Genomic DNA, 114491 nt, shown 5'->3' on the forward strand with positions numbered 1-114491 from the left:
ACGATCTACGGCCTGGCGTCGTCGATCTGGACCCGCGACGTCGGCTCGGCCCTGCGCGCCACCCGCGAGCTGAACTTCGGCTGCGTGTGGGTCAACGACCACCTGCCGTACCTCTCCGAGATGCCGCACGGGGGCTTCGGCGAGTCGGGCTACGGCAAGGACCTGTCGATGTACTCGCTGGAGGAGTACACGCGGGTCAAGCACGTGATGGCCAACCTGCGCTAAGGACCGGTCTGAGCGGCGGCCGCGCTCAGGCCGGGGGAGGACCCTCGGCCAGCGCGGCCCGGGTCGCGTCGGCGATCGTTCGTCCGGCGACGGCCAGCGGCTCGCCGCTGCGGAGCGCGCGGGCCAGGACGAAGGCGCCCTCGAGCGCGCCGATCATCGCGATCACGAGCCGCCGCGCCGTCGCCGGCTCGACGCCCTCGTGGATGAACCAGGCCGTGCCGCCGTCGATCCAGCCGCTGAAGACCTCGGCCGTCGCCTGCCGCAGCGGCTCGTTGGTGCTGGCCACCTCGAGCGCGACGGTCGCGATCGGGCAGGCGTCCTGGTAGTCGCTCGCCTCCAGGTCGACGGCGGCCTGGGCGAAGAACCGCTCGACCCCGGTCACCAGGTCGGGGGCGGGACCGAAGATCGCCGGCAGCAGCTGGGCGTACATCGCGCCGGCGGTCCGGATCACCTCGCCGCCCAGCTCCTCCTTGCCGCCGGGGAAGTGGTGGTACAGCGACCCGAACGGGGCCTCGGCCCCGGCCAGGATCTGCTTCAGCCCGGTGCCGGCGTAGCCCTGGCGGCGGAACAGCTCGGCGGTGGTGACGAGCAGGCGCTCGCGGGTGCTGGGGCGGGTCATGGCGTTGCCACAGCATGCCCGATCTGCGAGGCTGTCGCTAGAGCGATCTATCTAGTCCCTCCCAGGAGTCCCCGAGATGCCCACCGCGACGCTGACCGCCGGACCGATCGACTACGAGGACAGCGGCCCGCCGCCGGGGGTGCCCGACGCGCCGACGGTCGTCCTGCTCCACGGCCTGCTGATGGACGGCACGCTGTGGCGGAAGGTGGTGCCGGGTCTGCGCGACGTCGCCCGCTGCGTGGTGCCGACGCTGCCGCTCGGCGCCCACCGGACGGCGATGGATCCCGACGCCGACCTCGAGGTGCGGGGGATGGTCGGCCTGGTCGCCGAGCTGCTCGAGGCGCTCGACCTGCGCGACGTGGTGCTGGTCGGCTGCGACTGGGGCGGCGCGCAGCTGCTGGTGACGTTCGGGCTCGACGAGCGGGTCGGCAGCCTGGTGCTCTGCCCCTCGGAGGCGTTCGACAACTACCCGCCGGGGCTGCCGGGCAAGAACGCGGCGCTGGCGGCACGGATCCCGGGCGGGATCCTGGCGGCGCTGACGGCGATGCGCTGGCACCCGATCCGCCGCTCGCCGCTCGGCCTCGGCTGGCTGAGCAAGCGCCCGGTCCCGCGCGAGGTGACCGATGCCTGGCTGCGCCCGGCGCGCGTCGACCGGGCGGTCCGCCGCGACCTGATCAAGTACGGCCGTACGCCGTACGGCAAGCTGCCGCTGGAGCGGTGGGCGGCCGAGCAGGCACGGTTCGCCGGCCCGGTGCTGGTGGTCTGGGCGACCGAGGACCGGATGATGCCCCGCGACCACGGGCGGCGGCTGGCCGAGCTGTTCCCGCGGGGGCGGCTGGTCGAGGTCGACGACAGCTACACGCTGGTGCCCGAGGACCAGCCCGAGCGGCTGACCGAGGAGCTGCGCCGGTTCCTGGCCGAGGACCTGGAGGGCTCGACGGCGGAGGCCGGACGCGCGACGATGCGGCCATGATCCTGCCGCGCGCGGTGGCCCGCTTCAACAAGCACGTCAGCAACCCGATCCAGCGCAACTGGGCCTGGCTGCTACCGCCGTGGGCGACGATCCGCCACCTCGGCCGCCGCAGCGGCCGGCCCTACCTGACCCCGGTGGTCGCCCTCCGCAGCCACGGCGGCGTCGCGATCGCGCTGGTCTACGGCGAGCGCTCCGACTGGGTCCGCAACGTCCTCGCCGGCGGCGGCGAGCTGACCCGCCGCGGCCGCCGCTACCGGATGGTCGACCCGCGCGTGGTCGACGCCGACGACCGCACCGCCCTCGGCCCGCTGGCCCGCTCCGCCGCCCGCGTCCCCGGCCGTGCGCTGGTCTGCGAGCTGGAGCCGCTGCCCGGCGGCGGGCGGCCGCGGGTCTAGGCGCCCGCCCAACCGGCGTCACTCCACCCCTTCCCTCCGGAAGTGGCGTCAATCCACTCCGGATAGCGGGGTGGAATGACGCCAGTTCGCGAGGGTGGGGGTGAGATGACGCCAGTTCGGCCGGCCCCTCAACCCCGCTCCGCTCGCTGCGCCTGCGCCACCCCCGGCAGGTCGGCCCCGTAGCCGGCGTCTTGCTGCCAGGGATGGCGTCCGCGGGCTCGGCGCCAGCCGTAGCTCAGCCGGCCGTGGGTGTTGCAGAGGTGCCAGACCGCGTGGACGCTGGCCGGGAGCGAGGTGTTCCAGAAGCTGCCGGGCAGCGGGTCGAGGGGGCGGGGCTCGGTCAGCTCGACGTCGGCGGCCACCCAGCCCTCGCCGTCCTCGTAGGCCAGGCGGCCGAGGCTGCGGCCGGACGCGTCGGTGATCTGGGTCTCGCCGAGCATGATCGTCGGCCAGGCGATCGCGTTGATCATCGGCGTCCGCATGGTGATCGCGCCGACGTGCGAGGGGTGGACCGCCGGCACGCCGACCAGCCGCGCCATCCGGCCCGGCGTCTCGCGCGCCAGCTGCAGCATCGTCGCGTGGTCGCGGTCCCAGAACCACGGCCGGGTCAGCGACCACTGGGGGAACGAGGGGAAGCACATACCCCCGGCCAGCAGCCGCACCCGCCCGCGCAGCCGCGCCGCCGTCCGGGTCCGGATCCACTCGAAGCCGTTGGCGACGCCGATCGGGCCGGCCGCGGTCGCGGCGATCCCCTCGTCGCGCCCGGCCGCGTAGAAGGCGTTCTCCCACATCGACGGCTGGTCCTTGTCGTGCAGGTGCGCGGTCCCGTCGGGCTCGACCACGTAGTAGGTGTTGAACGTGTCGCGCCCGCGGATCGTCAGCGCCCCCGCCCCGATCACGCAGTCGTGCTCGCGCGCCAGCCGCCGGTAGAGCGCCAGCGCCGCCCCGTCGACCGGCAGCGCGCAGGTCCGCATCGCCGGGTGGCAGACGTTCGGCGTCGTCGAGACCTCGGGCAGGAACAGCATCCGCGGCTGGTGCTCGCGGACCGCCTGCCCGATCACGTCCTCGATGTGGCGCAGGTTCGCGTCGACCTCGCCCAGCCGCACGGCCAGCTGGACGGCGACGACCCGGGTCGTCTCGGCGGCGCTCATCGCTCAGGCCGCGACCGGCGGGGCGGGCACGGCGCCCGCGGCCTCGTCGATCGCCTCGTCGAGCGGGGCGGCGACCTCCCCGCGGACCTGGTGCGGCGGCCGCTCCGGCCACTCGACGATCGGCCGCTCCGACGCCCGCGGCCGGTCGTCGCGGAAGCGGTCGGCCCACTCCTCGCGCCAGACGTCGGCGTCGATCCGCAGCTCCTCGACCACCTCGCGCAGCAGCGCCCGCCGGTCGACCCCCGGCCGCAGCGCCGCCCGCGCCGCCAGCTTCGCCCCCCGCCACGGACTCAGGATCCGGTGCGGGCTGGCCGTCGCGCCGAGCGCCCCGCCGCGGTCGAACAGCCGCGCCAGCCACGGCTCGCCGTCGAAGCCGTCGAACGCCCGCAGCGCCTCCTTGAAGAGCGGCGAGGGCAGCCCCAGCCGCGACTCCTTGTTGCCCCAGTGGTAGGTCGCCCGGCACTCGCGGTCGCGTCGCCGCTCGACCGCCGCCAGCGCCGCGTCCAGCCGCCGCGGGTCGTCGAGCACCGGCGCCGCGCCCTCGCCGAGCAGGCGGCCGAACCGCAGCGCGTCGCGGATCCCCTGCCCGACCGCCGGATCCTTGAAGTGGCCGGCGTCGCCGCAGAGCGCCCACCCGGGACCGCTCGAGCGGCGGAAGTACGAGGCGGTGTCGGTGGTGCTGCGGATCTTCGTCGGATCGCCACCGGCGCCGACCCGCTCGGCCGCCGCCGGGTTCTCCGCCAGCCGCGCCGCCCACGTGCCCTCGGGATCGGCCCGGAACGCGGAGACGTCCTCGCGGGCGCCCATGAACAGCACCAGCATCCGGTCCTCGGGGCAGGGGAAGACGAAGACGTGCGACTCGCGCTGGCGGAACTGGACGACGGTCGAGCGCCACTCCGTCCCCAGCTGCGGGTCGTCCATGTAGCGGTAGGCGGCGCCGCGCTGCGGCAGCGATCCGCGGTACGGCCGCTCGGCCCCGACCGCGCCCGCCACCGCCGAGCGCCGCCCGTCGGCCCCGACCACCAGCGCGCAGGCGACCTCGTACTCGCCCTCCGGGCCCCGCACCCGCACCCCGCAGGCGCGGCCGTCGCGCCACAGGACCTCCAGCAGCGTGGTCCGCTCGCGGACGTCGACCCCGGCCTCGCGGGCCGTCTCCACCAGCGCGTGGTCGAACGACCAGCGCGGCACCGACTGGGCGTAGTCGATCCCGTCGATCGGCTCCCAGCGGTTCGAGCAGCTGACGCCGTCGGCCACGATCCGGGCCACCAGCGCCTTCGGCGGGTCGCACTCGCGCTGGATCCGCTGCAGCGCCCCGAGCCGCTGGACCTCGGCCACCGCCGACGGGAAGTTGACGTGGGTCGAGAGCGTGTCCGACGGGAAGCGGGTGCGGTCGATCGCGATCACCGAGCGGCCCAGCCGGGCGAGGGCGATGGCGGCCGCCGACCCGGCGCAGCGGGCGCCGACGACGACCACGTCGACCCGCTCCGGAGTCGGACGGGCGGTGGCCCCGGCGGGGCGCTTCGAACGGGCGGAGGAGGTCATGCGGCAACGCTCCCACCGCGCTCCGCCCCCGCCCATGGGCCGAAGGATGGCAATCCGTCTGCCGGCGGACAGCAACGCCCTATCGGCGGGCCCGGGGCGGGTGTTTGATCGCCGCCATGGCGACCACCACCGCGGCCCACGACCTCGACCCCCGGACCGGCGCGCCGCCGCGGCGGGCGGGTGGCGACCTGCTGGCCGGCGACCGGCCGCTGCTCGACGCGCTCGTGCGCGAGGGCGCGCACGCGTACCTGCCCGACGTCCACGCCGCCGGCCGGATCTTCGCCGCCGCCGACGCGATCGACGACGGCTTCACGGCCAACGAGCACCCGCCGACGATCGCCGGGCCGGCCGAGGTCGGCTTCGATCCCGCCCACCACGCGATCATGCGGCGGGCGGTCGAGCACGGGATCACCGGCGTCCCGTGGGTCGACGCGCGCGACGGCGCCCACGTCGCGCGGGCGGCCAAGTTCCTGCTGCTGGCCCAGGTCGAGGCCGGGTCGACCTGCCCGATGGCGATGACCTACTCGTGCGTGCCGGCGCTGCGGCTGAGCCCCGACGTCGCCGCCGAGTGGGAGCCGCTGGTCGCCTCCGGCGCCTACGACCCGCGCGAGCTGCCGGCCCACGAGAAGGACGGCGCGCTGATCGGGATGGCGCTGACCGAGGCCGCCGGCGGCTCCGACCTGTCGGGGCTGACGACCGTCGCCCGGCCGCTCGGCGGCGACCGCTACGCCGTCGACGGGGTCAAGTGGTTCGTCTCCGCGATCCAGTCCGACGCCTTCTTCGTCCTCGCCCGGACCGAGAACGGGATCTCCTGCCTGCTGGTGCCGCGGCTGCGCGACGACGGCACCCCGAACGGGTTCCTGATCACCGGCCTGAAGGACAAGCTCGGCAACCGCTCGAACCCGACCGCCGAGGTCACGCTGACCGCGGCCGAGGGGCGGCTGGTCGGCGACGAGGGCCGCGGCGTCGCGGCGATCATGGCGATGATCGGCGGCACCCGCACCGACTGCGTGCTCGGCTCGACCGCGGTGATGCGGCTGGGCACCGCCGAGGCGATCCACCACGGCGACCACCGCCACGCCTTCGGCCGCCCGCTCAGCGAGCAGCCGGTGATGACGTCGGTGCTGGCCGACCTGGCCCTGGAGTCCGAGGCGGCCGTCGCCTCGGCGCTCTGGCTGGTGCGGCTGGCCGAGCGCTCGCGGGCCGGCGACGAGGGCGCCGAGCTGGTCCGCCGGATCGCCGCCCCGGCGCTCAAGTACTGGGTCTGCAAGCGGGCGCCGATCCACGCCGCCGAGGCGATCGAGTGCCAGGGCGGGTTCGGCTACGTCGAGGACTCGCGGCTGGCCCGCTGCTACCGCGAGGCGCCGCTGATGTCGATCTGGGAGGGCTCCGGCAACGTCCAGACGCTCGACGTCCTGCGCGCGGTCGAGCGGACCCCGGCGGTGCTCGAGGCGCTGCTCGGCGAGCTCGACGCCGCGGCCGGCGGCGACCGCCGGCTCGACGCCCGCACCGCCGAGCTGCGGTCGCTGGTCGCGGACTGCGAGCGGCTGGCCGCCGACCCGCGCGGGCTGGCCGCGCGGATCGCGCTCGCGCTGCAGGCCGCGGTGCTCGTCCGCGGGGCGCCGTTCGCGATCGCCGACGCCTTCTGCGCGACCCGCCTGGAGCGCGGCGCGCCGGCCGTCTTCGGCGAGCTGCCAGCGACGGTCGACGCCGCCGCGATCGTCGAGCGCCACCGGCCGCAGGACGCCTGATGCGGGTCGTGGCGATCCAGCCGCGGGTCGCCCTCGGCGAGGTCGAGGCGAACCTGCGGCACGTCGAGGACCTGGTCGACCGGGCCGTGGCCGAGCACCACCCGCGGCTGGTCTGCCTGCCCGAGAGCACGACGACGCCGAACCTGTACCACCGGCGGATGCGGACGGTGGCGCGGCCGGTGCTGGGCGAGCCGCTGGCCGTCCTGCGGCGGCTGGCGCGGCGCCACGACTGCCTGGTCGGGGGCGGCTTCCTGGCCGTCCGCGGAGCCGACGCCCGCGGCACCTACGCCCTCTGCGAGCCCGACGGCAGCGTCCACTTCCACGACAAGGACACTCCCTCGTTCTGGGAGAACAACTACTACGGGCCGGGCCGCGACGACGGGGTGATGCGGACCTCGCTCGGGACGATCGGCTGCGCCAACGGCTGGGAGTGGGGGCGGACCCGGACGATCCACCGGATGCAGGCCGGCGGGGTCCGGCTGGTCGCCGGCGGGATGCACTTCCCGTCGGTGCCCGACTGGCCGCTCGCCGCCCGCTGGTTCCGCGACCGCGACCACCACCTGCTGACCCAGTACTGCCGCGAGACGCCGCCGCGGCTGGCGCGGATGCTCGGCGTGCCGGTCGTCCACCCCTCGCACGTCGGCGACTTCACGATGGCGACGCCGCTCGTCCCCGGGCTGCCGTGGTCGTCCTCCTGCGTCGGCGAGACCCAGATCTGCGACGCCGACGGCCGCCCGCTGGCGCGGCTCTCCTACGAGGACGGCGAGGGCTGGGTCGGGGCCGACGTCGAGCTCGCCGAGCCGCGTCCGCGCGACCCGACGCCGCCGACCTTCTGGAACGCGAGCTTCCCGCTCTCGGCCCACCTGGTCTGGTACGTCGGCAACCTCCACGGGCGCGCCAAGTACCTGGCGATGAAGCGGCTCGGCCGCCACGCCTGGTCGCCGGGGCCCGACGTGCCCGACCACGCGACCGCCGAGCAGCTGCCGGCGCTCGACGGCGGGGGACGGGGGCTCTAGTGTCGCGCCATGGGGGGCGCGTCGATCGAGCAGCGGGTGGCCCGGGTGCTCGATGAGCGCGGCGCGGCGGCGGCACCGCTGCGCGACGGGCTGGCCGACGCGATGCGCGACCTCCTGGCCCGGATCGAGGAGACCGCCGACGAGCGGTCGAGCGAGCTGGTCGCCCGCTGCCGCGAGCTGATGACGCTCGCCGACCTGCGCGAGGAGCTGGCCGAGGTCGAGCTGACGCGGCGGCTGGCGATGTTCGTCCGGGTCCACGAGGCGGTCGTGCGCCTGCGCGAGAACGGCACCGTCGAGTCGATCATCCGCGGCGCGCCGGAGGCGGTCGCCGAGGCCTGCGACTTCGACCGGGTGGTCGTCTTCCGGGTCGACGGGTCGCTGATGGTGGCCGAGGCCTTCTACCACCGCGACGACCCGGACCGGGCGGCGCGGCTGCTGGCCTTCAGCCGCGAGCACCCGGCCCAGCTGCAGGAGCAGATCCTGGAGACCGAGATGATCCGCCGCCGGCGGCCGATCGTGGTCCACGACGCCCAGCAGCACCCCTCGACCTACAAGCCGCTGGTCCGGCCCTACGGCACCTACTCGTACGTTGCGGCCCCGATCATGCCCGAGGGGCGGGTGATCGGCTTCGTCCACGCCGACAAGGGCGTCCGCCGGCCCGAGGATCCGCGGGCGGTCGACGAGTTCGACCGCGACGTCCTCTGGGGCTTCGCCGAGGGGCTGGGCTACGCGATCGAGCGGGTCGGCCTGGTCGACCGGATGCACGCCCAGAGCGCCGACGTGCGGCGCCTGATCGCTCGTGCGGCCGAAGCGGTCGACGAGTACGTCGACACCCGCGTCGAGCTGGTCTCCGCGCCCCACGACGGCAGCGGGGCGACCAGCGCGGCGCGCGCGATCCTGGCCGACCAGCCCGATCCCGACTCGCCGCTGGCCAGCCTCACCCGCCGCGAGCGCGAGGTGCTGGGCCTGGTCGCCGCCGGCGCCACCAACGCCCAGATCGCCGCCCGGCTGGTGATCACCGTCGGCACCGCCAAGTCGCACGTGGCGCGGATCCTGCGCAAGCTCGGCGCGGCCAACCGGGTCGAGGCGGTCGCCACCTACCTGCGGGTGCGCGGCCAGCCGGGCGGCTGACCGCGCTGGCCGGGGCCTAGCGGACCCGCGCCGCGACCCGCCGGGCGCTGGTCGCGCCGTCGGCGGTGCGGGCGCTCAGCCGCACCCGGTAGCGGCCGGCGGCCAGCCGCCGGACGCGGGCGCTGGCCGTGCCCGCCCGCCGCGCCCGGACGGTGGCCCGGGCCGCCGTCCGCCAACGACGGCCGCTGCGGCGCTCGATCGTCGCCCGCACCGTCGCGGGCCGCGAGACTCGCAGCCGCAGCCGGCGGGCGGTCAGCCGCACGCCGCTGACCCGCACCGCCGCCCGCGCCGGGGCCGCTCGGCCGGGCACCACGACCAGCCGGGTGGTGGTGGCGCCGTCGAGCGCGTCCTCGCTGGTCGTCCGCAGTCGCACCCGGCCGCCGGCGATCGCGGCGTCGAGCCCGGCGCTGCCGAGGACGACCGTCCGCGCCTGGCCGGCGCCGATCTCGAAGCGGCCGCTGGCGAGGGTCGCGTCGCCGCTGGCGGCCAGCGCCCGCAGCGTGCCGCGGCAGGGCCTCCGCGCCACCGGCGGGCAGGTCACCCGCACCGGCAGGTCGCCGGCGGCGTCGGGTCGCAGCTCGCGCTCGGGCAGCTGGGCCACCCGCGCCCGCTCGGGACCGGCGGCGGGCAGCGGCGGCAGCAGGATCTGGGTCACCGCCAGCAGGTCGGGCAGGTTGAGGATCGTCAGGAAGCCCTCCTCGACCTGCGACGCGGCCTGCACGCCGGCCTTCTTCTCGACCGGCCGCTGGGGCACCGGGCGCGGCTTGCGGATCGCCTTCGTCACGCCCTCCTTGAGCGCGCCGGAGTTGCCGCTGGTCATCGGGCCGAAGCGGACCACGACCAGCGATTCGCTCGGCACCACCCAGACGATCTGCTCGCCGAGGCCGTTCATCTCGTAGCCGTCCGGCGGCGCCCAGCGCGGTGCGCAGCCGGGGCTGTCGGGCCAGAACAGCAGCGAGTAGCAGTCGTTGACCGGGTTGCCGCGCTGGACGTCGTGCATCCAGTCGACGTCGAGCAGCCGGTGGCCGTTCCAGACCCCGTCCTGGAGCAGCAGCTGACCCAGCCGCGCCCAGTTGCGGGTCGCCATCTCGATCCCGAAGTAGCCGTCGGTGCGGCCGGCGCGGTCGCGGTGGATCGCCACCAGGTCGCGCGGGATCCCGACCTTCGACAGCAGCTCGCGATGGAGGAAGTCCTGGAAGTCCATCCCGGCCGCGCGGCCGACCACCTCGGCCAGCAGCGAGACCGTCACCTGGCCGTAGATGTAGTGCGTGCCGGGGGCGTAGTCGAACGGCAGCGTCAGCGCGTTCTGCAGGTGGTCGTCGAGGATGAAGTTGAAGTCGCGCAGGACGTGCTGGTGGAGGCCGCTGCTCTGGGTCAGCAGCTGGCGGACGGTGATCGCGCCGTGCGCGGCGTCGGCCTCGGGCACCAGCGAGCCGACCCGGTCGTCGGGCGACAGCAGGCCCAGCTGGATCGCGCGGCCGGCGGCCATCGAGACCACCGACTTGGCGGCCGACCAGCTCTGGTACGGCTTGTTCGGGCTCTCGGAGTAGGCCGACGCGACCCGGCAGCCGTAGCGGTAGACCGCGACCGAGCCGCCGGAGCTGCTGGCCGAGCGGTCGACCGCGGCCTGCAGCGCCGGGGCGTCGAAGCCGAGCGCGGTCGCCGAGGCGTCGGGCAGCTCGGTCCCGGCCGGGCCGGTCGCGCACTTCTTCTCGGTCGCCGTCGCCGCCGCGGCGGGCGCGGCCGTCACCGCGCCGCCCAGCGCCAGCAGGGCGGCGGTCGCCAGCAGCGCCGTCGTCGATCGCCCGCGGGTCCGCGCGCGCTTCCTCGCTCCATCCACGAGCCGTGTCCTCTCCCCGTACGCGTCGTCGTCCCACGGGCCGCACGGGGGTGCGGCCGCCGACGACGCGGTTACGGAGGTGAAACTACCACGCTCGGTATGCGCCGTCACCACTTTGCGACCGTCGGTACGGACGGCATGACGTCGTCTGGGAGACCGTCGACGGTCGACGGTCTGTCGCTCCCGGCGGGCCAACAGGTGACAGGCCGCACTTGCCAGACGCACTAACTAATGGCACGATCACTTATATGAGCACCTCGCCGACCGCCACCGACGTCGCTCCCGCGGGCCAGCGCGCCGCGCCGGAGCAGCTCCGCCAGGCGGCGCAGGATCACCTGTGGCTGCACTTCAGCCAGCGCGCCGACTTCCGCGGCAAGCGCGCCCTGCCCGTGATCGCGTCCGGGGACGGCTGCTACCTGACCGACATCGACGGCAAGCGCTTCCTCGACGGCCTGGCCGGCCTCTTCGCCGTCCAGATCGGCTACGGCTACGGCGACGAGATCGGCGAGGCGGCCGCCGCCCAGCTGCGCGAGCTGCCGTACTACACGAACTGGAACGCGGCCCATCCGCGGGCGATCGAGCTGGCGACCGAGGTCGCCTCGCTGGCGCCCGAGGGGCTGAACAACGTCTTCTTCACCTCCGGCGGCGCCGAGGCCGTCGAGTCGGCGTGGAAGATCGCCCGCGAGTACCACGCCCTCCGCGGCGAGCGCCGCTGGAAGGCGATCGGCCGGGACGTCGCCTACCACGGCACCTCGATGGGCGCGCTCTCGATCACCGGCCTCCCGGGCCTCCGCGCGCCCTTCGAGCCGCTGGTCCCGCAGGTCGGCCACGTCCGCAACACCAACCGCTTCCACCGTCCCGAGGGCGAGACCGAGGCCGAGTTCACGGCCTTCCTGCTCGACGACCTCGAGCACCGGATCGAGAGCGAGGGGCCGGACACGATCGCGATGGTGATCATGGAGCCGGTTCAGAACGCGGGCGGCGCCTTCACCCCGCCGGCCGGCTACTTCCAGGGCGTTCGCGCGCTCTGCGACCGCTACGGGATCCTGCTCTGCGCCGACGAGGTCATCACCGGCTTCGGCCGCCTCGGCGACTGGTTCGGGTCGGCCCGCTACGACATCCAGCCCGATCTGATCACCAGCGCCAAGGGCCTCTCGTCGGCCTACGCCTCGATCGGCGCCCTGATCATCAGCGACAAGGTCGCCGAGCCGTTCCAGCAGCCCGGCGCGATGTTCACCCACGGGATCACCTTCGGCGGCCACCCGGTCCAGACGGCGATCGCGCTCAAGAACATCGAGATCATGAAGCGCGAGCGCGTGGTCGAGAACGTCGCCGAGCACCAGGACGACTTCCGCCGCACGCTGGCCCCGCTGCTCGACCTGCCGATCGTCGGCGACCTCCGCGGGACCGGCTTCTTCTACGCGATCGAGCTGGTCAAGGACAAGGACTCGAAGACCGGCTTCAGCGACGAGGAAGCGCACACGCTGCTGCACGACTACCTCTCCGACCGGCTCTACGACGCCGGCCTGATCTGCCGCGCCGACGATCGCGGCGACCCGGTCGTCCAGATCTCGCCGCCGCTGATCGCCGAGCAGCAGCAGTTCGACGAGATCGCCGGGATCCTCGGCGAGGTCCTGAGCGAGGCCGCCGGCCGGATCCGCTGAGGACGGCCGGCGCGCGCGGCCGCCGACTGAGCCCGTGACCGCTCCCGTCTCCCACTGGTTCGCCGCGCTCGGCGGCATGCCCGACCCGCGGCCGTCGCTCGACGGCCCGCGGTCGGTCGACGTCTGCGTCGTCGGCGGCGGCTTCACCGGCCTCTGGACCGCCCGCGAGCTGCTGCGGGCCGACCCGTCGCTCGACGTCCTGGTCGTCGAGCGCGACGTCTGCGGCTTCGGCGCCTCGGGCCGCAACGGCGGCTGGCTCCAGGGCGAGCTGGCCGGCGACCCCGCCGTCTGGGACGCCCGCCGCGGCCCCGGCGGCGCGGTCGCGATGCACCACGCGATCCGCGACACGGTCGCCGTGGTCGAGCGGGCGCTGGCCGAGGACGGGATCGACTGCGACCTCCACCGCGGCGGCACCCTCCACGTCGCCCAGACCCCGGTCGAGCTGGAGCGGCTGCGGGCGACGGTCGACGCGGTGCGGGCGGCCGGCGGCTGGGACGACGGCGCCGACGCCTGGCTCGACGGCGACGGGCTCGCCGCCCGGGTCGCGATCCGCGGCGGCCGCGGGGCGTGGGCCAGCAGCGCCTGCGCGCGGCTGCAGCCGGCGAAGCTCGTCCGCGGCCTGGCGACGGCGGTCGAGCGGGCCGGCGCCACGATCGTCGAGGGCACGACGGTGACCGCGATCGAGCCCGCCCGCCGCGGCCGGCCTGCCGCCGGCGCCGGCCGCGACGGGGCGCCGGTGGTCGTCCGCACCGATCGCGGCAGCGTGACCGCGCGCTGGGCCGTCCGCGCGACCGAGGCCTACGGGGTCGGCCTGGCCGGCCAGCGGCGGTCGCTGGCGCCGGTCAACAGCTCGATGATCGTCACCGAGCCGCTCGCCGACGACCGCTGGGAGGCGCTCGGCTGGGCGGGGCAGGAGACGATCCTCGACGGCGGCCTGCTCTACCACTACCTGCAGCGGACCGCCGACGGCCGGATCGCGATCGGCGGCCGCGGCGTTCCCTACCGCTGGGGCTCCCGGACCGATCGCGAGGGCCCGGTGCCGCAGGTGACCGTCCGCGAGTTGCAGGAGGGCCTGGTGCGGCTGTTCGGCGACCCGCTGCGCGACGTCGCCGTGGCCGGCGCCTGGCACGGCGTGCTCGGCATCCCCCGCGACTGGACGCCCGGCGTCGGCGCCGACCCCGCGACCGGCGTCGCCTGGGCCGGCGGCTACGTCGGCGAGGGCGTCGCCGCCGCCAACCTGGCCGGCCGCACCCTCGCCGACCTCCTGCGCGGCGAGCGGACCGCCCTCACCGAGCTGGCCTGGGTGCTGCCGCCCGCCGCCGCCCCGCCCCGCTGGGAGCCGGAGCCGCTGCGCTGGCTCGGCATCCGCAGCGTCTACGGCCTGCTCGGCGTCGCCCAGGCGATCGAGCGCCGGACCGGCCGGCCGTCGCGGGTGGCGACGGTGGCCGATCGGTTGTCGGGGCGCTAGCCCGCGGCCCGCTTCGCCCGCACCTTCTCCAGGTTGCGCAGCGCCTCGCGGCGGCTCAGCGGCTGCAGCTCGTGGCGTTCGCAGTACTCCTCGACCGCGTCCGGATCGACCGCCGAGTAGGCCCGCAGCGCCCAGCCGATGCCCTTGCGGATGAAGAACTCGCGGTCGCCGCGGTTCGGCTCGATCGCGTCCTGCAGCAGCGCCCAGTCGCTGCGGGGGCCGCGGTTCACCTGGGCGATGATCGCCGCCCTCCGCTTCCAGATCGAGTCCTCGGCGACGGCCCACTCGCGGAGCACGGCGGCGGTCGCCTGGGGCTCGCGGTCGAGCAGCTCGCCCAGCCGCCCGCCCGCGACCTCGTCGACGTGGTCCCACCAGGCGCCGTCGACGATCAGCTCCTCGTAGAGGTCGAGCAGCCCCAGATCGCGCGCGGCGGCGTAGCGGCGGTGCCCGAGCAGGTCGAGGGCGGCGTAGCGCTGCTCGCGGTGGGTCGCCCCGCGCCACAGCTCCTCGACCGTCGCCCGCCAGCTCTCCGGGTCGAGCGTCCGCTCGCGCAGCAGCGGCCGCATCAGCGCCGCCCGCGCCGGCTTCGGCACCCCGTGGAAGGGCATCTCCGACTTCATGTAGCGCTGCATCTGCGGCGCCTTCTCGGGATCGGCGGCGGCCACCAGGCCCGCGCGGATCGCGTCGATCAGTTCCCGGTCGGCCCCCATCGCGGGCCCACGCTACTGGCGGGCCGTCGCCCGCGCGGCGGTCGGGCGCGCCACCAGCAGCCAGAAGCCGAGGCCGGTCAGGGCCATCCCGGCCCCGAGCGCGCAGACCCCGTCCCAGCCCGCCGCCGAGTAGACCGCCGCCGCCGCGGCCGACCCGACCACCGCGCCGACGAAGACCGCCGTCATGTAGGCGGTGGTGATCCGGCTGCGGGCCTCGGGCCGCAGCGCGTAGACCGCGCTCTGGTTGCTGATCTGCGCCCCCTGGATCCCGAGGTCGAAGAGCACGATCCCGGCGATCAGCGCCACCAGCACGCTGCCGCCCAGCTCCAGCAGCCCCCACGAGAGCGCCACCAGCACCAGGAAGGCCGTGTTCGCCACCTGGCCGTGCCCGCGGTCGGCCAGCCGTCCCGCCATCGGCGCGACCATCGCCCCGACCAGCCCGGCCAGGCCGAAGAGGCCGATCGTGCCGTCGCCGTAGCCGTACGGCTCGCGCGCCAGCAGGAACGCGATCGCCGTCCAGAGCGCGCTGAACCCGCCCATGTGGAGCGCGCCCATCGCCATCCGCTGGGCCAACTGCGGCTCCTCGCGGACCAGCCGCGCGACCGACGCCAGCAGCTGCGGGTAGCGCAGCGTCTCGGTCGGCGGCACCGTCGGCAGCCGCCGCCAGAGCAGCAGCGACAGCAGCAGCAGCGCCACCGCCGGGACCGCGAAGACCAGCCGCCAGCCGCCGATCTCGGCCAGCAGCCCGCTCAGCGTCCGGGCCAGCAGGATCCCCATCAGCAGCCCGCTCATCACGGTGCCGACCACCTGGCCGCGCTCGTAGGGCGCCGCCAGCGTCGAGGAGAGCGGCACCACCACCTGGGCCACGGTCGACGTCAGCCCGACCACCACCAGCACCGCGGCCAGGACCGCGAACGAGGGCGCCGCCGCGCAGGCCAGCAGCGTCAGCGCCGACAGCGCCAGCACCCGGCTGATCAGCGACCGCCGCTCCAGCAGGTCGCCGAGCGGCACCAGCAGCACCAGGCCGACCAGGTAGCCGACCTGGGCCGCCGTCACCAGCAGCCCGGCGGTGCCGTCGGAGACGTCGAGCTTCGACGCCAGCGTGTCGAGCAGCGGCTGGACGTAGTAGATGCTCGCGACCGACGCCCCGCAGGTCGCCGCCAGCAGCAGCACCAGGCCGCGGTCGAGAGGTCGCTGTTGGGGTTCGTCGGCGTCCATCCCGCCGGACATCGTGGCAAGCGGCGACCGTCGGCCGTCACCGCCGGGCGGACCGGCCGCTCGCTCAGCCGCCGGCGAGCGCCGCGAACGACCGCGACAGCAGCGCCTTCGCCTGCCGTCCCGGGTCCGGCGAGTGCAGCAGCACCACCCCGAGCCGCCGCCGCTTGCCGTGCACGTCGCGCTCGACCGCCGCCACCAGCGAGCGGCCGGCGACGTCGGTGTAGCCGGTCTTGATCCCGAGCGTGCCCGGGTAGCGCTCCTTCAGCAGCGGGTTGTGGTTGTACAGCTGGATCCGCCCGCCCTTGACCGGGAACGGCCGGTTCGCCACCCGCGTCCGCACGATCCGCGCCAGCCGCGGCTGGTCGAGCAGCGCCCGCGCCAGCACCGCCAGGTCGGCCGCGCACGAGCGGTTGGCCGCCTGCCGCTGGAAGCGGACCTCCTCGAACCCGCTCGGCGAGTCGAACCGCGTGCAGCGCAGGCCGAGCGCCCGCGCCTGGCTGTTCATCCGCGCCACGAACCGCGGCACCGTCCCCGAGACGTGCTGGGCGAGCGCGATCGCCGCGTCGTTGCCGGACGCCAGCATCAGCCCGTAGAGCATCGTCTCCAGCTGAACCGTCCGGTGCTTCGGCAGCAGCCCGACGCCCGAGCCCTGGTAGGCCAGCGCCTGCTTCGTGATCCGCACCCGCGCGCTCGCCGGCGCGTGGGCGTTGACCAGCAGCGCGGTCATGATCTTCGTCAGGCTGGCGATCGGCAGGTCGCGGGTGGCCGCCTTGCGCCACAGCACCTCGCCGCTGTCGAGGTCGAAGACCAGCGCCGCCCGCGGCGGCTTGCGGAAGGGGTCGGGGAAGGCGTTGCGCGCCCCGGCCAGCCGCAGCCGCAGCGGTGTCACCAGCGGCGGGTCGTCGACCGGGCCGTTGGCCGCCTGCATCGGCGCGGGGGGCGCTGACTCGTCCGCGGGCTCGTTGCCGGCGGCGGTCGACTGGCTCCAGCTGCCGCCGCAGCCGACCAACGCCGCGCACGCCCCCACCAGCAACAGGATCAGCCAGGCACGCCTCACCGCCGAACAGCATGCCGCACCGACCGGAGGGCGCGCGTCAGCGCTCGGCCGGCTGCTGCGCGCGGGCGTGGCGGCGCTCGATCCGGCGCAGCAGCGGCCGGGTCGCGACCAGCAGGATCAGCAGCGGGGCGAAGGCCGCCCACAGCAGCGGATCGGTGGGGGAGAGGTCGTCCAGCCGGTGCCCCAGCAACACCACCGCGGCCTGCAGCGGCAGGTAGCCGACGACGCTGGTCCAGGCGTAGCGCGGCAGCGGCACCCGCAGCGCTCCCGCCACGTAGCCGGCCAGCGCGTAGGGCACCACCGGGATCAGCCGCGCCGCCAGCAGCGGGAAGGTCCCCTGCCGCGCCAGCAGCCGCTCGAGCCCGTCGACCCGTCGCTCCCCGAACGCGGCCCGCACCACCGGCCGCCCGATCGACCGTCCCAGCAGCCAGCAGAGCACGGCCGAGACGGCCCAGGCGACCACCATCAGCCCCAGCCCGAGCGCCCAGCCGTAGACGAAGCCCGCCACCGCCAGCACGATCTCGGCCGGGTAGAAGACGACCGCGTGGACCTGGACCAGCAGGAACAGGATCAGCGCCCCGCCGACCCCGAGCGCCCGCAGGTCGGTCCGCAGCTGGGTGGTGTCGCCGCGCAGCGCGGTGCCGAGCGCGTCGCGCAGCGCCGGAATCGCCAGCAGCCCGCCGAGCAGCAGCAGCGTCCCGACCACGGTGCCCAGCGGGACGAGCCAGCGCGGAACGGGGCGGCCGGACACGGCGAACCACGCTAGTCCCGGGGACCGGCGCGGGGGTTGCCGGACGGTGAACGGCGGTGGCCCCGCGCTTACCCCGCGGGTCATCGTCGCGCTGACCCGCGGCCGCTAGGTTCGTCCCATGGCCCTCGCGACCCCCACCCCCCGAGTCGGCGAGCTGCTGCGGGATTGGCGCCAGCGCCGCAACCTCAGCCAGATGGAGGTCTCGCTCGACTCGGCCGTCTCCAGCCGCCACCTGAGCTTCATCGAGACCGGGCGCGCGCGTCCCAGCCGCGAGATGGTGCTGCACCTGGCCGAGCGGCTGGAGGTGCCGCTGCGCGAGCGCAACCGGCTGCTGCTGGCGGCCGGCTTCGCGCCCGAGTACCGCGAGCGCTCGCTGGACGACGCCGAGATGGCCCCAGTGCGCGACGCCCTCGACCGCTTCCTGCGCGCCCACGAGCCGTTCCCGGCGCTGGTGGTCGACGGCCACTGGAACATGGTCGCCGCCAACGCCGGGATCGGGATCGTGACCGCCGGCGTCGCCCCGGAGCTGCTGGCCGACGGTCCCCCGAACGCGCTGCGGCTGGCCCTCCACCCCGACGGCCTGGCGCCGCGGATCGCCAACTTCGCCGACTGGAGCGGTCACCTGATGCACCGCCTGCGGCGCGCGGCCGCGATCACCGCCGACCCGCGGCTGCAGGAGCTGCACGACGAGCTGGCGGACTACCCCGGCGTCGAACGCGATCCGCCCCACGGCCATGGCGTCGGCGAGGAGCTGGTGCTGCCGCTGCGGCTGCGCCACGAGGGCCACGAGCTGGAGCTGTTCAGCACCATGACCACCTTCGGCAGCGCGGTCGACATCACCCTCACCGAGCTGTCGGTCGAGGCCTTCTACCCCGCCGACGAGGCGACCACGGCGATCCTGCGCGAGGTCGTGGCCGCCGGTCACTAACGTCCCGGCGATGAGCACGCCGGAGCAGTTCGGCGCCCGGGTGACGATCCGGCTGCGCTACCGCGACATGGACACCCTCGGCCACCTGAACCAGGCCGTCTACCACGAGCTGCTGGAGGAGGGGCGCGGCGCGGTCCTCGCCGATCCCGAGGTGGCGGGCCGCTGGCTCGGCGCCTTCGTGCTGGCCCGGGTCGAGCTCGACTACCGCCACGAGGTCCGGCTGGCCGACGGCGAGGTGACGGTCGAGAGCGCCCTCGAGCGGCTCGGCCGGTCGAGCGTCACGATCCTCCAGCGGATCGTCAAGCGCGATGGCACCGTCGCCGCCGAGGGCCGGACGGTGATGGTCGCCTGGGACGCCCGCGAGCGCCGCTCGCGCGAGCTCAACGAGCCGGAGCGTCAGGCGCTCCATCGGCTGCCGGCGGTCGCAGCTCCGGACCTCGCCGACTGACGCCCAGCCGCTCGTCCCAGGCGTCGCGCTCCTCGCGCCGCAGCGCGTAGGGCACGAAGACGTCGCGGATCATCGCGGCCAGCATCGCCACCCGCTCGTCGCGGGTCATCGTGGCGAGCGTCCCGGTGGCCTTCGTCACCCCGAGCCCGTCGATCAGCGCCACGAAGGTGACCGCGCCCTCCTCGGGGCGGGTCGCGCCGGCGGCCCGTAGCGCCGCAGCCGCCACCTCGCGGTAGGCGTCCAGGCAAGCGAGCACCGCCTCCTGCAGCACCGGTCGCCGGCCTGCCTCCAGGTACAGCTCGATCTGGGCGATCTCCGCCTCGCTGTCGCCGTCGACCAGCGCCACGGCCAGCAGCTGGCCGATCTGCTCGGGCGTCATCGTCGCCCGGTCGAACGACGCCGCCAGCTGCCGCAGCATCGCCGCTCGTTCGCGGGCGAACAGCCGCAGCGCCTCCTCCAGCAGCTCGTCGACCGAGGCGAAGTAGTAGGTGGGCAGCGAGGGCGGAACGTCGGCCTCGCGCGCCACCCGCCGCTGGCTGACGCCGGCCGTGCCCTCGCTGGCCACGATCCGCAGGGTCGCCCGCAGCAGCTGGTCGCGGCGCTGCTCGCCTCGGGCCTGCCGCCGCACGCCCTCGGGCGCCGTGCCGCTCGCGGGATTCTTGACCATTCGACCAAGTTACTGCACCCTTCGTCGTCCGATGCCGCCCGCACCTCGTCCCGCCTCGACCTCGACCTCCTCCTCGGACGCGAAGCCGGCCCCGGCCCGCAAGCCGCGGGCGCGCAAGCCGCCGCGGCCGGACGCGTTGGCGACCGCGCGCGAGGTGGTCGAGCGGCTGGCCCCGCTGGAGCGGCGGGCGGGTTCGCCGGCCGAGCACGAGGCGGCCGTCTGGATCGCCGAGCGGCTGACCGCGGCCGGCGCGCCGGCGCGGGTCGAGGAGGCGGAGTTCCTGGACGGCTACGCGCCGCTGATCGCGAAGCTGAGCGCGGTCGGGGCGGCGGCGGGGGTGCTGGGCCTGGCGCGGCGGGGCCGTGGCCTGGCGGCGGCGGTGGCGGGTGCCGCGGCGGCGGCGATCGCGGACGACGTCTCGAACGGTCCGCGGGTGGCGCGCAAGGCCACGCAGCAGCCGCAGACCACCTGGAACGTGGTGGCGGAGGCGGGCGATCCGGAGGCCGAGCGGACGTTGGTGGTGATGGCCCACCACGATGCGGCGCCGACCGGGGCGGCCTTCGACCAGACCCTCCAGCGGACGGCGGCGCGGCTGGCCCCGGGCGTCTTCGAGCGGGTCGACACCTCGCTGCCGCTGTGGTGGCCGGTGGTGGCGGCGCCGGCGCTGTCGGCGTGGGGGGCGCTGACGGGGCGTCGCGGGGCGAGCGCGGCGGGGATCGCCCTCGGTGCGCTGGCGACGGCCTCGTTCACCGACATCGCCCGCAGCCCGGTGGTGCCGGGCGCGAACGACAACCTCAGCGCGGTGGCGGGGATCGTCGCCCTGGCGGAGCGGCTGCGGGCCGAGCCGGTGCCGGGCATCCGCGTGCTGCTGGTGTCGTGCGGGGCGGAGGAGGTGATCCAGGGCGGGATCTACAGCTTCGCCGCCGAGCACTTCCCCCAGCTCGACGTCGAGCGCACCTGGTTCCTCAACTACGACACGATCGGCTCGCCCGAGCTGGTGATGATCGAGGGCGAGGGCACGATGGTGATGGAGGACTACTACTGGCGCAGCTTCCGCGACCTGATCGACGACGTCGCGGCCCACGAGGGCCTGGCCCTCCGTCGCGGCATGCGGTCGCGCTCGAGCACCGACGCCGTGATCCCCAGTCGTGCTCGGTACCCCACGGCGACCCTGGTCTCCTTCGATCGAGCGAAGGCGATGCCCCACTACCACCAGATGTCGGACACCCCGGACAAGCTCGACTACGCCACCATCGAGCGCGCGGTCAAGCTCACCCACGCCCTGCTCCACCGCCTGGCCGGCGACGAGTCGTCGAGCGGGGTCGCCTCCGGCCGCTGATCTGGTTGGGGCGGGCGGGGGCCGCCCGTCGACGAACGACGTGCACCAACCCGCCGGGCCCGAGCGGCCATCGTTCGAGCGGAGGCAGCCGCCCCGGCGTCCAGACGAACTGCGGCGGCGCCCGCGAGACGGCTGAGGCCAGCGGAACCAGCGCCACCGCCGATCGTGCCCGCCGCGGCCGCTCCCACGGCTTGCGCCACCACTCCCGCGCCCGCCGCGCGAGCGGCTGACGCGTGACCATCAGGTCGACCGCGCCCCGCTCGAACCGCTCCCCGACCTCGGCGGCCACGGCCACCTCGGTCCGCACCGACCAGCCGCCCGGCAGCCCCGCCCGCAGCTCTCGCGCTACCGCCTCTCCCTCCGGTCGACAGGTCCGGTCGACCCCCACCCGCACCACCCCGCCCCGGCCCTCGGCCACCGCTCGCACCCGCGCCGCCAACCGCCGTCCCGCCGCCACCACCACGCGGGCCTGATCGAGCACCGCCACTCCCTCGGCGGTCAGCGTCACCGGCCGCTGCGACCGGCGCAGCAACGGCACGCCCACCTCCCGCTCCAGTCGCGACAGCAGCCCGCTGATCGAGCTCGTCGTCGTCCCCAGCCGCTCGCCGGCCCGCCCCAGGTGCCCGGTCTCGGCCACCGCCACCAACGCCTCGAGCTGCCGGATCGCGAACACCATCCGACCGTACCCTCGCCCGCGCACCGACCCGGCCCCTGTCACGGAGTTGGCACGGTCTGGGCGCCCCTCCGCCACCGCCCGCCTCTGGCCCGCCGCCATCGGGCCCGCGGCCGCCACTGCCGATCCGAGGTCGCCTCGTCCTCCGGGCCCGCTTGGCCGCCGTTCGCACGGTGCGAACGAGCGCCAATCGACCTCAGGAGGGACGAGCACCCGGAACGCGAGGCCGCCCCGCAAGCGGGCCGGTTCGCCGTTGCTGGGCGGGCCCGCGCGCACCTCTGCGGTCGGTGCGGGTGGCTCGGTGGGGCGAGTAAGGGGTGCTGCGGCTCGGGGTCGGCCGAGGTAAGGGGTCGAACCTGCTCAGCGGCTCCGGACGCCCGATGTGGGCGGGGGAGGCGTAGCCCAAGATGACTCTCGTGCCCATTCCGACCGAAGGGAGCGCACCATGCACGGACAACTCACCAACCACATCGTCGACGTCCGCCGGACGGAGGTCGAGCGCGGTGCCCGCAGGGCCGCGGAGCTCGACGTGGCGCGCTGGGCTCCCGGACGGTTCGACAACGGGTTCCGTCCCGCACTCCGGCGCCTCGCCGCGCGATACTGGACCGATGGCGACGCGCGTGACGAGCACACGGTTCGTCGGCCGCACGGGCGAGCTCGCGGAGCTGCGGGCCGCCCTGGGCGACGCCGCCGCGGGACGCCCGTCGCTGGCGTTCGTCGCGGGTGAGAGCGGGGTCGGGAAGACCCGCCTCGTCAACGAGCTCGAGCGGAGCGCCCGCCGAGCGCCGCACCACGATCGCGTCCCCGACGGCCCCGGCGCCGATGCGCCGGGGCCGTACGCGCGCGTCATCGGCGGGGACTGCGTCCAGCTCGGCAGCGGCGAGCTGCCCTACGCCCCGCTGGTCGCCGCGCTGCGGCCGCTGGCTCGGGCCGGCGATCCGGTGCTCGATCGGCTCGACCCCGGTCTGCGGGCCGAGCTGGGCCGCTTCCTGCCCGGCCACGGCGTGGCCGGTCCTTCGGCGGCCGGGCCCAGCGCCGCGACCGACGGATCCGCGCCGCTGACCGAGCCCGCTGCTCCCTCCGCCTCCGCCGTGCCGCCTCCGCCCGCGGCCGTCTCCTCCGAGACCGATGGCGTCGCCCAGGGCCGACTGTTCGAGGCCCTGCTCCATCTCTTCGACACGCTGGCCCAGGACCAGCCGCTGCTGCTGGTGATCGAGGATCTGCACTGGGCCGACCGGTCGACGCGGGCCTTCCTCTCCTTCCTCTCCCGCAGCCTCTGCCATGAGCGGATCCTCGTCGTCGCCACCTACCGGCCCGACGAGCTGCACCGGCGCCACCCGCTCCGCCCGCTGCTCGCCGAGCTGGAGCGGGACGCGCACGCCCGCCGGATCGAGCTGGCCCCGCTCAGCCGCGAGGAGCTGGCCGAGCAGCTGGCGGACATCCTCGGCGCCCCTCCCGACCACGGATTGGTCGACCGGCTCTACGCCCGCAGCGAGGGCAACCCGCTCTTCAGCGAGGAGCTGCTCGCCGCCGGGCTCGACGGCCGCGGCGGGCTGCCCCCGACCCTGCGCGACGCGCTGATGCTGCGGATCGAGCAGCTCTCCGACGACGCCCAGGAGGTCCTCCGCACCCTCGCCCTCGGGCAGCGGCTGCACCACGCGATCCTCGCTGAGGCCGCCGGGCTCGACGGTCGCGCCCTGCGCGAGGCGCTGCGCGACGCCGTCTCCAGCCAGATCCTGGTCGCCGACGACGAGGGCCGCTACGCCTTCCGCCACGCGCTGCTGCGCGAGGTGGTCGACGACGACCTGCTGCCCGGCGAGCGCGCCGAGCTGCACCTGGCCCTCGCCCACGCCCTCGAACGGCGGGTCGACGAGGTCGGCGAGGGCGTCTTCCTGACCAGCGGCATCGCCCACCACTACGCCAGCGCCGGCGACCAGCCCGCCGCCCTGCGGGCCGCCATCCGCGCCGCCGACGCCGCCGAGCGCGTCCACGCCTACGGCGAGGAGGCCGAGCTGCTGGAGCGAGCCCTCGCGCTGTGGCCCAACGTCGCCGACGCCGAGACCGTCGCCGGACGGCCCCACGCCCGCGTCCTCCGCAGCGCCGCCACCGCCCACCAGGGCGTCGGCGAGCACGCCCGCGCCGAGACGCTGCTGGTCGCCGCCCTCGAGCAGATCGACCGCGCCGCCGACCCCCGCCAGGCGGCCGTCACGCTCGAACGGCTGGCCCGCGTCCGCTGGGCCATGCTGCGCCCGATCGAGGCGCTCGAGCTGGCCCAGGAGGGGCTCGACCTGCTGGAGGGCGACGTCAGCGTCGAGCGTGCCCGGCTGCTCGCATGGTGGGCCAAGGCGCGGATGCTCCAGGGCCGTTACCGCGAGGCCGTCGAGGTCGCCCGCGAGGCGCTGGCCCTCGCCCAGGCGGTCGGCGACGAGGCGGCCGAGAGCAGGGCCCGCAACGCGCTCGGCGTCTCGCTCGCCGCCGTCGGCGACCCCGACGCCGGCGCCCGCGAGCTGCGGCGGGCGATCGAGGTCGCGCGTCTCAGCCGGTCGATCGGCGAGCTGACCAGCGCCTACACCAACCTGGCCGACGCGATGCACATCGCCGGCCGCACGCGGACGGCGCGCGAGATCGCCGAGGAGGGCCACGACCTGGCCCCGACCGGCGGCGCCGACCGGCTGTGGCTCGCCGCCGCGCTCTCCGAGTTCTCCTACGCCCTCGGCGACTGGGACGCCGCCGCCCGGATCCTGCCCGAGGAGGCCGAGCGGCGGGCCGCCGGCGCCGGGCGACTCAACGTGCTGCTGCGGCGGCTGGACCTGGCCCTCGGCGTCGGCGACGACGAGCGCGCCGGCGCCCTGCTGCCGGAGATCGAGCGGCTAGCCGATGGCTCGTCCGAGCCCCAGTGCCACGTGCCGGTGGCCGAGGGGCGAGCCCGCTACGAGCAGCGCCGGGGCGACCTCGACGCCGCCCGGGCGGCGATCGACCGCGGGCTCGACCGGATCGAGTTCTGCGCCGAGGACGCGGCGCGGATGGCGCTGCTCTGCGCCGTCGGAGTCGAGATCGAGGCCGAGACCGCCCAGCGCGCCCGCGACCGGCGCGAGGACGACGCCGAGCCGATCCGCCGCGCCGAGGCGATGTTCGAACGGGTCCGCGCCGCCGCCGAGGACGCCGGTCCGGTCGAGCGGGCCAACCTGCTCCACGCCCAGGCCGAGCTGGCCCGCGCCCACGGCGACCACGATCCGGCAGCCTGGATCGCGGCCGAGCAGGCGTGGTTGGCCCTCGACTACCCCTATCCGGCGGTGCGCGCGCGGTGGAAGGCCGCCGAGGGCCAGGTCCAGGCCGGCGACCGGGTTGGCGCGACGGCATCGGTCCGCGACGCGCTGGTCGTCGCCGAACGGTTGGGCGCGGCGTGGCTGGTCGACGAGCTGCGGTCGCTGGCCGCCCGCGGGCGGCTGCGGCTGGACGACGACCCGACCGCGGCCGTCGCCGTCGTCCCGGCCGACGGGACGACCGGCAACGGGACGGCGACCGCCGCCGCGCTTCCCGCCGACGGGACGGACGATCCGGCGGCGGCCGGGACGGCTCCCGCCGACCCCTTCGGCCTGACGCCCCGCGAGCGACAGGTGCTGACGCTAGTCGCCGGCGGCGCTACCAACCGCGAGATCGGCCAGCAGCTGTTCATGGCCGAGAAGACGGCCAGCGTCCACGTCTCGCGGATCCTGGCCAAGCTCGACGTCCGCAGCCGCACCGAGGCCGCCGCCGTCGCCCACCGGCTGGGCCTCGCCGCCGTCTGACCCCGCCCGCCGCCCGCCGCCCGCCGTCTGATCCGCCTCCGCCCCGCCCCGCGGATACAGTGGCTCGCCGTGCGCCTGCTGATCCTCAGCGCCGACATCGGCGAGGGACACGACCTGCCGGCCCGGGTGCTGGCGGCCGAGGTGCGCGAGCGGGTGCCGGACGCGGAGATCGAGATCCTCGACGTGCTCCAGGTCTCCGGGGCCGCGATCCGCAAGGTCGTCCGCGAGGGGTCCGACGTGATCCTCGAACGCGGTCCCGCGGTCTTCGACCTCCAGTACCAGCTGGCGATGCGGCGGCCGACGCGGTGGATCGGCGATATCGGGATGCCGCTGTTCGCCGGCCGGCGGCTGCGGGACACCGTCGCCGCCCACCGCGCCGACGCGGTCGTCGCCACCCACCCGCTGGCCTCGTACGTGCTCGGCGTGCTGCGACGCCACCGGCGGCTGCCCGTGCCCGTCGCCTCGGCGATCACCGACCTGGCCGCGCTCCGCTACTGGGCCCACGCCGGGGTCGACCTGCACCTGATCACCCACGAGGAGTCGGCCGCCGAGGTGCGGGAGATCGCCGGCGCCGCCACCCGCGTGGCCGCGGTCCGCGGGCTCACCCACCCCTCGTTCGACCAGCCGCTCGACCCGGACGAGGCCCGCCGCGCGCTCGACCTGCCGGCCACCGGCCCGGTGGTGCTCGTCTCCGGCGGCGGCTGGGGGGTCGGCGACCTGGAGGGCGCCGTCCGCGCCGGCCTCGACGCCGACCCGGCCGCCACCGTCGTCGCCCTCTGCGGCCGCAACGCCGAGCTGCGCGCGGCCCTCGACGGCGCCTTCGGTCGCCACCCGCGCGCCCGCACGCTCGGCTTCACCGACCGGATGGGCGAGCTGATGGCCGCCGCCGACGTGCTCGTCCACTCGACCGCCGGGCTGACCGCGCTCGAGGCGATGATCCGCGGCGCGCGGGTGATCTCCTACGGCTGGGGGATCGCCCACATCCGCATCAACAACCGCGCCTACGAGCGGTTCGGACTGGCACGGGTGGCGGTCGACGAGCCGTCGCTGCGGCAGGCGCTGGCCGGTGCGCTGGCCGAGGGCCCCTCGCCCGACCTGGGCTACGGCGCGCGGCCCTCGGCGGCCGAGCTGGTGCTGGAGCTGGCCGGCCGCTGATCGGGGTGCTCGATCGCGGTCACCGTCCGCGAGCGCCCCAGGCCGACCCCGCCGATCAGGACCAGCAGCAGTCCCAGCACCACCAGCGACCCCCCGCCCGGCGTGTCGCCCCACGTCTCGTGCAGCAGGAACGGGGCGCAGGCGACCGGGATCGCCGTCTCGAGCACGAACATCGGCGGCGCGACGCGGGTGGCGGCGAACCGCTGCAGGGCGGTCATGTCGACCAGGAAGCCGATCCCGGCGGCGGCCGCGGTCGCCGCGCCCCAGGCCAGGGCGGCCAGCGGGCGACCGTGCTGCAGCTCGACCACGGCCAGCTTGCCGGTCAGGGCCGAGGCGGCGAAGGCGCAGCCCGCCGAGCCGATCAGCAGCCACGCCCCCGACCGCGCCTGACCGCGGACGAAGGGCAGCGCGATCGCCAGCGCCAGCAGCGCCAGCACGCCGATCAGGCGGCCGCTGTCGGGGATCGCCTCGCTCCGCTCCGGGGCCACGATCGCCATCAGCGCCACGCCGACGACCACCGTCGCGGCCGCCGCCCACCCCGCCCGGCCGACGTGCTCGCCGAGGATCCGCCGCCCCAGCAGGAGCAGCAGCACCAGGCCCAGCGCCAGGGTCGGCTGGACGACGGTGAAGGGCGCCAGCGCGAAGGCGACCAGCTGCAACGGCCAGCCGAGCACGGCCAGCGCCGTGCCCAGCACCCAGCGCGGGCGGCGGACCAGCCGCGTCAGCAGCGAGGCCCGCAGGCCGTGGGCGTGCTCGACCGCCTGGGCCTCGCGCGCCTGCAGCACCACCGCGCCGTCGAAGCAGGCGGCGGCACCGGCGGCGGCCACGACGCCGAGGATGGTGTCCGAGGAGGGCACGGGCCGCAACTATCGCGGCTGGCCCGGCGGCGCCGCCCCGCGTCCGCCGCCAGCCCCGCCAAAACGCCCCCGCCCGAGTCAGGCCGCCGCCGCGTCCTTCTCCGCCGCCATCTCGCGGTAGAGCGGGAACATCGGCTTGGTCAGCGGCACCAGCTTGAGGATCTTGTTGATCGGCCCCTGGCTGCGGGCCCGCCGCTTGGCCAGCGCGACGGCCAGGTTCAGCTCGCCGCGCCAGTAGCGGTCGGCGTCGTCGGCGGTCAGCTCCAGGACCACGTCGGGCTGGTGGTCGGTGTCGCCCTCGATCACCTCGATCGGGTCGCGCATCACCACCGTCGTCTGGCAGTCGGGATCGCTGTAGCGCAGCTGGAGGACCAGGTTCGCGCCGGCCAGGACGGGGCCGACCTGGGGGTGCTCGGCGGCCTTGCGGAAGACGCCGGCCAGGTAGGCGTAGGCCTCGTCGGCGCTGTCGAAGTAGGGCATGGCGCGACCCTAGGAGCGCACCCCGAGCGCCGGCATCGGGGGAACGGGTGAGCTTCCTCCCCCGTTCAGCGGCCGCGGTTGGTGATCGCGTGGTAGCGCGAGACGGCGGCGGCGCGGTTGGTCGCCCGCAGCTTCCGCAGCACGTGCGAGACGTGGGTCTTCGCCGTCTGCTCGGAGACGACCAGTCGCCGCGCGATCGCCGCGTTGGTGGCGCCGGCGGCCATCAGCTCCAGCACCTCCAGCTCGCGCGGGGTCAGCAGCGCCTGCAGCCGCTCGTCGGGCGGCGGACCGCTGCCCGCCGCGATCCGCAGCGAGGCGTGCAGATCGTCGTCGGCCCGCGCCAGCCCGCCGTCCAGGCCGACCCCGTCGGCGACCGCGGCCGCCTCGCCGATCAGCCGCCGCAGCTCGCGCCGCTGGAGCGCCAGCCGGTCGAGCAGCACCGCCCGGTGGAGGGCCATCGCGAAGCCCTCGGCGAACGCGGCCAGCACCAGCCGGTCGTGCTCGTCGACGTGACGGCCCTCGTCGAAGTAGTGGTCGGCGTGGAGGAAGCCGACGACCCGGTCGTCCGGGGACAGCGGCGCCGCGGCGTAGGAGCGGGTCAAGAAGGGGGCGGTCAGGTCCTTGAAGGCGTGCGGGTCGTCCTGCGGCCGCAGCACCAGCCCGGCGGTGCGCCGCCGCAGCATCTCGGTCTCCAGCACCGTGTGCCGCATCGGCATCGGGGTCCGGCGGGTCTCCAGCAGCAGCTCGGCCGCCCACTCCGGCCGCTGCACGAAGTGGATCGCCTCGCCGATCAGCTCCGAGCCCTCGAGCCGGAACAGGACCGCGCGCGAGAACCCGCAGTGCTCGCAGAGCGCCCGCAGGCCGCGGTCCATCACCGTGCCGGCGCCGGCCGGCTCGCGGAGGGCGGCGAGCGCCCGCTGGACGCCCGCGAGCGCCGGGTCCTCGTCGTCCGTCCTCCCCATCGGGGCGAACGTACCATCGGGCCCGCGCGCGGCGAGCGGCATCAGGCCGGTTCGCCGGCGGCCGCGGTCGTGAAGCGGTCGAAGGCGATGTCGCGCTCGTCGACCCCGTGGCGGGCGGTCAGCAGCGCCACCAGCGCGTCGATCATCGGCGGCGGACCGCAGGTGCAGACCACCGGGTCGACCAGCTCGCCGGCGGCCAGCAGCGCGCCCGCGTGCTCGTGGACCAGCCCGGTCGCGCCGGCCCACGACTGCTCCGACAGCACCGGCACGAACGCGAAGTCGGGCAGCGCGGCGCCGAGCGCGGCGATCTCCTCCAGCAGCGGCAGGTCGCGCTCGCGGCGGGCGCCGTAGAGGAACCGCACCGGTCGCGGGCTGCGCTCGGCGGCCAGCTCGCGCAGCAGCGACAGCACCGGTCCGATCCCCGAGCCGCCGGCAACCAGCAGCACCGGCCGCTCGCCGGTCCGCAGCGCCATCGTGCCGTAGGGCCCGGTGAAGCCCAGCTCGTCGCCGACCGCGACCTGGCCGGCGACCCCGAGCATCGAGGAGAGGCGGCCGCCGGGGTAGCGGCGGATCACCAGCTCGAGGACGCCCTCGCCGGGCAGGTTGGCCAGCGAGTAGGAGCGCCGCTCGCCGCCGTCGGTGCCCGGCACCCACAGGTCGACGTACTGGCCGGGGGTGAACGAGAAGTCGGCCGGCGCCAGCGTCTCCAGCCGCAGCCGGACGATCTCCTCGGTCAGCTCCTCGATGGCGGCGACCCGCGCCCGCCCGTCGACGATCGGGTGCGCCAGCCGCAGGTTGTCGGGGTCGTAGTGGAGCAGCTCGACGACCAGGTCGGAATCGGGCATCGCGCGGCAGAGCAGCGTGTAGCCCTGCGACGCCTCGCTCTCCGACAGCGCGTCGGGCGAGTAGGACGCGTGCGAGACGTCGCCCTCCAGCAGGAAGCTCTTGCAGGCGGTGCACTGGCCCTCGCGGCAGCCGTGGACGAGGTTCCAGCCCTCGCGGAACGATGCCTCGAGGACGGTCTCCTCCTCGTCGCACTCGACCTCGACGCCGATCGGCTCGAACCTGATCACGGGGCTCATGGGTCGGCGACCGTATCCCCGCCGCGGCGGCCGGGGGAAGGGCGCGACGCTGAACGGGTGAGGGATATCACCCACCCTCCCGATGCCGGCCGCCGGAGGGCCGGGGGAGAGTGGCGCATGGCCACGCAGCAGACCCGCCGCCGCAGCGTCACGAGGACGCACGAGCGGATCGCCCAGCTCGGCTGGCGCCACGACTACCACCAGCCGGTGCCGATCTACGAGACCCGCTACGTCTTCCCGGAGAAGGCGAAGGACCCGATGAAGCAGGTGATGCGCGAATACCTGCCGATGCAGCTGGAGAAGGACGACCGGGTCTACGGCGGCTTCGACGCGGCGCTGCGGGCGGGGATGCCGACCAAGGCCGACGAGCGCTGGCTGCAGGTGATGAAGCCGCTGGTGCTGATCCTGGTCTACGCCGAGGGCGCGGCCGGCCGCTGCATGTCGGTGGTGATGGACGTGGTCCCGAACGAGGAGCTGCTGAACGGGTACCACGTGCAGTTCGTCGACGAGGTCCGGCACATCGGGATGCAGATGAACCTGGCCCGCTGGTACGCGAAGCACACGCCCGACCCCGCCGGCTGGCACCGCGGCCAGGAGTACATGGCCGAGAACATGTTCACCCGCGCCGGGATCAACATGTTCTCCCACTCGTTCGTCGGCGACCCGATCGCGGCCGGGTTCACGATGATGACCGTGATCGAGACGGCGTTCACCAACGTCGCCTTCGTCGCGCTGCCGGACGTCGCCACCCGCAACGGCGACTTCATCCAGGCGACCACGTACTCGTCGGTCCAGTCGGACGAGGCGCGCCACATCTCCAACGGCTACGCGACGATGCTGACCGTCCTCCAGAAGGAGGAGAACATCCCGCTGATCCAGCACGACCTGCAGCAGGCGTGGTGGATCGTGCACGCCTTCGTCGACCCGTTCGTCGGCACGATCATGGAGTACTTCTCCAGCGACCGCTCCGACCACGAGAGCTACATCACCAAGTGGGACCGATGGATCCGCGACGACTGGTACCGGTCCTACGTCGAGCAGCTGGGCAAGATGGGCGTGACCGTCCCGCCCGACATGTTCGAGCGGGCGCGCGAGCGGCTGGTGGCCGGGCTCCACCACAAGACCGCGCCGCTGGCCTTCGCCACCTGGCCGCTGCAGTTCTGGAAGTTCTCGCCGGTGAGCGAGCGCGACTTCGAGTGGTTCGAGGCCCAGTACCCCGGCTGGTACGACGAGTACGGGGCGACCTGGGAGGCGTACTCGGCCCTGACCGATCCCGAGGAGGGGGCGCTGCTGCTCGGCGGCCTGCTCGACGGCGCACCGCCCTTCTGCTGGACCTGCATGCTGGCCTGCGTCCTCGACGACGACCTCTGCCACCGCACCTGCACCGACCGCCACGGCCACGAGCGGACGCGCTTCTACTGCTCGCCCGAGTGCAAGTGGCTCGACGAGACCAATCCGGGCCGCTACACCGGCGACCGCAACTTCTTCGACAAGCACCACGGCAAGGCGCTCTCCGAGGTGATCGTCGACCTGGGGCTGCTGCGGGCCGACGGCAAGACGCTGATCGGTCAGCCGCACCTGCGCGAGACCGGGCTCTGGACGATCGACGACATCCGCGCCTGCGACTTCGAGATCGCCAGCCCGAACGTCAACTACGCCCGCGCGCTCGGCCTGCCGGACGGCAACTGGCACGACCCGAGCGATCCGCAGGGAGCGGTCAACGGCGACGGCAACGGCTTCCAGCCGGTCACGCTCTACGGCGGCGGGCGCGGACGCAACGGCAACGGCCACGTCGTCGCCACGCCCGAGGACCTGGCCGCCGCCGCGGTCGGCACGACGCCGTGGGGGACGCGCTGATGGCCGGCGAGGAGCGCGCCGGCGAGCGCCGCCGGCGGCGGGGCGAGGACCCGGAGCGGCAGTTCCAGTGGGTGGTCCCGGCGGGCCGCAAGGCGTCGATCTACGAGGACCTGACGCTCGACACCCAGCCCTCGGTCCACCGCTTCCTGAAGAGCGGCTACCACTGCTCGTTCGCCGACGGGCGCGGCACCTGGGACGACGCCTCGACCGCGCTCGACGTCGCCAGCTGGTCGGCCTTCCGCGACCCGAACGAGCTCTGGGAGCGCCCGTACTACCAGCAGGGCGCGCAGTGCGAGCGCGAGCTCGACGCCGCCGCCCACAGCGCCCGCAGCGAGGGGCTGTACGACGAGGTCGACCCCGACTGGGTGGCGTTCCTGCGCCGCGACGGCCAGGTGCCGGCGTTCGTCGAGCACGGGATCTGGGCGATCGCCACCCGCCGCTCGCGGGCCGCGCTGAGCGACGTGCTGACCCACGGGATCGTGCTCTACGCGGCGATCAAGCAGCGGCAGGCGCAGGCGCTGGTGATCGAGGGGATGGACCTGGACGACGCGTTCGGGGACGTCACGATCGAGGCCGCCCGCGCCCGCTGGCTGGGCGAGGACGCCTGGCAGCCGGCCCGGCGGCTGGTCGAGCGGATGGGCACGATCCGCGACTGGGGCGAGCTGATCGTCGTCTCCGGGCTGGTGGTCGAGCCGCTGCTCGGCGTGCTGCTGCGGCGCGAGCTGCTGCTGCGGGGCGCGCTCCGGGCCGCCGATCCGCTGACCCCCGCACTGGCCCGCAACGCCCAGCGCGAGGGCGCCTGGTGGCGGGACTTCGCGCTCGCGTTCACCCGCTTCGTGCGGGTCGACGGCGAGCACGGGAGTGCCAACGGCGAGCTCGTCGACGGCTGGCTGGCCGCCTGGACCCCCGAGGCGCTGGCCGCCGTCGACGGCCTCGAGTCGGTCTTCGACGACGCGCCGGGGACGAGCTTCGCCGACGCGCGGGCGGCGGTCGTCGGCGACCAGCGCGAGCTGACGGAGAGCGCCGCCGCGCGGCCGGAGGCGGTGGCGTGAGCGGCGTCGCCGACGCCGGCGGCGGGATGACCAGCGCCCAGGGCGACGGGCGGGCGTTCGACTACGTCGGGCTGACGATCGCCCGCTGCGTCGAGGGCGACGCGATCGTCGACGCGCTCTGCGAGCACGACGGGGTCGAGGTCTTCGAGAACGCCTCCTACTGCGAGGTCCGCGCCCGCGACCGGCTGCGGCTGGACTTCGCCGAGCTGACCGCGGAGTGCGGCTTCCCGGTCGACGGCAGCCTGATCCAGGTGGTGATGTCGACCTACTACGGCCGGATCGCCCTGACCGACGACGCGCTGCTGCTGACCCACGACGTCCACGAGGCGGTCGACGTGGTCTGAGCCATCGGCCGGCACCTGCGACGATCCGCCGGTGCGCGCCGTCCCGCTCCTGGCCGGAACCTCCGTCGCGGCCGGCGTCGGCTGGGCGCTGCCGGCGCTGGCCCCGCTGCTGCCGCGGGTGGCGGGGGCGCTGGGGCTGCCGCGGCGGCTCGACCTGCCCGGCGCGGTCGCCGTCACCTTCGACGACGGCCCCCATCCGCGGGGGACGCCGGCGGTGCTCGAGGCGCTGCGCGAGCAGGGCGCGACGGCGACCTTCTTCTGCGTCGGCGAGCAGGTGCGGCGGACCGGCTCGCTGCTGGCCGAGGTGGTCGCCGCCGGCCACGCGGTGGCGATCCACGGCGACCGCCACCGGCTGCTGCTGCGGCGCTCGCCGGGCGCCGTCCGGGACGACCTCGACCGGGCGGCGGAGACGATCGGCGCGGTCGCCGGCGACGCGCTGCTGCCGGTCCACCGGGCGCCGTACGGGATCTACGCCCACCCGGCGATCGCCGACCTGCGCCGGCGCGGCTGGCGGCCGCTGCTGTGGAGCCGCTGGGGCCACGACTGGCGCGGCGACGCGACCGCCGCCTCGATCGCGGCCGAGGTCTCGCGCGACCTGACCGCCGGCGACGTGCTGCTGCTGCACGACGCCGACGACTACAGCGACCCGGGCTCGTGGCGGGCGACCGCGGCGGCGCTGCCACGGGTGCTGGAGCGGATCGCCGCGGCCGGGCTCGTCACCGCGCCGGTGCCGGCCGCGGGCTGAGGCCGCGTCAGTCGCCGCTGGGGTCGGCGACCGGCGCGGCGCGGCCGGCGCCGTGGGTCTCGCGGTGCCACTCCAGGTACTTCACGACGCCCTCGCGGAACGACGTGCTCGCCGTCCAGCCCAGCTCCCGCTCGGCCCGGCGGTGGTCGACGACGGCGCCCTTGAAGTCGCCCGGGCGGCCCGGCACGTGGACGATGTCGACGTCGCCGAGCAGGTCGCGGACGACCTCGGCGATCTCCAGGATCGTCGTCTCCTCGGTGCCGACCAGGTTGAAGACCCGGTTGGCGGCCTGCGGCTGGAGGCCGGCGACGCAGCCGTCCGCCAGGTCCTCGACGTAGACGAAGCGGCGCGTCTGGTCGCCCTTGCCGGCGATCGTCAGCGGCTCGCCGGCGAGCGCCTTCTTGACGAACTGCGGGACCACGGCGGCCGGGCGGGCTCGGGTGCCGTAGGGGATGCCGAAGCGCAGGATCGTGTACTCGACGCCGTACAGCTCGGCGTAGCTGGTGCAGTACATCTCGCCGGCGATCTTGGTCGCCGTGTACAGGTGCTTCGGCAGGCCGAGCGGGCTGTCCTCGTCGACCTCGTCGGCCGAGAAGCCGTCGTAGACCCAGATCGTCGAGGCGTAGACGACCCGGCCGACGCCGGCGTCGCGGGCGGCCTGGAGGACGTTCAGCGTGCCCTTCGAGTTGACCTGCTCGGCGAAGACCGGGTCGAGCGCGACCTGGCCGACGTCGGCGACGGCCGCCAGGTGGAGGACCGCGTCGCAGCCCTCCATCGCGGCGGTCAGGGCCTGGAGGTCTCCGAGCTCGCCGAGGTAGGTGTCGACCGAGCCGGCCGCGTGGAACGGCGACTCGACCATGTCGAAGATGCGGGGCTCGATGCCCGCGGCGGCGAGCTTGTCGACGACGTGCGATCCGATGAACCCGGATCCGCCGGTGACGAGGACCTTCTTCATGCCGTGACCTCCTGGTTGCCGAGTTCCGGCCGGTAGTAGATGGGGACGCACCAGTGGCCGGTGGCGACCCAGTCGCTGTTGGGCAGATCGACCTGATGGCCGAGGATCCGGTGGCACGGCTGGTCGTAGACCTTGCCGGTCGACTTCTCGATCGGATCGAAGACGATGTACTTGTAGAGCCCGGAGACCATCCCGTCGGGCAGCTGCAGGCGGCCGGCGTGGAGCGGGTCCAGGTGCTCGCGGGCGGCGGCGTTCTTCCAGGCGACCAGCTCGTCGAGCCGCTCGGTCTGGACCAAGCCGAGCGCGGCGGTGAACTCACTCATCCGGAAGTTCAGGCCCTCGACCTCGTGCTCCGGCTTGCCGTAGTTGCGGAAGGCGCGAGCGAACTCCAGCAGCTCCGGGTGGCGCGAGACGAGCACGCCGCCCTCGCCGGTCGAGACGGTCTTGGTCGCGTAGAAGCTGTAGACCCCGGCGTCGCCCCAGGTGCCGGGGGCCTGGCCGTTCCAGGTCGCGCCGTGGGCGTGGGCGCAGTCCTCGAGCAGGAAGATGCCCTCGGCCCGGCAGAGCGCGGCGATCCGCTCGACGTCGAAGGCGATGTGGCCGCCGATGTGGACCAGGATCGCGGCCTTCGGCTTGTGCTGCGCGACCTTCTGCTCGAAGTCGGCGAACGACAGGCAGAGGTCCTCGCGGTTGCAGTCGACGAACTCGACCCGCGCGCCCAGGTGCATCGCCGCCAGCGGCGTGGCCATGAACGTGTTCGAGGGGCAGAGCACGACGTCGCCGGGACCGACCCCGGCGTGCTTGAGCGCGGCGAGCGCGCCGCCCGACCAGCTGCCGGTGGCGACCGCGCCGGCGGCCCCCGGGTGCTTGGCCGCCCATGCCTCCTCGAAGCGGCGCGTGAGGTCGCCCTCGGCCCAGCGGTTGGAGTCGATCACCTCGTCCCACAGCTGGTGCAGCCGCGAGCGATCGCGCGGATCGAAGCCGATCGCGAAGCGGCCGAGGTCGGTGGGCGAGGACAGCGGGGACGGGTTCATGTGGAGGCTCTTCCTCCGTATCGACCGCGGGTCGGTACGGGTGGGCGACCGCGGAGATTACGGCTGTTTCCCGCTTCTGGGGCTTCACGTTCCCCGGTCTGGCGCGTCGGCGGTGGCCGGGTGTTCGGGCGCCGCCGTCGCCTTCGGGTGGACGCGCGCCAAAGTGGACCCAGCGGTCCGGTGGACGGAGTCGACGCCGGGACGGGAGCCCGGGGGAGGACGCGCCCGCGGGGGCGGGGCGATCGGGCCGGCGGCCGCGGCGGCGGCGGTGGCCGGCCCGCGGCGGCCGCCGCGATCGGCGGATGTTCCCGAACCCGGAAACGACGACGGCCCGCAAGATGCGGGCCGTCACGGCCGCCCGAGGGCGGCGAAGTAGGGCAGTGCCCTAGATCAGGTTGACGTTCGTCGCGTTGGGGCCCTTGGGGCCGACCTCGGCGTCGAAGCTCACCTTGGCGCCCTCGGCCAGGGTCTTGAAGCCCGAGCCGTTGATGGCGGAGTGATGGACGAAGAGGTCCTTGCCCGCCTCATCGGGGGTGATGAAGCCGAAGCCCTTCTCGTCGCTGAACCACTTGACGGTTCCGGTAGCCATGATGTTGTCCTCCACGGGGTTTCTGTGCAACGGGACACGCGGAGGGTGCAACTGCAACAACTGCGGACACTGGCACTGCTTCGCCGGGCTCTTTGCCCGACACGGTCGCCTAAAGCGTAGCGGCAAAGGGCCTCGTTGTTGAAAAGTCCTGTGATCGTTCGGTGATCGGCGATCCGCGAGGGCCCCTCAGGCGGCGTCGCCGATCCACACCCGCGGCCCCGGACCGCGGCGTCCGAGCCGGTCCTCGGGGTTGACCAGCGCGCAGCGATCGAGCGACAGGCAGCCGCAGCCGATGCAGCCGGTGAGGCTGTCCCGCAGCCGCTCCAGCTCGGCCATCCGCTCGTCGATCCGGGCCGTCCAGGCACCGGTCAGCGCGGCCCAGTCGTCGCGGGTCGGCACCCGCTCGGTCGGCAGCCGGTCGAGCTCGGCCTTGATCTCCTGCAGCGAGAGCCCGATCCGCTGGGCGAAGACGATGAAGGCCACGCGGCGGGTCATGTAGCGGGGGAACCGCCGGTGCCCCGAGCCCGCGCGCAGCGACTGGATCAGGCCCCGGTCCTCGTAGAAGCGCAGCGCCGAGGCGGCGACGCCGGTCCGCGAGGCCAGCTGGCCGATCGTCATCAGGTGGTCCATGGCTCAGGCCCGGTCGCCTTCCAGCGCGTGCGCCTCGACGACGAACTCGGCCTGCTCGTCGGCCGCCCGCCGCGCCTCCGGCAGCGAGGCGACGGCGGTCACGTAGCCGTGGAAGCCGCCCGGCTGCTCGCGGCTGACCACGGTCACCCCGGCCTCGCGGCAGCGCCGCTCCCAGGTCCGCACGTCGGGCAGGAACAGCTCGCGGGTGCCGGTGTGAATCATGGTCGGCGGCAGCCCGTGGGGATCGCCGTGCAGCGGCGAGAGCAGCGGATCGTCGAGCGGCCGGTCGCCGGCGTAGGCCGCCGCGTGGCGGGCCAGGCCGTCGAGGGTCAGCATCGCGTCGACCCGCGCGAGGCGGCGGGCGTCGGGGTCGGCCACGGCCAGGTCGAGCCACGGCGAGCAGAGCACCAACGCCGCCGGCGGGTCGCCGGCTCCGTCGCGCAACCGCGAGGCGACCGCGACCGCCAGCCCGCCGCCGGCGCTGTCGCCGAGCAACGACCAGGCGCCCGGCCGCAGCAGCCGCTCGCGGGTGGCGCCGTCGATCACCGCCAGCGCGTCCTCGAGCGCCGCCGGGAACGGGTGCTGCGGCGCCAGCCGGTAGTCGACCAGCAGCCCGGCCATCCCCGTCCGGCGGCAGAGCCGGCTGAGGTACTGCCACTGGTCGAGGAACGGCCCGCTGACGTAGCTGCCGCCGTGCAGGAAGACCAGCACGCCCTCGGGCGCGTGGTTGCGGTCGAGCCAGACCGCGCGGGCGCCGCCGTGCTCGACCGCCGTGCAGTGGTGGTGGCGGCGGACGGCCCGCGGGGGCTCGTGCTCGTCGCCGGCCTGCAGCTGCTCGTACGGGGTCGGCACGCCGCGGGCGGTCAGCCGCTGCCACTGGCCGGCGATCCGGAAGCGCGCGCGGAGGATCGCCATCTGGACGCTCATCGCCCATCCACCGTAGCGGCGGGGGCGGATCGGCCGACGCGGCTGCACAGCGCGCCCCACCCCGCGGGCCCGGCGAGGTGTGGCGCGTCGCGCCCGTCCTGCGGGCACAGCGCGCCTCGCCCCGCGGGGGCGGCGTGGGTGTGGCGCGTGGTGCTGGCTCAGGTCGGGGCGTCGTACTCGACGACCAGCCGCCCGCCCGGCGCCAGCCACGGGTCGACCAGCGCGCGGGCCCGCTCCGGCTCGCGGTGGAAGAGCCCGACGCGGGCGGCGAAGACGACGTCGAAGCGGCCCGCCGGCAGCGCGGCGGTCTCCAGCGCGGCGACCAGGAACGTGGCCCGGCCGTCGGCGACGAAGGCGGCGTTGCGGCGGGCGGCGGCCGCGATCATCGCCGGCGAGCGGTCGATCGCGGTCAGGTGGCCGTCCGTCAGCCGCTCGCAGACCATCGTCGCCGCGACGCCGTGACCGCAGCCGATCTCGAGCACCCGGTCGCCCGGCCGCAGCGCCAGCCGCTCGACGACCGCCCGCAGCCGTCCGCTCATCGGCCGCCCGTGTCCGGCAGGATCGTCCGCACGCCCCGCTCGGGGGTCCAGACGGTGACGATCACCTGGTCGCCCGCCGCGTTCAGCTTGACCGTCGAGACCTCGCGCAGGTCGAGCCGGAAGAGGTGGGTCGGGCCCTGGGCGGCCGCCTCGCCGTTGAGCCGCGCGATCAGCTCGGGGTCGGTCTGCTCCTCGGCGTCGCCGGCCAGCTTCGCGTCGCCCGGCCAGGCCGGCGGGTCCTCGGAGCCGCTGTGGAGGGCGAACCGCGGGTCGCGCTGGAGATCGTGGGCCTTGCGGGCTTGCCACATCGAGCCGATCCACAGCTCGCCGTCCTCGAACCGGCACTCGGTGCCCGAGATCCGCGGCCCGCCGTCGGCGCGGATCGTGGCCAGGGTCTTGTGGACGTGGGCGTCGAGCCGTTCGCGGACCTCGGTGGCGAGCTCGGGAGCGGCGACGGCGAAGGCGGACCAGCTGGGCATGACGTCCACCGTCGCCGGCCGCCGGCCCGCCGTCGAGCGAGAGGTCGAACGCGATCAAGTCCGACCCGCGAGGATGTTCGCCGTGTCCGACCGCCTGCGGGAGCTGCTCGACCTGGTCCTCGACTCGCTCGACGACCGCGAGACGGACGGGCGGGCGCTGGCGCGGCAGGCCCACTTCTCGCGCGACCACCTCGACCGGCTGCTGGCCGGCGCGACCGGCGAGTCGCCCGTCGCCCTCCGCCGGCGGCTGCTGCTGGAGCGCGCCGCGTGGCAGCTGCGGGCCGGCACCACGAGCGCCTCCGAGGCGGCGACCGCCGCCGGCTACGGCTCGCTGGCGGCCTTCTCGCGCGCCTTCGCCCGTGCCCACGGGGTCGCGCCGAGCGCCTTCGCTCGCGGCGACGGCCCGGTCGAGCTGGAGGCGCCGAACGGCATCCACTTCCACCCGCCCGCCGGCCTGCTGGTGCCGCACGGCTCGGGCCCGGCGGCGACCGGGCCGGCGGTCGGCCGCGACCTGACCGAGCGGATGGTCCTGCAGCACCTGGCGCGGGTCCGCGAGCTGCTGCACGCCGCGGCCGAGCTGTCGCCGGAGGCGCTCGCCGAGCCCCGCCGCCCGGGCTTCGTCGCGGTCTGGTTCGAGGGCGACGAGCCGAGCGCCGAGCTGATGGCCGAGCGGCTGGTGCGGACGCTCGAGGTGTGGGTGGCGGCGATGGTCGGCGAGCCGCAGCCGCAGCCCGGCGACGACGAGCTGCTGGCGCGCTTCGAGCGGGTCGCCGCCGACTTCGAGCGGCTGGCCCGCCGGATCCGCGACCGCGGCGCGTGGGACGACGCCTTCGTCGACGCCCTCTGCGAGCCGCCGCAGTCGTTCACCTACGGCGGCGTCCTCTCCCACGTGCTCGCCTACGGGGCGATCCGGCGCGAGATGCTGGCCGCGGTCCTGCGCGAGCTGGGGGCGGAGACGGTCTCCTCCGGCGACCCGATCGAGTGGGAGCAGCGCCGCTGAGGGTGGGCTCAGGCGGCGCAGGTCATCCCGACCTGCATCTGTGATCGATCGCTAGGTCCTCTGTGGAAGTTGTGATTTACGCCGTAGGCGCGTCCCCGCGGCGTCGCCAGGATCGGGAGCCGTACTCCGCCTGACCATCAGGAACGGCGTCCGGCGGCCTTCGGTGTCCGCTCGGCCGCCGGGCGGGCGGGGGCTTGTTGGGATGAACGACGGGCGATCCGCCTCCCGCTGCACGGGGGCGCGGGACGGGAAAGCACAGCGGTGCCATGCGCAGGGGCAGGAACATCATGGGGGGACGACGGCGGGCGCCTGGGCGGATCGCCGTCCTGGTGCTGATGGCGGCCGCGACGACCGGGCTCACGGCCTGCGGCGGCGGTGACGACTCGCGCGGCGACGGCGACCGCGGAGACGCCAAGGGAAGGAAGGCCGCGCTGGCCGACGTGCCGGTGCGCGACCTGACCCCGATCCCCGCGCTCCGCAAGCCGGTCGGTGCCCGCGTCGACGTCCGCGCCGGCCGCTGCGTCACGCGCCCCGGCCGGGTCCGGGTCGCCGGCACCGTCACCAACCCGACCCGACGGCGGGCCGATTACGTGATCGCCGTCAACTGGATCAGCGCCCGCTCCGACGTCCGCCAGCGCGCCGTCACCACGGTCCCGCGCGTCGGCGCCGGCGCCACGCGCCGCTGGGCGCTGCGCACCCGCCTGCGGGCCCGCAACGCCGTCCAATGCACCTACTTCGTGCAGCGCGGGGCGCTGCGCTGACCCCTTGTCGCCCCGGCGACCCTCCCGCGAGCGGCGCCGCCGCTCGCTGCGGGAGCACGACTTCATGACCGCAGATCGAGGTTCCCACCGATGAGCACGGAGCACGGAGCAATGACCGCCGGGACGTCCCCCGCGGCCACGAGGAGCGCCAGGGGTCCGCTGCGGACCGCCCTGGCCTTCCTGGCCGCCCTGATTGCCATCGCGCTCGTCCCAGCGGGCGCCTCCGCCTACGAGGTCAACTCGGCCGCGTGGACGGTGAGCGGAACGAACGCGAGCAACACGCTCAACGCATCCGGCCTCAGCGTTCGCGAGACGGTCAGCGGGCCGACGGCGTTCGAAGGCGCCGGCAACCAGCCGCTCAACGGTCGCGGCTACGTCGCGAGCGACTACGCGCCGAGCCTCGCGGCGACCACGAACACCGTCGCGAACCTCACCAACATCCCCGACACGTCCTCGTCGTCGTGCCCGCTGAGGCCGAACTACCAGGTCACCTACTGCGAGTGGACCGGGGTGCGTCCCACGGTGACGGTCAACTTCGGACGGCCGGTCACGAACCCCGTCATCCACGTCGCCGGCCTGGGTGGCTTCCGGCAGGTCGACAACCCCGGGTACACGACCTTCTCGTCGGCGATCCTCAACCTCAGCTCGTCGATGACCGCGGCCGGCGCCACGTTGACGAACGTCGGTGGCTCGAAGATCAAGGTCACGCAGAACAACACCCGCGTCGAGGCGACCGTCGACGCGCCGAGCACCAGCTGCACGCAGGTCTCCAACGGCGCCCAGGGCACCGCCGGCTGCGGCTCGTTCCGGGTCAACGGCACCTTCTCGAGCGTCACCTTCGATCTCAGCTACAAGATCTCGACCAGCCACGCGAACCCGCAGAACGGCTGGGAGATCTTCGACGACGGCTGGAACCTGACGACCTCGGTCACGCAGGACTACGGCGACGCGCCGTCCAGCTACGACGCCGGCAACGCCGCGCGCCACGTGATCTCCGACATCCGCTACGGCACGACGGTCACCGAGGAGAACGCCAACGTCGCCAACGGCACCAGCTCGCCGAACGCCGGCGGCAGCGACGACGACGACGGCCTGCCCGGCGGGCTCGATCCGATCGACGTGGTCAGCGGCACCAGCGCGGCGACCTCGGTCACGATCCCGATCAGCCGGGCCAGCGCCGCCGGCCGGGCCTGCGCCTGGATCGACTTCAACCGCAACGGCACCTTCGAGGCCGGCGAGCGGCAGTGCGTCGACGTCGCCGCCGGCGCCACCTCGGCCGCCTTCTCGTGGCCCGGTCGCTCGGGCGTCTCCACCGGCGGCAGCTGGGCCCGCTTCCGGATCGGCTACAACGCGGCCCAGGTCGAATCGCCGACCGGTCCCGCCGACTCGGGCGAGGTCGAGGACTACCCGGTCGAGCTGCGCGCGGTCACCCCGTCGCTGACGCTCGACAAGAGCGTCGACCCGGAGTCGTTCGGCGGCCCCGGCGAGACGCTGACCTACACCTTCACGGTCACCAACGGCCCGGCCGAGCTGACCGACTTCCAGCTCAACGATCCGCACGCCGGCCTCAGCGCCTTCAGCTGCTCGCCGGTGGCGATCGGCGGCACCCTGCCGGCCGACGGCACCACCAAGTGCACGGCGACGTACCAGACGACCCAGGCCGACGTCGACAACGGCAGCGTCGACAACACGGCGACGGCAACCGGCAAGGACGCTGGCGGCAACACGGTGACCTCGAACGAGGACTCGACGAGCGCCCCGCTCGACCCCTCGCCGACCGCCAACCCCGACGAGACCTCGGGCCCGCAGGGCCAGCCGCAGTCGATCGATCCGCTGGCCAACGACGAGGCCGGTGACGACAGCGCCCCGCTCGATCCCGCCTCGCTGACCCTGCTCGACGCGGACGGCAACCCGACCGACCGGGTCGAGGTGCCGGGTCAGGGCGTCTACACGATCGAGGACGGCAAGATCGTCTTCACGCCGGAGCCCGACTTCATCGGCGAGGCCGATCCCGTCGACTACCGGGTGGCCGACGTCAACGGCAAGACGGCCAGGTCGACCTACACCCCGACGGTGACCCCGGTCGCGCAGCCCGACGAGTCGCGCGGGCCGCAGGGCCAGCCGCAGTCGGTCGATCCGCTGGCCAACGACAACGTCGATCCCGACGTGACCCTCGATCCGAGCACGCTGACGCTGGTCGACGGTGACGGCAACCCGGTCGATCGGGTCGAGGTGCCGGGTCAGGGCGTCTACACGATCGAGGACGGCAAGATCGTCTTCACGCCCGAACCGCAGTTCACGGGCGAGGCCGACCCGGTTCGTTACCAGGTGAAGGACTCGGAGGGCAACACCGTCGAGTCGAACTACACGCCGACCGTCGACCCGGTCACGCCGACGGCGAACCCCGACGAGACGCGCGGCCCCCAGGGGATCGCGCAGTCGACCGATCCGTTCGCGAACGACGAGCCGGGAGACGACGCGGTGCCGCTGGATCGCAGCTCGCTGACGCTGCTCGATGGCGCCGGCAACCCGGTCGATCGGGTCGAGGTGCCGGGTCAGGGCGTCTACACGGTGGAGGACGGCAAGATCGTCTTCACGCCCGAGCCGCAGTTCACCGGCGAGGCCGACCCGGTCAAGTACCGGATCGGCGACGTCAACGGGACGCCGGCCGAGTCGACCTACACCCCGACCGTCGACCCGGTCACGCCCACGGCGAACCCCGACGAGACCGAGGGTCCGCAGGGCCGGCCGCAGTCGGTCGACCCGTTCGCCAACGACACGCCGGGGGACGACAGCGTTCCGCTCGACCGCAGCTCGCTGACGCTGCTGGACGGTGACGGCAACCCGGTCGATCGCGTGGAGGTGCCGGGTCAGGGCGTCTACACGGTGGAGGACGGCAAGATCGTCTTCACGCCGGAGCCTGACTTCATCGGCACGGCGGATCCGGTCGACTACCGGATCGCTGACGTCAACGGCACCCCCGCCGAATCGACGTACACGCCGAAGGTGACGCCGGTCGCCCAGCCCGACGAGACTCGGGGCCCGCAGGGCGTCCGCCAGACCGTCGACCCGCTGGCCAACGACAACACCGACCCGAACGTCACCCTCGATCCCGACACGCTGACCCTGGTCGACAACGACGGCAACCCCGTCGATCGCGTGGAGGTCCCGGGGCAGGGCGTGTACACGATCGAGGACGGCGAGATCGTCTTCACGCCCGAGCCGCAGTTCACCGGCGAGGCCACTCCGGTCCGCTACCAGGTGAAGGACTCCGAGGGCAACACCGTCGAATCGACCTACACGCCGACCGTCGACCCGGTCACGCCGACGGCGAACCCGGACGAGACGCGGGGCCCGCAGGGCCAGCCGCAGTCGACCGATCCGTTCGCCAACGACGAGCCCGGTGACGAGCAGGTGCCGCTCGATCGCGGGTCGCTGACGCTGCTGGACGGCGCCGGTAACCCCGTCGATCGCGTGGAGGTCCCGGGGCAGGGCGTGTACACGATCGAGGACGGCAAGATCGTCTTCACCCCCGAGCCGCAGTTCACCGGCGAGGCCGACCCGGTCAAGTACCGGATCGCCGACGTCAACGGGACGCCGGCCGAGTCGACCTACACCCCGACCCTCGATCCGGTGACGCCGACGGCGAACCCGGACGAGACCCGTGGCCCGCAGGGTCGTCCGCAGTCGATCGATCCGCTGGCCAACGACACGCCCGGCGACGACAGCGCGCCGCTCGACCCGAGCACGCTGACCCTGCTGGACGGTGACGGCAACCCCGTGGAGCGCGTCGAGGTGCCCGGTCAGGGCGTCTACACGATCGAGGACGGCAAGATCGTCTTCACGCCGGAGCCGCAGTTCACCGGCACGGCCGACCCGGTCAAGTACCAGGTCAAGGACAAGAACGGCACGCCGGCCGAGTCGACCTACACGCCGACGCTGGATCCGGTGACGCCGACGGCGAACCCCGACGAGACTCGCGGTCCGCAGGGACAGCCGCAGTCGACCGATCCGTTCGCCAACGACGAGCCGGGCGACGACCAGGTGCCATTGGATCGCGAGTCGCTGACGCTGCTCGACGGTGACGGCAACCCGACCGATCGGGTCGAGGTGCCGGGTCAGGGCGTCTACACGGTGGAGGACGGCAAGATCGTCTTCACGCCGGAACCGCAGTTCACCGGCGCCGCCGACCCGGTCGACTACCGGATCAAGGACGTCAACGGGACGCCCGCGGACTCGACCTACACGCCGACGCTCGATCCGGTGACGCCGGAGGCGAACCCGGACGAGACCCGTGGTCCCCAGGGTCGACCGCAGTCGATCGATCCGCTGGCCAACGACGAACCCGGGGACGACAGCGCCCCGCTCGATCCGGAGACGCTGACGCTGCTGGACGGTGACGGCAACCCCGTCCACCGCGTGGAGGTTCCCGGTCAGGGCGTGTACACGGTCGAGGACGGCAAGATCGTCTTCACCCCCGAGCCGCAGTTCACCGGCCAGGCCGATCCGGTCAAGTACCAGGTGAAGGACCGCAACGGGACGCCGGCGGAGTCGACGTACACCCCGACCGTCGATCCGGTGGCGCCGAAGGCGAACCCGGACACGACCCGTGGTCCCCAGGGCCAGCCGCAGTCGACCGACCCGTTCGCCAACGACGAACCGGGCGACGATGCGGTGCCGCTCGACCGCGACTCGCTGCAGCTGCTGGACAAGGACGGCAACCCGGCCGATCGGGTGGTGGTCCCGGGCCAGGGCGTCTACACGGTCAAGGACGGCCGGATCGTCTTCACCCCGGAGCCGCAGTTCATTGGCACGGCGGACCCGGTCAGGTACCGGATCAAGGACGTCAACGGGACCCCGGCCGAGTCGACCTACACCCCGACGGTGACCCCGGTCGCGCGTCCCGACGAGACCTCCGGTCCGCAGGGCGAGCGGCAGGTCGTGGATCCGCTGGCCAACGACAACACCGATCCCAACGTGCGGCTCGATCCGGGCTCGCTGACGCTGGTCGACCAGGACGGCAAGCCGACCAACCGCGTCGTCGTGCCGGGCCAGGGCGTCTACACGGTCGAGGACGGCAAGATCGTCTTCACCCCGGAGCCGCAGTTCGTCGGCAAGGCCGATCCTGTCCGCTACCAGGTCAAGGACAGCCAGGGCAACACGATCGAATCGACCTACACCCCGACGGTGACCCCGAAGTCCACGCCGGTCCCGCCGACGGCGAGCCCGGACACCAGCTCGGGCCCGCAGGGCAAGCGGCAGGTGATCGATCCGTTCGCCAACGACACCCCGGGCAGCGCTCCGCTCGACCGTGGTTCGCTGACGCTGCTGGACGCTGACGGCAACCCGACCAACCGGGTGGTGATCCCCGGTCAGGGCGTGTACACGATCGAGGACGGCAAGATCGTCTTCACGCCGGAGCCGCAGTTCACTGGCACGGCGACTCCGGTCCGCTACCGGATCAAGGACGTCAACGGCAATCCGGCCGAGTCGACCTACACGCCGACCGTCACCCCCGCGGGGCCGAAGCCCAAGCTGCGGTTGACGAAGACCGCCAACGCCAAGCGGGTCACCGCCGGCCAGCGGGTGAAGTACACGATCAAGGTCCGCAACGACGGCAAGGGCGCGGCCCGCAACGTCGTGGTCTGCGACATCCTGCCCCGCAACGTGACGGTCGTCGCGCGCGGCGGCGGCAAGCTCAAGCGCGGCAAGCTCTGCTTCCGCACGATCAGCTCGCTGGCACCGGGCAAGGCGAAGAGCTACCGGATCACCGTCCGGATCGACCGCGACGCGCCGAAGGGCAGCCAGGTCAACCGCGCCACCGCCACGGCCACCGGCATCAAGGCCCTCAAGGCCTCGCGCAAGGTCGTGATCCGGCCGAAGAAGGCGCCGACCACCGACAAGACGGTCGTCACCGGCTGACGTACCCGCGCGGCCGGGCCGGAGGACCGACGCGTCCTCCGGCCCCGGCCGCACGGCTCCGGACGCCCCCGACCCGACCGACCCGATGAGTGACGTCACGCGCCATCGGGCCGCCGGCCCCGGCCGCGGTCATCGCCGGTCGCGGCCGCGGCTGCCGATCGTGCGCCGGCAGCCCGCGCCCGCAGCCGGCGGTCCGCCGTCGCCGGTCGGCCGTTCGCGTCGCCCCGCGACCGCGGGCCCGGTCGTGCTCCGCCTCCGACATCGGGTCCCTCGCGGCGTCGGCGCCGGGCGCTCACGACAACATCGAACACGGAAGCGAGTCGAGATGCGTCAGCGAACGTCACCATCGGAGCCCCGGCCGTTGCGCACGAGGGCGAACGCCCCATCGCGGCCCTGGTCGGCCGCGGCGCACGGCTTGCGGCGGGCCGGCACCTCCGCCGCGGCCTTCGTCGGCAGCGTCGCCCTGGTCGGCGGCGTGCAGCTCGCGGCGCTCGTTCCGACCGCGGCCAACGCCGATCCGGCGCCCGCCCCGGGTCCCGTCACCCGGACGACCACCGGCGCCTACTCGGGCACGGTCCCGGCGGGGGTCTGCTCGGTCCAAGCGACCGCGCTCGGGGGTGCCGGCGGCGCCTGGATCGCCGGCGTGCAGAACGTCAACGGCTCCGGCGCGCAGGTCAAGGCGACCTACGACGTGGTGCCGGGCCAGAGCTACGACGGCAGCGTCGGCGGCGGTGGCACCCAGGGCTCCAACGTCGCCGGGCAGAACGGCAAGGGCGGCGTCAACGGCGGCGGCGACGGCGGTCTGTCGCAGAACGGCGGCACGCCGAACTACCACCACGGCACCGGTGGCGGCGGCTGGACCGAGCTGCGGCTCGCGGGCCAGACGGCGATCGTGGCCGGCGGCGGCGGCGGGTCCGGCGGGGGCCACAACACCACCCTGGGGCGCGGCAGCGACGCCGGCCTGCCGACGGGCGCCGGAGTGACCCCGGGCGGCACCGGCCTCGACGGCGTCAACCAGTCCGGCAACCCCGGCACCCCGGGCGGCGGCCAGGGCGGCCAGTCGGGTGGCCCCGGGGCGGGCGGCGTCCACAGCGGCAGCGCCTCACTCAACGGCAGTGGGGGCAGCGGGCGCAACGGCGGTGCCGGCGCGGCCGATCCCGATCCGGACGCCGGCGGCGGTGGCGGTGGCGGCTACTACGGCGGTGGCGGCGGCGCCTCGAGCTGGGGCTACGGCGGTGGCGCGGCGACCGCGACCGGGGTCGGCGGGGCTGGCGGAGGCGGTGGCGCCAGCTACGTCGCAACGGACGGGCCGATCAGCACCGGCGTCCGCGACATCAGCTCGGCGGCCGGGCCGAAGCGCACCGATCCCGGCAAGGGCGCCGACGGGTCGGTCGAGCTGCGCTGGGTGCCCTGCAACTACGACCTCGCGGTCGAGAAGTCGGTCTCGCCGACCAAGGCCGCCCCGGGCTCGACGGTCACCTGGACGGTGAGGATCACCAACGAGGGTCCCGACCCGATGACCCAGGGCGACACCGTCACTCTCTCCGACGACCTGCCCGGCGACCCGCCGCGCACGATCACCGGCATCAGCACCAGCGGCGGCTCGAACGATGTCCTGGCCCGGGGCACGGTCACCTGCTCGGCCGCCGAGGGCGACGAGATGACCAGCCCGCTGGAGTGCAGCCGCCCCTACGCGGCGATCGGTGCCGAGGAGCAGCCGAGCGGCGGCGACCGCGGGCTCGACGTCGGCGAGACGCTGACCGTCACCTACACCTCGCGGGTCCCCGGGCCGGCCGGCACCGAGACCACGAACACCGCCTCCGTCACCGATCGCGGCTCGAGCGACAACAACTCCGCCAACGCGACCGTGACCGCGGTCGATCCCCCGACCGCCAACCCGGACGAGACCTCGGGGCCGCAGGGCCAGCCGCAGTCGATCGACCCGACGGCGAACGACGCTCCGGGCGATCCCGACGCGCCGCTCGATCCGGACTCGCTGACGCTGCTCGACGACTCCGGCAACCCGACCGATCGGGTGGAGGTTCCCGGTCAGGGCGTCTACACAGTCGAGGACGGCAAGATCGTCTTCACGCCGGAGCCCGACTTCATCGGCACGGCGGATCCGGTCGACTACCGGATCGCCGACGTCAACGGCGCGACCGCGCAGTCCACTTACACCCCGACGGTCACCCCGGTGGCCCAGCCAGACACGACCTCCGGCCCGCAGGGCGTGGCGCAGTCGATCGATCCGCTGGCCAACGACAACGTCGATCCCGACGTGACCCTCGATCCGTCGACGCTGACGCTGGTCGATGGCGACGGCAACCCCACGGGCCGCGTCGAGGTCCCGGGCCAGGGCGTCTACACGATCGAGGACGGCAAGATCGTCTTCACCCCGGAGCCGCAGTTCACGGGCACAGCCGACCCGGTCAGCTACCAGGTCAAGGACTCGGAGGGCAACACCGTCGAGTCGACCTACACCCCGACCCTCGACCCGGTAGCTCCGACGGCGAACCCGGACGAGACCTCAGGCCCGCAGGGCCAGGCCCAGTCGACCGACCCGTTCGCGAACGACGCGCCCGGTGACGACCAGGTGCCGCTGGACCGCGACTCGCTGACGCTGGTGGACGGCGACGGCAACCCCGTCGATCGGGTCGAGGTGCCGGGTCAGGGCGTGTACACGGTCGAGGACGGCAAGATCGTCTTCACGCCCGAGCCCGACTTCATCGGCACGGCGGATCCGGTCGGCTACCGGATCGCCGACGTCAACGGGACGACGGCCGAGTCGACCTACACCCCGACCGTCACCCCGGTCGCGCAGCCGGACGAGACCTCCGGCCCGCAGGGCGTGCGGCAGTCGATCGACCCGCTGGCCAACGACAACGTCGATCCGAACGTGACGCTCGACCCGTCGACGTTGACGCTGGTCGATGAGGACGGCAACCCGGTCGATCGGGTCGAGGTTCCCGGCCAGGGCGTCTACACGATCGAGGACGGCAAGATCGTCTTCACCCCCGAGCCGCAGTTCACGGGCACAGCCGACCCGGTCAGCTACCAGGTGAAGGACTCCGAGGGCAACACCGTCGAGTCGACCTACACCCCGACGCTGAATCCGGTCACCCCGACGGCGAACCCGGACGAGACCTCCGGTCCCCAGGGCGTGGCCCAGTCGATCGACCCGTTCGGCAACGACGCTCCGGGTGACGATCAGGTGCCGCTGGAACGCAGCTCGCTGACGCTGCTGGACGGTGACGGCAACCCGGTTGATCGGGTCGAGGTGCCGGGTCAGGGCGTGTACACGGTGGAGGACGGGAAGATCGTCTTCACGCCGGAGCCGCAGTTCACGGGCACGGCGGATCCGGTGACCTATCGGATCGCCGACGTCAACGGGACGACGGCGCAGTCGACCTACACGCCGACGCTCGATCCGGTGACGCCGGAGGCGAACCCGGACGAGACCTCAGGCCCGCAGGGCCAGGCCCAGTCGACCGATCCGTTCGCGAACGACCGGCCCGGTGACGACCAGGTGCCGCTGGATCGCGATTCGCTGACGCTGCTCGACGGCGACGGCAACCCCGTGGATCGGGTCGAGGTGCCGGGCCAGGGCGTGTACACGGTGGAGGACGGCAAGATCGTCTTCACCCCCGAGCCCCAGTTCACCGGCACGGCTGATCCGGTGACCTATCGGATCGCCGACGTCAACGGGACCACGGCGCAGTCGACCTACACGCCGACGCTCGACCCGGTGACGCCGGAGGCAAACCCGGACGAGACCAGGGGGCCGCAGGGCGTCGCCCAGTCGGCCGATCCGTTCGCGAACGACGCGCCCGGTGACGATCAGGTGCCGCTGGACCGTGACTCGCTGACGCTGCTGGATGGCGACGGCAACCCGACCGATCGGGTCGAGGTCCCGGGGCAGGGCGTGTACACGATCGAGGACGGCAAGATCGTCTTCACCCCCGAGCCGCAGTTCACGGGCACGGCCGACCCGGTCGACTACCGGATCGCCGACGTCAACGGCACGACGGCGCAGTCCACCTACACCCCGACGATCGATCCGGTGGCGCCGAAGGCCAACCCCGACAAGACCTCGGGGCCGCAGGGCCAGGCGCAGTCGACCGACCCGTTCGCCAACGACCAGCCCGGTGACGATCGGGTGCCGCTGGACCGCGAGTCGCTGACGCTGCTCGACGGCGCCGGCAACCCGACCGATCGGGTGGTGGTCCCGGGCCAGGGCGTCTACACGGTGAAGGACGGCAAGATCGTCTTCACGCCGGAGCCGCAGTTCATCGGCACCGCCGACCCGGTGAAGTACCGGATCAAGGACGTCAACGGCACTCCGGCCGAGTCGACCTATACCCCGACCGTCACCCCCGTTGCGCGTCCCGACGAGACCTCCGGTCCGCAGGGGCAGCGACAGGTGATCGATCCGCTGGCCAACGACAACACCGACCCCAACGTCCAGCTCGACCGCAGCACCCTGACGCTGCTCGACGCCGACGGCCGCCCGACCACCCGGGTGGTGGTGCCCGGGCAGGGCGTCTTCACGGTCGAGGACGGCATGCTGGTGTTCACGCCCGAGCCGCAGTTCGTCGGCAAGGCGGACCCGGTCCGCTACCAGGTGAAGGACAGCCGGGGCAACACCGTCGGCTCGACCTACACCCCGACGGTGACCCCGCTGCCGCCGGTCGCGAACCCGGACACCACCAGCGGCCCGCAGGGCAAGCGGCAGGTGATCGATCCGTTCGCCAACGACACCCCGGGCAGCGTCCCGCTGGATCGCGGTTCGCTGACGCTGCTGGACAAGGACGGCAACCCGACCAACCGGGTGGTGATCCCGGGCCAGGGCGTGTACACGATCGAGGACGGCAAGATCGTCTTCACTCCCGAGCCGCAGTTCACCGGCACCGCGACCCCGGTCCGCTACCGGATCAAGGACGTCAACGGCAACCCGGCCGAGTCGACGTACACCCCGACGGTGACGCCGGGACCGGCGCCCAATCTGCGGTTGACGAAGACCGCCAACGCCAAGCGCGTCACCGCCGGCCAGCGCGTGAAGTACACGATCAAGGTCCGCAACACGGGCAAGGGCACGGCCCGCAACGTCGTGGTCTGCGACCTGCTGCCCAAGAACGTGACCGTGGTCGCCCGCGGGGGCGGCAAGCTCAAGCGCGGCAAGCTCTGCTTCGCCAAGATCCCCAGCCTCGCCCCCGGCAAGGCCAAGAGCTACCGGATCACCGTCCGGATCGACCGCGACGCCCCGAAGGGCAGCCAGACCAACCGCGCCACCGCCACGGCCACCGGCATCAAGGCCCTCAAGGCCTCGCGCAAGGTCGTGATCCGGCCCAAGAAGGCGCCGACCACCGACAAGACGGTCGTCACCGGCTGAGCGGCGGACGCACGCCTCGACGGGGCGCCGGGCGGAGCCACCCGCCCGGCGCCCCGCTAGCGTGTGGTCGACCGCATGCTCCTGGTCGACGCCCTCCCCACCGAGCCCAGCGCCGACGCCCTCTACGACGGCTTCACGGCCTGGGTGGCCGAGCAGGAGCTGGAGCTCTACCCGCACCAGGAGGAGGCGGCGATCGAGCTCTTCAGCGGCGCCAACGTCGTGCTCGCCACCCCGACCGGGTCGGGCAAGTCGATGGTCGCGATCGCCGCCCACTTCGCGGCGATGGCGGACGACCGGCGGACCTTCTACACCGCCCCGATCAAGGCGCTGGTGTCGGAGAAGTTCTTCGCCCTCTGCGCCACCTTCGGGGCCGAGAACGTGGGGATGCTGACCGGCGACGCGTCGGTCAACGCCCAGGCCCCGATCGTCTGCTGCACCGCCGAGGTGCTGGCGAACATCGCCCTCCGCGAGGGCGCCGCCGCCGACGTCGGCCAGGTGGTGATGGACGAGTTCCACTACTACGCCGACGGACAGCGCGGCTGGGCCTGGCAGGTGCCGCTGCTGACCCTGCCGCAGGCCCAGTTCCTGCTGATGTCGGCCACGCTCGGCGACGTCACCCGGATCAGCGACGACCTGACCCGCCGGACCGGGCGCGAGACGGTCCTGATCGACGACGCCGAGCGACCGGTGCCGCTCGAGTTCAGCTGGTCGGAGCGGCCGCTGCACGAGCTGCTGGAGGAGCAGGTCGACGAGGACCGGGCCCCGATCTACGTGGTCCACTTCACCCAGGCGTCGGCGATGGAGCGGGCCCAGGCGCTGCTCTCGGCCAAGCTCGTCAGCCGCCAGGAGCGCGACGCGATCGCCGAGGCGATCGGGGCCTTCCGCTTCAACGCCGGCTTCGGCCGCACGCTCTCGAAGCTGGTGCGGGCCGGGATCGGCGTCCACCACGCCGGGATGCTGCCGCGCTACCGGCGGCTGGTCGAGCAGCTGGCCCAGGGCGGCCTGCTGAAGGTGATCGCCGGCACCGACACGCTCGGGGTCGGGATCAACGTGCCGATCCGGACCGTCGTCTTCACCGGCCTGGCCAAGTTCGACGGCACCAAGCACCGGCTGCTGAAGGCCCGCGAGTTCCACCAGATCGCCGGCCGCGCCGGCCGCGCCGGGTTCGACACCCGCGGCTACGTCGTCGTCCAGGCGCCCGAGCACGTGATCGAGCGGCAGAAGGCGCTGATCAAGGCCGGGAACGACCCGAAGAAGCGGCGCAAGGTCCAGACCAAGAAGCCGCCCGAGGGCACCGTCTCCTGGACCGAGGAGACCTTCGAGCGGCTGCGGACCGCGACCCCCGAGCCGCTCAACTCGCGGATGCGGGTCGACCACGCCACGATCCTCAACGTCGTCCACCAGCCGACCGACCCGATCGCGGCGATGCGGGCGCTGACGACCGAGAACCACGAGGACGACCGCGGCCGCGCGCGGCTGCTGGAGCAGGCCCAGGCGCTCGGCGACGAGCTGCTGACCGCCGGCGTGCTGGAGTGGCTGCCGGCGCCCGACCCCGACGGCCGCACGCTGCGGCTGGCCGTCGAGCTGCAGGAGGACTTCGCCCTCAACCAGCCGCTGGCGTCGTTCGCCGTCGGCGCGATCGAGGACCTCGACCGCGAGGCGGAGAGCTACTCGCTCGACGTCCTCTCGGTGGTCGAGGCGATCCTCGACGACCCGTTCCCGCTGCTGATGGCGCAGGCCAACGAGGCCCGCGGCGAGGCCGTCGCCGCGATGAAGGCCGAGGGCATCGAGTACGAGGAGCGGATGGAGCTGCTGGAGGAGGTCACCTACCCGAAGCCGCTGGCCGAGGCGCTGACCGAGCGGCTGCGGATCTACCGCGAGACCCACCCCTGGGTGCGCGAGTCCGACCTCTCGCCGAAGTCGGTCGTGCGCGACATGTGGGAGTGGGGCCGCAGCTTCACCGAGCTGGTCTCCCACTACAACGTCGCCCGCTCCGAGGGCCTGGTCCTGCGCTACCTGTCGGGCGCCTACCGGGCGCTGCGCCAGACCGTGCCCGAGGCGGCGCGGACGGAGGAGCTGCAGGACGTGATCGAGTGGCTGGGGGAGACGGTCCGCCAGACCGACTCCAGCCTGCTCGACGAGTGGGAGGCGCTGACCGACCCCGAGGCGCTGTCGGCCGCCGTCCAGGCCGCCGAGGACGGCGCCCCGCCGCCGCCGGCGCGCCCGATCACCGCCAACGAGCGGGCGTTCGCGCGGATGGTCCGCAACGCGATGTTCCAGCGGATCCAGCTCGCGTCGCGCGACCGGGCGGCCGAGCTGGCGAAGCTCGAGGCGGCGGCCGCCGCGCTGACCGACCCGCCGGGCCGGATCGCGATGCGCGAGCCCGCCTGGCGCGCCGCCCTCGACGGCTACTGGGAGGAGCACGACCAGCTGCCGGCCGGCCCGGCCGCCCGCTCGCCCGAGCTGCTGCTGATCGACCGCGATCCTCCGGGTGCCGACGGCCGCGCCTGGCGAGTCCGCCAGATCGTCGACGACCCCGAGCAGCACCACGACTTCCAGCTCGTCGCCGACGTCGACCTCGATGCCTCCGACCAGGCCGGCGAGCCGGTGATCCGAACGGTCGGCTTCGGGGTCGCGATCGGCTAGCGTCTCGCCAGCCGATGTCACGATCCCCCCGTCGTCCATCAGCGCGCCCCGGCCGGTCCGGCTTCGCGCGCGTTCTCCATCGCGCCGCGGCGCCGCTGACCGCGGTCCTGTTCGCGCTCGCCGCCCCGGTCGCCGCGCCGGCGCACGAGGGCGGCTCGCTGCACGGGCCGCTCGGCCTGCCCGCCTACGAGGGCGACTGGGCCTGGGGCGCGTTCACGCCGTTCGAGTGGCTGCACGACGCCCGCGGCGCCGGCGAGATCCGGGTCGAGGAGACCGCGCCGAACGCGGTCCGCTTCGGCGCGCTGACCGCGTTGACGGTGACGAACTGGGACGGCAGCAGCTGCCAGGTGGCCGAGGCCCAGGCGCCGCTCGCCGAGCTGACGCTCCAGCCCAACGGCGTCTGGAGCGGGACCGCCGCCTTCGGGGTGGCCCAGCGGTCCGAGGCCGACCGCGAGCAGCGGATGCGCTGCACCGGCGCCAGCTCCGGCCCGGCGGCGTGGGACGGCGCGCACCTGCTGCCGACCGCCACCGCGCCGGCGGACGACCCGAACCTCCTCGTCGGCTCGACCATCCAGCGTCGGCTCCGCTACCCGTCGGTGCCCTACGTCGCGCTCGGCGACTCGTACTCGTCGGGCGAGGCGGTCGGGCGCTACGACGGCTCCGCGGGCCGCTGCCACCGGTCGGCGGACGCCTGGCCGCGGCTGCTGGCGAAGATCAGCCAGCAGAAGCCGCTGGAGCAGCAGCCGCAGCTGGAGATGCAGGCGCTGCTGGCCTGCTCGGGCGCGGTGACGGCGAACATCGCCAGGACCTCGCGGTTCAAGCAGCCGCCGCAGCTCGACGAGCTCGCCCGCCTGAAGCCGCGGTTCGTGACCCTGACGATCGGCGGCAACGACGTCGGATTCGGAGAGGTCCTGGGCGACTGCTTCACCCCCGGCGAGTGCCTGTCGACCCACAAGCCGAAGCAGCGCCCCGGGCGGCCGCGCCCGACGTCGAAGTACGAGCGGACCGAGGAGCGGATCGAGGCGCTGCGCAAGGCCCTTCCCGACCTGTACCGCACGATCGCGGCCAAGCTGGTCGATCCGGAGCGGCTGGTCGTGGTCGGCTACCCCGACCTGATCCCGAGTGGCGACGACCGCTGCGCCTGGCTGGGCAAGGCGGAGAAGCGGCGGCTCGTCCGGATCAGCGAGCGGCTGGAGGCCGCGTTGAAGGCCGCGACCAGCGAGGCCGGTGTCCGCTTCATCTCGCTCGAGGGCGTCACCAAGGGCCACGAGATGTGCACGAAGAACTCGTGGTTCGTCGACATCACCACCCGCCGGGTCACCAGCCGGATGGCGGCGACGCTCGTCCGCAGCAGGAAGTTCCAGGAGCTGGCCCACCCGCGCCTCTCCGCCCAGCGCGCGATCGCCGAGCACGTCGCGACGCAGCTCGGCGTCGGCTCCGGTCGCTGAATCGGCGGCGAGCGCCCCCCCCCGGCCTCGCGTGGCGGATGGGCCCCGGACGCCGGGGGTCAACCGCCACGCGAGCCGGGCCGCGAGCCGGGGCGCGCGGCCTACGCGTGCAGGACCACGGCCAGTCCCTGGCCGACCCCGATGCAGATCGCGGCGACGCCCCAGCCGCCGCCGATCGCCTGCAGGTGGCGGGCCAGGCGGCCGAGGATCCGGGCCCCCGAGGCGCCGAGCGGGTGGCCGATCGCGATCGCGCCGCCGTGGACGTTGACCAGCGCCGGGTCGAGCTCCGGCCAGCCCTTCAGGCAGGCGAGCGACTGGGCGGCGAACGCCTCGTTCAGCTCGACGGCGGCGACGTCGCCCCAGCCGATCCCGGCCCGGCGCAGCGCCTCCTCTGCGGCCTCGATCGGGCCGGAGCCGAAGACGTCCGGGTCGACGCCGTGGGCCGCGCGGCTGACGATCCGGGCCAGCGGATCGCGGCCGATCCGGCTCGCCGCGGTCTCGTCGCCGAGCAGCACCATCGCCGCGCCGTCGTTGAGCGGCGAGGCGTTGCCGGCGGTCACGGTGCCGTCGGCCAGGAACGCCGGCTTCAGCGCCGCCAGCTTCGCGACCGTCGTCCCCGGCCGGATCGACTCGTCGCGCTCGAGCGGCGCGTCCGGCAGCTGCACGATCTCGCCGGCCAGGACCCCGTCGGCCCAGGCCGCGGCGGCGCGGCGGTGGCTCTCGGCGGCGAAGGCGTCCTGCTCGTCGCGGCCGACGCCGTGGAGGGCGGCCAGCTTCTCGGTGCTCTCGCCGAGCGAGATCGTCCACCGCTCCGGCATCCGCGGGTTGACCATCCGCCAGCCGAGCGTCGTCGAGTGGAGGGTCTCGTGGCCGGCGGGATAGGCCCGCTCCGGCTTCGGCAGCACCCACGGGGCGCGGCTCATCGACTCGACCCCGCCGGCGACGACGACCGACGCGTCGCCGGTCTCGATCGTCCGTGAGGCCTGGATCGCCGCCTCCAGGCTCGACCCGCAGAGCCGGTTGACGGTCACCCCGGGCACGCTGGTCGGGAGGCCGGCCAGCAGCGCCGCCATCCGGGCGACATTGCGGTTGTCCTCGCCGGCGCCGTTGGCGTCGCCGAGCAGCACGTCGCCGATCGTCGCCGGGTCGAGCTCGGGGGAGCGGTCGAGCAGGGCCCGCAGCGCGTGGGCGGCCAGGTCGTCGGGGCGGACCGCGGCCAGCCCGCCGCCGAACCGTCCGAACGGGGTCCGGACGGCGTCGAGCACGTAGGCGGCGCTCATCGCGCCACCAGCTCGCGCAGCGCCGACAGCTCGCGGGCGCTCGGCTCGGGGGTGATCGTCGGCTGGTCGGCGACCCGCAGCGGCCAGCCGGTCGCCTCGCGGGCCTGCTCGACGGTCACGCCGGGATGCAGCTGCACCAGCGTCAGCTCCTTCGTCGTCGGGTCGGGCTCCAGCACGCCCAGGTCGGTGATCACCGCGGTCGGCCCGCGGCCGCGCAGCCCGAGCGCCGCGCGGTCGAGCCCGGAGCGCGGCTGGCCCTGCTCGTCGCGGCCATCGCCGTGGCCGACGGTGGTCACGAAGTCCAGCCGCTCGACCAGCGTCCGCCGGTCGTGGGGGGCGATGATCACGACCTCGCCGCAGCCGGAGGCGATCTCCGGCGCGCCGCCCGCGCCCGGCAGGCGGGTCCGCGGCGCGGCGTGGTCGCCGATCACGGTCGAGTTCAGGTTCGCGTGGCGATCGACCTGGGCGGCGCCGAGGAACGCGACGTCGATCCGGCCGGCCTGGACCCAGTAGTTGAACATCTCGGGGACGGCGACCACCGCATCGGCGGTCTCGGCCAGCTCGCCGTCGCCGATCGAGAGCGGTACCCGCCGCGGCTTGGCGCCGATCGTGCCCGACTCGTAGACCAGGACCAGCTCGGGATCGTGGATCTCGCGCGCCAGGATCGCCGCCGTCGACGGCTTGCCGACGCCGATGAAGACGGTTCGCGCGCCGACCAGCCGGCGGGCGGCGACGATCGTCTGCAGCTCGCCGCTGGACGCGGCCTCGTTCGCGGGCGCAACGCTCATCGCGCCGCCTCCTCGGTCGCCGGGGCGGGGTAGGGGGAGGGCCCGCCGAACACGTGCTCCTCCATCCAGGCGCCGAACGCGGCCCGGTCGCGCGCGACCCGGTCCCAGGCCCGGTAGGCCTCGTTGTCGCGCTCGGTCAGGCCGTGCGCGTACGAGGGCCAGGCGCCGTTCACGGCCTCGGCGACGGCGGTGATCGTCCAGCCGGGCAGCACCACGCCGCCGGGTCGCGGCTCCAGCTCGTCGACGATCCGCTCGACGGTCACCAGCGAGCGGCGGGCGGCGAGGACGGCCTCCTTCTGGACGCCGGGGATGCCCCAGAGCTGGACGTTGCCGCGGCGGTCGGCCTCCTGGGCGTGGACGATCGCGACGTCGGGCCGCAGGGCCGGCACCGCGGCCAGCGACTCGCCGCTGAAGGGGCAGCTGATCCGGGCGACGGTGGTACGGGCCTCGAGGTCGGTGCCGGCGTAGCCGCGCAGGACCGCGAACGGCAGGTCCGAGGCGCCCGCGGCGTAGCGGTTGGCCATCGCCGCGTGGCTGTGCTCCTCGATCTCCAGCCGTCGCGGCCAGCCGTGCTCGATCGCGTCGCGGAAGCGGTGCAGCGACCCGACGCCGGGGTTGCCGCCGTAGGAGAAGACCAGCCGCCGCGCCGCGCCGGCGCCGATCAGCTGGTCGTAGAGCAGGTCCGGGGTCATCCGGATCAGCTCCAGCTCGCGGCGGCCCTGGCGCAGCAGCTCGTGGCCGGCGGCGAACGGGATCAGGTGGGTGAAGCCCTCCATCGCCACGCTGTCGCCGTCGTGGACCAGGGTCGCGATCGCCTCGGAGAGGGGCAGCAGCTCGGCCATCAGCCGCCCACCCACTGTTCGTATCCCGAACGAGTGTTCATACTACGAACAGTAGCGCACGCGCTCGGCCCCGCGAACGCCCTCGATCCGGTAGACCCCGCCCGGCATGTCCGACACCGCCCCCGATCCCGCGCCGGCCCGCGGACCCGAGTTCGTCCAGTCGCTGGAGCGCGGCCTGGCGGTGATCCGGGCCTTCGACGCGACCTCCGGGCCGCTCTCGCTGAGCGAGGTCGCGCGCCGCTGCGGCCTGCCGCGGGCCGCCGCGCGGCGGTTCCTGCTGACCCTCGTCGAGCTGGGCTACGTCGCCCAGGAGGGGCGCGGCTTCGCGCTCCGGCCGCGGGTGCTGGAGCTGGGCGTCGCCTACCTCTCGGGCCTGAGCTTCGTCGAGGTCGCCCGCCCGCACCTGGAGCGGCTGTCGGCCGACGTCGACGAGTCGGCCTCGATCTCGGTCCTCGACGGCGACGAGGTGGTCTACGTGGCCCGCGTGCCGACCCGGCGGATCATGTCGGTGACGATCGCCGTCGGCACCCGCCTGCCCGCCTGGGCGACCTCGATGGGACGGGTGCTGCTGGCCGCGCTGCCCGAGGCGGAGCTGGCGCGGCGGCTGGCCGCGCCGCTGCCGGCCGCGCCGACCGCCGCGGTCCCGCTCGACGCCGACGCGGTCGCGGAGCGGATCGCCGGCGCCCGCGCCGACGGCTTCGCGCTGGTCGACGAGGAGCTGGAGCGGGGGCTGCGCTCGATCGCGGTGCCGATCCTGGACGCGACCGGCGCGGCGATCGCCGCGATCAACGTCTCGACGCCCGCGGCGCGGACGACGGTCGCGCAGCTGCGCGAGCGGATCCTGCCGCGGCTGCGGCGGGCGGCCGACGAGATCCACGCCGACCTGCGGCGGATCGGTCCCGGCGGCCTGACCTGAGCGGCTCAGGCCGACGACGCCGCGGCGTCGTCGTCGCGCAGGGTCTCGCGCGCGATCCGGAACGCGCGGTTGGCGGCCGGCAGCCCGGCGTAGAGCGCGGTGTGCAGCAGCAGCTCGCTCAGCTCCTGCTCGCTGACGCCGTGGCGGCGGGCGGCGCGGACGTGCATCGGCAGCTCGTGCTCGGCCCCGAGGGCGACCAGCGCCGCGATCGTGGCGATGCTGCGGGTGCGCCGGTCGAGGCCGGGGCGCGACCAGACGTCGCCCCACGCGAAGCGGGTGATGAACTCCTGGAACGGCTGGTCGAACGCGTCGGCGGCGGCCAGCGCGCGGTCGACGTGCTCGTCGCCGAGGACCTCGCGGCGGGTGCGCAGGCCCTGCTCGTCGTACGGGGTCGGGTCGCTCAACGGTCGCCTCCGGTCGGGTCGGTCAGGAAGCCGGCCAGCAGCGGGCCGACCAGGTCGGGGCGCTCGAACGGCGCCAGGTGCGCGGTGCCGGGAACGACCTCGAGCCGGGCCCCCGGGATCGCGGCGGCGAGCGGCTCGGCGTGGCTGGCGGGCGGCGTGGCGACGTCCTCGGCCCCGGCGACGATCAGCGTCGGCGCGGACAGGCGGCCGAGCGCGGGCCGCAGGTCGAGGTCGGCGAGGGCGGCGGCGCAGCCGGCGTAGCCGGCCGCGGGGGTGGCGCGCAGGGTGGCCAGCAGCGTCGCGGCCCGCTCCGGCTCGGTACTCCGGAAGGCCGCCGTCACCCAGCGGTCGAGCGCGCCCTCGGTCAGCGGATCGATGCCCTGCTCGCTGACGATCGCCGCCCGCTCGTGCCAGACGGTCGGGCCGTAGATCCGGGCACCGGTGCAGCAGGCGGCGACGCGGTCGATCCGGCCGGGCGCGCGCAGCGCCAGGTCGAGCGCGACCGCCCCGCCGAGCGAGACCCCCGCCACGCTGGCGCGGGCGACGGCGAGCGCGTCGAGCAGCGCCAGCACGTCGCCGGCGAGGTCGCCGAAGGCGTAGGGGCCGGGCGGGACGGGCGACCGGCCGTGGCCGCGCAGGTCGACGGCGACCACCCGCAGGCCGGCCGCCGTCAGCGGGGCCAGGCAGCCGTCCCACAGCCGGCGGTCGCTCCCGATCGCGTGCAGCAGCACCACGGCCGGGCCGTCGGTCGGGCCGTCGACGGCGTGGGCCAGCGGCACGGGACGGCCCGGCCGCGGACCGGGCCGGCGCTCGTGGGCGGCGAGCGCGCGGTCCACGAAGACCGGCGCCGCGCCGAGGTGACGGGCGGGGTCGAGCGCCTCGCGGAGGTCGGCCTCGGCCTGGTCGCCGAGCGCGTCGCGGACGGCCGGCTCGGCGGCCAGCACGGCGGCGAGCGGGCGGTCCTCGGCGGCGGCGCGACGGCTGGCGTCGGCGACCAGGTCGTGGGCCGGGACCCGGCCGAGCGCGGGCGCGAGGGCGGAGGCCGCGGCCTCGGCGAGCACCAGTCCGTGGGTGACGGCCAGCGCGGCGGCGACGGCCTCGCGGTCGACGCGCAGCCGGTCGAGCGCCTCGCGCAGCCAGGCGACGGCGACGCCGGTCAGGCGCAGCAGGTCGGACCACGCCTCCCACTCGGCCTGCCAGTGGCCAGCGGCGCGCTCCTGCGGCTGGTCGGCGGCGGCGAGCAGCGTGGCGACCAGGCCGGGCACCCGGACGGCGGCGGCGCGGGCGCTGACCGCGGCCACCGGGTTGCGCTTGTGCGGCATCGTCGACGAGCCGCCGCGGCCGGGACCGCCCTGCTCGTGGACCTCGGCGACCTCGGTCTGGGCCAGCAGCACGACATCGCCGGCGATCTTGCCCGTGATCGCCGCGACCGTGGCGAGCGCGCCGGCCAGCCGCAGCGGCCGCACGCGGACGGTGTGCCAGGGCAGCGTCGGGGCGGCCAGGCCGAGCCGGCGGGCGAAGGCGTCGGCCACCTCCGGCCCGGCGTCGCCGAGCGGGGCGAGCGTGCCGACGGCGCCGCCGAGCTGCGCGGCCAGCGCGTCGCGGCGGGCGGCGGCGAGCTCGGCGGCGGCCTCGTCGAGCCCGTTCAGCCAGGTCGCGCAGCGGAGCCCGAAGCTCGTCGGCGTCGCCTGCTGCAGCAGCGTGCGGCCGATCGCCGCGGTCGTGCGGTGCTCGCGGGCCAGCGCCGCGCAGCGCCCGGCGGCGGCCTCCAGGTCGATCAGGATCTCGGCGGTCGCGCGGCGGGCGACGAGCATCGCCGCGCTGTCGAGCACGTCCTGGCTGGTGGCGCCGCGGTGGACGCCGGCCGCCGCCGCGCGGGCCACCGGCGCCTCGCCGTCGACCGCCGCGGTCAGGGCGCGGACGAGCGCGGGGACGGGGTTGCCCGCGCCGGCGGCGGCCGCGGCGCCGAGCGCGTCTGGGTCGAAGCGGGCGGCGTCGGCGGCGGCCACGATCCGGTCGCCGGCGTCGCGCTCCAGCAGGCCGCGGTCGGCGAGCGCCAGGGCGAGGGCGGCCTCGGCGTCGAGCATCGCCTGCAGCCACCCGTGATCGGTGACCGCGTCGGCCGCGGCGGCCCGGGCCAGCACCCCGCCGAAGAGCCCGCGGTCAGCCACGGACGGGGACGGTCGCATCGGGGGCACGGCGTCGCAGGACCCGACGGTACCGCCGTCGCTCTTCCCGCGGGCGTTCGCTGTTCGAACGGGCGTTAGCTATGCGAACAACGCTACCAGCGGCCGCCGGTCAGGGGTGATCCTCGCCCCAACCGTTCGCGTGGCGGATCGCCCCCGCACGCCGGGGGTCGACCGCCACGCGAGCGGCGCTCCGCGCGCTACTTGTCGCGGATGTCGAAGTAGCCGTCGCCGCCGAGGACCATCCCCTCGCCGGCCGCCTGCAGCGTCCCGTCGTCGTTCAGGTACAGGCCGACCGTCTCGATCCGCTCCTTGCCGTCCTCGAAGGCCAGCCGCAGCGTGTGGTCGGCGCGGACCTCGTAGGTGCCCTTGCTGTCCGGCGGCACCGACGCCCAGTCGACCACCGGGCCGGTGCCGGAGGCGACCGCGTCGCGGACGAAGCGGCCGTCGGGCAGGAAGGTCAGGTTCTCCGTGTAGTAGCTGCAGTAGAGCGGGCAGATGCCGCTGGAGTTCGAGTAGGTGACCTTCGTGTCCCAGCGCGCGCCGGCCGCCGGGTAGCCGAACTCCAGGTAGTTGTCGCCGTCCAGCTCCAGCTTGCGACCGGTCAGCGTGGCCGGCTTGCCGTCGATCGTCAGCTGCTTCTTGGCCGCGTCGTAGCTGTAGGGCTTGCAGGTCTCGCTGACCGCGGTGCAGGTCGGCCAGGCGCTCTCGGTGTCGGCGACGAAGACCAGGTTCGGGCCGGTGAAGTAGAGCGTGTTCTGCTGGATCCCGGAGACGGTGTAGCGGGAACCCCAGAAGTAGCGGCCCTCGAGCGAGTTGGGGTCCGCCGGCGGGGCGGTGGTGCCGGGACCGAAGGCGAGCTTGCCGCGGGCGATCGTCTTGCCCTTGCGGGTGACCTTCAGCCCGAGCGTGCCCTTCTTCGGGCCCTTGCTCGTGCGCCGCAGGCTGACGCCGACGCGGACGCCGCGGCCGGCCTTCAGCGTGCTCAGCTTGCGGCTGCTGCGGCCCTTGCGGGCGCCGGCGAGGCGGATCGTCACGCCCTTCTTGCCGGACACGGTCAGGGTCAGGCCGCTGAGCCGGGCCTTGCCGGTGTTCTGGACGGTGATCTTGGTCGAGGTCGCCTTGGTCGACAGCGGCTTGCTGATCGGCGCGGCGGAGACCTGGGCTGAGGGTGAGGCCGCGGTCGCGGCGGCGGGGGCGACCGCGGCGGCCAGCACGGCGAGGCCGGCGACGGCGGTCGGGACGGATCGGGACATGGGAGCGGGGGGGGTCGGGGGGACGCTGACCGCAACATAACGCGCCCGCTGTGACGTTTCAGCCGTTCGGCGACCGGAACGCCGCCCTCACATAATGGACATCTGTACATGTACACTTGTACATCATGGTTCCCGAGACGCCCCAGCGCCGTCGCGATCCCGAGCGGCGGCGGCAGCAGATCGTCGACGCCGCCGCCGACCTGCTGCTCGACCCCGAGCGGCCGCGGCTGACCCATCGCGCCGTCGCCCAGCGGGCCGCGGTACCGCTCGGCTCGACCACCCAGTACTTCGCCACGCTCGACGACCTGCGGGCCGCCGCGCTGCAGCAGGTCGCGGCCCGGCTGGAGCGGGAGCTGGACGAGCTCGAGCGGGCGCTCCGGGGTCAGTCGTCGCCGGCCGCGATCGCCGCGGTCCTGCACGACTACCTGAGCGACGGCGCCCGGGTCCGGGCCGACCAGGCGCTCTACCTGGCCGCCGCCGACGACCCCGAGCTGCGGCCGCTCGCGCTCGGCTGGTTCGACGGCCTGATCGAGCGCGCCCGCCGCTACGTCAGCCCGGCCGCGGCGCTCGCCGTGGCGGTCTTCGTCGACGGCGCCGCGGTCCACGCCAGCCTCCACGACGAGCCGCTCGACCTGGCCTTCCTGACCACCTCGCTGGCCGCGCTGACGGCGATCGAGGCGCGGCCATGAGGCGACCGACCGATCCGGTGGCGCTCTCGCGCGGGCGGCGGTGGGCGGCGCTCGCCGTGCTCTCCGCCAGCCTGCTCGTCGTCACGATGGACCTGACGATCCTCAACGTCGCGCTGCCCGAGCTAGCGGCCGACATCGAGCCCTCGGCGACCGAGCAGCTGTGGATCGTCGACGTCTACTCGCTGGTGCTGGCCGGGCTGCTGATCTCGATGAGCGCCTTCGCCGACCGCCGCGGCCGCAAGCTGGTGCTGCTGGCCGGCTTCGCGGTCTTCGGCGGCGCCTCGGCGCTGGTCGTCGTCGCCGACTCGCCGCTGGCGGTGATCGCCGTCCGCGCGCTGCTCGGGATCGGCGGCGCGATGATCATGCCGACCACGCTCTCGATGGTCCGCAGCATCTTCCTCGACCCGGCCGAGCGGGCGACGGCGCTCGGGGTCTGGTCGGCGGTCTCGGCGGTCGGCGCGGCGGTCGGTCCGATCGTCGGCGGCTTCCTGCTGGAGCACTTCAGCTGGCAGGCGGCGTTCCTCGTCAACGTGCCGCTGATGGTGCTCGGGATCGCCGCCGGCGTGGTGCTGCTGCCCGAGGTCCGCGTGCCGCGCCCGGGCCGCTGGGACGCGGTCGCGACCGCGCTCTCGATCGCCGGGATGGTGGCGCTGATCTGGTCGATCAAGCACTTCGCCAAGCAGCAGGACCTGCTCGACCCGCTGGCGCTCGCCGCGCTCGCCGCCGCGCTGGTGCTGCTGGTCGCGTTCGTCCGCCGCTGCCTGCGCCGCGACGACCCGCTGCTCGACGTGCGGCTGTTCGCGTCGCGACCCTTCACCGCCGGCGTCGTCGCCGCCCTCGGCACGATGTTCGGGCTCGCCGCCGTGCTCTTCCTGCTCGCCCAGTGGCTGCAGCTGGTCGAGCACCACGGCCCGCTGGCCGCCGGCGTGCGGCTGCTGCCGCTGGCCGGCGCCGGGCTGCTGTCGTCGATCGTCGCGCCGCCGCTGGCCGCCCGGATCGGCCCGCGGCTGGTGCTGGCCGCGGGGCTGGCCGTGGCCGGCGCCGGGCTGCTGGTGCTCGGCCTCGCCGGCCGCGACCTCGCCTACGGCACGGTCGCCGTCGCGCTGGCGCTGGTCGGCGGCGGCGTCGGCTCGCTGGCGATGGCCTCGGCGATCATCATGCTCGGGACGCCGAACGAGCGGGCCGGCAGCGCGGCGGCGATCGAGGAGAGCGCCTACGACGTCGGCAACGTGCTCGGCGTGGCGATCCTCGGCAGCGTCGCCGCGCTGCTCTACCGCGACGGCCTCGACCTGGGCCCGGCCCTCAGCGGCGCGCTCGGGCCCGAGGCGAGCGCCCACGCCGAGGGCTCGCTGGCCGCCGCGACGGCGATCGCCGACGAGGCCCGGCTGCCGGCGCTGGCCAGCCACGCCGGCGACGCGTTCGTCTCCGCCCTCGCCGACACCAGCCTGATCGGCGGCGTCGCGATGCTGGCGGTGGCGGCGCTGGTCTTCGTGCTGGTGCCGCGGGGGATGACGCTCACGGGCTCGGCGCACCACTAGCGGGGAGCGGTGCCGCCCGTCCGCGGATCTGGCGCGCGATCCGGTCGGCCGCCCGGTGGACGTGGCGGACCAGCCGGTCGCGGGTCGCCGGGCCGACCTGCTCGCTGCGGAAGGTCAGGGTGACCGCCGCCGCCGGCCGGTCGGTGTGGTCGAGCACGGCACAGGCGATCGAGGCGAAGCCGGCCGTCACCGAGCCGTCCTCCCACGCGTAGCCCTGCGCGCGGACACCCGCCAGCGCGGCCCGCAGCTCGGCGCGGGTCGCCGGTCCCCGCTCCAGCCGCCGCGGCAGCGGCCGTCGCGAGGGGTAGAGCGCCCGTAGCTGCTCGGGCGCCAGCGCGGCCAGCATCGCCAGGCCGCTGGCCGTCAGGTGCGCCGGCAGCCGCACGCCGACGTCGGTCACCAGGCTCGGACGGCCGGCCGCGCGCTCCTCGATCAGGTACAGGACGTCGGTCCCGTCGAGGACCGCGAAGTGGCCGTTGTGGGTGCTGTCGTCGACCAGCCGCGCGAGCGTCGCGTGGGCGATCCGGCGCAGCGGCTGCTGGCGCGAGTAGGCGAAGCCGAGCTCGAACGCGGCCACCCCCAGGCCGTAGCGGTTGTCCTCCGGCAGGTGGACGACGAAGCCCTCCTCCTGGAGCACCGTCAGCAGGTGGTAGACGCTCGACCGCGGCAGCTCCAGCTCGCGCGCGATCGCCGCCGCGGGGATCGGCGCCGACTGCCGCGCGAGCAGGCTCAGGACCCCGAGGGCGCGGCGGGCGGCGGGAACGTTGGCCATCGCCGGCACTGTCTCAGATCCCAGACGCAACCGCGGGCGATCGCGTGACGGAGGGCGGGGCACGGGCTTCAATCGCGCCATGAGCACGACGGACGGGGTAGATGCGACGCTCGACGTCCGGGTCGACGCCGCGGACCCGCGCCGTGCTCGGTCCGGCGGCGCGCCGGACCCGGTCGTCATCGGCGTCGGCCCCCTGCGGCCGCAGCAGGTCGTGGCGGTCGCGCGCCACGACGCGCCGGTGGTCGTCGACGAGGCGGCGCTCTCCGCGATCGCCGACAGCCGTGCCGTGGTCGACGCCCTCGCCGAGGACGTCACGCCGCACTACGGCGTCTCGACCGGGTTCGGCGCGCTCGCCACGCGCCACATCGCGCCCGACCAGCGGCGGCAGCTGCAGCGGAGCCTGATCCGCAGCCACGCCGCCGGCTCCGGCCCCGAGGTCGAGCGCGAGGTCGTGCGGGCGCTGATGCTGCTGCGGCTCTCGACCCTCTGCACCGGCCGCACCGGCGTCCGCCCGGTCGTCGCCGAGACCTACGCGGGGATGCTCAACGCCGGGATCACCCCGGTCGTCCACGAGCACGGGTCGCTCGGCTGCTCGGGCGACCTGGCGCCGCTGGCCCACTGCGCGCTGGCGCTGATCGGCGAGGGCCCGGTCGACGACGCCGACGGCCGTCGCCGCGACGCCGCCGACGCCCTCCGCGCGGCCGGCCTGGCGCCGGTCACGCTGGAGGAGAAGGAGGGCCTGGCGCTGATCAACGGCACCGACGGGATGCTCGGGATGCTGCTGCTGGCGCTGGACGACCTGCGCGAGCTGCTGACCGTCGCCGACGTCACCGCCGCGATGAGCGTCGAGGGGCTGCTCGGCACCGACCGGGTCTTCGCCGCCGACCTCCAGGCGCTGCGGCCGCAGCCGGGCCAGGCGGTCTCCGCCGCGACGATCCGCCGGGTCCTGGCCGACAGCCCGATCGTGGCCAGCCACCGCGGGCCCGAGGACCACCGGGTCCAGGACGCCTACTCGCTGCGCTGCGCGCCCCAGGTCCACGGCGGTGCCCGCGACACCGTCGCCCACGCCGCCGCGGTCGCGGCCAACGAGCTGGCCGCCGCGGTCGACAACCCGGTCGTGACGCCCGACGGCCGGGTCGAGTCGAACGGCAACTTCCACGGCGCGCCGGTCGCCTACGTGCTCGACTTCCTGGCGATCGTCGTCGCCGACGTGGCCAGCATCGCCGAGCGCCGCACCGACCGCTTCCTCGACGCGTCCCGCAGCCACGGCCTGCCGCCGTTCCTGGCCGACGATCCCGGCGTCGACTCCGGCCACATGATCGCCCAGTACACCCAGGCGGCGATCGTCTCGGAGCTGAAGCGGCTGGCCGCGCCGGCGAGCGTCGACTCGATCCCCAGCTCGGCGATGCAGGAGGACCACGTCTCGATGGGCTGGTCCGGCGCCCGCAAGCTGCGGCGGGCCGTCGACGGCCTGACCCGGGTGCTGGCGATCGAGCTGCTGACCGCCGCGCGCGGGATCGAGCTGCGGGCCCCGCTGGCCCCGGCGCCGGCCACCGGCGCGGTGATCGCCGCGCTCCGCGAGCACGCCGCCGGTCCCGGCCCCGACCGCTTCCTGGCGCCCGAGATCGAGGCCGCCGTCGCGCTGGTCCGCGCCGGCGCCGTCCGCCGCGCCGTCGAATCGACCGCCGGCCCCCTGCCCGACCGTCCCACCGAGGAGCCCGCCGCATGACTGCCCCCGCCGTCGCCCGTCCCGTCCGCGCCGCCCGCGGGACCACGCTCAGCTGCCGCGGCTGGCAGCAGGAGGCCGCGCTGCGGATGCTCCAGAACAACCTCGACCCGCAGGTCGCCGAGCACCCCGACGAGCTGGTCGTCTACGGCGGCACCGGCAAGGCCGCGCGCAGCTGGGCCGCCTACGACGCGATCGTCCGCACGCTCCGCGACCTCCGCGACGACGAGACGCTGCTGGTCCAGTCCGGCAAGCCGGTTGGCGTGCTGACCACCCACGAGTGGGCGCCGCGGGTGCTGCTGGCCAACAGCAACCTGGTCGGCGACTGGGCGAGCTGGGAGGAGTTCCGGCGGCTCGACGACCTCGGGCTGACGATGTACGGCCAGATGACGGCCGGCTCGTGGATCTACATCGGCAGCCAGGGGATCCTCCAGGGCACCTACGAGACCTTCGCCGCGGTCGGCGCCAAGCGCTTCGGCGGTTCGCTGGCCGGCACGATCACGCTGACCGCCGGCCTCGGCGGGATGGGCGGCGCGCAGCCGCTGGCGGTGACGATGGCCGGCGGGGTGGCGATCTGCCTCGAGGTCGACCGCTCGCGGATCCTGCGCCGGATCGAGCACGGCTACCTCGACGTCGAGGCCGACTCGCTCGACGACGCCGTCGCCCGCGCGGTCGCCGCCCGCGACGCCGGCACGCCGCTCTCGATCGGGGTCGTCGCCAACGCCGCCGACGCGGTCCCGGCGCTGCTGACGATGGGCGCGCCGATCGACGTCGTCACCGACCAGACCTCGGCCCACGACCCGCTGGCCTACCTGCCGGCCGACGTCGCCTTCGCGGACTGGAAGCGGCTGGCCCAGGCCGACCCCGAGGACTTCACCCGCCGCGCCCGCGCGTCGATGGCCCGCCACGTCGAGGCGATGGTCGGCTTCCAGCGGGCCGGGGCCGAGGTCTTCGACTACGGCAACTCGCTGCGGGCCGAGGCCCGGCTGGGCGGCTACGCGGACGCCTTCGCCTACCCCGGCTTCGTCCCGGCCTACATCCGGCCCCAGTTCTGCGAGGGTCGCGGGCCGTTCCGCTGGGCCGCGCTCTCGGGCGACCCGGCCGACATCGCCGCCACCGACCGCGCGGTGCTCGACCTCTTCCCCGAGCACGAGTCGCTCCAGCGGTGGCTGACGATGGCGGCGGAGAAGGTCCACTTCGAGGGCCTGCCGGCGCGGATCTGCTGGCTCGGCCACGGCGAGCGCGACCGCGCCGGCGTCCGCTTCAACGAGCTGGTCGAGAGCGGCGCCGTCCAGGCCCCGATCGTGATCGGCCGCGACCACCTGGACTGCGGCTCGGTCGCGTCGCCCTACCGCGAGACCGAGGGGATGCTCGACGGCTCCGACGCGATCGCCGACTGGCCGCTGCTGAACGCGATGGTCAACGTCGCCTCCGGCGCCTCGTGGGTCTCGATCCACCACGGCGGCGGGGTCGGGATCGGCCGTTCGATCCACGCCGGCCAGGTGACGGTCGCCGACGGCACCCCGCTGGCGGCCGAGAAGCTGGCGCGGGTGCTCGGCAACGATCCGGCGACCGGCGTCATCCGCCACGTCGACGCCGGCTACGACGAGGCCGCGGCGGTCGCCGACGACCACGGGATCCGGGTGCCGATGAACGAGGGCGAGCCCGCGTGACGGTCCTGATCGACCGGATCGGGACCCTCGTCACCAACGACCCGTCGCTGGAGCGGGGGCCGCTGGGCCTGATCGAGGACGCCGCGCTGGTGCTCGGCGACGGCGTCGTGCAGTGGGCCGGCCCCCGCGCCGAGCTGCCGCAGGCGGCGGCCGACGAGCGCTTCGACGCCGCCGGCCGGGCCGTGATCCCCGGCTTCGTCGACAGCCACGGCCACCTGGTCTTCGCCGGCGAGCGGGCCGACGAGTTCGCCGCCCGGATGTCGGGCCGGCCCTACGCGGCGGGCGGGATCCGGACGACGGTCGCCGCCACCCGCGCGGCCAGCGACGAGCAGCTGGGCCGCACGATCGACCGCCTGACCGCCGAGGCGATGCGCTCCGGCACGACCACGGTCGAGTGCAAGTCCGGCTACGGGCTGACGGTCGAGGACGAGCGCCGGAGCCTGGAGGTCGCCGCCGCCCGCACCGACGAGCTGACCTTCCTCGGCGGCCACGTCGTCGCGCCCGAGTACGCCGACCGGCCGGCGGCCTACGTCGAGCTGGTCTGCGGCGACATGCTCCACGCCTGCGCCGATCGGGCGCGTTGGATCGACGTCTTCTGCGACCGCGGGGCCTTCGACGGCGACCAGACGCGCGAGATCCTGCGCGCCGGCGTCGCGGCCGGGCTGACGCCGCGGCTGCACGCCAACCAGCTGCAGCACGGTCCCGGGGTCCAGATCGCGGTCGAGTTCGACGCTGCCTCGGCCGATCACGTCACCCACGTGACCGACGCCGACGTCGACGCGCTGGCCAACAGCCGCACGGTCGCGACGCTGCTGCCGGCGGCGGAGTTCTCCACCCGCGCCGTCTACCCCGACGCCCGCCGGCTGCTCGACGCCGGGGTCACCGTCGCGCTGGCCGCCGACTGCAACCCGGGGTCGAGCTACACCACGAGCATGCCGTTCTGCATCGCCGTCGCGGTCCGCGAGATGCGGATGACGCCCGACGAGGCGCTGTGGTCGGCGACCGCCGGCGGCGCCCGCGCGCTGCGCCGCGACGACGTCGGCCAGCTGGGGGTCGGGGCCCGCGCCGACGCGGTGCTGCTCGACGCCCCGTCGCACGTCCACCTGGCGTACCGCCCCGGGGTGCCGCTGGTGGCGGCGGTCTGGCGGGCGGGCGCGAAGGCCTGGGAGGCCGCCCGATGACCGAGTCCGTGACCGACCTGACCGCGGTGACCGCCGCCGACCTGACCGAGCGGCTGGCCGGCCTCGACCCGATCGGCGTCGGTCCCGCTGGCGTCACGCGGCTGCCGTGGTCGCCCGAGGACGAGGCGACCGGCCGCTGGTTCGCGGACCAGGCGGCGGCGATCGGCCTGCGGGTCGAGCGCGACGCCGCCGGCAACCGCTGGGCGCTGCCCGCGGGCGAGGGTCCCTGGTGGACGGTCGGCTCGCACCTCGACAGCGTCCGCGACGGTGGCCGCTTCGACGGGCCGCTCGGGGTCGCGGTGGCGTTCGCCGTCGCCGCCCGCTGCCGCCGTCCGCTGGCGGTCGTCTCGTTCGCCGACGAGGAGGGCGCCCGCTTCAACACCCCGACCTTCGGCAGCCGCGCGCTGGCCGGGCTGCTCGACGTCGACGACGCGCTGGTGCGGACCGACGACACGGGCACGACGATGGCGGCGGCGATGGCCGCGGCCGGCGTCGACCCGGAGGGCCTGCGCGAGACCGGCGCCGCGCTCGACCGGATCGCCGGCTTCGTCGAGCTGCACATCGACCAGTCGCGCGACGTCGACGCCGCGGGGGTGCCGTTCGCCGTCGCCAGCGGGCTGGCGGCGCGGCGGCGGCTGGCGATCGAGCTGCGGGGAACGGCCGACCACGCCGGCACGACCCCGATGGACGAGCGTCGCGACGCGCTCGCCGTCGCGGCCCGGATCGTGGTCGCCGCGCTGGAGCTGGCCGACGAGCGGATGCGGGTCACCACCGGCCGGCTGGTGGTCGAGCCGAACGCGCGGACCACGATCGCCTCGCGGGTCGACGCCTGGCTCGACCTGCGGGCGCCGGCGCCGGAGCTGCTCGACGACTTCGAGCGCCGCTGGCGGGCCGCGGCCGTGGAGCTGGCGACCGCCGGCCGGGTCGACCTGGCGATCCGGCGCGAGTCGCGCTCGGGCGGGGCGGTCTTCGACCCCGAGCTGCGGGCGCGGCTGCGGGGCGACGACGGGATCGAGACGCTCTGCTTCGCTGGCCACGACGCCGGCAACGTGGCGATCCACCGGCCGGCCGCGATGGTGCTCGTCCGCAACCCGACCGGGATCAGTCACAGCCCGGACGAGGAGGTGGCGCTGGAGGACGCCGCCGCCGGGGCGACCCGGATCCTGCGGGTGCTCGACGAGCTGGCGTGACCGTCGCCCGGCGGCGAACGGTCACTGCGCGGGGTGCATCAACGATCGCCGCTCGGTGACGTCAACCGTTGCGCGGCGGACCACTGGTACCGTGCCCGGGGATTCGTTGTCGAGCTGAGGGAAACGGAGCGCGCTGTGGCGGTCATCGATGAGGCACTGAAGACGTGGAAGGCCCGGCTGGCGGAGCTGGAGAAGCAGATCGCGCCGCTGGTGACCGAGGCGGACGAGCTGCGCGAGGCGATCGCCAAGCTCGACGGCCTCGGTGCGAGCGCCAAGCGCGGCCGCCGCGCCGCCGCGGGCAAGCGCCCTGTCGGCCGTCCGCGCAAGGCCGCCGCCAGCAAGCCGGCGCCGCGGGGCGAGAACCGCCGCAAGATCCTGGCCGCGATCGCCAGCGAGGCGAAGACCGCCGGTGACGTCGCCAAGGAGACGGGCATCAAGCGGGCGTCGGTCGCGAGCACGCTGACGAAGCTCGCCTCCGACGGGCTGGCCACCAAGGCCGATCGCGGCTACGTCGCCGCGACGCCGAAGAAGGACTGACGGTCCCGCTTCGCCGAGCGGCGGGCCGCTGCCCGCCGTTCGGTGACGGTGACCGTCGACGGCCGCGCGGCGCCCGATCGGCGTCAACGAGCGGCCGCCGACGCGGGCCAGGTACGTTCCACCGGTGCACGACGCGCTGCTCCGGATCGCCGCCGTCCTCGCCGAGCCCGGCGCCCCCGGCGCGGCGGCGGAGCTGGACGTCGTGCGGTCGGGCTGGAAGCGCCTCGACGGCGAGGAGCGGGCGGCGATCACCCCGCTGGCGCAGCTGGCGGCGGCCCGCGTCGCGGCGGCCCAGGCGGCGGCCCGGCCGTCGCTCTTCGACCTGGCGCCGGAGGCCCCGGCCGCGCCGGCCCCCGACCCGGACTCCGCGTCCGCGGACGACGGCGACTACCTGGACTACCTGGCGTCGATCGCCGAGGAGCCGTCGGCCGCGGCCTTCGACGACGGTCCCGGCTTCGACCCGCCGGCCTCCGGCTCCGGCCCCGACCCGGTCGCCGCTCCCGCTCCCACCCCGCGCCCCGCGCCGGATCGCCAGCCGCTGGCCGGGGTCACGCCCGAGTCGCTGCTGCCGCTGCTGGGCCTGGAGACCTTCCGTCCCGGCCAGCGCGAGGCGGTCCAGGCCGCGCTCGACGCCCGCGACTCGCTGGTGGTGATGCCGACCGGCGGCGGCAAGAGCCTCTGCTACCAGCTGCCGGCGCTGGCCGGCGACGACCTGACGGTGGTCGTCTCGCCGCTGATCGCGTTGATGCGCGACCAGTGCGCGCGGCTGACCGACCTCGGCCACCCGGCGGTGATGCTGGCCTCGGGCGGCGACGGGACCGACAACCGGCGGGCGCTCGACCAGATCCGCGACGGCACGGCGAAGGTCTGCTTCGCGGCCCCGGAGCGGTTCGCGTCGGGGGCCTTCCGCAACGCGCTGCGGGCGCGGGCGATCGCGCTCTTCGTGGTCGACGAGGCCCACTGCGTCAGCGAGTGGGGCCACGACTTCCGGCCCGACTACCTGCGGCTGGCCTCGGTCGTCGCCGAGCTGGGGCATCCGCCGGTGATGGCCTGCACCGCGACCGCGACGCCGAAGGTCGCCGACGAGATCGTCGCCCGCCTGGGCCTGCGCGAGCCGGCGCGGGTGCGGTCCGGCTTCGACCGGCCGAACCTCTCCTTCGACGTGCTGCCGTTCGACGGCCAGGGCTCGGTCGCGCGCAAGCGGGCGACGCTGGTGGCCGGCGTCTCCGATCCGGCCAACCGGCCGGCGGTGGTCTACTGCGGCACCCGCAAGAGCACCGAGGAGGTCACCGAGCTGCTGACCGCGGCCGGGGTGACGGCGGTCGGGTACCACGCGGGGATGTCGGCCGACGTCCGCACCAGCCGCCAGGACGCCTTCATGCGCGGCGACGCCGACGTGGTGGTCGCCACCAACGCCTTCGGGATGGGGGTCGACAAGGCCGACGTCCGCTCGGTCTGGCACTGGGCGCTGCCCTCCTCGCTGGAGGCCTACTACCAGGAGGCCGGCCGCGCCGGCCGCGACGGCGAGCTGGCCCGGGCGGTGCTGCTCGCCTCGCGCGCCGACCTCGGGCGGCTGGTGCGGTTCATCCAGGAGGCCGAGGTCACCGTCGAGCAGGTCGGGGCGCTGGTCGGGCGGCTGCGGGCCCAGGCCGGACCGGACGGCGAGGTCGACGCCGACGCCGGCCAGGACCGCGACCGGATCGCGCTCGCCGTCGCCGAGCGGGCCGGGGCGATCGCGCTCGAGCCGGGCGCCGGCGGCCGGCTGCGGGTGCGGGTGCTGCCGGGCCAGGTCGACCACGGCCGGATCCGCCAGATGTGCCGCGCGGCCACCGACCGCCGCTGGCAGGCCTACCGCTCGATCGAGAAGTACGCCTCGGCCGAGAACCAGGTCTGCCGCCGCCGCCAGCTGCTCGACCACTTCGGCGATCCCGAGCCCGGCGCCCCGCTCGGCCGCTGCTGCGACGTCCACGACCCGGTCGACTGGCTGCCCCCGATCCAGGTCAAGTCGGCCCGCTCGCGCAGCGCCCCCGTCGAGGAGGAGGGCCGCCCGGTCGGCGACGACGAGCTGGCGCCGCTGAAGGCCTGGCGCCGCGAGCGGGCCGACGGCAAGCCGGCCTACACCGTCGCCACCGACGCCACCCTGCGCGAGATCGTCCGCCGCGAGCCGACGACGCTCGAGGGCCTGCTGGCGATCAAGGGCATCGGCCCCTCGTTCATCGAGAAGCACGGCGCGGCGCTGCTGGCGCTGCTGCGCGGGGGGTGAGGGGGCGCCGCGGGCGCCATGGCGCTCGCGTTAGGGTCCCCTCAATGCGCCTGCCCGCCCTCCTGCTCGCCGCCGTCGCGTCCGTCGCGCTGGCCGCCTGCGGCTCCGACGACCCCGGCTCCGACACGACCACGGCACCCGCCGCCGCCGGGGCCTTCCCGGTCACGGTCGAGCACGCCTTCGGGAAGGCGACGATCCCGAAGCCGCCCGAGCGGGTGGTCACCGTCGGCTTCAACGAGCACGACTTCGCGCTGGCGCTCGGGGTCCGGCCGGTCGCCGTCCGTGAGTTCATCGGCGCCTTCCCCTACAAGACCCGGCCGTGGGCGCCTCAGGCCCACGCCGATCCCGCCCCGGCGCTGGTCGGCGGTCAGGAGATCGCGCTCGAGCGGGTCGCCGCCGCCCGCCCGGACCTGATCCTCGGCATCTACTCCTTCGTCGACGAGCCGACCTACCGCAAGCTCGCCAAGCTGGCCCCGACCGTCGCCCAGGGCGCGGACGCCCCGCCCGGCGGCACGCCCTGGGACCGGCAGCTGCTGGAGACCGGCCGCGCGCTGGGGCGCGAGCCGCGGGCGAAGCAGATCGTGGCCCAGGTCGACGGGCAGTTCGCCGCCGCCCGCGAGCGTCACCCACAGTTCGCCGGCAAGACCCTGACCGTCGCCTTCGAGGGCGGCGGCTCGCTCTTCAACCTGGCCGACAGCGACCTCCGCCAGCAGTTCTTCACCGATCTCGGCTTCCGGACCCCGAAGGGCGCGGGGATCGAGAGCATCAGCCGCGAGCGGCTCGACGTGCTCGACCAGGACGTCCTGGTCCTGATCACCGACGACCCGAAGGGGCTGCTGGAGGACCCGCTCTTCCGGCGCCTGGACGTGGTCGAGGAGGGCCGCGTGGTCGCCGTCGGGGCCGCCGACGCCTTCGCCGGCGCGCTCGGCTTCAACAGCCCGCTCAGCCGCCCCTACCTGCTGCGCCAGGCCGAGCCGCGGCTGGCCGCCGCCCTCGACGGCGACCCGGCCACGAAGGTCGCCGCCACCGAGTAGCCGGCGGCCGGGGCCTGGCCGGCGCGGCCGCTCAGCCGCGCCGGACCGGGATCGAGTTGAACTGGTTGAGGAACAGCGCGCGCACGCGGTTGCACTCGCCGTCGAGCCGCAGGTCGGGCATCCGCCGCAGCGTCTCCTCGATCCAGATCCTCAGCTCCAGCCGCGCGAGGGCGGCGCCGAGGCAGAAGTGGCGGCCGCCGGCCCCGAACGCCTGGTGCTCGGCGATGTCCGGGCGGTCGAGGTCGAACTCGTGCGGGTGGTCGAAGCGCGACTCGTCGCGGTTCGAGGCCAGGTACCAGAGCAGGACGCGGTCGCCCTCCTTGATCTGCTGGCCGTGCAGCTCGACGTCCTTGGTCGCCGCCCGGGCCATGAAGGCGAAAGCGGGGTACATCCGCAGCCCCTCCTCGACGACGTTCGGGATCAGCGACGGGTCGGCCTGGACCCGCGCCATCAGCTCGGGCTGCTCCAGCAGCGACTTCATGATCCCGCTGTAGGTCGCGCGGGTGGAGTCGTTGCCGGCCGCCATCAGGAGGATGAAGAAGAGCGCGATCTCGAAGTCGTCGAGCTGCTCGCCGTCGACCTCGGCGTCCATCAGCGCGCTGATCAGGTCGCCGGTCGAGCGGCCGCGGCGCTGCTCGATCTGGGCTCCGCAGTACTGGACGATCTCGGTCAGGACCGCCTGGGTGTCGTCCCACTGCTCACGGACCGCCGGGTCCTCGAAGGCGGTGAAGACGTTGGTCCAGTGGACGAGCTTGGCGTCGTCCTCGGGCGGCGTGCCGAGCATGTCGCCGATCACGCGGGCCGGGATCGGCCGCGCGACGTCGGCCACCAGGTCGAACCGCTCGCGGTCGGCGACCTGGTCGAGGACGTGGTTGACGATCGCGCGGATGTGGTCCTCGTGCTCGGCGATCCGGGCCGGCGTGAAGGCCTTGCCGACGATCTTCTTCAGCCGCGTGTGGCGCGGCGGGTCCATCGAGATCATCTGCAGCCGCTGGATGTCGAGCGGCACGCCGATGTCGTCGACGAGGAAGATCCCGCGCTTCTCCGAGCTGAAGGTCGTGAAGTCGCGGGTGACGGTCTTGACGTCGTCGTGGCGGACGATCGACCAGAAGCCGCCCTCGCCGGGGGCGACGGCCTGGGGGCTCCAGTGGACCGGCTGGTCGCGCTGGAGGGCGGCGAAGAGGTCGTAGGGGACGCCGTCGTCCCAGTGGCGCGGATCGGCGAGGTCGAGGCCGGCGAGGTCGAGGGTCTCCGTAGCGGGCATGGGGCGACACTACGCCTCGACTTGACATGCTGTCAAGGTGAATTCTTACACTGCGTAAACCGACAAGTCGGGCTGCTACCGTGGACGGATGGCCGTCCTCTCCCGCCGCAGCCAGGCCGCTACCACCCGGCGCAACAACCGGGACGCCCTGGCCGCGGCGACGCTCGAGCTGCTGGCCGAGGGCGCGGCCTTCGCCGACGCGAGCATCGAGCAGATCGTGCGGCGGGCCGGGCTCTCGCGGCCGACCTTCTACAGCCACTTCGCCGACAAGCGGGCGCTGATCCTGCACCTGGGCCAGGGCCTGCTCGACGCCGTCGCCGAGGCGGCCGACCCCTGGCTCGCGCGCGGCGAGGGCGAGGTCCGCCCGACCCTGGACGCCGTCCTCGGGGCCTTCGAGACGCACCGCGAGACGCTGCTGGCGCTGGTCGAGGCAGCCGGCTACGACGTCGAGGTCAACGCCTTCTGGCACGACTTCCACGACCGCTTCGTCGCCGCGGCCGTCGAGCGGATCCGACTGGTCGCCCCCGACCTGTCGCCGCAGCGCGCGCGGGCCCGGGGCTTCGCGCTGGTCTGGATGACCGAGCGGACGGCGACCGAGCTGGTGGCCGGGGCCGACGTCGACCGGACGGCGCTGCTCGACGAGCTGACCGGCTTTTGGGAGCGGGCGCTGCGCGGCGGCGACGACTGAGCGCGGGTCAGTCGGCGGCCGCGGCCTGCGAGCCGGGCGGGAAGGACAGCTCCTCCAGCCAGCCGCTGCCCAGGTGGTAGCGGAAGGTCCGGACCCGGAAGCCCAGCGTCAGCGCGGTGATCCGCTCGAGCGAACGGCGCAGGCTCTCCTCCACCCGCAGGTCGTCGCTGCCGTGGGCCAGGCAGTCCGTGTGGCCGACCACCCAGACCTCGCGGGTGCCGGCGGCGTCGTGCGAGATCCGCAGCGAGCGGAGCACGTCGTCGGTCGCCTCGGCGCCCGCGTTGCGCAGCACGTGCGCGTCGCCGAGGGCGAGCCCGAAGCCGGCGAGCGGATCGATCCGCGCGTCCATGCAGGTGATCACCGCCAGCGACCGCCGCGGGGCCCGCGGCAGCGCGCCGTGCGACGCGGCGGCGGCCGGCATCGGCGTGGGCGTCGGGTCGTCCTCGCGGCCGGTGCGCCCGAACGGCGCCCACGAGGGAGTCATGCGAGGCGCGTCCTGGAGGGCGGTGTCGCCGGGGGGTGCGGCACGGGAGGGAGCCTAGGGGACGGGGCGGTGACGGGGTGGCCGTCAGCCGGTCGCGTGGGCCAGGACGTTGATCACGGTCCCGCCCGGGTCCTCGACGAAGAACCGGCGCACGCCCCACGGCTCGTCGCGCAGCGCGTAGACCACGCGCAGGCCCCGCGCGACGGCGGCGGCGTGCGCGGCGTCGACCGCCTCGGGCGTGCCGAGGTCGATCCCGAAGCGGGGTTGGGCGTCGGCGCTGCCGGCCGCGGGGACGAGCACCTGGGCGCTGCGGTTGGCGGGCGAGACGAGGCCCAGGATCGGGTCGCTCATCGCCGCGTCGAAACCGAGCACCTCGCTGTAGAAGGCGCGCGAGGCGTCGGCGTCCGCGCTGCTGGCGTAGGCGATCACCCGCCGGGGGACGGGGGCATGGTCGGTCATCGGGGGCTCCTGGATGGGTCGGCCGGGGTCCACTGCAGGTGGGCGAGCCGCCACGGGTCGCCCTCCTCGAAGACGGCGGTGATGAAGACGGGGCGGGCCCGCTCGTCGGCCGCGGTGGCGACCTCGGCGAGGACGGTGACGACGGTGGTGGTGGCGCCGAGCATCCGCACCACCGGCTCGGCCAGGATCTGGTGGCGGCGGTACGGCGGGTGGTCGGCGACGGCGTCGAGGCAGCCCTGCTTGTCGACCGGAGCCGCCGCGCCGGGGAAGATCAGCGCCGCGTCGTCGCGCAGGTGGCGGGCGAAGAAGGCCGTATCGCCGTCGGCGAAGGCGTCGAGGAAGCCGCCCATCCGCGCCAGCAGCTCGCGCGTGCGGGGGCGGGTCGAGACGTCGGCGAGGGCATTGGCCCAGGTGGTCGACCGCAGCCAGCCGGCCAGCCCGTCGAGCGCCGCCGGCCGCAGCGCGTAGGCGCGGCCGCGGCCGTCGTCGGCGACGTCGCGGCGGACGACCAGGTCGGCCTCGCGCAGCAGCTTCAGGTGCCGGCTCAGCGCCGCCGCGGTCATCCCGGTGGCGGCGGCCAGCTCGGCGGTCCGGCGGGGACCGTCGACCAGCGCGTCGACGATCCGGACCCGGGTCGGGTCGGCCAGCAGGCCGGCGGTGGCGGCGGGGTCGCCCATCGACCGGCGATATTACTCACGCTAGTGTGAGTGATCAACCCTGTCGTGAGTGATAGGACGTCAGGTCCAGAAGTCGACGAACCGCTCGCTGTCGCCGCCGCCCTCGGGCTTGCGACCGCCGATGCACAGCAGGTCGAGTCCCTCGGGGCCGGCCTCGAACGAGCGGATCACCGACGGCGCCACGCGCAGCACGTCCCACGGGGCCAGGTCGACGATCTCGTCCTCGAGCTTCGCCCGGCCCGACCCGCCGACCACCACGTAGACCTCCTCCTGCACGCGGTGCCGGTGCCCCCACGGCATCCGCGCGCCGGGCGCGTAGGTGAAGCGGCTGACGCCCAGCTCGGGCGAGCCGAGTGCGTTGCGGGCGAACCGCCACTCGATCGGCACCTCGTCCGGAGCCACGTCGCGCAGATCGTCGAAGTTGCGCTTCGTCCAGTCGGCCATCGGGCGATCGTGTCACGGCGCCGATCGGGCGCGTACTGTGAGGCGCCGAATGTTGCTAGGTGTTCCGAAAGAGCAGGCCGAGGGCGAGCGTCGAGTAGCGCTGGTGCCGGATGTCGTGAAGCGGCTGGGCGCCAAGGGCGTGAAGGTCGTGGTCGAGCCCGGTGCCGGCGATCACGCGTTGATTCCGGATGCGTTGTTCGAGGAGGCGGGCGCGACGCTCTCGTCCGATGTCTGGAGCGCGGATGTGGTGGTGAAGGTCGCGCCGCCGACCGCGGACGAGGTCGCGAAGCTCGGGGCGAACAGCGTGCTGATCGGGTTCTTGGCGCCGCTCTCCTCGCCGGAGACCGCGGCGTTGTTGCGGGACAAGGGTGCGACGGCGTTTGCGATGGAGGCGATTCCGCGGATCAGCCGGGCGCAGGCGATGGACGCGTTGTCGTCGCAGTCCAACGTGGCGGGCTACAAGTCGGTGTTGACGGCGGCGGATCATTCGACGCGGTTCTTTCCGATGCTGATGACCGCCGCCGGGACGATCCCGCCGGCGAAGGTGCTGGTGCTGGGGATCGGCGTCGCCGGTCTGCAGGCGCTGGCCACGGCGCGGCGTCTCGGCGCGAAGACGACGGGTTATGACGTGCGGCCGGAGACGGCGGAGCAGGTCGAGTCGTTGGGCGCGACCTGGCTGGACTTGGGGATCGAGGCCGCCGGTGAGGGTGGCTACGCGCGTGAGTTGACCGCGGAGGAGCGGGCGCAGCAGCAGCAGGCGTTGACCGACGCGACCAAGGGCTTCGACGTGGTGATCACCACGGCGTTGGTGCCGGGTCGTCCGGCGCCGCGGCTGGTGACCGCCGAGGCCGTCGAGGGGATGCGTCCGGGTTCGGTGATCGTGGATCTGGCTGGTGAGACGGGTGGCAACTGCGAGTTGACCGAGCCGGGCCAGACGGTGGTGAAGCACGACGTCACGATCGTCTCGCCGCTCAATCTGGCGGCGGACATGCCCGAGCACGCGTCGCAGCTGTACGCGCGAAACATCCAGTCGCTGGTCGAGCTGATGCTCGATACCCCGGAGGGGGAGAGTGAGCCGTCGTTGAAGCTGGATTGGGAGGACGAGATCATCGCGGGTGCGGCGATCACGCGTGAGGGTGAGATCGTGCATGCGGGGGCGAAGAAGACTGTGGAGGCGAGCGTCTGATGTTGTCCTTGTCGACCGTGCTGGCCACTAGTGGTGAGCCGGGCAACCTGGTCACGAACCTGGCGATCCTGGTGCTGTCCGGGTTCGTGGGGTATGCGGTGATCTCGAAGGTGCCCAACACGCTGCACACCCCGTTGATGTCGGGCACGAACGCGATCCACGGGATCGTGGTGCTGGGCGGGTTGTTGATCTTCGCCGAGAGCGCTGATCTCGGGGCGGTCACGACGATCATCGTCTTCGTCGCGCTGGTCTTCGGCGCGATCAACGTCGTCGGCGGCTTCGTCGTGACCGACCGGATGCTCGAGATGTTCAAGAGCAAGCCGGAGCCCAAGCAGCCTGCTGGCGGCGATGAGAAGGGCGGCAAGTGATGCACGCGACGCTTGCTTCGTTCTTGACCGACGCGAACTTCAAGTCGGTCCTCTACATCCTGGCCTTCGGGCTCTTCATCTACGGCCTCTCCGGCCTCACCGGCCCCAAGACCGCCGTTCAGGGCAACCGGATCGCCGCCGTCGGCATGGTCATCGCCGTCATCGCCACCCTCTTGGTCGATCCGTTCCACAACCCCGTCTGGATCATCCTCGGTCTCGCGATCGGGTTCGCGGTCGGCGTTCCGGCGGCGCGGCAGGTGAAGATGACGGCGATGCCGCAGATGGTGGCGCTGTTCAACGGCGTCGGTGGTGGCGCGGTCGCGTTGATCTCGTGGGCCGAGTTCCGCGCCTCCGGCGGCTTCGATTTCGCGCCGACCTACATCGTGCTGTTCTCGATGTTCTCGGCGATCGTGGGCTCGGTGTCGTTCTGGGGTTCCAACGTCGCGTTCGCGAAGCTGCAGGAACTGATCGACGGCAAGCCCCGCACCCTCGGCGCGCTCCAGCTGCCGGCCCAGCTTTTGACCCTCGGCGGCGCCGTTGCGTGTGCAATCGCGATCACGGCCGGGTCGACCAGCGAGATCCTGATCATCGGCCTGCTCCTCCTCGCCGCCGTCTTCGGGCTGCTGCTGGTGCTGCCGATCGGCGGTGCGGACATGCCGGTCGTGATCTCGCTGCTGAACGCCTTCACCGGCCTCGCCGCCGCCGCGGCGGGTGTGTCGCTGGACAACCAGGCGCTGATCGTCGCCGGCATGATCGTCGGCGCGTCGGGCACGATCCTGACCCAGCAGATGGCGATCGCCATGAACCGCACCATCACCTCCGTCATCGCCGGCGGCTTCGGCGGCGGCGGAAGCGACGCCGCCGCGGGCGGCCCCGCGGGCGCCTCGGGGGGCACCGTGCGGTCCACGTCGGCGTCGGATGTGGCGATTCAGATGGCCTACGCGCGCCTGGTCGTCGTGGTCCCCGGCTACGGGATGGCGGTCTCGCAGGCCCAGCACGCGGTCAAGGAGATGGCCAACCTGCTGGAGTCCAAGGGCGTGGAGGTCAAGTACGCCATCCACCCCGTCGCCGGCCGGATGCCCGGGCACATGAACGTCCTCCTCGCGGAGGCGGATGTGCCCTACGACCAGTTGAAGGAGATGGATGACATCAACCCCGAGTTCAAGCGCACCGATGTGTCGCTGGTGATCGGGGCCAACGACGTCACCAACCCCGACGCGCGCAACAAGGCCGACAGCCCGATCTACGGGATGCCGATCCTCAACGTCGACGACTCCCAGTCCACCATCGTCCTCAAGCGCTCGATGAGCTCGGGGTACGCCGGGATCGACAACCCGCTCTTCACCGACCCCAAGACCAGCATGCTCTTCGGCGACGCCAAGGCCTCCGTCGAAGCCATCACCGAGGAGCTGAAGGCCCTCTAGCGGCGCAGGGTCAGCTTGGCGGTGGCCGTCTTGCCCGTGCGGGGCGCGACGGTCACCGTGACCGTCTGGCGGCGGCGGATCGCGGCCCGGCCGCGGCGGCTCGGGGTCACCGCGACCGTCGCGCTGCGGCCGGCCTTGATGGTGAAGCTGCGGCTGCCGATCGCCGTCCGGCCCTTCTTGATCCGGACGCTGCCCCGGCAGGTCGTGCCGCCGCCGCAGCGGAGCTTGATCGCGATCCGGCCCTTGCGGTAGCGCAGCGAGGTCGACGCGATCGCGGTCGCCGGACCGCGGGCGCCGCCCCAGAAGGGGTAGACGCCGGTGGCGATCGTCCGCTCGCTGCCGCCGGCCAGGTCCTTGACGACGATCTTGCCGTCGCGCTCGAAGGCCACGCGGTCGCCCTCGGGCGAGAAGACCGGCGTGGTGTCGGCGGTGCCCTGGGTCAGGTCGCCGATCGGCGCGCCGGTGGCCAGCGAGTAGCGGACGATCCGGCCCTCGACGCCGGTGGCGGCGTCCGGGGTCAGGGCGGCGACGATCTCGCTGCCGGCGGGGTTGCCGCTCGGGAAGGCGATCCCGCCGCGCGGGTCGCGGACCAGCACCTGCACGCAGCTGCGCGTCGCGCCGGGTTCCTCCTCCGGCGTCGCCACGCGGCAGACCATCGACTGCGGCTCGTCCTTCGAGGTCCCGCGGGGGTAGGCGGCGATCGGGGTCTGGTTCAGCCACCCGTGGCTGACGACGCAGCCGCCGCAGAACGAGACCCCGTTCGACTCGGCCTTGCCGACCGTCAGCTTGCGGGTCCAGACCGCGGTGAGCCCGCCGAAGCCGTCCGGGCCCGGGTACCACCACAGGTACTGCTTGCCGTCGGGCGACATCGAGGGCTGGTTGACCACCGCCTTGTCGAAGACGGTCCGCGCGCCCTTGCCGTCGGCGCCGGCCTGCACCAGCCCGCCGCTCTCCGGCACCCACGAGAGCGTCTTGCCGTCGCGGGTGATCCCGGCCAGGCGGCCCGTGGCGACGGTCTTCGGCTTCGCGCTGCCGCCATCGGGATCGATCGTGCAGACCGAGGAACCGCACTGGTAGGCGATCGTCGACGCGCTGGCCGGAACGGCGCCGGCGACGAGCAGCAGGCCGCCGGCGGCGAGCGCGGCGAGCGGTGACCGGGGGAACGGCATCGGGGCCTCCGGAACGGGGGACGGGGGGCGTCCACGGCCCGACGACGAGCCGCAGGAGGCCGACGATATCCGCTGGTCGGAGCCCGGGAGCCGGAAGGGGCGAGCACGTCAAAATCCTGCACATCACCACGCTGGTATGTGTATCGTCGCGCCGTGGTCACGGATCTCCGCCCTCTCTGGGAGCCGGTGCAGGTCGGCCCCGTCACGCTCCGCAACCGGATCGCGGCCGGCCCCTCGACGCTGCTCTACGCCGAGGACAACGTCCTCTCCGAGCGTCATGTGGCCTTCCACGCCGAGCGCGCCCGCGGTGGCGCGGGCCTGATCCTCACCGAGGAGCACGGCGCCTACCGGACCGCGCTCGGGGCCTTCCCCGACGCCTGCACCGCCTGGGATCCGCGCGCGGTCCCGGCGCTCGCGCGGCTGGCCGAGGCGGTCCACGAGCACGGCGCCGCGGCCTTCGTGCAGCTCTACGGTCCCGGGATCGCGGACACCGGCACGGTCGTCGGCGACGCCTGGCAGCCGGTCGTCGGCCCCTCGCGCGTGCCCTCGCCCGGCCCGGGGGCGGTGCCCTACGCGCTCGGCGACGACGACATCGCCGAGATCGTCGCCGGCCACGCCACCTCGGCCCGCAACGTGGCCGAGGCCGGTCTCGACGGGGTCGAGGTCCACGCCGCCCATGGCTGGCTCGCGGCCCAGTTCCTGAGCCCGCTGTTCAACCGCCGCAGCGACCGCTACGGCGGCTCCGCGCGCCGCCGCTGCCGGTTCGTGCTCGAGCTCCTGGAGGCGATCCGCGCCGCCGCCGACGGCCTCGCGGTCGGGGTCCAGCTGTCGGTCGACGAGTACGTCGGCGCGGCCGGGATCACGCCCGAGGAGTGCCTGATCCAGGTCGACGAGCTGGTCGGCTCCGGGCTCGTCGACTACGTCAACGTCTCGACCGGCAGCCCGTTCTCGATCCCGCGCACGATCGCGGCGATGGAGGCGCCGGCGGCGGTCCTGGCCGATCACGGCCGCGCGATCCGCGAGGCCGTCGCGGGCCGGGCCGCGGTCCTGCTCGTCGACACGATCCGGACCGTCGACGACGCCGCCGCGGTGGTCGCCGCGGGCGCCGCCGACGTCGCGGTGATGACGCGCGCCCACTTCGCCGACCCGTTCCTGGTCCGCAAGGCGATGGCCGGGCGCACTGACGAGACGGTGCCCTGCATCGGCGAGAACGAGTGCATGGTGCGGGCCTTCGGGGCGCGGCCGGTGGCGTGCCTGATGAACCCGGCGATGGGCCGCGAGGCGCGCTGGGGCGAGCAGGCGACCGCCGCCGCACCGACCCCGGTCCCGCGGCGGATCGCGATCGCGGGCGCCGGTCCGGCCGGCCTGCGGGCGGCGGCGACGCTGGCCGACCGCGGGCACGAGGTGGTGGTCTGGGAGCGCGGGCCGCTCGGCGGTCACCTCGATCCGCTCTCGCGCCTGCCCGGCCGCCGCCGCTGGCGGTTGGCGATCGACGCCTTCGCGCGCGCCGCCGAGCGGGCCGGCGTCGAGCTGCGCCAGGGCGAGGCCGCGACCGCCGCCGGCCTCGCCGCGCACGCGCCCGACCTGGTGCTGTGCGCGACCGGCGCGAGCTGGGACCGCAGCGGCCTGTGGGCGGGGACGCCGGCCGCCGCGCCGCTGCCCGGGATCGATGCCCCGCACGTGCTCGACGTCGCCGAGGCGCTGCGACGGGCGCTCGACGACCCGACCGCGCTCGGCGCGCGGGTGGCGATCGTCGACGCGACCGGCGAGTACCTGCCGCTCGGCCTGGCCGACCTGCTCTCGGCCGCCGGCGTCCGCGTCGAGCTCGTCACCCCACAGGCCGAGGTCGGCCGCTGGGTCCGGCAGGCGCAGGACGGGACCGAGGTCTTCGCGCGGCTGGCCGAGCGCGGCGTCGCCGTGACGGCCGGTCGCGCCCTGGCCGCGGTCGCCGGCGACGCGGTCGCGCTGGAGGAGACCTGGTCGGGCCGGCGGGCGACGCTGGAGGGCGTCGACGCGGTCGTTCTGTCGCTGCTGCGGACGCCCGACGACCGGCTGCTGCGCGAGCTGGAGACCGCCGGCGTCGCCGCCCGCCCGCTCGGCGACGCGCTGGCGCCCCGGCGCACGATCGAGGTCGTCTACGAGGCCGAGGCGGTCGCCCGCGAGCTGGTCTAGCCGCGGCGCCGGACCGGGAGCGGCGCCCGCCCCTCCCGGCCCGACGCGGACGGCTAGCGGCGGGTGGTCTTCGCCTTGCCCGTCGCCGACTTGCGCTTGGCGGGCTGCGCCTTGCGGACCGCGCACGGGGTCCCGATCCGCACGCTGGCCGCCCGCGGCGCGGCGCCGTTCTGCCCGGCCAGCGCCACGCGACCGGTCAGCTTGCGGCCGCAGAGCGCCCGGGTGGTGGCGATGATCCCGTGGCGGCCGCCGTTGATGTTGAGCGTGAACGACGTGATCGGCTGGTCGGGGATCGCCGCGAACGTCGTCACCAGCTGCTTGCGGCGGATCGCGGTCGTCGAGCGGAGGTCGATCGCCACCTCGCCGCGCAGCGCCACGTAGAGCGTCGGCAGGGTCTTGATCTCGCGCCCCGTCCTCGGATCGCGGCGGACGCCCTTGACGAAGTAGACCGGGCCGCTGAGCGGGCGGTCGAGGATCGACGTCTCGGCGGTCGCGGAGCCGACGACCGACGACGCCGGGCAGCTGCCCTTCAGCGCGTCCGCCGCCTCGCAGAGGCCCCGGGCGTTGGCCGCCGCCAGCGAGAGCGACGTCGGCAGCGCGACCGTCGCCGACCGCAGGCCGGCCTCGCCCTCGGCCTGGGTCACGGTCGCCGTCACGCGCGGGTGCTTGTGCTTGCCCATCTGGGTCTTGTTGGCGACCGCCAGCCGCACCTTCGGCGCGAACCGCAGCTGCTGGCAGCCGGTGAACGACAGCGGCGCGGCCGGGCTGGCGGTGGCGCCGCCGGCCGAGGTCAGCGTCGCCGCGACCGCGCCGGTCGAGCACGAGGTCGGGTTGCGCAGGAAGCCGGGGCGGTCGATCCGCAGCGTCAGCTCGCGCAGCCGCAGCAGGATCCCCTCGTGGACCTGCGGCAGCGGATCGCTGTCGACCGTCACCTGGGCGCTGGCCGGGTCGATTCGCAGTGCCTGCCGGACGACGACGTGCCCCAGGTCGTAGGGGCCGGCGAGCGCGCGGACGATCGCCACCATCCCGAACGGCGCACCCTTGTAGCCGCCGGTCAGGTACAGGCTGCCGTTCAGCGCGTAGGGCGCGGCGCCCGGCCCGGCCTTGGTCGCGACGCTGCCGATCCGCGAGGCGGCGGGGCAGCTGGCGGCGGCCACGTCCTCCTCGGCGCAGCGCTGGACGCCGCGCAGCTTGGCCGTCATGCCGAGCGGCAGGCGCGCGCCGACGCCGCCCAGGTACTGGTCGCCGTCGGGCCGCGAGAGCGTCACCGTCAGCGGGGCGAAGGCGCCCGACTGGGCGGAGCCGGCGGCGATCGCGAAGCCGGGCGAGAAGCCGAGCGGCCCGCAGCCGGTGACGTTCAGCGGGCTGCCGACCGCGACCGGCGCCGTGCCCGAGTAGGGCGTGAAGGTGGTGGTGGCCGTCGCGGCGCCGCAGCTCTGCGGCGAGGCGACGATCGCCTTCGCGCCGCCGTCGAAGTCGAGCGTCATCCGCGAGAACGGCAGCTGCGGGTTGTCGGCGAAGCTGGTGGTCAGCTGGCCGCTGGTGGGATCGGCGTCGACGCGGCCCTTGAGCCGGATCGCGATCCCGCGGCCCTCGGCGGTCACGAACAGCCGGTAGCGCTGCCCGGCCTGCGGCTGACCGAGGTAGATCGCGCCCTCCAGCGGCTCGTCGAGAAGCGGCGACTGGATCGCGACCCGGCCGACCTTCGACGCCGGCGGGCAGCTGATCGGCTGGTCGGTGCCCTGGGCCAGGTCGCGGTCGCTGCACGCCTCCAGCCCGTCGGCGGCCGAGGGGCTGATCGACATCCCGGGCGGCAGGGTCAGCTTGACGTCGCGGACGTGGGCGGCGGCGAGGCTGCCGCCGTCCTTGGTCTGCGGGACCGACAGCGAGACCGAGAGCGGGGTCGGCGCGTCGGCCTGCAGCGCGCTCGGACCGAAGCTCGTGGTCGGCGCGAACGGCAGCCGCTCGCAGCCGTCGCTGCCGACCGGGGTCGTGTCGCTCGAGCGCGAGCTCTTGCCCTTGGTCGAGGTGATCTCGATCCGGGTCGTCTGGGGCCCGCTGCAGCTGGTCGGGTTGGTCAGGAAGGCGGTGGTCTTGTCGTCCACCTGGAGCCCGCCGCGCGAGTCGGGATCGGTCTGCAGGTCGGGGCCGGCGAGGGTCAGCAGCGCCATCCCGGCGAGCCCCCGCTCGGGGTCGTGGACCGGGTCGCCGGGGACGCCCCAGAGGGTCAGCTTCGACCAGACCAGCAGCGGGTTCCGCGGCAGGTTCCTGATCTCGACGTAGGTGCCGTGGTCGGAGGGCCGGACGCCGCCGACCAGGTCGATCGGGTCGAGGTTGCCGTCCATCATGTAGGAGAGCGTCACCTGGCGCGGGTTGATCGCGAACCGCGCGACCTGGCCCTTGGCGCGGGTCATGTTGTAGACCGGCGCGACCGCCTCGACGGTGTTGCGGCCGGTGAAGATCGTGCCGCGGACCCGCATCCGCTGGATCCCGACCTGCGACGCGACGGGGCAGCCGCTGCCGGGCGGGCCCTTGCGCACGGCCGCGTAGTCCGGGTCGCCGGAGTCGCCGATGATCGAGAGGTTGTCGAGCTGCTCGTCGGTGCAGGTCGGGATCGCGGTCGGATCGGCGACCAGCCCGGCCGGCAGGTCGACGCGGATGTCGCGCGTGTAGCCGTAGGGCTCGCCGGGGTAGGTGTGGTTGCCGTTGGTGACCTCCTGGCTGGCCAGCCCGAACTCGGCGCTCGCGAAGGCCGGGTGGCCGCCGGCCTGGGTGAAGAGCGAGGCGCGGTCGGCGTTGCTCCCGTCGCTGGTCTTGAAGACGCCGGCCGAGAAGCTGGTCAGCCCGAAGTCGGTGTCCGGCAGCGCCGGTGGGGCCGGCATCGAGTCGGCGGCCATCGCCGGCCCGGCGACGAGCAGCGAGGCGAGGCCGAGCGCGGCGGCGAGGCCACGGGACGCGCGCCCCGTCCGCGCACGCCGATTGGAGGTGAGACCCACGGAGGCGTTCCCTTCGTCCTGTTGCAGAAGCCGGGCAGGCTAGATGAAGGACCGCTTTCGTGTCCGAGAGAAACGCCATTGTCCGACCCGCGTCGAACCGCGTACGTCGTCCGCGTTGACCGTGGCGAGTTCCCCTGCGGAACGGGGGTCGAAACGTTTTCGCCAGTGTCCGCCGTGCGCCGCCGTGCGTTGGGCCGTCCGCGCGACGGTCACCGCGGGGGCGCTTCGGAAACGTCGTCGGACATCCGTCCAGAGGCTGGGGCGGGCCAGCCCGCCGATCCCGAGCACGTGCTCGATGCCGGCGGTCCTGCCAGGGTGGAGGGGCGGCCGGCCTGGCGTAGGGTCGGTCCCGTCCGTCGCCTCACCCGGGAGCTGCTCATGACCGACCTCTGGACCGCCGTCAAGGACCTGCCGATCACGATCGAGTCGTCGTCGTTCGAGGCGTTGGTGCCGAGCGGCCCCCTGGGGATGGAGGACTACACGACGACCCAGCTGCGGCTGCGGGGTCGTGGTGAGGAGGGGATCGGTGAGCAGGTCGGGATGCCGGGTACGCAGGAGAGCCTGCGTGCCAGTGATCATTCGCTGACGGGGGAGTGGTCGACGCTGGCGGGGTTCCTGGACCATCTCGACACGATCGAGATGTGGCCGGAGGCGCCGGAGTACGAGTTGGAGCGGAACTGGCGGCGCTGGACGTTCGAGTCGGCCGCGCTCGACCTCGCGTTGCGGCAGGCGGGGACGAGCCTGCCGGAGGTGCTGGGCCGGACGCCGCGGCCGTTGACCTTCGTCAACTCGTTCGGTCTCGGCGATCCGCCCGAGATCGACAAGGTCGCCAAGCGGCGGGCGGCGCAGCCGACGGTCGGCTTCAAGCTCGACGTCGCGCCCTCGTGGACGCAGGAGATCATGGACCGCGTGGCCGCCGTCGAGGGCGTCGCCACGATCGACTTCAAGGGCCAGTACGGGATCGAGGTCGAGGACGAGGCGGCGCTGCTGGCGATGTACGAGCGGACGCTGGCCACCTTCACCGAGGCGGTCTTCGAGGACCCGCACGACGACCCGGCGATCCTCGAGCTGCTGGCGCCGTTCGCCGACCGGGTCTCCTACGACGCGCCGATCACCACCGTCGAGTCGATCGCCGCCACCGCGATCGAGCCCCGGATCGTCAACGTCAAGCCCTGCCGCGTCGGGCGGCTGGCGGAGCTCAGCCGGCTCTACGCCCACTGCGGGGCGACCGGCATCCGGATGTACAACGGCGGCATGGGCGAGCTGGGCGTCGGTCGCGGCCAGGCCCAGCTGCTGGCCGCGCTCTTTCACCCCGACGCACCGAACGACATCGCACCCTCGGACTACAACCTCGAGCAGCCCCCGCCCGGCCTCCCGCCGAGCCCGCTCGATCCGGCGCCCGACCGCGGCTTCCGACGCCGCTGAGGGCTACTCCCCGAGCATCGGCCGCGGATCGAAGGTGACCCGGACGGCCGTGATCAGGCCGTCCTCGACGTGGGTCCAGTTGGCGACCTGCATCGGCGGCTTGCCGGCGATCGTCAGCGCCGACCAGGTGACGACGTCGCGGTCGTCGGCCAGCCGCAGCAGCACGTCGTTGGCGGTGGTGGCGGCGAACATGCCGGCCAGTCCTCGCAGGAACTCGTCGGGGCCGCGGGTCGCGCCGAGGACGCCGTCGAAGGTGACGTCGGGAGCGAGCAGCGGGCGCAGCGGCTCGGGGTCGCCGGCCGCCCAGCAGGCGAAGTAGCGCTCGGCGATCGCGCGCGGGTCGGTCGGGCGGTCGGTGGACGTCATGGGTCGATGTTCGAGCGCCCGGTTCCAGAAGTCCAATACCTGGTTCGGATCGAATATAGAATTCTCAGTTATGGAACTGCAGCAGCTGCGGTACCTCGCCGAGGTCCGGCGGCGGGGCTCGTTCACCGCCGCCGCCGAGGCGCTGCACGTCAGCCAGCCGGGGGTCTCGGCCCAGGTCGCCAAGCTCGAGCGCGAGCTGGGCGTGCGGCTGTTCGACCGCGGCGCGCGGGTGGCGACGCTGACGCCCGAGGGCCAGGCGCTGCTGCCGCACGCGACGGCCGCGCTCGACGCGGTCGGGCGGATCCGGACGGTCGCCGACGACCTCGCCGGCGTCACCCGCGGCCAGGTCCGGATCGGGACCGTGATCGGCTGCACGATCCCGGGCTACCTGCGCGCGTTCGCCGGCTTCCGCAAGGCCCATCCCGGCGTCGCGGTGACGGCGAGCGAGGGCAACTCCGACGACCTGATCGCCGCTCTCGCCGCCGGCGATCTCGACGTCGCCCTGGTCGCGCACGCGGTCCCGCTGCCGGCCGACTTCGACGTCGTCACCGTCGTCGACGAGCCGCTCGCCGCCGCCGTGCCGCGGACGCACCCGTGGGCCGGGCGGATCGCGGTGCCCCCCGCCGCCCTGGCCGAGCAGGACGTCCTGACCCTGCCGCCCGGAACCGGCGTCCGCGCCGCGCTGGCGACCACCTGCGCCGCCGCCGGCGTCGACCTCGTCCCGGCGGTCCAGGTCCACTCGCCCGAGGCGGCCCTGGCCCTGGCCGCCGAGGGCGCTGGCGTCGCGGTGCTCTCGCCGTCGATGATCGCCGCCCCGCTGGTCGCCGTCGCGATCGAGGGGGCCGCGCGGACCGCGCTCTCGCTGGCCACCCGCGCCGAGCCCGGTGCCGCCGCGCGGGCGTTCGCGGCGGCGCTGCGGGGCGGGTTGACGGCTGGCCGGTAGCCGCTCCCCTGGCGCACGACGACCTGTCATACTCATCGACGTTCCGGAACGCGCGCAGCCGGACGTGGCGTCTGCGAGGGGCCCGGCGCTCGGGAAGGGCGCGGACGCAGGAACGAGGAGGCCATCGTGGGAGCACGGCTGCGAGACGGAGCGACGGCGGTCGCGGCGACGCTGATGATCAGCGCGGCGGCGGGCTGCGGGAGCGACGAGCCGACGGCGGCGACGTCCCGGATCCCGCCGACGGCGAAGGTCCTGATCACGGGCCCGGACGGGAGCGGCATGGCGATCTGGCACCCGCGGACGTTCGCGGACGCGGTGGCGGGCAGCGACGTCGTGGCGGTCGCGACCGTCCGCAGCGTCCGCGAGGGATCCCAGATCGAGGGCTCCCCGAGCCCGCCGAGCGAGGAGCTGCCGCCGCCGCTGTCGGCGTTGGCGGTCCAGATCGACGTCGAGCGGGTCATCAACCGCAGCGGCTGGGCCCGCGAGCTGCCCTCGGCGCCGACGCTCTACCTGCTCGATCCCGACGAGGACGCGCCGCTGGGCGTGACCGCCGGTCACCGCTACGTCTTCTTCCTCGCCGAGTTCGACCAGGTGGTCGAGGGGAACGACCGGGCGTACCACACGGCTTGGGCAGGCGCCTACGTGGGTGTCGACGGCGACCGGCTCGAGCAGCTGCCGGAGCACGAGCCGGGAACGACCCTGGCGCCCACCGGCTCGATCGACGACCTCACCGCCACCGCCCAGCAGGTCAGCGTCGACCGCGAGCTCGCCACCGCCGACGTCAGCGCCTCTCCCAACCCGATGCTGACCAACCGGCCGCGCTGGCGCGAGCGCTCCGGCTACCGCCCCCAGGACGACGACCGATGACTCGCGCGCGCCGCGCCGCCGGGCGGACCCTCGTCCTCCTGCTGGCGGCGATCGGGCTCCAGCCGTCCGCGGCCCACGGTCACATCGCGTACGTCACCGACGACGACTGCTGCGTCCGCTTCCAGCACCAGGACCACGACCGCGACTTCACGCTCTGGAACCAGATCGACAACGCCTCCTGGAAGGCCGGCGCCCGCCGCGCCCAGCTGCACCTGCACGACATCTACGACGGCTCGCTGCGGTTCCCGACCGCCGGCTCCTCGGGCAGCGCCGACATCGTGCTCGTCGATGCTCCCTACCCCCTGCCGTTCGTCGGACGCGCCTACCACTGGCGCCACCACGGTGGCCAGGGTCGCCTGCAGATGAACACCAACTACGGCCTGACCGAGAACCAGGCCAAGGCCGTCGTCTGCCACGAGCTGAGCCACTTCACCGGCCTCGCCCACAGCAGCAACGCCTCCGACTGCATGATCGACGACCTCGCCTACCTGGCCAGCACCAACCTCGCGGTCTCGCACCGCGACCAGAACCGCGCCGAATGGAACGCCTCGGGCCACTAGTCGCGAGCACCGGCCCAGCACCTATCGCCCGCGTATCGGGAACCGCATACGCGCCGGCAGCAGGCCGCGGTCTTGACTGGCCGCATGATCCGCAGCGATCCGGCCCGAACCGCGGCACGCCCCCGACCGCCGGCGCCCTGGGCCGCGCCGGCCACCGCCGCGACCCGGATCACGGTCTACGGGTGCGAGCAGGACGAGGCCGCGCTCTTCCGGGCCCTGGCGCCCGGCTTCGACGTCGACGCGACCATCACCGCGGCGCCCGTCTCGGTGGCCAACGTCGCGCTGGCGGCGGGGAACCGCTGCGTCAGCGTCGGGCACAAGGCCGAGGTCACGGCGGCGACGCTGCGCGCGCTGGCCGACGTGGGCGTGACCTACCTCTCCACACGGAGCGTCGGCTGCGACCACATCGATGCGGAATGCGCGCGGGACGTCGGCATCAGCGTCGGAACCGTCGCCTATTCGCCCGACAGCGTCGCGGACTACACGCTGATGCTGATGCTGATGGCCGTCCGGCACGCGAAGGCGATCGTCCGCCGGGCCGACGTCCACGACTACCGCCTGCACGACCAGCGCGGTCGCGAGCTGCGCGACCTGACCGTCGGCGTGATCGGCACCGGTCGCATCGGCAGCGCGGTGATCGACCGGCTGCGGGGCTTCGGCTGCCGGGTCCTGGCCCACGACCGCCGTCCGGGCGCCGCCGTCGACCACGTGCCGCTCGACGAGCTGCTGCGGCGCAGCGACGTCGTCACCCTCCACACGCCCCTGACCACCGAGACCCACCACCTGCTCGACCAGGCCCGGATCGCGCGGATGAAGCCGGGCGCCGTCGTCGTCAACACCGGACGCGGCGCGCTCGTCGACAGCGCGGCGCTGGTCGCGGCGCTGGAGAGCGGCCGGCTGGGCGGCGCCGCGCTCGACGTCGTGGAGGGCGAGCAGGGGATCTTCTACGCCGACCGCCGCGACCGGCCGATCGAACCCGGCCCGCTGCGGCGGCTGCAGGAGCTGCCGAACGTGCTCGTCAGCCCGCACACCGCCTACTACACCGACCACGCGCTGCGCGACATGGTCGAGCACACGATCGCCAACTGCCTGGCGTTCGCCGGGGTGATCGAGCATGCGTAGGTCGAGGCTCGCGGTCGTCTTCGGCGGCAGTGGCGAGGAGCACCCGATCTCCGTCAAGTCCGCGCGCGAGGTCGCCAAGCACCTCGACCCCGACAAGTACGAGACGGTCTTCGTCGGGATCACCCGCGCCGGGGCCTGGCGGCTCTGCGACGGTCCCGACGGCGACTGGGAGCGGCGCAGCACCCGCGCCGCCGTCCTCTCCCCGGACCGCAGCCGCCCCGGGCTGCTGGTGCTGGACGGCGATCGCCACGAGACCGTCCCCCTCGACCTGGTGCTGCCGGTGCTGCACGGCAAGTTCGGCGAGGACGGCGCGATCCAGGGGCTGCTGGAGCTGTCGGGCATCCCCTACGCCGGCTGCGACGTGCCCAGCTCCGCGCTCTGCATCGACAAGGCCCTGGCCTACGTCGTGGCGGGGAGCGCCGGAATCGCGACGCCGCGCTTCTGGACCGTCGCGCCCGGTGAGGAGATCGACGCGGAGCGGTTGCGCTTCCCGGTCTTCGTCAAGCCGGCGCGCTCGGGCTCGTCGTTCGGCGTCACCAAGGTCTCCGCTCCCGGCGAGCTGGAGGACGCGGTCCGCGACGCGCGCCAGTACGACGCCAAGCTCGTGATCGAGGAGGCGGTCGTCGGCAACGAGGTCGGCTGCGCGATCCACGGCAACGGCGCCGACCTCTTCGCCGGCGAGGTCGACCAGATCGCGCTCTCCGGCGGCTTCTTCCGGATCCACCAGGAGCAGGCGCCCGAGCAGGGCTCCGACAACGCGACGGTCAACGTCCCGGCCGACATCTCCGCCGAGGCCCGATCGCGGGTGCAGGAGACGGCCAAGGCGATCTACCGCGCCCTCGGCTGCCGCGGGCTCGCGCGGGTCGACATGTTCCTGACCGCGGACGGGACGGTCGTGCTCAACGAGGTCAACACCTTCCCCGGGATGACCTCGTACAGCCGCTACCCGCGGATGATGGCCGCGGCCGGGCTCTCCTTCGCCGAGGTCCTCGACCGGATCGTGGCGTCGACGCTGGAGGGCCACGACGGTGACCGCTGAGTTCGCCTTCGTCGACGACGTCGTCGCGGGCGTCCGCTGGGACGCCAAGTACGCCACCTGGGACAACTTCACCGGCAAGCCGGTCGACGGCTACGAGGTCAACCGGATCGTCGGCGCGCGGGCGCTCTGCGACGCGCTCGCCGTCGCCCGCGACGAGGCCGCCGTGCGCGGGTTCGGCCTGCTGCTGTGGGACGGCTACCGGCCCCAGCGCGCCGTCGAGTGCTTCCTGCGCTGGTTCGAGCAGCCGGAGAACGGGCGCACGAAGCAGCGCCACTACCCGAACATCGACCGCCGCGAGATGGTCGACCGCGGCTACGTCGCTCCCCGCTCGGGGCACAGCCGCGGCAGCAGCGTCGACCTGACGCTCTTCGACCTGGCGACCGGCGAGCTGGTGCCGATGGGCGGCGGCCACGACCTGATGGACCCGATCTCCCACCACGACGCGCCCGGCGTGAGCGCGGTCGAGGCCGCCAACCGCCGGCAGCTGCGGGCGCTGATGGAGGCCTCGGGCTTCCGCGCCTACGCCTGCGAGTGGTGGCACTACGCGCTGCGGACCGAGCCCTACCCCGCCACCTACTTCGACTTCCCGATCAGCCATGCGCTTCTCGGCCGCTGAGCTGGCGGACCACCTGGGCGCCGAGCTGGTCGGCCCCGACGTCGCCGTCGAGGGCGCCAGCATCGACACGCGGACGCTCCGGCCCGGGCAGCTCTACGCGCCGATCGTGGCGGCGCGCGACGGCCACGACTTCCTGCCGGCGGCGCTCGCGGCGGGCGCCGCGGCCTACCTGACCGCGCGCGAGCCGGTCGGCGGGACCGCCATCCGCGTGCCCGACACCGCCGCCGCGCTGCTGCGGCTGGGGGCGCTCGGACGCGACAGGATCGCCGGCGCGATCGGCATCACCGGCTCGGTCGGCAAGACCACCACCAAGGACCTGCTGGCCGGCTGCCTGGCGTCGACCTTCCCGACCGCGGCCAGCGAGCGGTCGTTCAACAACGAGCTGGGCCTGCCGCTGACGCTGCTCGGCGCGCCCGAGGCGACCCGCTGGGTGGTGCTGGAGATGGGCGTCCGGCGCGAGGGCGACATCGACCGGCTGTGCCAGGTGGCCCGGCCCGAGGTCGGCGTCGTGACCGCCGTCGACCTGGCCCACGTCGAGTTCCTGGGCGACCTCGACGGCGTCGCTCGGGCCAAGGGCGAGCTGGTCGCCGGGCTGCCGCCCTCGGGGCTGGCCGTCCTCAACGTCGACGACCCGCGGGTGCGGGCGATGGCCTCGCGCAGCGCCGCCCGCGTGCTGGGCTACGGCACCGGTCCCGAAGCCCAGGTCCGGGCCGACGACGTCGCGCTCGACGACGAGCTGCGCGCCCGCTTCCGGCTCTCGTCGCCGTGGGGCCGGACGGAGGTCCGGCTGGGGCTGCGCGGCGCCCACCAGGTGACCAACGCGCTGGCCGCGGCGGCGGTCGCGCTCTGGGCCGGGGTCCCGATCGAGGCGGTCGCCGCGGCGCTGGCCGAGGGGCGGGCGTCGCCGTGGCGGATGGAGGTCCACCACGTGCCCGCCGGCCCGCTGCTGGTGGTCGACTGCTTCAACGCGATCCCGGCGTCGGCCGAGGCGGCGGTGCGCTCGCTGGCGGCGCTGCCGGGCGAGCGCAGGCTGGCGCTGCTCGGACTGATGGCCGAGCTGGGGGAGCGGAGCGCGACCGAGCACCGCCGGATCGCCGCCGTGGCCGAGCGGCTCGGGGTCCAGGTGGTCGGCTACGAGACCGACCTCTACGGCGAGGCGCACGTGACCGGCGTCGACGATGCCGTCGCGCTGCTGCGGACGCTGGGTCCGCGCGACGCGGCGCTGGTGAAGGGCAGCCGGGTGGCGCGGCTCGAGGACGTGGTCCACGCCTACGGCCGGGCCCGGGGCGTGCCGTCGCTGGCGGGGTAGGCGGCGGGGGTATCGCCGACGTATCGCAAACCGCGTACGTGCTGGCGACACCGCTCCCCGTTGACTGGTCGCATGAGCTACAGCAACGCAGCGACGGAGCCGCTGGCGAAGACCGTGGCGGAGGAGGGCTGGGCCGTGGTCGGGACGCTCGACCGCCCGCTCTCCCGCCGGCTGCTGGGGGCGGTCGACGAGGTGGCGGCACGGTCTCCCGAGGCCGGGGCCGGGGGCCAGCTCCACCTGCTCTCGGGCCTGGCCCAGCACCCGCGGCTGGCGGCGGTCGTCGACTGGCCGCCGCTGCTGGCGCTCGCGGTCGAGCTGCTCTCGCCCAACATCTACATCAACCACTCGCACCTGGACGTCCACCCGCCGCACCCGCCGACCGGCGCCCACCGCTGGCACCGCGACAACGGCCTGATGGGGCGCGACATGCGGCTGCTCTGGCGCGACCAGCCGCGGGTGACGCTGAAGGTCGCGATCTACCTGACCGACGTCGAGTCGGCGGACGACGGCGCGCTCGAGGTGGTCCCGCGCAGCCACCTCGACGCGGAGTCGCGGTACCCGACCGAGGAGCAGCCCGACGGCGTGCCGATCCTCGGGCCGGCGGGCACGGTCGCCGTCTTCGACGCCCGGCTCTGGCACCGCCGGCGGGACAACCTCGGCGCCCGCACCCGGCGGGCGATGTTCTGGGGCTACAGCTACCGCTGGATGACCTCGCGCGACACGCCGTTCGCCGACGTGCCGGCGTGGGCCACGCAGCCGCCGGTCCGCCGCCAGCTGCTCGGCGACCCGACGGTCGACCCGTTCTACTGGGCGGCCGGCGAGCTGGCGCTCGATCCGCGAGCCGGTGCGTTCCAGGAGGCGGCGTGATGCGGGCCGACCAGCTGACGGGGATGGGCACGATCCACCGCGCCCCGATCCGGATCCGCAAGCGGCGCGTGGCCGCCCTGCTCGTCGTCCTGGGGGCGATCGTGGTGGCGATCAGCGGCCGCTCGCCGGGACCGTCGGCGTCGATGGTCGACGCGGTCGGCGGCGAGCACCGCGGCAGCGGCTGGCGCGGCGAGCTGGGCGTGGCCGCCGGGGCCGTGCCCGACGGCACGACGGTCTTCGACGGCGGCGTCCCGGGCGTCGCCAAGCTCGACCCGGCGCTGCTCGACGCGGTTCGTCGGGCCGCGTCGCAGGCGGCGAACGAGGGGATCGCGTTCGTCGTCGACAGCGGCTGGCGCTCGCGGGCGTACCAGCAGCGGCTGCTCGACGAGGCGGTCGCGAAGTACGGCTCGCAGGCCGAGGCGTCGCGCTGGGTGGCCACGCCCGGCACCTCGGCCCACGTCTCCGGTCAGGCGATCGACATCGGTCCCGCGGGCGCCGCCGCCTGGCTGGCCCGGCACGGCTCCGCCTACGGCCTCTGCCGGATCTACGGCAACGAGCCCTGGCACTACGAGCTGCGGCCCGACGCGGTCGCCTCCGGCTGCCCGCCGGTCTACGCCGACCCGACGCAGGATCCGCGGATGCGGCAGTGACGGCCGTCGACCGGTGGGCCGGTTCGACGTCCGGTTTCAGGAGGAGGGTGCCGCCGATGCGTTCTCGGCGTCGAGCGCCGCACGCAGGCGGCGGTCGGCACGCTCCATGTGGGCGCGCATCGCGGCCCGGGCGGCGTCCGGATCGGCGCCGGCGATCGCGTCGACGATCGGCTCGTGCATGTCGAACGACGACGCCGTCTCGCCGGCGTGCTCGAGCACCCGCTTGGCCCAGACACCGAGCAGCGAGCGGAGACTGGTCACGAGGCTGATGAAGGTCTCGTTCTCCGTCGCGGCGGCGATCTCCAGGTGCAGCGCGACGTCCGCCTCGACGTAGCGATCGACGTCGTCGCCCGCCTGCCGGAGCGCGTCCAGGGCCTTGCGGAGCCGGGCGGTCGTCTCCTCCGTGGCGCGCTCGGCGGCGAGTCCCGCGACCAGCACCTCGATCTCGGCGCGCGCCTCGACCAGGTCGAAGATCCGCCGCTGCCCGAGCAACAGGCCCCATTCGATCACCTGCGGCAGCAGATCCGAGCCGGACTGCGACAGGTAGGTCCCGTCCCCCTGACGCACGTCGAGCAGGCCGAGCAGGCTGAGCGACTTGATCGCCTCGCGGACCTGTGAGCGGCCGACGCCCAGCGCCTCGGCCAGCTGCCGCTCCGGCGGGATCTTCGAGCCCGGGGAGACCTCGCCCGACAGCAGGTAGTCCAGCAGCGTCCGCGTGATCTCCGTCACCGGCGGCCGGCGGGGGGCGATGCGGAGGCTCTGGGGGAGGGCGCTTGACTCGTTGTGCATGAAGATGGCGGATCAGGTCGACCGGTCGACCAAGCCTAGAGCACCGTCCCGAAGGATGGCTCCCAAATTGGTTGACCGGTCGACCTCAAACGGTTACGCTCGGCCCATGGCCCAGTCCTCCAACCCCTTGGCGCTGCTGGGCGGGACCCCCGCGCACCGCCTGCCGAACCCCAAGTACCCGCGCCTCGGCGCCGACCTCCACGTCCGGATCGCGGACGCGCTCGACCGCGGGCCGATGCAGGGCCTCAGCAAGGGCCACCCGATCATCGAGGAGCTGGAGACGCGGCTCGCCGCGTACCACGGCGTCGACCAGGTGCTCGCCTCCAGCTCGGGCCACGGGGCGCTCCAGTCCGCCCTGATCGGGCTCGAGGTCACCGGCGGCGACGAGGTGCTCACCTCGCCCTACTCCTGGGGGGCCTCGGTCTCCTGCATCCTGCACAACGGCGCGGTGCCGGTCTTCGTCGACATCGACCGCGACAACGGGCTGCTGGACCCGGCCCGGCTCGCCGACGGACTGACGCCGCGGACCCGGGCGATCCTCGTGCCCCACCTCTACGGGCAGCCGGCGGACATGACCGCGATCATGCGGTTCGCCGAGGATCACGACCTGCTGGTGATCGAGGACGGCAGCCAGGCGCACGGCGCGCGTCACCGCGGCACCCGGGTCGGCGCCTTCGGTCACGCCGGCGGGTTCTCCACCAACGGGGTCAAGCCGCTCGCCACCACCGAGGGCGGGTACATGGTCACCCGCGTTGCCGACGTCTACTGGAAGGCGACCATCAGCGGTCAGCACGCCGGCCGCGGAGAGCTGCTGGGGCGGGCCAGCGAGCCCGGCTTCCCCGACGAGCTGCGGCCTCTGGTCGACTCGCTGATCTACTCCTACCGCCCGAACGTGGTCTCGGCGCTGATGGCGCTGGACCGGCTCCCGCACCTGGAAGAGGAGAACGCCGCGCGGCGCTGGAACGCGGCGCGGCTCTTCGAGGGACTGCGCGACGTCGAGGCGCTCAGCTGGCCGACGGTCGACGAGGCCGACGAGTGCGTCTTCCACATGGTGACCCTGAACTTCGACGCCGAGCTGGCGGGCGTCGAGCGCGACGCGTTCGTCGCCGCGCTCGCCGTCGAGGGCGTGCCGGCGGTCCCGTACGTGGCCAAGGGCCTGCATCGCTCGGAGCGGCTGAGCCCGAGCTACGGCGGCCCGCGGGTGATGTGGACGGAAACGATCCGCCGGTCGGGCATCGACCCGACCGCCGTCGAGCTGCCGGGCTGCGACGCCAAGGTCGCCCGCTCGATCGAGATCCCGTGGAACTACTTCGAGCGCGACCCCGACCTGATCGACAGCCTGGTCGGCGCCTTCCGGAAGGTCCAGGCGGAGCTGCCCGCGCTGCGACGGCACGCCGATCGGCACCAGGCGACGGTCTAGCGCCGGACGCTCCGTCCCGCGATCGATCTGGAGAACCGTGTCGACCTCGATGGCCACCGTCGCCTACGACCCGTTCGCGTACGCGATGCACGATGACCCGTACCCGACCTACGCGCTGCTGCGGGACCACTTCCCGGTCTACCGCAACGAGGAGCGCGGCTTCTGGGCGCTCTCGCGCTTCGACGACGTGCGGGCGGCCGCGCGCGACTGGCGCAGCTTCTCGAGCCATCCTGGCGTCGATCTCGACGGCACCGGGCAGGAGTACGGGCCGGGCAACTTCATCGACCTCGACCCGCCCCGCCACGACGCGCTGCGCAAGGTCCTGCGCCACGCGTTCGTCCCCAAGCAGGTCGCCGGCTACGAGCCGGCGGCACGGGCGGCGGTCGCCGAGATCGCCCGCACGCTGGAGGGGCGGAGCACCGTCGACCTGGCCGACCAGGTCGCCTGGACGCTGCCGGTGACGATGATCTGCGAGCTGCTCGGGGTGCCTCGCGACGACCGCGCCGCGCTGCGCTCGTGGCTCGACCGTTTCATGTTCCGGCACGACGGGGTCGACCGCCTGCCCGAGGACGCCGTCCACGCCCTGGGCGCGGCCGCCGGCTACTTCCGCGCCCTGATCGACGAGCGCCGGCGGACGCCCCGCGACGACGTCGCGACGACCCTGACCCGGGCCGAGGTCGATGGCGTCCCGCTGGCCGAGGACGAGATCGTCTCGATCTGCCTGCTGCTGCTCGCTGCCGGCGTCGAGACCGCGGCGGGCCTGATCGCGAGCGCGTTCCTGGTCCTCGCCGAGCATCCCGTCGCCCGCCGGCGCCTGCGGGCGACGCCCGACCTGATCCCGGCGGCGATCGAGGAGGTCCTGCGCCTGGAGTCCCCGATCCAGGGACTCGCGCGGACCGCGACCGTCGACGTCCCCGTCCACGATCAGGTGATCCCGGCCGGCGCCCGCGTGTTCCTGCTCTTCGGCGCCGCCAACCGCGACGGCCGCCGGTTCGACGATCCCAACGCGTTCGACCTCGACCGCGAGGCGCCGAAGAGCCTGGCCTTCGGCGAGGGGATCCACTTCTGCCTCGGCGCGCCGCTGGCCCGGCTGGAGGCGCGGGTCGTGCTCGAGCAGCTGCTGCCGCCGCTGGGCGACTACGTGGTCGACGGCCCGGTCGAGCGGCTGCACAGCCACACGACCCGGGCGGCGGTCTCGCTGCCGGTCGAGGTCGACGCGTGAGCGGCCCGCCGTTCCCGCCCGAGCAGCTGGACCGGCTGCTGGCGGAGCAGGACGTCGCCGCGGTCCTGGCCACCTCGGCCCACAACGTCCGCCACCTGCTCGGCGGGTACCGCTTCTTCCTCTATGCGACCCTCGACGGGATCGGCCACGACCGCTACCTGCCGTTCGTCGGGTACGTCGCTGGCCGTCCGGAGGCGGCGTTCTACGTCGGCGCCGGCAACGAGGCCTGGGGAACCGACGCGACGCCGCTGTGGGTGCCCGACCTGGCGCTGGAGGCGTGGACCGCGGCCGACGCGGCCCGGATCGCCGGCGCCCGCCTGCGCGACGCCGGCCTGGCGCGGGGCCGGATCGGGGTCGAGCTGCCCTATCTGACGGCGGACGCCTTCACGGCGCTCCGCGACGCCCTGCCCCACGCGGACCTCGTCGACGTCTCCCATCCGCTGGAGGAGCTGCGGGCGGTCAAGCGACGGGACGAGCTGGACCTGATGCGGCGCGGCGCCACAGCGGTCGTCGACGCGATGCTGGCGACGTTCGCCGCGACCCGCGTCGGCGCGAGCGAGCGCGAGATCGTCGAGCGGCTGCGGATCGAGGAGACCCGCCGGGGCCTCGGCTTCGGCTACTGCCTGATCGCCAGCGGCGACTCCGCCACCCGCGGGCCGTCCGACCGGCGGCTCGCTCCCGGCGACGTGCTGTCGCTCGACTCCGGGGCGCACTTCGACGGCTACGTCGCCGACCTCACGCGGATGGCGGTGGCCGGCGAGCCGACCCGCCGCCACCAGCAGCTGCTGGACCAGATCCTCGCCGTGCAGGAGGCCGCGCGGGACGCGGCCCGCGGGGGCCGGCGGGGCGGCGCGATCTTCGACGCCGCCGACGCCGCGATCCGCGAGCAGGCCGACGGCGCGCGGATGACCTTCCTCGCCCACGGCACCGGGCTGCTCTCGCACGAGGCGCCGCGGCTGACCGACAGCGGCTCGCCGCCCTACCCCGCGACCCACCGCGAGCGGCCGCTGCGCCCGGGTCAGGTGCTCTCGATCGAGACCCACCTGATCGACCCGCTGATCGGCTTCGTGAAGCTCGAGGACACGGTGATCGTGACCGCCGGCGCCTGCGAGCCGTGCGGGGATCACGGGCGCGGCTGGACGGTCATCGATGCCTGAGCTGCGGGCTGGCGTCGCCGTGACCGGCCGCCGCGGGCTGCTCGCCGATCGGCCGCCGGCGCCGATCGACGCCGGCCGTCCGGCCCGGATCGCCGCTGCCCTGCGGAGGTCGCCGACGACGGTGCTGGTGGTCGACGACGACCCGACCGGCAGCCAGGTGGTGGCCGGCGTGCCGCTGGTGACGTCCTGGAGCGCGGACGACCTGCGGTGGGCGCTGGCCCACGAAGCCGGGGTGGCGTTCGTGCTCACGAACTCGCGGGCGCTGTCGGAGGCCGAGGCCGAGGCGATCAACCGCACCGTCGGCGAGCGGGCGCAGCAGGTCGCGGCGTCGCTCGGAATCCGACTCGAGGTGATCAGCCGCAGCGACTCGCTGCTCCGCGGCCACTTCCCGGCCGAGGTGCTGGCGCTCGACGAGGGGCTGCGATGCGGTGGGGCCGCGCCACTCGACGGCATCGTGCTCTGCCCGGCCTATCCGGAGGCGGGTCGGATCACCGTCGACCGGCGGCACTGGGTCCGTCAGCGCGACGGCGGCCACCGGCCCGCGGCCGCGACCGAGTTCGCCGCCGACCCGGTGTTCGCCTACGACGACTCCGATCTGCGCGCATGGGCGACGGCGCGCGGTCGCGGCCGCTGGCGGTCGGCGGACGTGCGCGAGGTCGGCCTCGACGACCTCCGCCGTGGCGGACCGGAGCGCGTCGCGGCGATCCTCGCCACCGTCTCCGGCGGCCGGCCGGTGGTCTGCGACGCCGCTGACGAGGAGGACCTGCTCGTATTGGCCGAGGGCCTGGCCCGGGCCGAGGCCCGCGGTCGTCGGTTCGTGACCCGGTCGGGACCGTCGTTCGTGGCCGCGCGCAGCGGCCGCACGGTCCCGCCGCCCTGCACGGGGCCGATCGCCGAACCCGGGGTCGCCGCCGGCACGCTGGTGGTCGTCGGCTCGCACACCGCGCTCACCAGCGAACAGCTTGCGCGGGCGCAGCGGCGCACCGGCCTACGGGTGCTGGAGCTCGATACCGTCGCGGTCGCCAGCTCGGACAACGCGGCCCGCCGCGAGGTCCACCAGCTGGCGGCGCGCGCCGCTCGCGCGCTGCGCACGGGGGACGTCGCGATCGCCACCTCGCGGAGCCTGCTGACCCGCCGCGATCCGCTGGCCGACATCCGGCTGAAGCAGCGGATCGCGCAGGCGGTCGTCGACGTCGTCCGCGAGACCGTGGCCGCCACCCGGCCGCGGGCCGTGGTGGCCAAGGGCGGCGTGACCGCGCACCGCGTCGCCGCCGAGTCGCTCGGTGCGCGCCGCGCGATCGTCCTCGGCCAGCTGCTGCCCGGCCAGGTCTCGGTCTGGCGGATCGAGAGCGCCGCCGCGGCGGGCCTGCCGTACGTCGTCTTCCCCGGGAACGTCGGCCACGCCGACGCGTTGACCGCCGTCCTCACTCGAACCAAGGACCGGACCTGATGCTCGCCACTGGTACCCGCGACCTCGCCCGCGCTCACGCGGAAGGCTGGGCGATCCCAGGCTTCTCCGTCTACAACCTCGAACAGGCCCTGGCGGTCTGCCGGGCGGCCGAGGCCGAGGGCACGCCGGCGATCGTGCAGGCCGGCAGCAGCGCGTTCGGCTACGCCGGCGAGGGTCCGCTGGCGGCGCTCGCGGTGGCCGCGGCGACGGCCAGCCCGGCCCGGATCGGCGTCCACCTCGACCACGCCACCGACCTCGACGAGATCGGCCGTTGCCTGCGGGCCGGCTACAGCTCGGTGATGTACGACGGCTCGGCCCTGCCGCTGGAGGAGAACGTGCGCCGGACCGGCGAGGTGGTGCGGATGGCGGCCGAGCACGGCGCCTGGGTCGAGGCGGAGCTTGCGGGATTCGCCGGCGACGAGGACCGGACGACCGATGCCCAGGCGACGGCCCTGACCGACCCCGAGGTGGCGGCGGGGTTCGTGGCGGCGACCGGCGTCGACGCGCTGGCGATCGCGATCGGCAACGTCCACGGCATCCCGACCCGGCCGGTGCAGCTCGACTTCGACCGGCTGGCGGCGATCCGCGAGCGCGTCGAGGTGCCGCTGGTCCTGCACGGCGCTTCGGGGCTGCCCGACGGCGACGTCGCCCGCGCGATCGGGCTCGGCGTGGCCAAGATCAACGTCAACACGGAGCTCCGGCGGGCCTTCCGGGACGCCTGGCGGCGGACGGCGGCCGCGCCTCCCGACGGCGACGCGCTGCCGCCGATCCTCGAACCCGCGATCCGGGCGGTCGAGGACGTCGCGCGGGCCAAGCTGCGGGCGTTCGCGCGGGCCACGACCGGAGCGCGCGCATGAACCGCCGGATCGCCGAACGGATCCGGGCCGGCGAGTCGCTCGTCGGCGTGGTCGTGAAGATCCCCGGGGCCGCGATGGTGGAGACGGCCGGCCTGGCCGGCTTCGACCTGGTGGTGATCGACGCCGAGCACGGCGCCGGCGACACCGCCCTGCTCGAGGATCACCTGCGGGCCGCGTCCGCGGCCGGGATCGCGGCGCTGGTGCGGGTCGGCCGCAACGGCGACCTCGAGGTCCTGCGGGCGCTCGACGCCGGTGCGGCGGGGATCGTCGTCCCGCACGTCGACGACGCCGCGGCGGCCGAGCAGGCCGTCACCGCCGCCTACTATCCGCCGCGCGGGCGGCGCGGCCTGGCCACGAGCACCCGCGCCGGCCGCTACGGGCTGACCTCGCTCGCGGCCCACGTGCGGCGCGCCAACGATGCGACGGTGGTGATCGTGCAGGTCGAGGACGTCGCCGCGGTGCCGCACGCGCGGGCGATCGCGGACGTCCCTGGCGTCGACGCGGTCTTCCTCGGGCCGACCGACCTCTCGATGTCGCTCGGGCGTCCCGGCGACGTCGAGCATCCTGACGTCGCCGACGCGATCGATCGCGTCGTGGCGGGCGTAGGCGACGGCGACGCCGGCCTCTGCGTCTTCGCGCCGACCGTCGACAGCGCGCTCGGCTGGCGTCGCAAGGGCGCCCAGATCGTGCTCTTCGGCGGCCCCGCGATCCTCTCCCATGGCTTCCGCCAGATCGTCGGAGCCGTCAAGGACGGCCCGCCGGCGACCCCCGACTCTCCCCTCCAGGTGCACCGATGACCGATTCCGATCCCGTTCTCACCGGCGCCGGCGGCCGCTCGATCCTCGACCGACTGCGCCTCGACGGCCGCCGGGCGCTCGTCACCGGCGCCGGTCAGGGCATCGGCCGCGCCTTCGCGCACGCCCTCGGCGAGGCCGGCGCCCGCGTCGCGGTGATCGACCTCGACCTGGACCGCGCCCGGACCGTGGCGGACGAGCTGGCGGCGAAACGGATCGACGCGCTCGCGCTCGCCGCCGACGTGGCCCAGGAGGACGCCGCCGAGCGCTACGTCGGCGCGATCGTCGACGCCTGGGGCGGGCTGGAGATCGCCGTCAACAACGCCGGGATCAACCCCAACGGCGCGGCCGAGGAGACGACGCCCGAGCAGTGGGACGCCGCCTTCGCCGTCAACGCGCGGGGCGTCTTCCTCGGCTGCCAGGCGGCCGGCCGGGTGATGCTGCGGGCTGGCTACGGGAAGATCGTCAACACGGCGTCGATGGCGTCGCTGGTCGTTCCGCATCCGCAGAAGCAGGCCGCCTACAACGCCTCCAAGGCCGCCGTGGTGCAGCTCACGCGGACGCTCGCGGGGGAGTGGGCCGATCGTGGCGTGCGGGTCAACGCGATCTCCCCGGGCATCATCCGGACCGCGCTGATCGAGCAGTCGGAGGCGCTGCGTCCGCTGGTGGCCGAGTGGCTGACCCAGATCCCCGCCGGTCGCCTCGGCGAGGTCACCGATCTGCAGGCCGGCCTGGTCTACCTGGCGTCCGAGGCCTCCGACTACATGACCGGCCACAACCTGATGATCGAGGGCGGTCAGAGCCTCTGGTGAGCGCCGTGGACGGCGAGCACGACCGCGGCGTGCGGGTGGCGTTCGACGTCGCGGCGCGGATGCGCGACGGCGTGACGCTGCGGGCCGACGTCTACCGGCCGGCGGCCGCGGGCCGCTGGCCGACGCTGCTGACGCGAACGCCCTACGACAAGCGTCGCCCGCGCGCCTCGGCGACGATCGACCCGGTCGCCGCGGCGCGGGCGGGATTCCTGGTCGTGGTCCAGGACGTCCGCGGGCGTTTCGCCTCCGCGGGCGCGTGGGAACCGCTCCGGCACGAGCGCGAGGACGGCTTCGACGCGGTCGAGTGGGCGGCGCGACTGCCCGGGTCGAACGGCCGCGTCGGCATGTACGGCGGCAGCTACTGCGGGAGCACGCAGTGGCAGGCGTCGCTCGCCCGCCCGCCGTCGCTGCGGGCGATCGCACCGTTGCTGACCTGGTGCGATCCGCTCGACGGCCTGGTCGCCCGCGGCGGCGCGCGCGAGCTCGGCCTCAACGCCTGGTGGGGCCTGGAAACCCACCTGGCGCAACTCGCCCGTCCGCCGCTCCCCAGCGCGGCGCGGCAGCGGCGGAGGGTCGCGGCGGTGCTCGACGAGATCGACCGCCTGGCGACCGACGGCGTCCGGGAGCTGCCCGTCGAGGGGTTGGGGCCGCTCCGCCGTCACGGTGCCCGCGATCTGGGCGCCACGCGTCGCGACGCCGAACCGGAGGTCGAGGTCCGTGGTCGGGTGGCGGGCGCGCACCGGCAGGTGGCGGTCCCGGTCCTCAACGTCGGCGGGTGGCACGACCTCTTCCTCCAGGGGACGCTCGACAACCACGTCGCCACGATCGCCACCGGCGGTCGCTCGCGGCTCGTCGTCGGTCCCTGGGGTCACGGCGACTGCGACCTCGGCGCGACCGTCGGCGATCTCTCGTTCGGCGTCCGCGGGAACGGGCTGGGGACGCCGGCCCATCCCGAGGGTGACCTCGACGACCTGCAGCTGGCCTGGTTCCGTCGCCACCTCGATCCTGCGGCGCGGACCGGCGACGACGACCGGCCGCCGGTCCGGATCTTCACCACCGGCCGCAACGCGTGGCGCGACGAGCCGGCCTGGCCACTGCCGCGGGCCCGCGTCCGGCGATGGTTCCTCGCGCCCGGCGGCGGGCTCGCGCCGACCCCACCGACGGGACCGGCCGCGGCGAGCGGCTTCGTCCACGATCCGGCCGACCCCGTGGCGACGGTCGGCGGCGCCATCATGATCGGGGGTGGCTACCGGCGCGGACCGCTCGACCAGGCGCGGGTCGAGGCGCGCGACGACGTGCTCGTGTTCAGCAGCGCGCCGCTGACGGGGGAGCTCGAGGTCACGGGCCGCGTGCGCGTGGTCCTGCACGCGGAGTCGAGCGCGCCGACGACCGACTGGGTCGCCCGCCTCTGCGACGTGCACCCGGACGGCCGCTCGTACGGCGTCTGCGACGGGGTCGTGCGGCTCCTCGCGGGCGCCGATCGCCTGCGCTCGGTCGGGATCGATCTCTGGTCGGCGTCGCACGCCTTCCTCCGGGGCCACCGGCTGCGGCTGCAGGTGGCGAGCAGCAGCTTCCCGCGCTGGGACCGCAACCTCGGTGCTGGGGACGGCCCCCGCGGCGTCGCGGCCCGCCAGCTCGTGCACCACGACGGGGAGCGTCGGTCGTGGGTCGAACTGCCCGTCGTGGACGGGTGACGGGCGGCCGATCGATACACCGGTTGACCGGTCGACCAATGTCGGCTAGGGTCTTCCCATGCAAGGAGCAGCACGAGCTTCGAACCCCGGGCAGCGGCCCGGGCGGCCGACGCGCGACACGGCCGACCGCGACGGCGCCGGACGGTGTCCTCGGTGAGTGCCACCGGCGAGCCGGCGCTCGCGGCGCGCGGGATCACGAAGTCCTACGGGCACGTCCAGGCGCTGCGCGGAGCCGACTTCGAATGCCGCTCGGGCGAGGTCACGGCGCTGATCGGCGACAACGGCGCCGGCAAGTCGACGCTGGTGAAGGTGCTCTCCGGTTCGGCGACGCCCGATGGCGGCTCGATCGTCGTCGACGGCGCCGAGTACCAGCCGACGTCGCCGGGAGCGGCGCACGCGGCCGGGATCGAGACCGTGTACCAGGACCTGGCGCTCGCGCCCGACCTCGGGCCGACCGCGAACCTGTTCCTCGGCCGCGAGCGGCGCCGCTCCGGCGTCCTCGGGCGGCTGGGGTTCCTCGACGAGCGGGGCATGCGCGAGGAGGCCGCGGAGCAGTTCCGGCGGCTCGGCGTGACCGCGCGGGCGGACGGCGCCACCGTCCGCGGGCTCTCCGGCGGTCAGCGCCAGGGCGTCGCCGTTGCGCGGGCCGTCGCCTGGGGGCGGCGGATCGTGCTGCTCGACGAGCCGACCGCGGCGCTCGGCGTGGTCCAGACCCGCAACGTGCTCGACCTCGTGCGGCGGGTGGCGGACACCGGGGTGGCCGTGGTCCTGATCTCGCACAGCATGCCCGACGTGCTCGCCGTCTCGGACCGGATCGAGGTCCTGCGGCTGGGCCAGCGCGTCGCGCGCTTCGGTCGCGGCGAGGCGACGATCGACGGCCTCGTGGCCGCGATGACGGGCGGTGGAGCGGCTCCGCTCGGGACCGGCACGAAGGAGGCGGTCTCGTGAGCGCCCAGATGACGCCCCCCGTCCCGTCCGCGTCGACCCCCGGCGGCCCCGGCGCGCCGGGCGAGTCCGACCGACCGGCGGTCCCGTCGCGGACGCGGCGGATCGTCGCGAGCCCGCTGTTCGCCGTCTTCACGGCCCTCGTCGGCGTGATCGTGGCGTTCTCGGTGATCAACGGCGGCGAGTTCGCCAACGCCGACAACTTCCGCAACATCGGCCTCGACGTCGCGATCACGCTGGTGCTGGCCGTCGGCATCACCTACGTGATCATCACCGCGGGCTTCGACCTCTCGGTCGGCTCGGTCCTGGTCTTCTCCGGGGTGGTCGCGATGAAGGCGATGGGCGCGGTCGGCGGCAGCGGCTGGCCGACCGCGCTCGTCGGCCTGGTCGCCGCGCTGGCCGCCGGCGCGGCCTGGGGCGCGGTCAACGGCAGCCTGGTGGCCTTCGCTCGCCTGAACCCGATCATCGTGACCCTCGGATCGATGGGCGCCGGGCTCGGGCTGTCGCTGGTGGTCGCCAACGGCCAGGACCTGGTCGACGTGCCCGCGTCGATGATCAGCCTCGGCAACGAGCGGGTGCTCGGGGTGCCCCCGGTGGCGCTGATCGCGCTGCTCTTCGCGGCGGCCGCCGGGGTGGTGCTGGCCAAGACCGTCTTCGGGCGCCGCACCTACGCGATCGGCTCGAGCAAGGAGGCCGCCGAGCGGGCCGGGATCCCCGTTCGCCGGCACCTGGTCTCGATCTACGTGCTCTCGGGCACCGCCGCCGGGCTCGCCGGCTGGCTCGCCCTCGCGCGGTTCTCGACCACCAGCATCTCGGGCCACTCGCTCGACGCCCTCAACGCCGCGACCGCCGCGCTGCTCGGCGGGGCCAGCCTCTACGGCGGCGTCGGCACGATCCTCGGCACGGTGATCGGCGCGTTCATCCCCGTCGTCCTGGCCAACGGGCTCGTGATCGGCAACGTCCAGTCCTACTGGCAGCAGGTCGTGACCGGCGTCGTGCTGGTGCTCGCGGTCTACCTCGACAGCGAGCGGCGCAAGCGCAGCGAGTGACCGGCCGACGGTCCACCCCCGCCATCGACGTTCAGCAACCCATCACCAACAAGGAGCACGACGTGGGCAACCAAGCCTGGCCATGCGGCGACGGACGTCGACGGCGGAAGCCGTCCGGCCGCGCGACCGCGACGGTCCTCTCGATCGCGGCCGCGCTGACGCTGGCCGCTTGCGGCTCGGACGACGGGGCCGGCAGCGGCACCGGTGGAGGCGGCGCGCTCTCCGGCAAGAAGCTCGCGATCGTGATGCCGGAGTCCGTCCCCGGCTACTCCAAGCAGATCGGCTGCGGCGCCTTCGACGAGGGCCGGAAGCTCGGCTTCGACGTCAGCCCGCCGCAGGGTCCGAGCAAGTCGCAGGACGCCGCCGAGCAGGCGCAGGTGCTGCAGTCGGCGCTGGCCCGCAACCCCGACGGGCTGATCTACAGCGCGGTCGACCCGAAAGCCGGCTCGGTCGCGATCAAGCCGGCGGTGGCCCAGGGGCTGCCGGTCGTCACCGCCGACGTCCCGCTGGCGGACGCGTCGCTGTCGATCTCGTTCATCAGCTCCGACCACGAGGCCGGCGGCAAGCTCGGCGGCGAGCTGCTGGCGAAGCAGATCGGCGAGCGCGGGCAGGTCGTCGCGATCGGCGTCATCCCCAGCCACCCGATCACGCGCGGACGGATCGCGGGCTTCCGCGCGGCGATGGCCGAGTTCCCGGGCATCGACGTGGTCGGGATCAAGTACCCGGACCTCGACGTCAACAAGATCGCGGCCGAGGCGGCGGCGTTGCTCAACCGCTACCCCGACCTGAAGGGCATCTACACCAGCAACGACCTGGTCGCCTCGGGCGTCGCGACCGCCCTGCGCCAGACGCAGAAGGTCGGCAAGGTCAAGGTCATCACCTGGGACCTGCAGCCGGTCGGGATCAAGCTGCTGCGTGAGGGGTCGGTCACCGGTTCCGTCGTTCAGCGTCCGCGCGAGGAGGGCCGGATGGCCGTGCGGCAGATCGCCAACGAGCTGACCGGGAAGCCGGTGACGAAGACCCTCACCCCGCCGATCAGCACCGTCAGCAACGACCAGATCGACAGCCCGAAGACCAAGGCCCTCTACTACAGCAACCCCTGCTGAGGCCCCGACCTGGTGCGCGGCCCGCCCGGATCCGGACGGGCCGCGCGGCACCGAGCCGACGACCGCGAGACGCACGATGACCCACCCGAAGTACGACGGCCCCGTGATCGACGGGCACTGCCACTACGACGCCACGACGATCGAGCACGCCGACGCGGTCGCGGTCCGCGCGGGGCTGCGCGCGGCCGTCAGCTTCTGGGACACCAACTGGCCGCCGCCCGGATTCGCCGCCGAGGGCGTCGCCTGGGGGGATCGCGCCGAGACGGTGGTGCGGTGCGTGATGCCTGACCTGACCGACGTCGGGACGGCGGAGTTCGAAGCCCGCAGCGAGCGAGCGATCCGCGAGGCCGCACGGCTCGGCGCCGCCGGGGTGAAGATGTGGAAGAACCTCGGACTCTGGCTGACCGACGCCGACGGCCACCGCTTCGGGGTCGACGACCCGCGGCTCGACGTGATCTGGCGGACGGCCGCCGAGCTCGGGCTCCCGATCGTGATCCACCAGGGCGACTCGCCGTGGTTCTTCGCCCCGCTCGACGAGCGCAACCCGCGTCGCGACGAGCTGCGGGACCACCCCGAGTGGTGGTACGGCGGCGGCGACCACCCGCCGCTGGAGCGGATCCACGAGCAGCTCGAGGCGACCGTCGCCCGCCATCCGGAGACGACCTTCGTCGGCCTCCACTTCGGCTGCTTCATGACCTGGCCCGAGGTCGACCGGATGCTGGCGACGTACCCCAACTACCGCGTCGACACCGCGACGACGATCGCCGACATGGGCCGCGACGACGCCTGGGAGCAGGTGCGCGCGATCATCGTCCGCCACGCCGATCGCGTGCTCTTCGGCACCGACCTGATCCGCACCGCCCATCAGGACCTGCCCGGCCCCGATGGCAACTGGCGGATCGAGGCGCTCGACCCGGACGATCCGTCGCGGTGGCAGGTCGACGCCTGGTTCCAGCGCCACTGGGACTTCTTCGAGACCGGCGAACCGCGGCTGCAGCACCCGATCCCCGACGCCGGCGGCTGGACGGTGCACGGCCTCGACCTGCCGCTCGCGGTGCTGCGCCAGCTCTACTGGGAGAACGCCGTCCGCACCTTCCGGCTGCCCGCGCGCCTGATCGCCCCGTCCACGCCGTCCCGACCGGAGGCCTAGGTGCCCGCGGTCGAACGCATCGGCGTCGGGCAGATGGGGGCGGGCTTCATCGGCCAGGTCCACTCGCTCGCCTACCGGGGAGCCGCGGCCGCACGCCGGAGGGTCGGCGCGGACGTCGACCTGGTCGTGCTCGCCGACCGCGACCTGGCGCTCGCGCGGGAGGTTGCGGACCGCTACGGCTGGAGAGCGGTGGTCGACGACTGGCGGGCCATCGTCGATGACGATCGCGTGCAGCTGGTCGACGTGGCCGGGCCGAACCACGTGCACGTCGAGCCCTGCCTGGCCGCTGCGCGGGCCGGGAAGCACCTCCTCTGCGAGAAGCCGCTGGCTCCGACCGCCGCCCAGGCGCTGGAGCTGTGGCGGGCCGTCGAGGCGGCCCGAGTCCTGCATCAGTGCGCGTTCATGTACCGGTTCATCCCGGCGGTCCAGCACGCGCGCGACCTGGTCCGCTCGGGTGAGCTGGGAGAGG

General features: G+C 74.5%; 98 protein-coding genes (2 of these 98 running past the window's edge). 61 read left to right on the forward strand and 37 right to left on the reverse strand.

The features are described from left to right. Positions 1-225: the end of a gamma-aminobutyraldehyde dehydrogenase gene (locus SH587_RS04535; RefSeq protein ID WP_320669384.1), read on the forward strand. It extends 1227 nt beyond the left edge of the window; the window shows 225 of its 1452 coding nt (coding positions 1228-1452); its start codon lies beyond the left edge, outside the window; the stop codon is at positions 223-225. A gap of 25 nt (positions 226-250) precedes the next feature. Here SH587_RS04535 and SH587_RS04540 read toward each other — a convergent pair whose 3' ends face one another. Continuing rightward, positions 251-844: a TetR/AcrR family transcriptional regulator gene (locus tag SH587_RS04540; protein ID WP_320669385.1), complete on the reverse strand. Its 594-nt coding sequence runs from the start codon at positions 842-844 to the stop codon at positions 251-253. A 76-nt stretch (positions 845-920) separates the two neighbouring features. Between SH587_RS04540 and SH587_RS04545 the strand changes: the two genes are divergently transcribed. Then, positions 921-1817, forward strand: coding sequence for an alpha/beta fold hydrolase (locus SH587_RS04545; RefSeq protein ID WP_320669386.1), 897 nt, complete (start codon positions 921-923; stop codon positions 1815-1817). Continuing rightward, positions 1814-2212 (forward strand): nitroreductase family deazaflavin-dependent oxidoreductase, encoded by a 399-nt coding sequence (locus tag SH587_RS04550; protein WP_320669387.1) that lies wholly within the window; start codon positions 1814-1816, stop codon positions 2210-2212. Before SH587_RS04545 ends, SH587_RS04550 begins: the two co-directional genes overlap by 4 nt. A gap of 128 nt (positions 2213-2340) precedes the next feature. Here the strand turns inward: SH587_RS04550 and SH587_RS04555 are convergent, their stop codons facing one another. Both SH587_RS04555 and SH587_RS04560 read right to left on the reverse strand, forming a co-directional pair. Then, positions 2341-3363 carry a carbon-nitrogen hydrolase family protein gene (locus SH587_RS04555; protein ID WP_320669388.1) on the reverse strand — a complete coding sequence of 341 codons (1023 nt, stop codon included), beginning with the start codon at positions 3361-3363 and terminating at the stop codon, positions 2341-2343. A 3-nt stretch (positions 3364-3366) separates the two neighbouring features. Further along, the gene (locus tag SH587_RS04560; RefSeq protein ID WP_320669389.1) at positions 3367-4905 is read right to left on the reverse strand and encodes an NAD(P)/FAD-dependent oxidoreductase; all 1539 of its coding nucleotides are present in this window, start codon (positions 4903-4905) and stop codon (positions 3367-3369) included. A gap of 116 nt (positions 4906-5021) precedes the next feature. Here SH587_RS04560 and SH587_RS04565 point away from each other — a divergent pair, with 116 nt between their 5' ends. The 3 genes from SH587_RS04565 to SH587_RS04575 are packed head-to-tail and all read left to right on the forward strand — an operon-like array spanning position 5022 to position 8803. Next, entirely contained in the window at positions 5022-6656 is a 1635-nt protein-coding gene (locus SH587_RS04565) for an acyl-CoA dehydrogenase family protein (protein ID WP_320669390.1), read from the forward strand. Then, positions 6656-7672 carry a carbon-nitrogen hydrolase family protein gene (locus tag SH587_RS04570; RefSeq protein WP_320669391.1) on the forward strand — a complete coding sequence of 339 codons (1017 nt, stop codon included), beginning with the start codon at positions 6656-6658 and terminating at the stop codon, positions 7670-7672. The genes SH587_RS04565 and SH587_RS04570 overlap by 1 nt, the downstream gene beginning before the upstream one ends. A gap of 9 nt (positions 7673-7681) precedes the next feature. Further along, positions 7682-8803, forward strand: coding sequence for a LuxR C-terminal-related transcriptional regulator (locus tag SH587_RS04575; protein ID WP_320669392.1), 1122 nt, complete (start codon positions 7682-7684; stop codon positions 8801-8803). 16 nt (positions 8804-8819) lie between these two features. Here the strand turns inward: SH587_RS04575 and SH587_RS04580 are convergent, their stop codons facing one another. Then, positions 8820-10643, reverse strand: coding sequence for a serine hydrolase domain-containing protein (locus SH587_RS04580; RefSeq protein ID WP_320669393.1), 1824 nt, complete (start codon positions 10641-10643; stop codon positions 8820-8822). A 248-nt stretch (positions 10644-10891) separates the two neighbouring features. Between SH587_RS04580 and SH587_RS04585 the strand changes: the two genes are divergently transcribed. Continuing rightward, the gene (locus SH587_RS04585) at positions 10892-12307 is read left to right on the forward strand and encodes an aspartate aminotransferase family protein (protein WP_320669394.1); all 1416 of its coding nucleotides are present in this window, start codon (positions 10892-10894) and stop codon (positions 12305-12307) included. 34 nt (positions 12308-12341) lie between these two features. Continuing rightward, entirely contained in the window at positions 12342-13775 is a 1434-nt protein-coding gene (locus tag SH587_RS04590) for an NAD(P)/FAD-dependent oxidoreductase (protein WP_320669395.1), read from the forward strand. On the opposite strand, the gene SH587_RS04595 is transcribed toward SH587_RS04590, so the two are convergent. The 4 genes from SH587_RS04595 to SH587_RS04610 form a co-directional block, all read right to left on the reverse strand. Further along, positions 13772-14485 (reverse strand): DNA alkylation repair protein, encoded by a 714-nt coding sequence (locus SH587_RS04595; protein WP_320669396.1) that lies wholly within the window; start codon positions 14483-14485, stop codon positions 13772-13774. The genes SH587_RS04590 and SH587_RS04595 overlap by 4 nt on opposite strands. Positions 14486-14497: 12 nt before the next feature. Continuing rightward, a complete protein-coding gene (locus SH587_RS04600; protein WP_320669397.1) occupies positions 14498-15703 on the reverse strand; it encodes an MFS transporter in 1206 nt (401 codons plus the stop codon). A gap of 64 nt (positions 15704-15767) precedes the next feature. Beyond that, positions 15768-16760, reverse strand: coding sequence for a D-alanyl-D-alanine carboxypeptidase family protein (locus tag SH587_RS04605; RefSeq protein ID WP_320669398.1), 993 nt, complete (start codon positions 16758-16760; stop codon positions 15768-15770). A 37-nt stretch (positions 16761-16797) separates the two neighbouring features. Continuing rightward, positions 16798-17511 (reverse strand): TVP38/TMEM64 family protein, encoded by a 714-nt coding sequence (locus SH587_RS04610; RefSeq protein WP_320669399.1) that lies wholly within the window; start codon positions 17509-17511, stop codon positions 16798-16800. Positions 17512-17629: 118 nt separating this feature from the next. On the opposite strand from SH587_RS04610, the gene SH587_RS04615 reads away from it, so the two are divergent. Further along, a complete protein-coding gene (locus tag SH587_RS04615; RefSeq protein WP_320669400.1) occupies positions 17630-18439 on the forward strand; it encodes a helix-turn-helix domain-containing protein in 810 nt (269 codons plus the stop codon). Between the two features lie 10 nt (positions 18440-18449). Next, positions 18450-18887 (forward strand): acyl-CoA thioesterase, encoded by a 438-nt coding sequence (locus SH587_RS04620; protein ID WP_320669401.1) that lies wholly within the window; start codon positions 18450-18452, stop codon positions 18885-18887. Here SH587_RS04620 and SH587_RS04625 read toward each other — a convergent pair. Beyond that, a complete protein-coding gene (locus tag SH587_RS04625; RefSeq protein ID WP_320669402.1) occupies positions 18820-19554 on the reverse strand; it encodes a TetR/AcrR family transcriptional regulator in 735 nt (244 codons plus the stop codon). The two genes, SH587_RS04620 and SH587_RS04625, sit on opposite strands and share 68 nt — an antisense overlap. Positions 19555-19585: 31 nt before the next feature. On the opposite strand from SH587_RS04625, the gene SH587_RS04630 reads away from it, so the two are divergent. After that, the gene (locus tag SH587_RS04630; protein ID WP_320669403.1) at positions 19586-20893 is read left to right on the forward strand and encodes a M28 family peptidase; all 1308 of its coding nucleotides are present in this window, start codon (positions 19586-19588) and stop codon (positions 20891-20893) included. On the opposite strand, the gene SH587_RS04635 is transcribed toward SH587_RS04630, so the two are convergent. Then, on the reverse strand, positions 20826-21569 hold the full coding sequence (locus SH587_RS04635; RefSeq protein WP_320669404.1) for a LysR family transcriptional regulator: 744 nt from the start codon (positions 21567-21569) through the stop codon (positions 20826-20828). The two genes, SH587_RS04630 and SH587_RS04635, sit on opposite strands and share 68 nt — an antisense overlap. Positions 21570-22174: 605 nt before the next feature. Here SH587_RS04635 and SH587_RS04640 point away from each other — a divergent pair. Further along, positions 22175-25354: a helix-turn-helix transcriptional regulator gene (locus tag SH587_RS04640; RefSeq protein WP_320669405.1), complete on the forward strand. Its 3180-nt coding sequence runs from the start codon at positions 22175-22177 to the stop codon at positions 25352-25354. Between the two features lie 69 nt (positions 25355-25423). Continuing rightward, positions 25424-26509 (forward strand): MGDG synthase family glycosyltransferase, encoded by a 1086-nt coding sequence (locus SH587_RS04645; RefSeq protein WP_320669406.1) that lies wholly within the window; start codon positions 25424-25426, stop codon positions 26507-26509. Here SH587_RS04645 and SH587_RS04650 read toward each other — a convergent pair. The 4 genes from SH587_RS04650 to SH587_RS04665 form a co-directional block, all read right to left on the reverse strand. Next, positions 26455-27366, reverse strand: a complete 912-nt coding sequence (locus SH587_RS04650; protein WP_320669407.1) for a hypothetical protein — start codon at positions 27364-27366, stop codon at positions 26455-26457. The two genes, SH587_RS04645 and SH587_RS04650, sit on opposite strands and share 55 nt — an antisense overlap. 78 nt (positions 27367-27444) lie before the next feature. Then, positions 27445-27846, reverse strand: coding sequence for a hypothetical protein (locus SH587_RS04655; protein WP_320669408.1), 402 nt, complete (start codon positions 27844-27846; stop codon positions 27445-27447). Between the two features lie 65 nt (positions 27847-27911). Then, positions 27912-28808 carry a LuxR C-terminal-related transcriptional regulator gene (locus SH587_RS04660; protein WP_320669409.1) on the reverse strand — a complete coding sequence of 299 codons (897 nt, stop codon included), beginning with the start codon at positions 28806-28808 and terminating at the stop codon, positions 27912-27914. A 41-nt stretch (positions 28809-28849) separates the two neighbouring features. After that, complete coding sequence (locus SH587_RS04665; RefSeq protein ID WP_320669410.1) at positions 28850-29890, reverse strand: 2Fe-2S iron-sulfur cluster-binding protein; 1041 nt, start codon at positions 29888-29890, stop codon at positions 28850-28852. 117 nt (positions 29891-30007) lie between these two features. On the opposite strand from SH587_RS04665, the gene SH587_RS04670 reads away from it, so the two are divergent. From SH587_RS04670 to SH587_RS04685, 4 genes are read left to right on the forward strand one after another with little or no spacing between them, the layout of a single operon-like run. Continuing rightward, positions 30008-31747: a ferritin family protein gene (locus SH587_RS04670; protein ID WP_320669411.1), complete on the forward strand. Its 1740-nt coding sequence runs from the start codon at positions 30008-30010 to the stop codon at positions 31745-31747. Next, the gene (locus SH587_RS04675; RefSeq protein ID WP_320669412.1) at positions 31732-32799 is read left to right on the forward strand and encodes a ferritin family protein; all 1068 of its coding nucleotides are present in this window, start codon (positions 31732-31734) and stop codon (positions 32797-32799) included. The genes SH587_RS04670 and SH587_RS04675 overlap by 16 nt, the downstream gene beginning before the upstream one ends. After that, the gene (locus tag SH587_RS04680) at positions 32796-33143 is read left to right on the forward strand and encodes an MmoB/DmpM family protein (protein ID WP_320669413.1); all 348 of its coding nucleotides are present in this window, start codon (positions 32796-32798) and stop codon (positions 33141-33143) included. The genes SH587_RS04675 and SH587_RS04680 overlap by 4 nt, the downstream gene beginning before the upstream one ends. Before the next feature lie 31 nt (positions 33144-33174). Next, positions 33175-33888, forward strand: coding sequence for a polysaccharide deacetylase family protein (locus SH587_RS04685; RefSeq protein ID WP_320669414.1), 714 nt, complete (start codon positions 33175-33177; stop codon positions 33886-33888). A 7-nt stretch (positions 33889-33895) separates the two neighbouring features. On the opposite strand, the gene SH587_RS04690 is transcribed toward SH587_RS04685, so the two are convergent. The 7 genes from SH587_RS04690 to SH587_RS04720 form a co-directional block, all read right to left on the reverse strand. Continuing rightward, entirely contained in the window at positions 33896-34843 is a 948-nt protein-coding gene (locus SH587_RS04690; RefSeq protein ID WP_320669415.1) for an NAD-dependent epimerase/dehydratase family protein, read from the reverse strand. After that, positions 34840-35877, reverse strand: coding sequence for a DegT/DnrJ/EryC1/StrS family aminotransferase (locus SH587_RS04695; protein ID WP_320669416.1), 1038 nt, complete (start codon positions 35875-35877; stop codon positions 34840-34842). The genes SH587_RS04690 and SH587_RS04695 overlap by 4 nt, the downstream gene beginning before the upstream one ends. A gap of 385 nt (positions 35878-36262) precedes the next feature. After that, the gene (locus SH587_RS04700; RefSeq protein ID WP_320669417.1) at positions 36263-36466 is read right to left on the reverse strand and encodes a cold-shock protein; all 204 of its coding nucleotides are present in this window, start codon (positions 36464-36466) and stop codon (positions 36263-36265) included. A 186-nt stretch (positions 36467-36652) separates the two neighbouring features. Beyond that, positions 36653-37096 carry a redox-sensitive transcriptional activator SoxR gene (soxR, locus tag SH587_RS04705; RefSeq protein ID WP_320669418.1) on the reverse strand — a complete coding sequence of 148 codons (444 nt, stop codon included), beginning with the start codon at positions 37094-37096 and terminating at the stop codon, positions 36653-36655. Between the two features lie 3 nt (positions 37097-37099). Further along, entirely contained in the window at positions 37100-38023 is a 924-nt protein-coding gene (locus SH587_RS04710; RefSeq protein WP_320669419.1) for an alpha/beta hydrolase, read from the reverse strand. A gap of 158 nt (positions 38024-38181) precedes the next feature. Beyond that, the gene (locus SH587_RS04715; protein ID WP_320669420.1) at positions 38182-38562 is read right to left on the reverse strand and encodes an SAM-dependent methyltransferase; all 381 of its coding nucleotides are present in this window, start codon (positions 38560-38562) and stop codon (positions 38182-38184) included. Next, positions 38559-39041, reverse strand: coding sequence for a pyridoxamine 5'-phosphate oxidase family protein (locus SH587_RS04720; protein ID WP_320669421.1), 483 nt, complete (start codon positions 39039-39041; stop codon positions 38559-38561). The genes SH587_RS04715 and SH587_RS04720 overlap by 4 nt, the downstream gene beginning before the upstream one ends. A 73-nt stretch (positions 39042-39114) precedes the next feature. Between SH587_RS04720 and SH587_RS04725 the strand changes: the two genes are divergently transcribed. The 6 genes from SH587_RS04725 (at position 39115) to SH587_RS04750 (ending at position 56207) form a co-directional block, all read left to right on the forward strand. Continuing rightward, entirely contained in the window at positions 39115-40041 is a 927-nt protein-coding gene (locus SH587_RS04725; protein WP_320669422.1) for a helix-turn-helix domain-containing protein, read from the forward strand. A 287-nt stretch (positions 40042-40328) separates the two neighbouring features. After that, positions 40329-40802: a hypothetical protein gene (locus SH587_RS04730; protein ID WP_320669423.1), complete on the forward strand. Its 474-nt coding sequence runs from the start codon at positions 40329-40331 to the stop codon at positions 40800-40802. Between the two features lie 90 nt (positions 40803-40892). Further along, complete coding sequence (locus SH587_RS04735) at positions 40893-46724, forward strand: Ig-like domain-containing protein (protein ID WP_320669424.1); 5832 nt, start codon at positions 40893-40895, stop codon at positions 46722-46724. Between the two features lie 361 nt (positions 46725-47085). Then, a complete protein-coding gene (locus SH587_RS04740) occupies positions 47086-52113 on the forward strand; it encodes an Ig-like domain-containing protein (protein WP_320669425.1) in 5028 nt (1675 codons plus the stop codon). 75 nt (positions 52114-52188) lie between these two features. Further along, positions 52189-54759, forward strand: coding sequence for a DEAD/DEAH box helicase (locus SH587_RS04745; RefSeq protein ID WP_320669426.1), 2571 nt, complete (start codon positions 52189-52191; stop codon positions 54757-54759). A gap of 14 nt (positions 54760-54773) precedes the next feature. Next, a complete protein-coding gene (locus SH587_RS04750) occupies positions 54774-56207 on the forward strand; it encodes an SGNH/GDSL hydrolase family protein (protein ID WP_320669427.1) in 1434 nt (477 codons plus the stop codon). Between the two features lie 101 nt (positions 56208-56308). Here SH587_RS04750 and SH587_RS04755 read toward each other — a convergent pair whose 3' ends face one another. The 3 genes from SH587_RS04755 to SH587_RS04765 are packed head-to-tail and all read right to left on the reverse strand — an operon-like array spanning position 56309 to position 59117. Next, positions 56309-57487, reverse strand: coding sequence for a thiolase family protein (locus SH587_RS04755; protein ID WP_320669428.1), 1179 nt, complete (start codon positions 57485-57487; stop codon positions 56309-56311). Further along, positions 57484-58275 carry a CoA-transferase subunit beta gene (locus SH587_RS04760; RefSeq protein WP_320669429.1) on the reverse strand — a complete coding sequence of 264 codons (792 nt, stop codon included), beginning with the start codon at positions 58273-58275 and terminating at the stop codon, positions 57484-57486. Before SH587_RS04760 ends, SH587_RS04755 begins: the two co-directional genes overlap by 4 nt. Then, positions 58272-59117: a CoA transferase subunit A gene (locus SH587_RS04765; protein WP_320669430.1), complete on the reverse strand. Its 846-nt coding sequence runs from the start codon at positions 59115-59117 to the stop codon at positions 58272-58274. Before SH587_RS04765 ends, SH587_RS04760 begins: the two co-directional genes overlap by 4 nt. Positions 59118-59223: 106 nt before the next feature. Between SH587_RS04765 and SH587_RS04770 the strand changes: the two genes are divergently transcribed. Continuing rightward, positions 59224-60033: an IclR family transcriptional regulator domain-containing protein gene (locus SH587_RS04770; RefSeq protein ID WP_320669431.1), complete on the forward strand. Its 810-nt coding sequence runs from the start codon at positions 59224-59226 to the stop codon at positions 60031-60033. 5 nt (positions 60034-60038) lie between these two features. Here SH587_RS04770 and pcaC read toward each other — a convergent pair whose 3' ends face one another. The 3 genes from pcaC to SH587_RS04785 form a co-directional block, all read right to left on the reverse strand. Beyond that, on the reverse strand, positions 60039-60437 hold the full coding sequence (gene pcaC, locus SH587_RS04775) for a 4-carboxymuconolactone decarboxylase (RefSeq protein ID WP_320669432.1): 399 nt from the start codon (positions 60435-60437) through the stop codon (positions 60039-60041). Then, complete coding sequence (locus tag SH587_RS04780) at positions 60434-62608, reverse strand: alpha/beta fold hydrolase (protein ID WP_320669433.1); 2175 nt, start codon at positions 62606-62608, stop codon at positions 60434-60436. The genes pcaC and SH587_RS04780 overlap by 4 nt, the downstream gene beginning before the upstream one ends. Positions 62609-62823: 215 nt before the next feature. After that, the gene (locus tag SH587_RS04785; protein ID WP_320669434.1) at positions 62824-63879 is read right to left on the reverse strand and encodes a hypothetical protein; all 1056 of its coding nucleotides are present in this window, start codon (positions 63877-63879) and stop codon (positions 62824-62826) included. Between the two features lie 125 nt (positions 63880-64004). Here SH587_RS04785 and SH587_RS04790 point away from each other — a divergent pair, with 125 nt between their 5' ends. Next, on the forward strand, positions 64005-64568 hold the full coding sequence (locus SH587_RS04790; protein ID WP_320669435.1) for a TetR/AcrR family transcriptional regulator: 564 nt from the start codon (positions 64005-64007) through the stop codon (positions 64566-64568). Beyond that, positions 64565-66106: an MFS transporter gene (locus SH587_RS04795; RefSeq protein WP_320669436.1), complete on the forward strand. Its 1542-nt coding sequence runs from the start codon at positions 64565-64567 to the stop codon at positions 66104-66106. Before SH587_RS04790 ends, SH587_RS04795 begins: the two co-directional genes overlap by 4 nt. Here the strand turns inward: SH587_RS04795 and SH587_RS04800 are convergent. Next, entirely contained in the window at positions 66084-66878 is a 795-nt protein-coding gene (locus SH587_RS04800; protein WP_320669437.1) for an IclR family transcriptional regulator, read from the reverse strand. The two genes, SH587_RS04795 and SH587_RS04800, sit on opposite strands and share 23 nt — an antisense overlap. A gap of 79 nt (positions 66879-66957) precedes the next feature. On the opposite strand from SH587_RS04800, the gene hutH reads away from it, so the two are divergent. The 7 genes from hutH (at position 66958) to SH587_RS04835 (ending at position 76482) form a co-directional block, all read left to right on the forward strand. Then, positions 66958-68607, forward strand: coding sequence for a histidine ammonia-lyase (hutH, locus tag SH587_RS04805; RefSeq protein ID WP_320669438.1), 1650 nt, complete (start codon positions 66958-66960; stop codon positions 68605-68607). Continuing rightward, positions 68604-70277 (forward strand): urocanate hydratase, encoded by a 1674-nt coding sequence (gene hutU / locus SH587_RS04810; RefSeq protein ID WP_320669439.1) that lies wholly within the window; start codon positions 68604-68606, stop codon positions 70275-70277. Before hutH ends, hutU begins: the two co-directional genes overlap by 4 nt. Beyond that, positions 70274-71458 (forward strand): imidazolonepropionase, encoded by a 1185-nt coding sequence (gene hutI / locus SH587_RS04815; RefSeq protein WP_320669440.1) that lies wholly within the window; start codon positions 70274-70276, stop codon positions 71456-71458. Before hutU ends, hutI begins: the two co-directional genes overlap by 4 nt. Then, positions 71455-72648: a hydantoinase/carbamoylase family amidase gene (locus SH587_RS04820; protein WP_320669441.1), complete on the forward strand. Its 1194-nt coding sequence runs from the start codon at positions 71455-71457 to the stop codon at positions 72646-72648. Before hutI ends, SH587_RS04820 begins: the two co-directional genes overlap by 4 nt. Before the next feature lie 135 nt (positions 72649-72783). Continuing rightward, complete coding sequence (locus tag SH587_RS04825; protein WP_320669442.1) at positions 72784-73185, forward strand: winged helix-turn-helix domain-containing protein; 402 nt, start codon at positions 72784-72786, stop codon at positions 73183-73185. Positions 73186-73309: 124 nt separating this feature from the next. Continuing rightward, on the forward strand, positions 73310-75448 hold the full coding sequence (locus tag SH587_RS04830; RefSeq protein WP_320669443.1) for a RecQ family ATP-dependent DNA helicase: 2139 nt from the start codon (positions 73310-73312) through the stop codon (positions 75446-75448). A gap of 44 nt (positions 75449-75492) precedes the next feature. After that, positions 75493-76482, forward strand: coding sequence for an iron-siderophore ABC transporter substrate-binding protein (locus SH587_RS04835; RefSeq protein WP_320669444.1), 990 nt, complete (start codon positions 75493-75495; stop codon positions 76480-76482). A 31-nt stretch (positions 76483-76513) separates the two neighbouring features. On the opposite strand, the gene SH587_RS04840 is transcribed toward SH587_RS04835, so the two are convergent. Further along, on the reverse strand, positions 76514-77746 hold the full coding sequence (locus SH587_RS04840; protein WP_320669445.1) for a cytochrome P450: 1233 nt from the start codon (positions 77744-77746) through the stop codon (positions 76514-76516). Positions 77747-77834: 88 nt separating this feature from the next. On the opposite strand from SH587_RS04840, the gene SH587_RS04845 reads away from it, so the two are divergent. After that, positions 77835-78434 (forward strand): TetR/AcrR family transcriptional regulator, encoded by a 600-nt coding sequence (locus tag SH587_RS04845; RefSeq protein ID WP_320669446.1) that lies wholly within the window; start codon positions 77835-77837, stop codon positions 78432-78434. Between the two features lie 7 nt (positions 78435-78441). Here SH587_RS04845 and SH587_RS04850 read toward each other — a convergent pair whose 3' ends face one another. The 4 genes from SH587_RS04850 to SH587_RS04865 all read right to left on the reverse strand — a co-directional run bounded on the left by SH587_RS04850 (position 78442) and on the right by SH587_RS04865 (position 80498). Continuing rightward, entirely contained in the window at positions 78442-78918 is a 477-nt protein-coding gene (locus tag SH587_RS04850; protein ID WP_320669447.1) for a carbonic anhydrase, read from the reverse strand. A gap of 84 nt (positions 78919-79002) precedes the next feature. Further along, positions 79003-79377 (reverse strand): VOC family protein, encoded by a 375-nt coding sequence (locus SH587_RS04855; RefSeq protein WP_320669448.1) that lies wholly within the window; start codon positions 79375-79377, stop codon positions 79003-79005. Beyond that, on the reverse strand, positions 79374-80054 hold the full coding sequence (locus SH587_RS04860; protein ID WP_320669449.1) for an ArsR/SmtB family transcription factor: 681 nt from the start codon (positions 80052-80054) through the stop codon (positions 79374-79376). Before SH587_RS04860 ends, SH587_RS04855 begins: the two co-directional genes overlap by 4 nt. 60 nt (positions 80055-80114) lie before the next feature. Further along, complete coding sequence (locus SH587_RS04865; RefSeq protein WP_320669450.1) at positions 80115-80498, reverse strand: cupin domain-containing protein; 384 nt, start codon at positions 80496-80498, stop codon at positions 80115-80117. 49 nt (positions 80499-80547) lie between these two features. Here SH587_RS04865 and SH587_RS04870 point away from each other — a divergent pair, with 49 nt between their 5' ends. Genes SH587_RS04870 through SH587_RS04880 form a run of 3 tightly spaced genes read left to right on the forward strand, consistent with a single transcriptional unit; the run spans position 80548 to position 83476 of the window. Next, on the forward strand, positions 80548-81684 hold the full coding sequence (locus tag SH587_RS04870) for a Re/Si-specific NAD(P)(+) transhydrogenase subunit alpha (RefSeq protein WP_320669451.1): 1137 nt from the start codon (positions 80548-80550) through the stop codon (positions 81682-81684). Continuing rightward, on the forward strand, positions 81684-82052 hold the full coding sequence (locus SH587_RS04875; RefSeq protein ID WP_320669452.1) for an NAD(P) transhydrogenase subunit alpha part 2: 369 nt from the start codon (positions 81684-81686) through the stop codon (positions 82050-82052). Before SH587_RS04870 ends, SH587_RS04875 begins: the two co-directional genes overlap by 1 nt. Beyond that, a complete protein-coding gene (locus SH587_RS04880; RefSeq protein WP_375341731.1) occupies positions 82052-83476 on the forward strand; it encodes an NAD(P)(+) transhydrogenase (Re/Si-specific) subunit beta in 1425 nt (474 codons plus the stop codon). The genes SH587_RS04875 and SH587_RS04880 overlap by 1 nt, the downstream gene beginning before the upstream one ends. Here the strand turns inward: SH587_RS04880 and SH587_RS04885 are convergent. Continuing rightward, the gene (locus tag SH587_RS04885) at positions 83473-84645 is read right to left on the reverse strand and encodes a TolB-like translocation protein (RefSeq protein WP_320669454.1); all 1173 of its coding nucleotides are present in this window, start codon (positions 84643-84645) and stop codon (positions 83473-83475) included. The two genes, SH587_RS04880 and SH587_RS04885, sit on opposite strands and share 4 nt — an antisense overlap. Positions 84646-84831: 186 nt before the next feature. Between SH587_RS04885 and SH587_RS04890 the strand changes: the two genes are divergently transcribed. After that, on the forward strand, positions 84832-86817 hold the full coding sequence (locus SH587_RS04890; RefSeq protein WP_320669455.1) for an oxidoreductase: 1986 nt from the start codon (positions 84832-84834) through the stop codon (positions 86815-86817). Between the two features lie 53 nt (positions 86818-86870). Here SH587_RS04890 and SH587_RS04895 read toward each other — a convergent pair whose 3' ends face one another. Next, positions 86871-89813, reverse strand: coding sequence for a hypothetical protein (locus tag SH587_RS04895; RefSeq protein WP_320669456.1), 2943 nt, complete (start codon positions 89811-89813; stop codon positions 86871-86873). Positions 89814-90191: 378 nt separating this feature from the next. On the opposite strand from SH587_RS04895, the gene SH587_RS04900 reads away from it, so the two are divergent. Continuing rightward, complete coding sequence (locus SH587_RS04900) at positions 90192-91238, forward strand: hypothetical protein (RefSeq protein WP_320669457.1); 1047 nt, start codon at positions 90192-90194, stop codon at positions 91236-91238. 3 nt (positions 91239-91241) lie between these two features. On the opposite strand, the gene SH587_RS04905 is transcribed toward SH587_RS04900, so the two are convergent. Beyond that, positions 91242-91604, reverse strand: coding sequence for a nuclear transport factor 2 family protein (locus SH587_RS04905; RefSeq protein ID WP_320669458.1), 363 nt, complete (start codon positions 91602-91604; stop codon positions 91242-91244). Between the two features lie 70 nt (positions 91605-91674). On the opposite strand from SH587_RS04905, the gene SH587_RS04910 reads away from it, so the two are divergent. From SH587_RS04910 to SH587_RS04950, 9 genes are all read left to right on the forward strand, one after another. Further along, positions 91675-92547: a LysR family transcriptional regulator gene (locus tag SH587_RS04910; protein WP_320669459.1), complete on the forward strand. Its 873-nt coding sequence runs from the start codon at positions 91675-91677 to the stop codon at positions 92545-92547. Positions 92548-92673: 126 nt separating this feature from the next. Continuing rightward, positions 92674-93414, forward strand: coding sequence for a hypothetical protein (locus SH587_RS04915; RefSeq protein ID WP_320669460.1), 741 nt, complete (start codon positions 92674-92676; stop codon positions 93412-93414). Beyond that, complete coding sequence (locus SH587_RS04920) at positions 93411-93974, forward strand: matrixin family metalloprotease (RefSeq protein ID WP_320669461.1); 564 nt, start codon at positions 93411-93413, stop codon at positions 93972-93974. The genes SH587_RS04915 and SH587_RS04920 overlap by 4 nt, the downstream gene beginning before the upstream one ends. A gap of 84 nt (positions 93975-94058) precedes the next feature. Next, positions 94059-95096: a D-isomer specific 2-hydroxyacid dehydrogenase family protein gene (locus SH587_RS04925; RefSeq protein ID WP_320669462.1), complete on the forward strand. Its 1038-nt coding sequence runs from the start codon at positions 94059-94061 to the stop codon at positions 95094-95096. Then, positions 95089-96135 (forward strand): D-alanine--(R)-lactate ligase, encoded by a 1047-nt coding sequence (vanA, locus tag SH587_RS04930; RefSeq protein WP_320669463.1) that lies wholly within the window; start codon positions 95089-95091, stop codon positions 96133-96135. The genes SH587_RS04925 and vanA overlap by 8 nt, the downstream gene beginning before the upstream one ends. Next, complete coding sequence (gene vanX / locus SH587_RS04935; RefSeq protein WP_320669464.1) at positions 96125-96751, forward strand: D-Ala-D-Ala dipeptidase VanX; 627 nt, start codon at positions 96125-96127, stop codon at positions 96749-96751. Before vanA ends, vanX begins: the two co-directional genes overlap by 11 nt. Beyond that, positions 96732-98060 carry a UDP-N-acetylmuramoyl-tripeptide--D-alanyl-D-alanine ligase gene (locus tag SH587_RS04940; RefSeq protein WP_320669465.1) on the forward strand — a complete coding sequence of 443 codons (1329 nt, stop codon included), beginning with the start codon at positions 96732-96734 and terminating at the stop codon, positions 98058-98060. The genes vanX and SH587_RS04940 overlap by 20 nt, the downstream gene beginning before the upstream one ends. A 72-nt stretch (positions 98061-98132) precedes the next feature. Beyond that, on the forward strand, positions 98133-98927 hold the full coding sequence (locus SH587_RS04945; RefSeq protein ID WP_320669466.1) for a phytanoyl-CoA dioxygenase family protein: 795 nt from the start codon (positions 98133-98135) through the stop codon (positions 98925-98927). Continuing rightward, positions 98927-99577 carry a M15 family metallopeptidase gene (locus SH587_RS04950; RefSeq protein ID WP_320669467.1) on the forward strand — a complete coding sequence of 217 codons (651 nt, stop codon included), beginning with the start codon at positions 98927-98929 and terminating at the stop codon, positions 99575-99577. Before SH587_RS04945 ends, SH587_RS04950 begins: the two co-directional genes overlap by 1 nt. 36 nt (positions 99578-99613) lie before the next feature. On the opposite strand, the gene SH587_RS04955 is transcribed toward SH587_RS04950, so the two are convergent. Beyond that, on the reverse strand, positions 99614-100366 hold the full coding sequence (locus SH587_RS04955) for a FadR/GntR family transcriptional regulator (RefSeq protein WP_320669468.1): 753 nt from the start codon (positions 100364-100366) through the stop codon (positions 99614-99616). A gap of 106 nt (positions 100367-100472) precedes the next feature. Between SH587_RS04955 and SH587_RS04960 the strand changes: the two genes are divergently transcribed. The 13 genes from SH587_RS04960 to SH587_RS05020 form a co-directional block, all read left to right on the forward strand. Continuing rightward, complete coding sequence (locus SH587_RS04960) at positions 100473-101786, forward strand: DegT/DnrJ/EryC1/StrS family aminotransferase (protein ID WP_320669469.1); 1314 nt, start codon at positions 100473-100475, stop codon at positions 101784-101786. Positions 101787-101823: 37 nt separating this feature from the next. Then, positions 101824-103008 carry a cytochrome P450 gene (locus SH587_RS04965; RefSeq protein WP_320669470.1) on the forward strand — a complete coding sequence of 395 codons (1185 nt, stop codon included), beginning with the start codon at positions 101824-101826 and terminating at the stop codon, positions 103006-103008. Then, complete coding sequence (locus SH587_RS04970) at positions 103005-104165, forward strand: M24 family metallopeptidase (protein WP_320669471.1); 1161 nt, start codon at positions 103005-103007, stop codon at positions 104163-104165. The genes SH587_RS04965 and SH587_RS04970 overlap by 4 nt, the downstream gene beginning before the upstream one ends. Further along, positions 104158-105615 carry a four-carbon acid sugar kinase family protein gene (locus SH587_RS04975; RefSeq protein ID WP_320669472.1) on the forward strand — a complete coding sequence of 486 codons (1458 nt, stop codon included), beginning with the start codon at positions 104158-104160 and terminating at the stop codon, positions 105613-105615. Before SH587_RS04970 ends, SH587_RS04975 begins: the two co-directional genes overlap by 8 nt. Next, positions 105615-106472, forward strand: a complete 858-nt coding sequence (locus SH587_RS04980; protein ID WP_320669473.1) for a class II fructose-bisphosphate aldolase — start codon at positions 105615-105617, stop codon at positions 106470-106472. Before SH587_RS04975 ends, SH587_RS04980 begins: the two co-directional genes overlap by 1 nt. Further along, positions 106469-107269 carry an HpcH/HpaI aldolase family protein gene (locus SH587_RS04985; RefSeq protein WP_320669474.1) on the forward strand — a complete coding sequence of 267 codons (801 nt, stop codon included), beginning with the start codon at positions 106469-106471 and terminating at the stop codon, positions 107267-107269. Before SH587_RS04980 ends, SH587_RS04985 begins: the two co-directional genes overlap by 4 nt. Continuing rightward, a complete protein-coding gene (locus SH587_RS04990) occupies positions 107266-108078 on the forward strand; it encodes an SDR family NAD(P)-dependent oxidoreductase (RefSeq protein WP_320669475.1) in 813 nt (270 codons plus the stop codon). The genes SH587_RS04985 and SH587_RS04990 overlap by 4 nt, the downstream gene beginning before the upstream one ends. After that, on the forward strand, positions 108075-109772 hold the full coding sequence (locus tag SH587_RS04995) for a CocE/NonD family hydrolase (RefSeq protein WP_320669476.1): 1698 nt from the start codon (positions 108075-108077) through the stop codon (positions 109770-109772). Before SH587_RS04990 ends, SH587_RS04995 begins: the two co-directional genes overlap by 4 nt. A gap of 153 nt (positions 109773-109925) precedes the next feature. Next, the gene (locus tag SH587_RS05000) at positions 109926-110720 is read left to right on the forward strand and encodes an ATP-binding cassette domain-containing protein (protein ID WP_320669477.1); all 795 of its coding nucleotides are present in this window, start codon (positions 109926-109928) and stop codon (positions 110718-110720) included. Then, positions 110717-111766, forward strand: coding sequence for an ABC transporter permease (locus SH587_RS05005; RefSeq protein WP_320669478.1), 1050 nt, complete (start codon positions 110717-110719; stop codon positions 111764-111766). The genes SH587_RS05000 and SH587_RS05005 overlap by 4 nt, the downstream gene beginning before the upstream one ends. A gap of 62 nt (positions 111767-111828) precedes the next feature. Further along, a complete protein-coding gene (locus SH587_RS05010; protein WP_320669479.1) occupies positions 111829-112872 on the forward strand; it encodes a sugar ABC transporter substrate-binding protein in 1044 nt (347 codons plus the stop codon). A 76-nt stretch (positions 112873-112948) separates the two neighbouring features. After that, positions 112949-114022 (forward strand): amidohydrolase family protein, encoded by a 1074-nt coding sequence (locus SH587_RS05015; protein WP_320669480.1) that lies wholly within the window; start codon positions 112949-112951, stop codon positions 114020-114022. Continuing rightward, positions 114023-114491 carry the beginning of a Gfo/Idh/MocA family protein gene (locus SH587_RS05020; RefSeq protein ID WP_320669481.1) on the forward strand. It continues 707 nt past the right edge of the window, so the window shows 469 of its 1176 coding nt (coding positions 1-469); the start codon lies at positions 114023-114025; the stop codon falls past the right edge of the window.

The sequence above is a fragment of the Patulibacter defluvii genome (assembly GCF_034096925.1).
GTDB lineage: Bacteria > Actinomycetota > Thermoleophilia > Solirubrobacterales > Solirubrobacteraceae > Patulibacter > Patulibacter defluvii.

Bases quoted from the DNA above. Each gene is read 5' to 3' on its own strand.
- SH587_RS04540 (WP_320669385.1), bottom strand. From the start codon at position 844: ATGACCCGCCCCAGCACCCGCGAGCGCCTGCTCGTCACCACCGCCGAG.
- SH587_RS04545 (WP_320669386.1), top strand. From the start codon at position 921: ATGCCCACCGCGACGCTGACCGCCGGACCGATCGACTACGAGGACAGC.
- SH587_RS04550 (WP_320669387.1), top strand. From the start codon at position 1,814: ATGATCCTGCCGCGCGCGGTGGCCCGCTTCAACAAGCACGTCAGCAAC.
- SH587_RS04555 (WP_320669388.1), bottom strand. From the start codon at position 3,363: ATGAGCGCCGCCGAGACGACCCGGGTCGTCGCCGTCCAGCTGGCCGTG.
- SH587_RS04560 (WP_320669389.1), bottom strand. From the start codon at position 4,905: ATGACCTCCTCCGCCCGTTCGAAGCGCCCCGCCGGGGCCACCGCCCGT.
- SH587_RS04565 (WP_320669390.1), top strand. From the start codon at position 5,022: ATGGCGACCACCACCGCGGCCCACGACCTCGACCCCCGGACCGGCGCG.
- SH587_RS04570 (WP_320669391.1), top strand. From the start codon at position 6,656: ATGCGGGTCGTGGCGATCCAGCCGCGGGTCGCCCTCGGCGAGGTCGAG.
- SH587_RS04575 (WP_320669392.1), top strand. From the start codon at position 7,682: ATGGGGGGCGCGTCGATCGAGCAGCGGGTGGCCCGGGTGCTCGATGAG.
- SH587_RS04585 (WP_320669394.1), top strand. From the start codon at position 10,892: ATGAGCACCTCGCCGACCGCCACCGACGTCGCTCCCGCGGGCCAGCGC.
- SH587_RS04595 (WP_320669396.1), bottom strand. From the start codon at position 14,485: ATGGGGGCCGACCGGGAACTGATCGACGCGATCCGCGCGGGCCTGGTG.
- SH587_RS04600 (WP_320669397.1), bottom strand. From the start codon at position 15,703: ATGGACGCCGACGAACCCCAACAGCGACCTCTCGACCGCGGCCTGGTG.
- SH587_RS04615 (WP_320669400.1), top strand. From the start codon at position 17,630: ATGGCCCTCGCGACCCCCACCCCCCGAGTCGGCGAGCTGCTGCGGGAT.
- SH587_RS04620 (WP_320669401.1), top strand. From the start codon at position 18,450: ATGAGCACGCCGGAGCAGTTCGGCGCCCGGGTGACGATCCGGCTGCGC.
- SH587_RS04625 (WP_320669402.1), bottom strand. From the start codon at position 19,554: ATGGTCAAGAATCCCGCGAGCGGCACGGCGCCCGAGGGCGTGCGGCGG.
- SH587_RS04630 (WP_320669403.1), top strand. From the start codon at position 19,586: ATGCCGCCCGCACCTCGTCCCGCCTCGACCTCGACCTCCTCCTCGGAC.
- SH587_RS04635 (WP_320669404.1), bottom strand. From the start codon at position 21,569: ATGGTGTTCGCGATCCGGCAGCTCGAGGCGTTGGTGGCGGTGGCCGAG.
- SH587_RS04640 (WP_320669405.1), top strand. From the start codon at position 22,175: ATGGCGACGCGCGTGACGAGCACACGGTTCGTCGGCCGCACGGGCGAG.
- SH587_RS04655 (WP_320669408.1), bottom strand. From the start codon at position 27,846: ATGCCCTACTTCGACAGCGCCGACGAGGCCTACGCCTACCTGGCCGGC.
- SH587_RS04660 (WP_320669409.1), bottom strand. From the start codon at position 28,808: ATGGGGAGGACGGACGACGAGGACCCGGCGCTCGCGGGCGTCCAGCGG.
- SH587_RS04665 (WP_320669410.1), bottom strand. From the start codon at position 29,890: ATGAGCCCCGTGATCAGGTTCGAGCCGATCGGCGTCGAGGTCGAGTGC.
- SH587_RS04670 (WP_320669411.1), top strand. From the start codon at position 30,008: ATGGCCACGCAGCAGACCCGCCGCCGCAGCGTCACGAGGACGCACGAG.
- SH587_RS04690 (WP_320669415.1), bottom strand. From the start codon at position 34,843: ATGAAGAAGGTCCTCGTCACCGGCGGATCCGGGTTCATCGGATCGCAC.
- SH587_RS04695 (WP_320669416.1), bottom strand. From the start codon at position 35,877: ATGAACCCGTCCCCGCTGTCCTCGCCCACCGACCTCGGCCGCTTCGCG.
- SH587_RS04700 (WP_320669417.1), bottom strand. From the start codon at position 36,466: ATGGCTACCGGAACCGTCAAGTGGTTCAGCGACGAGAAGGGCTTCGGC.
- soxR (WP_320669418.1), bottom strand. From the start codon at position 37,096: ATGGACCACCTGATGACGATCGGCCAGCTGGCCTCGCGGACCGGCGTC.
- SH587_RS04710 (WP_320669419.1), bottom strand. From the start codon at position 38,023: ATGAGCGTCCAGATGGCGATCCTCCGCGCGCGCTTCCGGATCGCCGGC.
- SH587_RS04715 (WP_320669420.1), bottom strand. From the start codon at position 38,562: ATGAGCGGACGGCTGCGGGCGGTCGTCGAGCGGCTGGCGCTGCGGCCG.
- SH587_RS04720 (WP_320669421.1), bottom strand. From the start codon at position 39,041: ATGCCCAGCTGGTCCGCCTTCGCCGTCGCCGCTCCCGAGCTCGCCACC.
- SH587_RS04725 (WP_320669422.1), top strand. From the start codon at position 39,115: ATGTTCGCCGTGTCCGACCGCCTGCGGGAGCTGCTCGACCTGGTCCTC.
- SH587_RS04730 (WP_320669423.1), top strand. From the start codon at position 40,329: ATGGGGGGACGACGGCGGGCGCCTGGGCGGATCGCCGTCCTGGTGCTG.
- SH587_RS04735 (WP_320669424.1), top strand. From the start codon at position 40,893: ATGAGCACGGAGCACGGAGCAATGACCGCCGGGACGTCCCCCGCGGCC.
- SH587_RS04745 (WP_320669426.1), top strand. From the start codon at position 52,189: ATGCTCCTGGTCGACGCCCTCCCCACCGAGCCCAGCGCCGACGCCCTC.
- SH587_RS04750 (WP_320669427.1), top strand. From the start codon at position 54,774: ATGTCACGATCCCCCCGTCGTCCATCAGCGCGCCCCGGCCGGTCCGGC.
- SH587_RS04755 (WP_320669428.1), bottom strand. From the start codon at position 57,487: ATGAGCGCCGCCTACGTGCTCGACGCCGTCCGGACCCCGTTCGGACGG.
- SH587_RS04760 (WP_320669429.1), bottom strand. From the start codon at position 58,275: ATGAGCGTTGCGCCCGCGAACGAGGCCGCGTCCAGCGGCGAGCTGCAG.
- SH587_RS04765 (WP_320669430.1), bottom strand. From the start codon at position 59,117: ATGGCCGAGCTGCTGCCCCTCTCCGAGGCGATCGCGACCCTGGTCCAC.
- SH587_RS04770 (WP_320669431.1), top strand. From the start codon at position 59,224: ATGTCCGACACCGCCCCCGATCCCGCGCCGGCCCGCGGACCCGAGTTC.
- SH587_RS04785 (WP_320669434.1), bottom strand. From the start codon at position 63,879: ATGTCCCGATCCGTCCCGACCGCCGTCGCCGGCCTCGCCGTGCTGGCC.
- SH587_RS04790 (WP_320669435.1), top strand. From the start codon at position 64,005: ATGGTTCCCGAGACGCCCCAGCGCCGTCGCGATCCCGAGCGGCGGCGG.
- SH587_RS04795 (WP_320669436.1), top strand. From the start codon at position 64,565: ATGAGGCGACCGACCGATCCGGTGGCGCTCTCGCGCGGGCGGCGGTGG.
- SH587_RS04800 (WP_320669437.1), bottom strand. From the start codon at position 66,878: ATGGCCAACGTTCCCGCCGCCCGCCGCGCCCTCGGGGTCCTGAGCCTG.
- hutH (WP_320669438.1), top strand. From the start codon at position 66,958: ATGAGCACGACGGACGGGGTAGATGCGACGCTCGACGTCCGGGTCGAC.
- hutU (WP_320669439.1), top strand. From the start codon at position 68,604: ATGACTGCCCCCGCCGTCGCCCGTCCCGTCCGCGCCGCCCGCGGGACC.
- SH587_RS04820 (WP_320669441.1), top strand. From the start codon at position 71,455: ATGACCGAGTCCGTGACCGACCTGACCGCGGTGACCGCCGCCGACCTG.
- SH587_RS04835 (WP_320669444.1), top strand. From the start codon at position 75,493: ATGCGCCTGCCCGCCCTCCTGCTCGCCGCCGTCGCGTCCGTCGCGCTG.
- SH587_RS04840 (WP_320669445.1), bottom strand. From the start codon at position 77,746: ATGCCCGCTACGGAGACCCTCGACCTCGCCGGCCTCGACCTCGCCGAT.
- SH587_RS04845 (WP_320669446.1), top strand. From the start codon at position 77,835: ATGGCCGTCCTCTCCCGCCGCAGCCAGGCCGCTACCACCCGGCGCAAC.
- SH587_RS04850 (WP_320669447.1), bottom strand. From the start codon at position 78,918: ATGACTCCCTCGTGGGCGCCGTTCGGGCGCACCGGCCGCGAGGACGAC.
- SH587_RS04855 (WP_320669448.1), bottom strand. From the start codon at position 79,377: ATGACCGACCATGCCCCCGTCCCCCGGCGGGTGATCGCCTACGCCAGC.
- SH587_RS04860 (WP_320669449.1), bottom strand. From the start codon at position 80,054: ATGGGCGACCCCGCCGCCACCGCCGGCCTGCTGGCCGACCCGACCCGG.
- SH587_RS04865 (WP_320669450.1), bottom strand. From the start codon at position 80,498: ATGGCCGACTGGACGAAGCGCAACTTCGACGATCTGCGCGACGTGGCT.
- SH587_RS04870 (WP_320669451.1), top strand. From the start codon at position 80,548: ATGTTGCTAGGTGTTCCGAAAGAGCAGGCCGAGGGCGAGCGTCGAGTA.
- SH587_RS04875 (WP_320669452.1), top strand. From the start codon at position 81,684: ATGTTGTCCTTGTCGACCGTGCTGGCCACTAGTGGTGAGCCGGGCAAC.
- SH587_RS04880 (WP_375341731.1), top strand. From the start codon at position 82,052: ATGCACGCGACGCTTGCTTCGTTCTTGACCGACGCGAACTTCAAGTCG.
- SH587_RS04885 (WP_320669454.1), bottom strand. From the start codon at position 84,645: ATGCCGTTCCCCCGGTCACCGCTCGCCGCGCTCGCCGCCGGCGGCCTG.
- SH587_RS04900 (WP_320669457.1), top strand. From the start codon at position 90,192: ATGACCGACCTCTGGACCGCCGTCAAGGACCTGCCGATCACGATCGAG.
- SH587_RS04905 (WP_320669458.1), bottom strand. From the start codon at position 91,604: ATGACGTCCACCGACCGCCCGACCGACCCGCGCGCGATCGCCGAGCGC.
- SH587_RS04910 (WP_320669459.1), top strand. From the start codon at position 91,675: ATGGAACTGCAGCAGCTGCGGTACCTCGCCGAGGTCCGGCGGCGGGGC.
- SH587_RS04920 (WP_320669461.1), top strand. From the start codon at position 93,411: ATGACTCGCGCGCGCCGCGCCGCCGGGCGGACCCTCGTCCTCCTGCTG.
- SH587_RS04925 (WP_320669462.1), top strand. From the start codon at position 94,059: ATGATCCGCAGCGATCCGGCCCGAACCGCGGCACGCCCCCGACCGCCG.
- vanA (WP_320669463.1), top strand. From the start codon at position 95,089: ATGCGTAGGTCGAGGCTCGCGGTCGTCTTCGGCGGCAGTGGCGAGGAG.
- SH587_RS04940 (WP_320669465.1), top strand. From the start codon at position 96,732: ATGCGCTTCTCGGCCGCTGAGCTGGCGGACCACCTGGGCGCCGAGCTG.
- SH587_RS04945 (WP_320669466.1), top strand. From the start codon at position 98,133: ATGAGCTACAGCAACGCAGCGACGGAGCCGCTGGCGAAGACCGTGGCG.
- SH587_RS04950 (WP_320669467.1), top strand. From the start codon at position 98,927: ATGCGGGCCGACCAGCTGACGGGGATGGGCACGATCCACCGCGCCCCG.
- SH587_RS04955 (WP_320669468.1), bottom strand. From the start codon at position 100,366: ATGCACAACGAGTCAAGCGCCCTCCCCCAGAGCCTCCGCATCGCCCCC.
- SH587_RS04960 (WP_320669469.1), top strand. From the start codon at position 100,473: ATGGCCCAGTCCTCCAACCCCTTGGCGCTGCTGGGCGGGACCCCCGCG.
- SH587_RS04975 (WP_320669472.1), top strand. From the start codon at position 104,158: ATGCCTGAGCTGCGGGCTGGCGTCGCCGTGACCGGCCGCCGCGGGCTG.
- SH587_RS04980 (WP_320669473.1), top strand. From the start codon at position 105,615: ATGCTCGCCACTGGTACCCGCGACCTCGCCCGCGCTCACGCGGAAGGC.
- SH587_RS04985 (WP_320669474.1), top strand. From the start codon at position 106,469: ATGAACCGCCGGATCGCCGAACGGATCCGGGCCGGCGAGTCGCTCGTC.
- SH587_RS04990 (WP_320669475.1), top strand. From the start codon at position 107,266: ATGACCGATTCCGATCCCGTTCTCACCGGCGCCGGCGGCCGCTCGATC.
- SH587_RS05015 (WP_320669480.1), top strand. From the start codon at position 112,949: ATGACCCACCCGAAGTACGACGGCCCCGTGATCGACGGGCACTGCCAC.